The organism is Haloleucobacter ellipsoideus, from assembly GCF_052491725.1.
This window is the reverse complement of sequence record NZ_JBQWAR010000018.1, coordinates 282307-394311: the sequence shown is the minus strand read 5'-3', so window position 1 is coordinate 394311 and position 112005 is coordinate 282307. Positions and strand designations below refer to the sequence as shown.

Sequence of the window (112005 nt, the reverse complement as noted above, 5' to 3'; positions counted from 1 at the left end):
AGTGGGTGGAGAGCATGGCAAGGCGCAGCACCTCGCCCGGCCACTCCTCCAGCAGCTCGCGGATGGTGACGAAGTTGCCGAGCGATTTCGACATCTTCTCGCCTTCCAGCATCAGGAAGCCGTTATGCACCCATGTCTGCGCCATCACGCCCGAATGGAAGGCGCAGCGCGACTGGGCAATCTCGTTCTCATGGTGTGGAAACACCAGATCGATGCCGCCGCCATGGATGTCGAAGGTCTCGCCCAGATGCTTCCAGCTCATGGCCGAGCATTCGATATGCCAGCCCGGACGCCCCGGCGTGGCGATGCCGCAGGGTGAAGGCCAGCCGGGCTGCCCTTCTGTCGAGGGCTTCCACAGCACGAAGTCCATGGCATCGCGCTTGTAGGGGGCCACATCCACGCGCGCACCGGCCACCATCTCATCCAGCGGGCGACGCGAGAGGGCGCCATAATCCGGCATGGAGGGCACATGGAAGAGCACATGCTCCTGCGCCACATAGGCATGGCCGGATGCCACCAGACGCTCGATCAGCTCATGCATCTCGGCGATATGCTCGGTGGCGCGCGGCTCCACGGTGGGGGGCAGGCAGTTGAGCGCGGCCGTATCCTCGCGGAACCAGCGATAGGTCTCTTCCGTCAGGTCGCGGATCGCGATGCCGCGCTCCGCCGCACGGGCATTGATCTTGTCATCCACATCCGTGATGTTGCGGACATAGCGGACATGGCTCTCGCCATACAGGCGGCGCAGCAGGCGGAAGAGCACATCGAACACGATGACCGGCCGGGCATTGCCGATATGGGCATGGTCATAAACCGTGGGGCCGCACACATACATGCGCACATTGGTGGGATCGAGCGGACGCAGAACGTCCTTCGATCGCGTCAGCGTATTGTGAAGCCGCAGCTCCATGGATCGCTCCAATTCCCTGTCGGGCGCAACGCGCCCTGTTGCCTGCCCCGCCCCGAGGGGCCGGATCTGGATCTGCAAGGACATGCCCGTTCAGGACATGTCCGGCCTGTGCCCCGCAAACGCACCCATGCGCTCGCGCCGGTCCACCGGCCGGGGGTCCATATCCTTCAATGTCAGGGGCAGCAAAGGACGGCCACGGCCAGCGTTGGGGCTAACCGCAAATAATCGGCGCAAGAATGCCGAAAATGGAGACATGACCGTTCATGGGCGGGACAATGGTGCGACGCCGTCGCTGCGTCAAGGCTTTTTGGCACGGTTCCAGCACGCTTTGGCCGGCCACGGGGGGCACAAAGCATGGCTTGACCGGCATGGCATGCAGGATTATCCCGGAAATGGGGGATATATCAGTCATCGCTCACATGGTGCGGCCATCCGGTTGGCCCTGCCGTGGCGTGCCGGCACCGGCATGCAAGCGGAAGCACAAAGGCGTTCTACCCTGTCCATGCCCAGATTTCGTCTGTCGCGCGTTCTTTTCCCGCGTTCCTGCCATCTGATTCCCGTGCTGGCTTTGGGCACGGCTCTCGGCCTTGGCCAGATGGGGGATGCTGTTGCGGAATCCCGCATTTTCCTGATTGAATCCTCGGGCAGCTATGGCGTCGACACGTGCCTTTCCACTGGCGCGAGCTGCGGCGCGCAGGTTGCGGCCGCATGGTGCCGCTCCCATGATTATGCCAGCGCGCTGGATTTCGGCCCGGTGGATCGCAATGGTCCCGCCATCCAGCTTTCCGGCACAACCCCGCCCGCCTGCCGGGAAGATGAGGAATGCCCGGCTGTCGTGGCCATCACCTGCTCGCGCTGAAGCCGGCGGATCACGGCCTCATTTCAGATAGTCCGCACATTTCGGCACCTCGCCATTCGGCCCCCAGGGCATGATGGGCACGGTGGAGGTGGAATTCTGCGGGCTGCCCTCGATCAGCTTGTCCGTATAGACGAGATAGACCAGCACATTGCGCTTCGTGTCACAGCCCCGCACGATCTGCATCTTCTTGAACATCACCGAGCGGCTCTGGCGAAACACCACATCGCCCTGCGAGAACTTTTCCCGGAAGGAAACGGGCCCCACCTGACGGCAGGCCAGGGAGACATCGGACACCTCCTCCGCCACGCCGAACATGCCTGAAACGCCCCCCTTCTCCGGCAGGGTGAAGTGGCAGGCCACCCCATCCACCAGCGGATCGTCGATCCCCGAGACCACGAGCTTGTCATCCGGGGTCATGAACTTCCACACCGTGGACTTCTTGAAGATCACATCCGGCTCGGCGGCCAGTGCGCCAGTAGAGGCGGCCACGGGGGCCGCAAGGCAGGCCGAACCCAGCACAATGGCCCGCAGCATCTGGGTCACGCTTTGCATCAACTGTTTTTCCTTGTGCTGTCCATGCCCACTATATGGCCCCGCCCCGCAGGCTGGAAAAGGGTGCGCTGTCACGAAACAGTTGACGTGTACCATGCCGACATGACACCCCTGCCCGCGAACACGCACGCCATGCGTGAAACATGCTGATGAAGCAGGGAGCCTGGCATGGATATCGCCCGCCGCAAATTCCTTGGCGCAACGACAGCAGCCCTTGCCGGCGGCGCCATCGGGGCCTCCCCCGCCCTTGCGGCCCCGGCCATTGTCGAGAGCCAGCCGGAACTGCGCTGGCGCATGACCTCCTCCTTCCCGCGCTCGCTGGACTCCATCTTCGGCGCCGCCCAGATGCTCTCGCGCTATGTGAGCGAGGCGACCGATGGCCGGTTCCAGATCCAGACCTTCCCGGCCGGCGAGCTGGTGCCCGGCATGCAGGCCATGGATGCCGTCTCCAACGGCTCGGTGGAATGCGCGCAGAGCGCCACCTATTTCTATGTGGGCAAGAACCCCGCGCTCGGCTTCGGCACCGGTGTGCCCTTCGGCTTCAACACGCGCCAGCAGCTCTCGTGGTGGTCTTTCGGCGGCGGCGAGCAGCTCATCAACGGCATTCTGGAAAAATACAAGGTCATCGCCATTCCGGCCGGAAACTCCGGGTGCCAGATGGGCGGGTTCTTCCGCAAGCCCCTGGAAACGCTGGATGACCTGAAGGGCCTGAAGTTCCGTATCGCGGGTCTTGGCGGGCAGGTTCTGGCCCGTCTGGGTGTCATTCCCCAGCAGATCCCGCCCACCGATGTGTATGCCGCCCTCGAACGGGGCACCATCGATGCGGCCGAATTTGTCGGCCCTTATGATGACGAGAAGTTCGGCCTCGTTCAGGTGGCCAAATATTATTACTATCCCGGCTGGTGGGAAGGCGGCGCGCTGCTGCATCTCATGGTCAATACGGACCACTGGGCCAGCCTGCCCAAATCCTACCAGACCATCCTGCGGCTGGCCTCGGATGCCGCCAACAACTGGATGCTTTCAAAATATGATTCGGTGAACCCGCCCGCATTGCGCCGCCTGGTGCAGCAGGGGGCGGAACTTCGCCCCTTCCCGGCCCCCATCATGGATGCGGCCTACAAGGCCGCGCAATCCCTCTATGAGGAGCTGGCGGCCGCCAACAGCGACTTCAAGGCCTGTCTCGATTCCATGAATGCCATTCGCAATGAACAGCTTGTGTGGCTCCAGATCGGTGAATACGCCTTCGACAGCTTCAATATCCGGACCCGCACCCGGGGGTGACATCTCAGCCGGTGTGACCGAAAGAGCATAGACTTTCCTTAGTTTCGTCACCATTAACCATCTGAGAGCAGTTATAGAGATACCATTGAAGCCATGAGCCGCTGCAGATGGACCCAAGAAGGTTGAGGATGGGATTTACGCGACGCTTCGGCAGCCGCATCGCCGGTATTGTCAGTGAGCTTTCCAGCGGGATTGCGCAACACCTCGCCACTGTCCGCATGCCGGTGCGCGGCATCTCATCGGCCATCGGCCTGCCGGCGGCTGTTGTCATCGGCCTGTCCTCGCTCAGCGCCCCGGCGCTGGCGCAGGGTTCCAGCTGCGCCCAGCTCGAAGCCTCCCTGGCCTCGCTGGATCGTGGTCCGAACAGCTGGGCCGCGCGCCAGTCGCAGGCTGCCCGGCAGCGGACGGAATTGCAGAATCTCACCTCCCGCGCCAAGTCCATGGGGTGTGACGCGCCCCGTGGCTTCTTCATTTTCCAGGGTCCGCAAAGGCCGCCCCAGTGCGACCAGATCGACGACCAGATCTCGCGCCTGCGCTCCTCCATCGCCGGGCTTGAGCAGGGTGGACAGCAGGAGGCCGGCCAGCGCCGCGCGCTCATTCTGGCTCTGGCGCAGAACAATTGCGGCCAGCAATATACCAATGCCGTGCAGCAGGGCGGCCAGCGCCAGCAGCAGCGCCCGCGCAACTTTCTGGAAGCCATTTTCGGCGCTCCCGTCGAGAGCGGGGCCGAGGATACGATCCCGGACGTGGACATCTCTGCTGTCGAGCCGGCGCGTACCAGCTATTCGCGCACCGTGTGCGTGCGCACCTGTGACGGTTATTTCTTCCCGCTTTCCCGCGGCTCCAATCCCAGCCGCTTCGAAGGAGAGGACCAGCTCTGCAAGCGCCTGTGCCCGGCGGCGGATACCCAGCTCTTCTCCTATTCCGGCGATGACATTCGCTCCGCTGTCAGCATGAGCGGCGAGAACTACATGTCGCTGCCCAATGCGCTGCGCTACCGCAAGGAGCTGGTTCAGGACTGTTCCTGCCGCGCTCCCGGCCAGTCCTGGGCGCAGGCGCTGGATGGCATCGAGAATGAGAGCACCCTGCGCAAGGGCGACATTCTGGTGACGGAGCAGCAGGCGAAGGAAATGTCCAAGCCGAAATTTGCTTCCAAGCCCGGCACGCCCCGCAAGGACCCGGCCCAGACGGGTTCCGCACCGGTCACCGCCACCTCGGAGGCCCCTCTTGCCCCGGCGGCGGAACAGCCCGGCCAGCGCCCCGTGCGCATCATTCCCCTGCCCCGTTCCCGCAACCTGCCGCAGGAGCCGGCGCTCGGCGGGGATGACTGAGAGCATCCGCGCCATCGCCCCGCCTTCACGGCAGCAGGCGTGACGAACAAGGCACACCCCATATGAAAAAGCCGGGCTTGCAGGCCCGGCTTTTTCATATGGGGCAAGTGATCATAATTTGAAAAGGATGATGCTGTAGTTCCAAGGGGAATCACGGAATTCCAGCCTTGGAACCAAGGCTGCGTATTGCCCGGAAGGACCGCCTTGACTGCTGCATGGAACCATAACGCACCGGCAAGAAAACCGGCTTCCATGCGCTGGCTGCATCGCGCCGCACTGCTGCTGCTTGTTGTCGGCTGTCTGGCCAAGGGGGTCGTCATCGCCAAGGCCGCCCAGCTTTATGGCACGACACCCCAGCTGCCCATTCTCTCGCTGACCCTTCAGGAACTGGACAAGACAGCGGACACGCGCGATGAAGGTGGCACCATCTCTGCTGGCACCTGTGTCAGCGCCACCCATATCGGGCCGCTGTCCCATTCCGCCGGCATCAATGTTCCCCTGCGCCAGGCTGTCCGTGTTCCCCTTCATCCGCCCTATCCGGCGCCGCACGGCCTGAAAGCGCAGCCTCCCATACGTCCACCACGCCTGCCTGCATGAGCTGCCTCCCCCGACCATGCAGATCCAACCTTTCAGGCAAAGAATGACCCACCTGACTTCCCACGCAGCACCCATGCCTGCACTTTCGCGCCGCGCCTTCATCCTGCTGGGGGCTTTCAGCCTCGCCGGTTGCGTGACCTATCCGCGCGAGGACCAGATGAAGCCGGCCAGCATGGCCAACAATCCCGAGTATCAGGAGATGTATGGCGCGAAGCAGGATGGCAATGTGCTGATCCCTGCCGTCGATCTGTCAGAGATCGATCCGCGCTTCCTGCGCCAGAATGTGCCCTATGATGGCCCGCACCTGCCCGGCACCATCGTGGTGGACCCGCATGAGCGCTTTCTCTATCTGGTCCAGCCCGGTGGCCGCGCCATGCGCTATGGCATCGGCGTGGGCAAGGCGGGGCTCGAATTCCAGGGCACGGCCAATATCCAGCGGGCCGCGAAATGGCCGCGCTGGGCCCCCACCCAGGCGATGATCGCCCGCGAGCCCGAGCGCTACGGCCCCTATGCCGCCGGCCTGCCCGGCGGGCTCACCAACCCTCTCGGCGCCCGTGCGCTTTATCTCTATCGCAACGGGCAGGATACCCTCTACCGGCTGCACGGCACCAATGAGCCATGGACCATCGGCTCCGCCGTTTCCTCCGGCTGCATCCGCCTGTTCAATCAGGATATCATTGATCTCTACAACCGCACGGCCATTGGCAGCCGCGTCGTTGTGCTCTGATCCCATCGGCCTGCCGCTCATGCCGGGCGGCAGGCCGATGGGCTGAATTCAGCCCATCTCGCCCTTCAGGCGTGCAGCCACCCGCGCACGCCCCATCAGGGGCAGCAGACGGGCAAGTTCCGGCCCGTTCTCACGGCCTGTCAGCGCCAGACGCAGGGGATGGAACAGCCCCTTGCCCTTGCGCCCGGTACTGGCCTTCACGGCTGCGATCCAGAGACCATAAGTGTTGTCGTCCCACGGTTCCGCGGGCAGTTCCTCTGCGGCCCTGCTGCAGAAATCCGCATCCTCCGGCGCAATGATGCCCCGGGCGGGAGAATTGCACAGCGCCCACCATGAGCGCGCCTCATCAAGGCGGGTGAGATTGCCGCGCACCGCTTCCCAGAAGGCTGCACCGCCAGCACTGCCGGCGGCGGCGAGGCGATCGCAAACAGCCGTGTAAGGCAGGCCATGGAGCGTGCGCGCGGTGAGGGGGCCCACATCCTCCGGATCAAAGCGCGCAGGCGCGCGGGAAATCGCGGCAAGATCCACCAGCCCGGCCAGTTCATCCAGACTTTCCACCGGGCGCAGGGCCTGTGATGTGCCCACCAGAACCGCGGTGGCGGCCACAGCCAGAGCCTCCTGCCCCTCTTCGCGCAGGGCGCGCAGGGAGAGATGGCCAAGCCGCTTGGAAAGTCCCTCTCCGCTGGGCAGTGTCAGCAGATTGTGATGCGAGAAGCGCGGCGCCACACCGCCCAGCGCCTCGGCAATCTCGATCTGCACCGCCGTATTGGTCACATGGTCCTCGCCACGCACCACCTCGGTGATGCCCATGTCGAGATCATCCACCACCGATGGCAGGGTATAAAGGAAGGAGCCATCCTCCCGCACCAGAACGGGATCGGAGAGATTGGCCGTATCCACCTGTTGCGGGCCGCGCACGCCATCATCCCAGCTCACCAGCCGGTGGGCGAGGCGGAAACGCCAGTGCGGCTTGCGGCCCTCGGCCTCCAGCTTCTGCCGCTCATCATCGGCAAGCTTCAGGGCGGCGCGGTCATAGACCGGGGGCAGCCCACGGGCGCGTTGCAGGCGGCGCTTGCGCTCCAGTTCCTCCTCGGTCTCATAGGCCGGATAGAGAAGGCCCGCGGCCTTCAGCTTTTCCGCCGCCGCCTGATACAGCGCCAGCCGGGCAGACTGACGGAAGGTCTGGTCCGCCCTGAGGCCAAGCCATTCCAGATCCTCGACGATCGCCTGCTCATATTCCGGGCGGGAGCGGGCGGTGTCTGTATCGTCGAAACGCAGGATGAAGGTGCCACCATCGCGCTTCGCCAGAAGGGCGTTCAGCAGGGCCGTGCGGGCATTGCCCACATGGATGAGGCCGGTGGGGGATGGCGCGAAGCGCAGGACGGGACGGGAAGAGAGCTGCTCAGACATGCTACTGGCCATAGAGCATTTTGCCATGGCCTTGAAACCGGAAAATCAACCGGCTCGCCTCATCCCGCTCCAGAAGCATGCAGAATTCTGCATCCGCATGGGGCGCACAGCCCTTTCCGGTAAAAAGGCCGTGCGCGTCCTCATGACAGTTCCATCAGCGCGGATGTGGCCCGCCTTGACCCGGGCGCTGCTGGCCCGGCTGCCCACCGGGATGGGCCGGATTGGGCTTGCCCTGCTGCCCCGGCTTGCCCTGCCCGGGCCTGGCCTGATGGCCGCCCCCCGGCTTTGAAGGGCCGGGCTTGGTGTGCCCGGGTTTGACCTGTCCGGGTTTGACCTGTCCGGGCTTGGTTTGCCCCGGCTTGGATGGGCCAGGTTTTGCCGGGCCCGGTTGCGTGGGACGGAAAGGCCCCGGATGCTGGCCGGGCCGCTGGCCGCCGGGCTGCTGGGCCACAGGGCGGTTTGGCCCCGGCCCCGGCTGGCCGGGCCTGTATTGCGGCTGGCCGGGCCCACCGGGACGCCCCGGCTGCACCATCACCGGCCCACCCGGACGGCCGGGATTCCCGGCCATGGGCGGCCTCTGCCCCGGATGGCCGGACGGCCCGGCATAGCCCGGACGCCACCAGCCCACGGGGCGCGGACCCGCCGGGGGAGGCCCCCAGTTCGGGCGCGGGCGCGGCTGGTAATTGTACCAGCGATACCGATCCCGGTACCAGGGCTCCCGCACATAGTAACGGCCCCAGTAATCGGACGCCACGAAGGCGATGATCGGGATGCCAATGGCCGCCAGCCCCCAGTCGGGCACCAGCTCGCGCCGGCCCTGATAGGGTGCGGCCAGATAGGTGCTGTAGACCCAGCCGCGATTGCCGCGCCAGTTCACATCGCACCATGATTCATCATTCAGGCAGCCTTCGATATTCACCGAAGCGCCATCGGGGATCACCGTCACGACAGGGAAATTGGTATCAGGCCCCGCCCGCAGATTCACATTAGCAGTTGCATAGCCGGGCGCTGCCTGCGCCACCCCCATGCCTCCCAATGCCAGCCCGGCAACAAGGCCGGCCAGCCGCAGCATCTTCATGAGCACTCTCCAGGATGGTAACAGGCAGAACTTCGCGCGCTGCCGGGGACAGTTTAGACTGTCGGATATGGCGATTCATTTGCCAATACACGACTTTTACCCAGCATGAGTGCGGCGCGATTGCGTCAGGCCACAGTGAAGGGCACAATATCGCGCACATTCTCATCCACGCGGATATCACGATCCAGCGGCGGGAAGGCGCGCAGGTGGCAATCGCGCCGGGGGCAGATGCGGCAGGAAACGCCCAGCTTGGCCACCGGCGCCGCTTTCAGGTCCATCCCGTCGGCATAGACAATCTCGTGCGCGAAGGCGACCTCGCAGCCCAGCCCATAGGCATAGGCGCGCGTGGGCTGGCCATAGGCGGGTGGCGGAGCCGCCACGGCCCGCGCGAAGCTGATATAGCGCACCCCGTCCGGCATCTCGCCCAGCTGCACCAGCGTGCGGCCGGAAAGCTCGAAAGCCTCATGCACGTTCCATGCGGCGCAGGCCCCGCCATGGCGGGCGAACTGGAAGCGCGTGGCCGAGTGGCGCTTGATGATGTTCCCGGCCCGGTCGACCTTGGCGAAATAGAAGGGCACGCCCTTCGCCCCCGGCCGCTGGAGCGTGGAGAGGCGATGGCACACCTGCTCCAGGCTCGCTCCGGTTTCCATCGCCAGCCGGTCAAGGTCATGGCGCAGCCGGCGCGCCAGATCCAGAAACGGGCGATAGGGCAGCAGGGCCGCCCCGGCGAAATAATTATACAGGGCGATCTTGCAGATCTCGGTGGCGGTTTCACTGCGAAAGCCGGCGGCGGCCACCGTATCGGCCACCAGCGCCGCATGTTCGAGCTGGGCGATGGTGGCAGCCATGCGAAAGGCGCGCGTGGGCGCGGAGAGCACAGCCGAAAGCGCAAGACGGCGGGTGCGCGGATCGAAGCGTGACAGGGGCGTATCCGCCGCGCTGATCTCCACGCTCACCCCATGGCGGCGCGCCAGATGCGCGGAGAAGGCCGCCACCGGGTCCGTCCTGTCCAGAACCCCTAGTTCCAGTGCGCAGCTTTCGGCCGCGCGGTCCAGCGCATCCACATAATTGTCGATGTAATGGAAGAAATCGCGCACCTCTTCATAGGGAATGAGGCGGGCCTCATCCGCGCGCGGCTCCATGCCGGAAGAGAGCATGTCATCCAGCGAGGCGCGCCATTCCGTGGTGCGCCGCATGGCCACATGCATGCGCAGAAAGGCATGGGCGAAGGCGGGGGAGAGATTCGCCACCGCCTTCACATCCTGCAGGCCCAGTTCCAGATCCTGAAAGAAAGGGTCCGCCGCGGCCTCGCGCAGATCCGCCACCAGCCGGTCGAGATCCTCCGCGCCGAAGGAGGTGATATCGACCGCGAAAGTCCGTGATATGGCGATGAGAATGGCGGCCGTGAGCGGGCGCTGGTTGCTCTCGATCTGATTCACATAGGACGGCGAGATTCCGAGGCGCTGGGCAAGCTCTGTCTGCTTCAGACCAAGCTTCTCACGCAGGCGCCGGACCGCATGGCCAGCATAAACCTTTTGGCGCAGAGACATGCCGCCACCCCTACCATAACACCGATTTGAACCCTAAAAAGCTCCCCCTTGATATTGCAAATTTTTCACAAGTTACAAGGCAAAACTTTTACATATTCAAATCCGGTTCGCCTCCTGATAGCGAACTTTGTAAATGAACGAATAAGAGGAAACGAACAGGGAGGGCGCACGGGACAGTTGCGCCTTTCTGTTTTGTTCCTGCCGTTTGAACGTCACTGTGGAACAAAGGCGTGTGGCATGAAGACTATCCTCGAAGAGCTTGAGAGCCGGCGCGAGATTGCCCGCCTGGGTGGCGGCGAGAAGCGCATCGAAGCCCAGCACAAGCGTGGCAAGCTCACCGCCCGCGAGCGCATCGAACTGCTGCTCGACCGCGGCACGTTCGAGGAATATGACACCTTCGTCCAGCATCGCTGTGTCGATTTCGGCATGGAGAAGCAGAAGATCTCCGGCGATGGCGTCGTCACCGGCTGGGGCACGGTGAACGGGCGCAAGGTGTTCGTTTTCGCCAAGGACTTCACCGTGTTCGGCGGCTCGCTCTCCGAGGAGCATGCCCGCAAGATCACCAAGATCCAGGACATGGCGGTGAAGACCCGCGCGCCCATCATCGGCCTGTTCGATGCCGGCGGCGCGCGCATCCAGGAAGGCGTCGCGGCGCTGGGCGGCTATGGCGAGGTGTTCAAGCGCAACGTGCTGGCCTCCGGCGTCATCCCGCAGATCTCCCTCATCATGGGGCCGTGCGCGGGTGGTGACGTTTATTCCCCGGCCATGACCGACTTCATCTTCATGGTGCGCGACACGTCCTACATGTTCGTGACCGGCCCGGATGTTGTGAAGACCGTGACCAACGAGACCGTGACCGCCGAGGAACTGGGCGGCGCGAAGGTGCACACCTCCAAATCCTCGGTTGCCGACGGCGCGTTCGAGAACGATGTCGAGATGCTGCTGGAAACCCGCCGCCTGATCGACTTCCTGCCCTCCAACAATACCGAGGGCGTGCCCCACTGGCCCTCTTTCGATGAACCGGGCCGGCTGGATGAGAGCCTCGACACGCTCGTGCCCTCCAACCCCAACAAGCCCTATGACATCAAGGAACTCATCCTGAAGGTCGTGGACGAGGGGGACTTCTTCGAGATTCAGGCCGCCTACGCGAAGAATATCGTCACCGGCTTCGGCCGCATCGAGGGGCGCACGGTCGGCTTCGTGGCCAACCAGCCCATGGTGCTGGCCGGCGTGCTCGATAGTGACGCCTCCCGCAAGGCGGCCCGCTTCGTGCGCTTCTGCGATGCGTTCGAGATCCCGATCGTGACCTTTGTGGACGTGCCCGGCTTCCTGCCCGGCACCGCGCAGGAATATGGCGGCCTCATCAAGCATGGTGCCAAGCTGCTGTTCGCCTATTCGCAGGCCACCGTGCCGCTGGTCACCGTCATCACCCGCAAGGCCTTTGGCGGCGCTTATGACGTGATGGCCTCCAAGCATGTGGGCGCGGATGTGAACTATGCCTGGCCCAGCGCGCAGATCGCCGTGATGGGCGCGAAGGGGGCGGTGGAGATCATCTTCCGTCAGGACATGAACGATCCTGAAAAGATCGCCGCCCAGACCAAGAATTATGAAGACCGCTTCCTCTCGCCCTTCGTGGCGGCCGAGCGTGGCTTCATTGATGAGGTCATCACCCCCCGCTCCACCCGCCGGCGTCTGGCCCGCGCGCTCGCCATGCTGCGCACCAAGAAGCTGGAGCAGCCCCCGCGCAAGCACGACAACCTGCCGCTGTGATGCCCTGCCGCCGGGAGGCTCCTCCCGGCACGGCTTTGCGCCCCGAATGCGTGCGGCGGAAAGCCCGAGGTCACCGAGGAATTCAGCGCTGAGGCGCAGGAGACACTGATATGTTCTCAAAAATCCTGATTGCGAACCGGGGCGAGATCGCCTGCCGCGTCATCAAGACCGCGCGCAAGATGGGCATCAAGACCGTGGCCGTCTATTCCGAGGCGGACAAGGATGCCCTGCATGTGGAAATGGCCGATGAGGCCGTCTTCATCGGCCCCGCACCGGCGGCCCAGTCCTATCTCATCGCCGAGAAGATCATCGACGCCTGCAAGGCCACCGGGGCCGAGGCCGTGCATCCCGGCTATGGCTTCCTGTCCGAGCGCGCCTCCTTTGCGCAGGCGCTGGCAGAAGCCGGCATCGTCTTCATCGGCCCCAATCCCCACGCCATCGAGGCGATGGGTGACAAGATCGAATCCAAGAAGGCGGCCGCTGCCGCCAATGTCTCCACCGTGCCCGGCTATCTCGGCGAAATCGCCAATGGCGAGGAAGCCGCGAAGATCGCCGACGAGATCGGCTATCCGGTGATGATCAAGGCCTCCGCCGGTGGTGGCGGCAAGGGCATGCGCATCGCCTACAGCCGCGATGAGGTGCAGGATGGCTTCGACCGGTCCAAGTCGGAAGCCAAGTCCTCCTTCGGCGATGACCGCATGTTCGTGGAAAAGTTCATCGTCGATCCGCGCCATATCGAGATTCAGGTGCTGGGCGACAAGCACGGCAATGTCATCTATCTCGGCGAGCGTGAATGCTCCATCCAGCGCCGCAACCAGAAGGTTGTCGAGGAAGCCCCCTCCCCGCTGCTGGACGAGGAAACCCGCCGCAAGATGGGCGAGCAGGCCGTCGCCCTCGCCAAGGCGGTGGGCTATGACAGCGCCGGCACCGTGGAATTCGTCGCCGGACAGGACAAGAGCTTCTACTTCCTGGAGATGAACACCCGCCTTCAGGTGGAGCATCCCGTCACCGAGCTCATCACCGGCATTGACCTTGTGGAGCAGATGATCCGCGTTGCGGCGGGCGAGAAGCTCTCGCTCACGCAGGATGAGGTGAAGCTTTCCGGCTGGGCGGTGGAAAGCCGCATCTATGCGGAAGATCCCTACCGCAACTTCCTGCCCTCCACCGGCCGCCTCGTGCGCTATCGTCCGCCGGCCGAAGGCAAGACCGGCCCCATCACCGTGCGCAACGACACCGGGGTGTATGAAGGCGGGGAAATCTCGATCTTCTATGATCCGATGATCGCCAAGCTGGTGACGCACGCTCCCACCCGCGCGCAGGCCATCGAGGCGCAGGCGGATGCACTGGATGCCTTCGCCATTGACGGCATCGGCCACAACATCCCCTTCCTCTCCGCGCTGATGGCGCATCCGCGCTGGCAGTCGGGCAATCTCTCCACCGGCTTCATTGCCGAGGAATATCCCGACGGCTTCGTCCCCCGCCGCCCGGAAGGTGAGCTGGTGCACGATCTGGCCGCGGTGGCGGGCGTGATCGACCATATCCAGAACACCCGCAAGCGCCAGATTTCCGGCCAGACGTCCGGCGTGCCGGTGGCCTTCTCCAAGCGGCGTATCGTCAATCTTTCGGCGGGCGAGGATGTGATCTCCGTCGCCTGCGAGATCGAGCCTGTCGAGGGCGGCTACAAGGTGCAGATCTTCGGCGAGGACGGCACGCCCGGCCATGCCCATCTTCTGCGCTCGGACTGGAAGCCGGGCGATGCAGTGTGGACCGGCACCATCGATGCCGATCAGGTGGCCATGCAGGTGCGCCCCATCTCCAATGGCGTGGCGCTGGCCCATCGCGGCGTCGCCACCCATGCGAAGGTCTATACCGAGCTTTCCGCCCGCCTTCAGGCCCTCATGCCGAAGAAGGAGAATGCCGGCGGCGGCAAGGAACTGCTGTGCCCCATGCCGGGCCTTGTGGTCTCCATCGCCGTCACACCCGGGCAGGATGTGAAGAGCGGGGAGATTCTGGCCGTTGTCGAGGCCATGAAGATGGAAAACGTGCTGCGCGCAGAGCGCGACGGGGTTATCAAGGCAGTCCATGCCAAACCCGGCGACAGTCTCGCCGTGGATGCGGTGATTCTGGAATTCGCCTGACATGATGGCGAAGCACCGAAGGTTCATGCTTGTCAGGCTCCTGGCCCCGAACGGGTCAGGGGCAGACAGGGTGGTTTCATGCTACCCTGACATTCTGCAAGCGGCTTTTCCGGTCTTCGCCGCTTTCATGTCCCACCCCCTTCCCTCTCCCGCCCAGACCGGCCGGGGGAGGAGAACAGCCGGAGGCTGTTGATGCGCCTGCTCTCCACTCTGCTCGGACGTTTTGTCGAAAAGGGCCGCCTGACGGTCATCACCGCTGACAATGTCCGCCATGTCTTCGGTTCGGGTGTGGATGGTCCGTCCGTCACCGTGCGCCTGCATGACCGGAAGCTGGAGAAGGAGCTGTTCTTCAACCCCGAGCTGACCACCGCCGAAGCCTATATGGATGGCCGCCTCTCCTTTGAGGATGGCTCGGATGCATTCGCGCTGCTATCCCTGTTCTCGGTCAACCGCAAGGGTCTGGGCAGCCACCCCGTGCAGAAGGCCCTGCGCAAGGGCTGGCACGCTGTGCGCCGGTTCCAGCAGTCCAATCCGGTCAAGAAAGCGAAATCCAACGTCTCCAGCCATTATGACCATCCGGCGGAATTCTACCGCCTGTGGCTGGATGAGACGATGACCTATAGCTGCGCCTATTTTCGCAGCCCCGATGAGCCGCTGGCCGATGCCCAGCGCAACAAGTTCCGCCATATCGCCGCCAAGCTGAACATCACCCCCGGCATGCGGGTGGCCGAGATCGGCTCCGGCTGGGGGGCAATGGCCATCTATATGGCCAAGGAATGCGGGGCGAAGGTCACGGCCATCAATGTCTCGCCCGAACAGCTGGCCGAAAGCCGCCGTCTGGCCCAGTTGGCCGGCGTGGCGGACATGATCGATTTCCGCGAGGTGGATTACCGCCATCTTGAGGGCAAGTTCGACCGCGTCCTCTCCATCGGCATGATGGAGCATGTGGGCGTCGCCCATTTCGATGACTATTTCAGCACCATCCGCAACCTGCTGGATGAGGGCGGCTTTGCGCTGATCCACGCCATCGGCCGCATGTCCCCGCCCGGCACCACGGCGCCCTTCATCCGCAAATACATCTTCCCCGGCGGCTATGTGCCGGCCCTCTCGGAGGTGTTTGCCTCCACCGAGCGCTCCCATCTGTGGGTGGATGACTGCGAGGTGCTGCGCCTGCACTATTACTGGACCATCCGCGCCTGGCGCCAGAACTTCATGGCCAAACGCGCGGAAGCCGATGCCATGATGGGCGAGCGCTTCGGCCGCATGTGGGAATTCTATCTCGCCGCAGTGGAGCTGGGCTTCCTGCACGGTTCCAACATGGTGTTCCAGCTTCTCCTTTCCGAGAAGCGGGACGATGTGCCGGTGCTGCGCGACTACATGCTCGATGGCGAGCGCGCGCTGGCGGCACGCGAAGGGCGAAGATGACACGACCCGGCCAGCGCGCACCGCTCCACACACCCTTCAGCCCGGCGATAACGCCGGGCCTCCTCATCCGCCTCGTTCCGGAGACCCAGCCATGACCCTTCTTCCCTTTGCCACAGGTCTTGCCCCCGTCTCGCGGGAGGATTGGCTGAAGATGGTGGAAGGCGTGCTCAAGGGCGCGGCCTATGACAAGAAGCTGGTCACCCCCACCTATGAAGGGCTGGCTCTGGATGCCCTGCCCCCCCGCAAGGCGCATGCGCCCATTCTGGCGGGCCGCGAGGCTGGCGCCCCATGGATCATCAGCACCCGGGTGGACCAGCCGGAGGCCGCCGCCGCCAATGAACAGGCGCTGGAAGACCTGAACAGCGGCGCTTCCGGCCTTGCGCTGGTGTTTTCCTCCTCCGCCCAGGCCTATGGCTTTGGCCTGCCGGATGACAGCGACCTTGATACGGTTCTGAAGGATGTGCTTCTCGACCTGATCGAGACCCGCCTTGAGGCCGGCAATTTCAACACCCACCAGACAGCGCTGGCTTTTGCCGCGCTGGTGGAAAAGCGCGGGCATGAGCCCGCCGCCATGCAGGTTTCCTTCGGCCTGAACCCGTTTGGCGACCTTGCCGCCACCGGCCGCACGCCGAACGGGCTGGGCGAGCAGATCCGGCGGTTCACCGAAACCTCCGCAACCCTCGCCGCACAGGGCTTCCGCGGCCCCATTGCCCGTGCCGATGGCCATGTCTTCCACGCGGCCGGCGCATCGGATGCGCAGGAGCTTGCCGCCGTTCTCGCCACCGCCGTCGCCTATCTGCGTCTTTATGCCGAGGCGGGGGTGAAGCTTGAGGATGCCGCACCCCGTATCGAGGCCGCGCTGGCGGCGGATGTGAACCAGATTGCGACCATCGCCAAATTCCGCGCGCTGCGCCTGTTGTGGGGTGCGGTGCTGCGCGAGTGCGGCCTGCCGGAAACCCGGCTGAAGCTGCATGCCACCACCGCCTGGCGCATGCTGACCCGGCGGGACCCTTATGTGAACCTGCTGCGCAATACTGTCGCCGCCTTTGCCGCGGGTGTCGGCGGGGCAGACAGCCTCACCGTTCTGCCCTTCACCCAGGCTCTGGGCCTGCCGGAAACATTTGCCCGGCATCTGGCCCGCAATACCCAGCTGATCCTGCTGGAAGAATCCAATGTCCACCGCGTGGCGGACCCGGGCGCTGGCGCTGGCGCTGTCGAGGCGCACACCGATGGTCTGGCGGAAAAGGCATGGGACCTGTTCCGCACCATTGAACAGCGCGGCGGCATCGCCTCCGTTCTGGAAGACCGCTGGCTGCATGCCGGCATCGCCGCCGTGCGTGAAGCCCGCGAGAAGGATGTCGCCACCCGCAAGGCGCCCCTCACCGGTACGTCGGAGTTCCCCATTCTGGTGCAGGAAGCCCCGGAGGTTCTGGCCCCCGCCCCGGCCTCTGCCCCTCTGGCCGATGGCGCGCTTGCCCCCTACCGTATCGCCGAGCCCTATGAGGCGCTGCGGGACAAGGCGGAAGCCGCCGCAAGGCAGCCCGAGGTTTTCCTCGCCGTGCTCGGGCCGGTTGCCGCCTTCACGGCGCGCGCCACCTTCGCCAAGAACTTCTTCGAGGCGGGCGGCCTGAAGGCCGATGTGCCCAACGGCTTTGCCGATCTGGATGCGCTGGTTGCCGCCTTCAAGGCTTCCGGCACGTCCTTCGCCTGCCTTGCCTCCTCGGATGACGGCTATACGGCGGATGCCGCCATCGCCACGCAGAAGCTGAAGGCTGCTGGCGCGCGCGCCGTGTGGGTTGCCGGCAAGCCCGCCAATATGGAAGCCGAACTGACCGATGCCGGTGTGGATGGCTTCATCTTTGTCGGCTGCAATGTGCTGGAGCGCCTCACCGCCGCGCAGGCCGCCGCCGGATTGTGAGAACCGCGGCCCTGCCGCTGTTCTTTTCGCCAGATACGCCGTTTCATGGTCGCCGCCCGCCGCGCGCCACAGATTGAGAGAGGATCATCCTCATGAGCCGCTTGCCATCCTTCGCCGATATTGCATGGCGCGCCCCGGATCTGGCGCAGCCTTCAGCCAGCGCGGCCCCCTGGAACACCCCCGAGGGCATTCCGGTGAAAAGCGTGTTCGGACCGGAAGACATTGCCGGGCTGGATTATATCGACACCTATCCCGGCATCGCGCCCTTCCTGCGCGGGCCCTACCCCACCATGTATGCCACCCAGCCCTGGACCATCCGCCAATATGCGGGCTTCTCCACGGCCGAGGACTCCAACGCCTTCTATCGCCGCAACCTTGCGGCCGGCCAGAAGGGCCTTTCGGTGGCGTTCGATCTGGCCACCCACCGTGGCTATGATTCAGACCATCCGCGCGTGGCGGGCGATGTGGGCATGGCGGGCGTGGCGATCGACTCGATCTATGACACCCGCACCCTGTTCAACGGCATTCCGCTGGACCAGATGAGCGTTTCCATGACCATGAATGGCGCGGTTCTGCCCATTCTGGCGCTCTATGTGGTGGCGGCGGAAGAACAGGGCGTGCGGCACGACCAGCTCTCCGGCACCATTCAGAATGATATTCTGAAAGAGTTCATGGTGCGCAACACCTATATCTATCCGCCCGCGCCTTCCATGCGCATCATTTCGGATATCTTCTCCTATACGTCCAAGGAGATGCCGCGCTTCAACTCCATCTCCATTTCCGGCTATCACATGCAGGAAGCGGGGGCGACGCAGGATCTCGAACTCGCCTACACGCTGGCGGATGGTGTGGAATATGGCCGGGCCGGCATGGCGGCGGGCCTCGATATCGACAAGTTCGCCCCGCGCCTGTCCTTCTTCTGGGCCATTGGCATGAATTTCTACATGGAGGTCGCCAAGCTGCGCGCGGCCCGCCTGCTGTGGAACCGGCTGATGGGTGATCTGGGCGCCAAGAACCCCAAATCCCTGCCCTTGCGCACCCATTCGCAGACCTCCGGCTGGTCGCTCACCGCGCAGGACGTGTTCAACAATGTGATGCGCACGGCGATCGAGGCGATGGCCGCGACACAGGGCCAGACCCAGTCGCTCCACACCAATGCGCTGGACGAGGCGCTGGCCCTGCCCACCGACTTCTCTGCCCGCATCGCCCGCAACACGCAGATCCTGCTCCAGCAGGAAAGCGCCACCACAAGGCAGATCGATTTGTGGGGCGGCTCCTATTATGTCGAGAAGCTCACCTATGATCTGGCCGCCAAGGCATGGGGCCATATCCAGGAAGTGCAGGAGCTGGGCGGCATGGCCAAGGCCATCGAGGCCGGCATTCCCAAGCTGCGCATCGAGGAGGCCGCCGCCACCACGCAGGCCCGCATTGATGGCGGTGCCCAGACCGTGGTGGGTGTGAACAAGTTCAAGCCCAAGAAGGACAAGCTGATCGACGTGCTGAAGGTGGACAACACCGCGGTGCGCGCCGCCCAGCTCGACAAGCTCAACCGCCTGCGCGCCGAGCGCAACAGTGCCGATGTCGAGGCGGCGCTGACCGCCCTCACCAATGGCGCGGCCGGCAATGGCAATCTGCTGGAACTGTCCATCAATGCCGCGCGGGTGAAGGCCACTGTGGGCGAGATTTCTGATGCGCTGGAAAAGGTTTTCGGCCGCCACCGCGCCGAGATCCGTGCCATTTCCGGCGTCTACAAGCGGGAGGCCAGCGCCATGACCGACAAGGTGGGCAAGGTGCAGAAGCTGGTGGAAGAGTTTGAGGAAGCGGAAGGGCGTCGCCCGCGTATCCTCGTCGCCAAGGTGGGGCAGGACGGGCATGACCGTGGACAGAAGGTCATCGCCTCGGCCTTCGCCGATCTGGGCTTCGACGTGGATATCGGCCCGCTCTTCGCCACCCCCGAGGAAGCGGCCCGGCAGGCCGTGGAAAACGACGTGCATGTGGTGGGCATTTCCTCGCTCGCCGCGGGCCATCTCACCCTCGTTCCGGCGCTGAAGACCGCGCTGGAGGCGGAAGGCCGGGGCGATATCATGGTGGTGGTGGGCGGCGTTGTGCCCCCGCAGGATTATGATGCCCTCTATGCCGCCGGTGCACAGGCCATCTTCCCGCCCGGCACGGTGATTGCCGATGCGGCGCGCGATCTGGTCCTGGCCATTTCGGAGCGCCTCGGGCATCCGCTTGAAGCGGCCCAGTGAGGAAAGGGGCGCTTCGTTTCCCTGAAACAAGCGCCTCTCAGCCCTCCTGTTCGAGACATATGTGCATATGAAAAGAGCGCGTGAGAATTGCCTCACGCGCTCTTTTCATATGCACCCGGAACGCGGCCGTGCCGGAACCGGATCTCTCAACATATTCCCGGCAAGGCTTTCTGCCAGCCGGTTGACCCGCGCGAAAAACCGAAGGACGGGCAAGAGCTTGCCCGCCGCGCAACAGCCCTAGCCGACCCGCACCAGACCAGCGCTCTTCGCCCCCAGCACGCTCTGTGCCTTGGCGACAATCGCATCCGCATCCAGCCCGGCCTCTGCCAGCTGGCGGGCCTGCGTGTCCTGATCGATATAGATATCGGGCAGCACCATGGAGCGGACCTTGAGCTGGCCGGCATCCAGCGCACCCTCATCGGTGAGAAGCTGGAGCACATGGCTGCCGAAGCCGCCAATGGAGCCTTCCTCGATGGTGATCAGCGCGCGGTGGCCGGCGGCCAGCTGCAGCACCAGATCGCGATCCAGAGGCTTGGCGAAGCGGGCATCCGCCACACTCACCTTGAAGCCGGCCTCTTCCAGCCGTTCGGCTGCCTTCAGGCTGTCCGCCAGCCTGGTGCCGAGGGAGAGGATGGCAATATCGCCCTCACCCGTGCCATGCACCATGCGCCCCTTGCCGATGGGCAGCACGGTACCGCGCTCCGGCCGCTCGATGCCGATGCCCTCGCCACGCGGGAAACGAACGGCGATCGGGCCATCATCATGCGCCACCATGGTGGCGATCATGTGCGAGAGCTCGGCCTCATCAGCAGGAGCCATGATGGCCATGCCCGGCAGGCAGGCGAGGAAGGCAATGTCGAAAGCGCCCGCATGGGTCGCCCCATCCGCCCCCACAAGGCCGGCGCGGTCCAGCACGAAGCGCACAGGCAGGCCCTGAAGGGCCACATCATGCACCACCTGGTCATAGCCGCGCTGGAGGAAGGTGGAATAGATGGCGCAGAACGGCTTGAAGCCTTCGGCCGCAAGGCCGGCGGCGAAGGTCACCGCATGCTGCTCGGCAATGCCGACATCGAATGTCCGGCCGGGGAAAGCCTTGGCGAACTGGTCCAGCCCCGTGCCGGAGGGCATGGCGGCGGTGATGGCCACCACCTTGTCATCGCGCTTGGCCTCGGCGATCAGGCTGTCGGCAAACACGCGCGTATAAGCGGGCGCATTGGACTTTGCCTTCATCTGCGTGCCGGTGAGCACGTCAAATTTCACCACACCATGATACTTGTCGGCACTGGCTTCGGCAGGGGCATAGCCCTTGCCCTTCTGGGTCACCACATGCACCAGAATGGGGCCGCCCTTGGCGTCGCGCACATTCTTCAGCACCGGCAGCAGGTGATCGAGATTGTGGCCATCAATCGGCCCCACATAATAGAATCCCAGTTCCTCGAACAGCGTGCCACCGGAGAGGAAACCGCGGGCGAACTCCTCCGCCCGCGCCGCGCCGCGCTCCATGAACTTGGGCAGGCGACCGGCCAGCTGCTTGCCGATCTCGCGCAGGGAACGATAGGTCTGCCCGGAAATCAGCCGCGCCAGATAGGCCGACATCGCGCCCGTGGGCGGGGCGATCGACATGTCGTTGTCATTGAGGATGACGATGAGGCGGCTGTCCATCGCGCCGGCATTGTTCATCGCCTCATAGGCCATGCCGGCAGACATGGCGCCATCACCGATGACACACACCACATTGCGGTCCAGCGCCGCCAGATCCCGCGCCACGGCCATGCCGAGGCCGGCGGAAATGGATGTGGATGAATGGGCCGCGCCGAAGGGGTCATATTCGCTTTCCGCGCGGCGCGTGAAGCCCGAAAGCCCCCCACCCTGCCGCAGCGTGCGAATCCGGTCGCGCCGGCCGGTCAGAATCTTGTGCGGATAACACTGGTGCCCCACATCCCAGATGAGCCTGTCATGAGGGGTGTTGAACACATGGTGCAGGGCCACCGTCAGCTCCACCACACCAAGGCCCGCGCCCAGATGCCCGCCCGTTACCGAAACGGCATCAATGGTTTCCGCCCGCAATTCATCCGCGAGCTGGGGCAGCTGGTCTGATGACAGACGCCGCACATCGGCAGCATCCGAGATGGTATCAAGCAACGGTGTCTTCAGGGACGTCACGAACCCACTCCGCGCCGGTTCACTCCGGCAAGACCGAGGCTTACACAGGAGAGGCGCACGGTGCAACGCACAGTCCCCTCCGGCAAGGTCAGAATTTGTGATGAAACGGCAGGCCGCGAAACAGCCTGAACAGTGCGGGGCCCCATGAATGGCAGAGCATCCGGCTTCCATTTCACGCTGGACAAACAGGGCTCTCCCACATCTCAGATCAGGGGCGGGCCATGGCCCCACCCCTTCCCGGCACATGCAGACTATAACGATACAAACGCCGGACTGAAACCTCCGGGTGGTGTGAAGGCATCACATCCCCGCCACCGCAATCCCTTGCGCCGCAGTCCCGCCCCTGAAACACAGGCCATGGCGCATGGAAAAGGGGGGTGAATCAGCCCCTCCCGCCTCAGGCCAGCATGCGGGTATCTCCGCAGACGGAAACCGCCTGTCCGGAAATCGTCTTTCCCGTCGTTCCCGCCAGAAACAGCACCTGTGCGGCAATCTGTTCCGGCTCTACATATTCCTTGATGGAGGTGTAGGAGAAGGCTTCCCGTTCAACCTCCGCAAAGCTTTTGCCCAGCCTCTGGGACTTTGCCTCCAGCACCCGGCGCTGGCGCTCGCCCGCCACAAGACCGGGCAGGATGGCATTGACCCGGATGCCCGCCTCGCCCAGCTCGATCGCCAGGGATTTGGTCAGGCCGATGACCCCCCATTTGGCCGCGGCATAGGGCGTGCGCAGCGCAAAGCCCACGCGCCCGGCCACAGAAGACAGATTGATGATGGAGGGATTGGCGCTTTCCCGCAGCGCGGCCACGGCGCGCGAGACGGTAAGGAACTGGCTGGTGAGCACGATCCGCAGGCAGCGCTCCCAGTCTGCCAGGTCAATCTCCTCGACCCGCCCTGTGGGCCCGGCGATTCCCGCATTGTTGACGAGGCAATCCAGCCCGCCCAGCGCCGCGATGGAGGAATCGATGAAGCCGGTCAGCGCCGCCTCATCGGAGACATCCACATGTACGGCCAGAACCTCCTTCGGCAGGGTTGCGAGCGCCTGCCCGTCAATATCGCAGACGGCCACCCGCGCCCCTTCGGCCAGAAACCCCTCCACGATCGCGCGTCCGATGCCGCCGGCCCCGGCCGTGACAATGACGCGCGCGCCCTTCAGCCCAAGATCCATGGCTCTTTCTCCCTAGTTTTTTGTTTTGAGCGTATTTTCAAGAATGAACTCGAAGGCGCCGCGAATATCGCACTCCACGGCATCCGCCGCCGCCTGGGGGTCACCATTGCGCAGCCCGTCCATCATCGCCCGGTGGGCCGATACGGAAAGCGCATTGCGCTGCCGGCGCGAGGGCAGGCCCAGATCCAGATTGATCATCGGCCCGGCCTTCAGCCAGTTGATGGTGGTGAGATGCAGCAGGGTTGGCGAACCTGCCGCCTCATACAGGCGGAAATGGAACTGCTGGTTGAGCTGCACCGCATCCGGTGCCGAGGGGTCGGACATGGCCTCCTCGAAGCGGGCATTGATCTCCTCAAGCACCGCCAGCGTTTCGGGTGTCACGCGCTCCACCGCTTTTCGCACCGCCTCCCGCTCCAGCAGGATGCGGATTTCCGTCAGGTCCCGGAACTCCTCGGCGGACAGGAGCTTGACGGTGATGGCGCGGTTGCGCTCCACCACCAGCGCGCCCTGCGCCACCAGCCGGCTCACGGCATCGCGCACCGGCATGGCCGAAACGCCCAGCTTCTCCGCCAGCTCGCGAATGGATGTCCTGTCCTGCGGACGCATGCTCCCGCCCAGCAGCATCTCGCACAACGCGTCATGCACCTGCTCGGTGAGGGAACGGTCTCTGACCGGCAATTTGGAAATAGCGGTCTCATTCATCACCAACTCCGACTCAAGTGATTGACAGGCGTCTTTACGACGATAGTATGATCTGAGATCACAGTACAGATCTGGCACCCATAAAGGGGCCTAATAAATTGATAAAAAAACATAATCGGGAGGATGCTTAAGATGGCCGGTTCCATCACTCGACGGACATTCCTTGGCACCAGCGCCCTGGCGATGGGCGCCCTTGCCATGCCTGGCGTTTTGCGCGCCCAGTCTGGCCCCATCATCATTGGCCACCTCACGCCCCGCACCGGCTTTCTCGGGCCGATGGGCGAATATGCCGTGATGGCGGCGGATCTTGCTGTTGCAGAAATCAATGCGGCGGGGGGCATCCTTGGCCGCAAGATCGAGCTGGTAAAGGAAGATTCCATCAACCCGCAGACCGCGACCACCAAAGCAGAGCGGATGGTGGAACGCGACAAGGTGGTGGCTATGCTTGGCGAGATCTCATCCGCCTCGGCCCTCAGCCTTGGCCAGATCGCCCAGCGCACGAATCGTCTCTTCATCAATACAGGCGCCAACTCCGATACCTTGCGCGGGGCAGACTGCAAGCGCAACATGTTCCATACTGAAGCGCAAAACGTGATGTATGTGAATGCTGAGGGTGAATATCTTCTGGCCAATGATCTTGTGAAGGGCAAGACATGGTACATGTTGAGCGCGGATTATGCTTTCGGCCATGATCTGCGCAAGGCCGCCCTCGCTTTTCTTGAGCGCAATGGCGGCAGCCTGGCCGGCGATGAGCTCGTGCCCACCGATGCCGGCGACTTTTCCTCCTATCTTCTGAAGATCCGCGCCGCCAAGCCGGATGTGGTCATCCTGAACCTTGCGGGCACGCAGCAGGCAGGCTTCTTCAAGCAGTATGGCGAGTTCGGCCTCGACTTCCCGCTCGGCGGGTTCGACTTCAACACGTCCATGGCCTGGGCCGCCGGCGCGGAGAATTTCCGCGGCACATGGCCCTGCGTCTGGACCCATCAGGTGGATACGCCCGAATCCCAGCGCTTCGCCAAGACCTTCCTCGACAAATATGGTCGCCCGCCCGAGAACCAGGCATGGAGCGACTATGTGGCGGTGCGCATTCTGGCGCAGGCCATCAAGGAAACCGGCGGCACCAAGACGGAAGATCTGGTGGCCTATCTGGAATCCGGCGCAGAATTTGACATTCTCAAGCAGCGCAAGGGCACTTTCACGAAGAATACCCACCAGCTTCTTCAGGAAATCTACGCCGTAACCGCCCTGCCCCCGCAGGATGTGAAAAACAAGTGGGATATCTTCACCACATCCGGCCCCATCCCGGCCGGAGACAAGCCCCTCAGCATTCTGACCGAGGGTCAGGTGGGCGGAGCCTGCACGTTCGGCTGATGTAGCGGACGCCATCTTCTTACACAGACACAGAACAGCGCCACCCTCATGGTGGCGCTGGCTGGTCGCGCATGCCTGAAAGATGACCTCCCATGGCGGCAATGCTTTTCATATCACAACTTCTGAACGGGTTGCTTGACGGGTTCTACTACCTGCTCATTGCACTCGGCCTGTCCCTGATCTTCTCACTGGGCGGCATCGTCAATCTAGCGCATGGTGCATTCTTTGCCATCGGCGCTTATCTGGCCCTTGTACTGACCCCGCATCTCGGCTTCTTCGGCGCACTGATCGTGGCTCCACTGATCGTTGCCGCGCTGGCCGTGCTGGTGGAACGGTTTCTGTTCACCCGTTTCTACAGGGTGGACCCGCTCTACTCCCTGTTGCTGACCTTTGGTCTGGCGATGATCATAGAGCAGGCCCTGCGCTGGATCTTCGGTGCTTCTCCGCAGGCCTATTCCATGCCTGAGGCCCTGCGCGGGCAGGTCTTCATCGGGGATTTCATCTATTCGCGCTATCGCCTGTTCCTCATCGGTGTGGCGATTGCCGCTGTTGCAGCGCTGTGGCTGCTGCTGAACCGCACCGCATTTGGCCGCATTGTCCGCGCGGGCATCCAGAATCCGGACATTCTGGGCACGCTTGGCATTTCGCTGCGCCCCTATCTGTCGGCGGTTGCGGCCATTGCCATCGGGCTTGCGGGGCTTGCCGGCATGTTGCTGGCTCCCATTCACCCCGTGCATCCCATGATGGGCGCCGAGGTGATTGTCGCGGCCTTTGTGGTGGTGGTGATCGGTGGCCTGGGATCATTCTGGGGCGTGGTGATTGCCGCGCTTCTGGTCGGCCTCGTCAAGGGCCTGATGATCGCGATCGGCCTGTCGCAGTTCTCCATGCTCGCCATTTATCTGCTCATGTTCATCGTCCTGCTGGTGCGGCCGCGCGGACTGATGGGCGAGCGCATCACGCGCTTTGAATGAGGCGGAGATCCATCATGAAAAAGAACCTTCCGCTTGTCATGGCTGCACTCGGGCTGCTCCTGCTGCCATTCTTTCTGGACATTCTGGGCCTTGGGGCCAGCTCGGCCACAGAAGTCGTCATCTTCGCCCTCGCGGCGCTGGGGCTGAATATTCTGGCCGGCTATACGGGGCTTGTCTCCTTCGGGCATGGCGCGTGGTTCGGGCTTGGCGCATATGCCGCCGGGCTCACGGCGCTGGCCCTGCCCGGCCACCATTTCCTGCTCCCGCTCCTTGTCGCTCTTCTGGTGACAGTGGTGGCGGCGGCCATTTTCGGCTTCTTCATGCTGCGCCGTCGCGGCGTGTATTTCTCCCTGATGACGCTGGCCCTGAGCGCCATGTGCTTCCAGCTCGCCTATCGGTGGACGGAGGTCACGGGGGGTGAAAACGGCCTTGGCGGCATCGAGCGCCCGGTGTGGGCCGGCTTCGACCTGAACAACAACTGGAACTACTATATCCTCGTCTCGGTACTGGTGTTTGCACTCACCGCTCTGGTGTGGCGTTTCCTGCATTCCCCGGTCGGTACGGTTCTGGTTTCCATTCGCGAGAATGAGGGCCGCGCCGTGGCGCTGGGCTACCGGGTGGGGCGCTACAAGCTGGCGGCCTTCATGGTCTCGGCCACGGTCACCTCATTTGCCGGCGTGCTGCTGCTCTACAAGAACCGCCTGACCTCGGCCGAGCCGATGTCCGTGCTGTTCTCGGGCGAGCTTCTGGCCATGGTGGTGATTGGCGGCATGCGCGGCTTCATGGGGCCGGCCCTTGGCGCGCTGTTCTACATCATCTTCCGCGAATATCTCTCGATGTATACCGAGAACTGGCTGATCTGGTTCGGCATCATCTTTGTCACCTTCGTGCTGTTCGCCCGGGATGGCCTCATCGGCATCGGCGCGCAGGTCCGGAACCACTTCTTCCCCGGCCCCTCCATGGCCGCCGCCATGGCTGGACGCTCCACCCGGAAGCAGCCGCTTCCCGCCTCCCTGAAGGCGCGTGAGGATGGCATCGGCAATGTGCTGGTGGCGGATGGGATCAGCAAGAAGTTCGGTGGCTTCCTGGCGGTGGACGGCGTCTCCCTGGGGGTGCGCGACCGGACCCTGCATGCGCTGATCGGACCGAATGGCGCGGGCAAGACCACCGCCTTCAACCTGCTCACCGGCGTGCTGCCCCCCACATCCGGCACGGTGACGCTGTGCGGCAACGATGTCTCGGGCAAGAGCGCGGATATCATTGCCAATCAGGGGCTTGGACGCTCCTTCCAGATCACCAACCTGTTCCCGACCCTGACCGTGGGCGAGAATATCCGCCTTGCGGTGCAGGCACGCCACGCATCGCGCACCAATCCGCTGCGCGATGCGGACCATGTGCCGGAAGTGGCGGCCCAGGCCCGCGAGATCATCTCATGGGTCGGCCTTGCCGGCATGGAACAGGCGCAAGCCGATTCCCTCTCCTATGGCGGCCAGCGCCTGCTGGATCTGGGGCTGGCTCTGGCCACCTCACCCCGCATCCTGCTGGCGGACGAGCCGCTTGCCGGCCTCTCCGTTGCCGAGCGCGAGCGGGTGGGCAACCTCATCAAGGAAGTTTCCGGCAATATTCCCGTGCTGCTGGTGGAGCATGATATCGACCGCGTGTTCGACCTTGCCGACCATGTCACCGTGATGAACGAGGGCAAGGTGCTGCTGGATGGCACTGTCGACCAGGCCCGCTCCTCCGAGCAGGTGCGCGAGATCTATATCGGCTCCGGCACCAGCGCGGTGGCAGCCTCCGCCCGGCAGGGCAGCGGCTCCATGGAAGCGGTTGTCACGATGGACAAGGTGAATGTCCATTATGGCAAGAGTCATATTCTGCACGATGTCGCGCTCGACATCCGCAAGAACGAGATTCTCGCCCTTCTCGGCCGCAATGGGGCGGGCAAGTCCACCCTGCTGAAGGCGCTCACCGGCATTGTGACGCCCTCCTCCGGCTCCATCCGTCTGGGGAACAAGGAACTGGCGGGTCTGCCCAGCGCCGCCATCTCGCGCTCCGGCATCAGCTATGTGCCGCAGGGCCGTGGCCTGTTCGCCGGCATGACGGTGCGGGAGAATCTGGAACTGGGCCGTTTGCGCCGCATCACCGGTGAGGGCGACCATTGGACGCTGGACCAGATTTTCCAGTATTTTCCGCGCCTCAAGGAGCGGCTGGATACCGATGCCGACCGCCTCTCGGGCGGTGAGCAGCAAATGGTTGCAGTGGCTCGCGCCCTTTCCGGCGACACACGGGTGCTGCTGCTGGATGAGCCCTTCGAGGGGCTGGCCCCCGCGGTTGTGGAACAGTTGTTCCGTACTTTTGACGATCTGCGCGATATGATCTCGATTGTGATCGTAGATCACAATCTCGATCTTGCCCTGGCCCTCTCGGACCGCACCATCGTGCTCGAAATGGGCCGTGTGCTCCACGAAGTGCCATCGCGTGATCTCGCCACCGATATCGAGCTGCGTCGCCAGCTCCTGTGGATGTGAGGACTGAACATGACCAGAATTGCAATTGTTGGCGCCGGCCTCATCGGCCGCTCCTGGGCCTATGTGTTTGCCCGCGCCGGCATGGATGTGAAGGTGTGGGACCCGGAAGCCGCCGTGCTGGAACGCCTGGGCGACGATGTGCGCGCCATGCACGCCAAGGCCACCGCCCATGGGCGTTCGGGCGATGATCCCGATGGCCTGCCCGGCCGCGTCCATGCCTGCCCGGATCTTGGGGAAGCGGTGAAGGATGTCGATCTGGTTCAGGAAAACGGACCGGAAGTGCTCGACGTCAAGCAGCGTCTTTTCGCGGATCTGGACCGGCTGGCCGCACCCGAGACCATTCTGGCCTCCTCCAGCTCGGCCCTGATGGCCTCCACCTTCACGGCGGATCTGGAAGGACGGGCGCGCTGCCTCATCGGGCATCCGGTCAACCCGCCTCATCTGGTGCCGGTGGTGGAGATTTGCCCCACCCCCTATACCGCCGCGGACGTGACGGAAAAGGCATCCGCCATCTACAGGCAGTCCGGGCAGGTTCCGGTTCTGCTGAACCGGGAAATCGACGGTTTCGTGCTGAACCGCCTTCAGGCCGTGGTGCTGGCTGAATCCCTGCGCCTCATCAATGAAGGCATCTGCAGCCCGGAAGGGCTGGATGACACCATCAAGCACGGCCTCGGCCGGCGCTGGGCCTTCATGGGGCCGATGGAAACCATCCATCTCAACGCACAGGGCGGCATTCAGGATTATCTGGAGCGCCTTGGCCCCACCATGGCCCGGCTGGCGAATGATGCCGCACGCGGAGAAGCCTTCACCCCTGAAGCCGCCAGAAAGGTGAGCGTCGGGTTCAAGGATGACACGCGCGCGGACATTCGCGCCCGGCAGGAATGGCGCGATGGCGAACTGGCGGCCCTCGACCGCCACCTGCTCAACCGCGCATCTGAAAAAGCTTGAAATCACAAGAATCTGAAGAATGGGGGACGCGGTCTTGCACCGCGTCCACTTCAGGCACGGGGAAGAAACAACATGGCAGCGAAGAAGAAAGTCATCATCACCTGCGCTGTGACAGGCGCGATTCATACCCCCTCCATGTCATCGGCCCTGCCGGTGAGCGCGGCGGAAATCGCACAGGCCTCGATCGAAGCTGCGGAAGCGGGTGCGGCAGTCATCCATCTGCATGCGCGCAACCCGGAAGATGGCAGCCCGGACCAGAGCCCGGACGCATTCGCGCCCTTTCTCGGCGTCATCAAGCAGGCCACCAATGCGGTGCTGAACATCACCACCGGCGGCGCGCCCACCATGCCCATCTCCGAGCGTGTCCAGCCGGCTCTTGCCTACAAGCCGGAGCTCGCCTCGCTCAATATGGGCACGATGAATTTCGGCCTGTTCCCCATGCTCAACCGCTTCAAGGACCTGAAGCATGAGTGGGAGCGCGTGTATCTGTCCAACAAGGACATCATCTTCCGCAACACGTTCGGCGATATCGAGCATGTGATGCAGAGCGTGGGCGCCAATGGCACCCGCTTCGAGTTTGAATGCTACGACACCGCCCATCTCTACAATCTCAAGCACTTCTATGATGCCGGCCTGGTGCGCGGCCCGCTCTTCATCCAGACCGTGTTCGGCCTGATGGGCGGCATTGGCGCACACCCCGAGGACGTGCTGCACATGAAGCGCACGGCAGACCGGCTGTTCGGGGACAATTATCACTGGTCCGTGCTGGGCGCGGGGCGCCACCAGATGACCATTGCCGCCATCGCCGCCGCCATGGGCGGTAATGTGCGCGTGGGGCTGGAGGACTCGCTCTGGGCCGGCCCCGGCATCGCCGCGCACAGCAATGCCCAGCAGGTGCACATGGCCCGCCAGATCATCGAAGGGCTCGGGCTGGAAATCGCCACCCCCGACGAGGCCCGCGAAATGCTCGCCCTCAAGGGCGGCGATGCGGTCGGCTTCTGATCCCTTCTCCCGTTTGTTGAGGAAACACCCATGGCCATCACCTATCTCAAGCGCGGCAAATCGGAAGCCGAGCGCTCAAACGATGATGCCGATGTCCGCCGCACGGTGGAAGCCGCGCTGGCCGATATCGAGGCGCGCGGCGATGATGCCGTGCGCGAGATGAGCGCGCGCTTCGATAAATATGAACCCGCCAGCTTCCGCCTGAGCGAACAGGAGATCGAGGCCCTCATCGCCCGCGTCGCCCCGCGCGATCTGGAGGACATCCGCTTCGCCCAGACACAGGTGCGCAATTTCGCCCAGGCCCAGCGCGCCTCCATGCTGGATGTGGAAGTGGAGACCCTGCCCGGCGTCATTCTCGGCCACAAGCATATTCCGGTGCAGTCCGTGGGGTGCTATGTGCCCGGCGGCAAGTTCCCCATGGTCGCCTCGGCCCACATGTCCGTGCTCACCGCCGCGGTTGCCGGCGTGCCGCGCATCATTGCCGCCACCCCGCCCTTCAAGGGCGAGCCGAACCCGGCCGTGATCGCCGCCCTGCACATGGCCGGCGCGCACGAAATCTATGTGATGGGCGGCATCCAGGCCATTGGCGCCATGGCCATCGGCACGCAGACCATCAAGCCGGTGGACATGCTGGTCGGTCCCGGCAACGCCTTTGTGGCGGAAGCCAAGCGCCAGCTTTTCGGGCGGGTGGGTATCGACCTTTTCGCCGGCCCGACCGAAACCCTCATCATCGCCGATGAGACCGTGGATGCGGAACTGTGCGCCACCGACCTGCTCGGCCAGGCCGAGCATGGCTTCAACTCCCCCGCCGTGCTCATCACCAATTCGCGCAGGCTGGCCGAGGAGACCATAAGCGAGGTGGAGCGCCTGCTCACCATCCTGCCCACCGCCGCCACCGCATCCGCAAGCTGGCGGGACTATGGCGAGGTGATCCTGTGTGACACCTATGAGGAGATGCTGGAAGCGGCTGAGGAGGTGGCCTCCGAGCATGTGCAGGTGATGACGGACCGCGATGACTGGTTCCTGGAAAAAATGACCAGCTATGGCGCCCTCTTCCTCGGGCCCCGCACCAATGTGGCCAATGGCGACAAGGTGATCGGCACCAACCACACTTTGCCGACCCGCAAGGCCGGGCGTTATACGGGCGGGCTGTGGGTGGGCAAGTTCATCAAGACCCACTCCTACCAGCGCGTTCTGACGGATGAGGCCGCCGCCAGCATCGGGCGCTATTGCTCGCGCCTGTGCCTGCTTGAAGGCTTTGTGGGCCATGCCGAACAGGCCAATGTGCGCGTGCGGCGCTATGGCGGTGACAACATTGCCTATGGTGAGGCCGCGCAATGACCCCGATGCCGAATTTCTCACTGGAGGGCAAGACCGCCCTCATCACCGGCGCGGGGCGCGGCATTGGCCGGGCCATTGCGGATGTCTATGCGCAGGCGGGCGCCAAGGTCTATCTGTGCGCCCGCACCGCCTCTGAGGTGGAGGCGGCGGCAGCCGAGATCACCGCGGCCGGCTACAAGGCCGAGGCGCGCGCCTGCGATGTGACGGATGTGGCGGCCTTCCGCGCGCTGGTGGAGGCCCTGCCCCGGCTGGATATTTTCGTCAACAATGCCGGCGTCAACCGCCCCAAGCTCCAGCTTGAGGTGACGGAGGAGGATTTCGACGTCGTTGTCGGGCTCAATCTGCGCGCCGCCTTCTTCGCCCTGCAAAGCGTCACCCGCAAGATGAAGGCGGATGGCGGCGGCGGCTCGGTCATCAACATGTCCTCGCAGATGGGGCATATTGGCTGCGAGAAGCGCGCGCTCTATTGCGCCACCAAATGGGGCCTTGAGGGGCTGACGAAATCTGTCGCGGTGGAGCTTGCCCCGCACAGGATCCGCGTCAACACCATCTGCCCCACCTTCATCGAGACAGCGCTGACCAGGCCCTATTTCGAAGACCCCGCCTTCCTCGAATTCTGCATGAGCAAGATCAAGCTCGGGCGTTTGGGGCAGGTGGACGACATTACCGGTGCAGCCCTTTATCTGGCCTCCGATGCCTCATCACTGATGACAGGCAGCGCCGTGATGCTGGATGGCGGCTGGACAGCGGAATAGCCCCTCAGGCGGCGCATCGACCGTGCCGTCTGAACATCACCTTGCCTCTTCCGACCCACTTCCACACCCACTTGCCGGGGCGTCTGTCCCCCTCGCCCCGGCCTTTTCATTTCCGATGTGGCGCGGCCACCGGGTCGAACAGCCCGCGCAATTTGCCGGCGCGCACCATGAAGCGGTGCAGGTTCAGCATGCACAGGGCCAGCACACAGCCCCCCGCCAGCTTGCAGGCCCGCAGAAAGCGTGAACCCGAGCGCCCGTATTTCGCGCGCACATAGTTTTCGGACTGCTGCTTGAAACGGTTGATGCGGAAGGTCTGCCCCATGCCGGGTGTGCTGGAGCCCCCCTGCGCATGCATCACCCGCGCGCCCGGCACAACCGTGATGGCCACCTTGCGTGCCAGCGCCCGCAGGCTGAGATCGTCATCCTCGTGATAGAGGAAGATCTGTTCATCAAAGCCGCCCAGATCCTCGAAAGTCTCGCGCGACACCAGGAAAGCCCCGCCATGGACGAAGCGGGTGCAGTAATCGCCGGCAATCTCCGCCTCCTTCAGGCGGGCGCTGCGCGGCACCTTCTCGAAAATGGTGCCCTCCTTGCGCATCAGCCGCCCGCTCTCATCCGCCATGGCCGGCATGAGGATAAGCGGCTCGCCATATGTGGCACAGGCGGCCAGCAGGCGCGGCAGGGCTTCCTCCTCCAGCGTCGCATCCGGGTTCAGGAACATCACGAAACGGGTCTGTGCCGCACGCGCGCCGGCATTGCAGGCCGTGCCGAAACCGGCATTGCGTCCCATGTCCAGCACTGTCGCGGGACGGGTCAGCTCCTTTTGCCATGCGGTGCCGCGTGGGCTGGCATTGTCCACGATCACCACGGCGCATGCGGCCGGCACGCTGGCCACCGCCCGCAGGATGACCGCCGCACTGTTATAGGTGACGAACACCACCGTGACATCCGCAAGCGTGGGGGAGGAGCTGGAAGCGGCAGGAACGGCTGTCACGGGAACCTCGGCTCAGGGCGGCCCATCCCGCAAGGGCGGGAGATGAAGCATGCACATGGCGAACACATGGGCGATGGCTCCGCCATTACAGCATTTTGGCCTGCCACGGCCATATGCGGGGCATAAAAAACAGTTGTGCGACTTTCGCACCAATGATCTTTGTTTCACCTCACATTAGAGTCATTTCAGGCATGCTATGGTTTGCGCCATGAGAAGAACATGCCGCTCGCCCATATGCGGTGCGAAAAGCATGGGGGAGATGCTCCGGCTGGCATGGCCCAGGATCAGAATGGAGTTCCGATGAACCAGAAGGCTCAAAGCGGCAAGGCCGACAGTGCTGTCAAATGGGTGAAGGTGTGGGACGGGCCTGTGCGCCTGTTTCACTGGACCCTCGTGCTGCTGATGATCGGGTCCTATGTCTCCGCCAAGCAGGGCAAGCTCGATGTCCATTTCTATCTCGGCTATGCCATTCTCACCCTTGTGCTGTTCCGCATCCTGTGGGGCCTTGCCGGCAGCCAGACCGCGCGCTTCTCGCAATTCGTGAAGGGGCCGGGCGCGGCGCTCTCCCATCTTGGCCATGTGCTCCGCCGCGAGCGTGAGGACGAGGTGGGCCACAATGCGGCCGGGGCCTATATGGTGCTGGCCCTGCTGGCGCTGGTTCTGTTCCAGACCATTACGGGCCTGTTCTCCAATGATGGCATGTTCGAGGAAGCCCCCCTGGCCCATCTGGTCGGCGGCGCCTGGAGCGATACCTTCACCCTCTGGCATGGCTACAGCTTTGACATCATCGTCATAGCCGTGGCGCTGCATGTGGCCGCGGTGCTGCTCTATGCGGTGCTGCTGCGGCAGGATCTGGTGCGCCCGATGGTGACAGGCTGGGCCCGCCTGCCCGCCGCCTTCACCGCCCCGCGCATGGCGCCGGTGTGGCTGGCTGTGCTGTTTCTTCTGATTGCGGCCGCCATTGTCTGGGCCGTGGTAACCTACGCCTGAACCAGAAGAGCATGCACCCCTCGAACAAAGCGGCCCCGCCCCGGAGGCCGCTTTGTTCATGCCTTCCCTCAGCCTCCCTGAAAGGCGGGTGCGGCTTCCTCTCACGGCTCCGGCCGCCACAGGGGCACGATGATATTGGCCCAGATGCTGGTTTCATAGCCGCCATAATTGCGCTGATACACATCCCGCGTGAGCTTGAGCTGGAGGGTGAAGGTCTCGAACCCATAGCCCACCAGGGCCCCCACCGCGAACTGGCTCTGCTTCCCATATGTCTCATAAGGCGAGCTGAGATCGGTTGAGCCAAAGGCTACCGCACCGATCTCAAACTTGTTGAAGGTCCGCGTGGCGGTGAGATCCACATTGAACCAGCCGGGATTGCCCTCCTCCCCCTTGCTGCCCGTTCCAATGGCGAGGGTGGAGGTGAGGTTCCAGCCATTCTGAAGATAGCTGAGCGCGGCAATGCCCTGGAAGGACAGGTCATTGGTGGCCATGGCCGCATGCACGGGCAGATAGATGCCGGCCTGGAAACCGCCATGGAATCCATGCCCCAGATCCCACTTCACCTGTGTATCGAGAAAGGGATTGCCGAAGCTGGAAGAGCCGGAACGATGCTTCTGCTGCACATCCACATAGGGCACCACGATATCGACCAGAATGCGCCCGCCGGCGATCGTATAGGGCGTGGACCAGATGAGCCATGAGGGGATGAGCGTGGTGGTATTGGTGCGCGGGGAGGTATCACGCACCCCGTAAATGGGAAAGCTGATGGAGGTGAGCCCCTCCGGGTTCGCCGCACCCAGTGCAAGGCCGGTGGTGATGCCCGGCTTCAGCTTGGAGCCCGCATGGGCATCGCGGCAGGAAAGGCCGGGCATGATGCCGGTCAAAGATGATGCAAGGATTCCGGCCAACAGAAGCATGCGATAACCAGAAACCCACAGCATCACATCTCTCCCCATCGTCACGAGAGACGGAATAATGCAGATTTCCGGCATTTATATCCATTATTTTCCACTATGATCGACATATATTCATCAATTAAGAGCATGTATTCAGAATATATTCTGGCATGAAATAAATCATCCCGCCCCAAAGCCGGAATGCCCGGAAAGAGCCGCGGGCGTGACATGCGCTCTGGAGAACATCCACGAACATATGTGCGCGGGTGGAATGGCATCGGGCCTGCCTCCTCTCCGGCAAGCCCCCCCTGCGGACCGGCGGCAGCCCCGATCCGCATCATCCTCGCGATCTGGAATTGGTCGAATGAGATATAGATAATCTCTATCGTGCCATTTGAAAGTATAATCGAGAATTTCGGACGACAACAACCGCACGATTGCGAAAATCTATTGACCTATTTCCAGTGACTGCTTGTCATGCATTTGAAGTCCGGATAGCTTTCGTCAAGAAAGGTGCAAGGCGCGCTGCCCGATAACGCAAGTTGCGAGCGGCTCCGGCAGCACATCCCGAAAACTTGCAGGACAGGAATATCCCCGCGCGCGCATGCCCGCCGGGCGATGTTCCGGCACGAGATGCTCACAGATGGCCAAGAATGATTTCATCGGAAAGAAGTCTGCGGCAGCCGGTGGCTGGGGCGCACTGAAGAGCTGCGGCAAGCGGCTTCTGGGCAGCGGGCAGCCTCTGGCCGGGGCCCGTACCCTGCTCAGCGCCAACCAGCCCGATGGTTTCGATTGCCCCGGCTGCGCCTGGGGCGACCCGGAGCACGGCTCCTCCTTCGAGTTCTGCGAGAACGGGGTGAAGGCCGTGGCCTGGGAGGCCACCGCCAAGCGGGTGACGCCGGAGTTCTTCGCCGAACATAGCGTGCGCGAGTTGCGCACATGGACCGATTACGACCTTGAGCATCAGGGCCGCCTCACCCACCCCATGCGCTATGATGCGGCCAGCGACCGCTATCTGCCTGTGGAATGGGAAACCGCCTTTGCCGAGATCGGACAGGCGCTCAATGCGCTTGAACATCCCGACCAGGCGGAGTTCTACACCTCCGGGCGCGCCAGCAATGAGGCCGCCTTTCTCTACCAGACCTTCGTGCGCCTGTTTGGCACCAACAATTTTCCCGATTGCTCGAACATGTGCCATGAGGCCAGCGGCGTGGGGCTGATCGAGGCCATCGGCATCGGCAAGGGCACCGTGCTGCTGGAGGATTTCGAGAAGGCGGACGCCATTTTCGTCTTTGGCCAGAACCCCGGCACCAACCACCCCCGCATGCTGGCGGACCTGCGCCGCGCCACCGAGCGCGGGGCCAGGGTCGTAGCCTTCAACACCCTGAAAGAAAAGGGCCTGATGCGGTTCGCGGACCCGCAGAACAAGGTGGAAATGCTGTTTGGCGGCAGCGAGCCAACCTCCACCGACTATTACCAGCCCCGCCTTGGCGGCGACATGGCAGCCGTTCGCGGCATGGCCAAGCTGGTGTTTGCGGCAGATGATGCGGCGCTGGCTGCCGGAAAGCCCTCGGTTCTGGACCATGCCTTCATTGAGGAACACTGCACCGGATTTGAGGAGTGGCGCGCTGTCGTTGAAGCCACCTCCTGGCAGCAGATCGAGGAGCAGTCCGGCCTCACACGGGCGGATCTGGAGCGCGCCACGGCCGTTTATCTCGGCGCGGACAGCGTCATCGCCACATGGGCCATGGGCATCACCCAGCATCGCCATTCGGTGCAGACCATCCGTGAAATTGCCAACTTCATGTTTCTGCGTGGCAATATCGGCCGGCCCGGTGCGGGGCTGTGCCCGGTGCGCGGCCATTCCAATGTGCAGGGCGATCGCACCATGGGCATCAATGAATGCCCCTCCCCCGGTTTTCTGGATGCCATGGAGCAGGAGCTTGGCGTGCCCATGCCGCGCACGCCCGGGCACAATGTGCTGGCCGCCATCGGCGCAATGCTGAATGGTACGGCGAAAGCCTTTATCGGGCTTGGCGGCAACTTTGCCCGCGCCACCCCGGACAGCGCCCTGATCGCGGCCGCCATGGACCGGCTGGACCTGACCGTCCATGTGGCCACCAAGCTCAATCACTCCCATCTGCTGCCCGGCAAGGCCGGCTATATCCTGCCCTGCCTCGGCCGCACCGAGATTGACCGCAATCCGCGCAATGTCCGCCAGATCGTGACGGTGGAAGACTCCATGAGCATGGTTCATGGCTCTGGCGGCATCAACCGGCCGGCCTCCCCGCTCCTGAAATCGGAAATCGGCATCATTGCCGGCATCGCCAAAGCGACCGTTGGCAGCGCAGTGGTGGACTGGGACATGCTGGCGGGGGACTATGACCTCATCCGCGAGATGATCGCCCGCGTTCTGCCGGCTTTCGAGGGGTTCAATGAACGGGTGCGCAAGCCGCGCGGTTTCTGGTTGCGCAATCCGGCTTCCGAGCGGGAGTGGAACACCCCAACAAGGCGCGCCAATTTCTCCAGCTGCCCCCTGCCGGAACGCACGGAATGGCAGCAGACACAGGATGATGAAGGGCTGTTCGTGCTCCAGACCTTCCGCTCGCACGACCAGTACAACACAACCATCTATGGCATGGATGACCGCTATCGCGGGGTTTATGGCGAAAGGCGGGTGGTCTTCATCAATCCGGCCGACATGGATCGCCTTGGCGCCCAGGCGGGGGACAGGATCGATATTGCCGGCATGGCGCAGGATGGCATCGAGCGGCTGGCCGAGGATTTCCGCCTTGTGCCTTATGACATCCCGCGCGGCTGCGTTGCCGGATATTATCCCGAGCTGAACCTGCTGGTGCCGCACGGGGCGTTTGGCGACAAGAGCTTCACGCCGACATCGAAATCCATCCTCGTCTCCTTCCGCACCCGCGCGGCATGATGGAGGCGGAACAGCAGGCCGCGCTCTGGGAGGAACAGGTCGCGCGCCTGCTGGATGGGCCACAGGCATCCGCCCTCACACCACTTTGCGCCGGCATCCTGGTGGCGCTGGATCTGGGCCTTGCGCGCGACAGCCGCACCTTTGCCCGCAGGTTCGATATTGCCCATGCGCTGGTGCTGCGTGAATGCACCATGTTGACCGAAGATCTGGGGCTCATCACCATCATCCGGCGCGATGAGCGGACCCAGCGCCTGTTCCTGGAACTCACGGAAAAGGGCCGCGCCCTGCTGGCCCCCTGCAAGAACTGCTGAACAGCTGCTGAACAGCGCAGGCTAGCCCGTCCGCTCCCTTTGCGACGACATCCCGTCGTGCCGGCCGCCCGTCCCGCCCACCCGGTGCCGGAACCGCATGCAGCCCCGAACCCCTTGAAACGGCGCAAAAGACGGCCCGCCCATATTCGGGCGGCATCGAAAAGTTCTATAATCACCCGCACCGGCATATGATAGACAGGGAAAAGACCCGTGAAGGATCCAGCAGCACGCGCATTCTTCACCCCACCTCCGGCCTGTCCGTCACACGCAAGATGACCGCCAGATAAGGATGCCTGAAGGCCCGCCCCCTTTGCCATGAGATGCCACATATTCCATCCAGAACCTTCCCGGCCGGTGCGTTCATGCCCCTGAACACGTGACCTCCTGAAGCACAGAACAGAATTTTGACGGGGAAAGCCACGTGCTGACGCTCAAACATTATGAACTGCTCGTTGTTCTCGCCGAAGAGCTGCATTTTGGTCGCGCCGCGCAGAGACTTGGCATTTCGCAGCCGCAACTCACCCACCAGCTCAAGCAGATGGAAGAGATTGTCGGCACGCTGCTCTTCAACCGCAACCGTCGCCGTGTGGAGCTGACCCGTGCAGGCAATCTGCTCTTGCCGGAAGCCAGCGGCGTGATGCGCCATGCCAAACGGGCGGAAGCCGTGGCCCTGCAGGCCGGGCATGGGCTGCTTGGGGAATTGCGGCTGGGTTATATCGGGGCTGTCACCCTCAATGGCGTGCTCACCCGGCTGCTGACGAAGTTCAGGACCCGCGCGATCAAGATCCAGCTCCAGCTCCTGCTGATGGATCTGGACCAGCAGTTTCCCGAGGTGAAGGCCGGCAATCTGGATGCCGGGCTGGTGCGCCTGCCCTATCCCGCCCTCTCACCGGATCTGGCGACCCGTACCCTCTATCATGAGAATCTCTGGATCGCCCTGCCCCGGGACCATCCCATGGCCGAGCAGGAGGATGTGGAGCTTGCGGCACTGGGCGGGGAAGATTTCATCGCCACCCACCTGCCCGCCAGCGCCGGCTTTTCGGCGGCGGTTCACACGGCCTGCACAGAGGCGGGAATAACCCCGAATGTGGTGTATCGCGCGCCACAGTTCACGGCCATCGCATCACTGGTTGAAGCCGGGCTGGGCGTGGCTGTCGTGCCGGAGGCGCTCGGGCGGGTGAGGCTGCCCGGCGTGGTGTATCGCCCGTTGCGCGACATCACCGTGCGCGCCGAAATCGCGCTGGTTTACAGGCAGGACAACCGAAGCCCGCCCCTCGATTTGCTGCTCGATTGTATCGAGGATGCGGAACCGGCAGGCTGAACCTGCGCCCGGCCTCGGCCAGCCCTCGGTTTGTCCGCCGCAAGGAAGCCCGCCCGGCGGGCGGACTTCCGGTTTTGCCAAGGCGATCAGCCCGTCGTGACCCCGCCACAGACAAACAGCGTCTGGCCTGTCACGAAACCGGCTTCCGGGGCCGCGAAGAAGGAAACGGCATTGGCCACATCCTCCGGCTTGCCCATCCGCCGCATGGGGATCTGGTCGATGATCGCGCGGGTGCGCGGGGCATCGGGCGGATTGTTGCGCCAGAAGGCATCGGTGCCGATGGGCCCGGGCGCAACGCAGTTCACCGTGATGCCGAACGGGCCCAGCTCCAGCGCCCAGGTGCGGGCCATGGCCTGCGCCGCCCCCTTGGTGGCGCTGTAGAGCGTGCGCAGCTCCTTGCCCAGCGTCACCCGGCTCGTGTTCATCACGATCCGCCCATGCCCCGCAGCCTTCATGCCCGGAATGAAGGCCTGCGCGCAGATCAGCGAGGAGCGCAGATTGATGTGGAAGAGGCGGTCGAAATCCCGCAGCTCCACATCCTCTACCGGGGCTGGCACAACGATACCCACATTGTTGACCAGACAGCTCACGCTTTCCTGCGCCGCAATGCGGGCGCAGGCTTCACGCGTGGCATCGGCATCGGACAGGTCAAGCTGGATGAAGCTGTCGGCCACGCCTTCCGGGGGCGTGGCGATGTCCATCACGATGGTGCGGAACCCGTCTGCCCGCAGGCGTGCGGTAATGGCCGCGCCAATGCCCTGCGCGCCCCCGGTAATCAGGGCGGTGCCCCGTGCCGGGCCGCTCAACGGTCATCCTCGCGGATGGAGGACGGGTGCCGGCACAGGGGAACGATGCTCACCTCCATATAGGGATAGAGCGGCAGCCCCATCAGCACCTCATGGAGATGGGCATTGTCCCGGCACTCGAAGATCGAGGTATTCTTGTAAAGACCCGCATGCCGCCACAGATGCCGCCAGATGCCCTGCCGTTGCAAATCCTGCGCATAGGCCTTTTCACGGGCCTTGATCTCGTCGGCAACATCGACCGGCATGTCCTTGGGGATCATCACGGTCATTTCGACTTGGTAGAGCATGTCAGTCTTCACCCAGAGTGTTTCGGCCATCGAGATAGGCCTTGCGCCAGCGGGTAAAGAAGACCCGCTCGAAAAGGCCGGCCCTGAAGAAGGGATCGGCCTCGATGAAAGCCTCTGCCTCCTGCCGTGTCTCAAGGGCCAGAAGGTAGAGGCCGCCGCTGGCGGCGCCCCCCTCGTCATCCAGCTTGGCGCCACAGGCCAGCAGCAGGTGCCTGTTGGCCTCCAGATAATCGAGATGCGCGGGGCGGATCTCGAGGCGCAGGGCGGCGGTGCCGGGCCTGTCATAGGTTTCAACCATCCAGGGCATCACAGAACTCCATGGCCCCAGAGCAGGATGGCGCCGAGATAGATCGCCCCCTGGTAGAACAGGATGAGCACCAGATAGCCCATGATGTCCCGCAGCTTCAGGCCAGAGATCGCCAGCGCAGGCAGCAGCCAGAAGGGCTGAACCATGTTGGTCCACTGGTCACCGAACTGCACGCCAATGGCGGTCGCGGGGATCGAGGCGCCAAGCTGGGCTGCGGCCTCCATCATCACCGGGCCCTGGATGACCCACTGTCCACCCCCGGAAGGCACGAAGATATTGATGAGACCAGCCGAGATGAACGACCACAGCGGCAGGGTTTCCGGCGAGGAGATGGAAACGAACCACCCGGCAAAGGTCACGACCAGACCGGACCCGGCGAGAATGCCGAGAATACCGGCATAGAAGGGATACTGGATGATGATGCCGCCGAGGATCTTCACGCCGTCATTGACGGCGGCAAGGAAGCGGTTCGGCGTCACGAACAGCAAGATGCCGAGGAACAGGAACAGGAAGTTCACCGAGTTCAGCGTCAGCGCCCCACCGCCCCAGAAATACTGGGCGATATAGAGCATGCCGAACAGGCCAACACCGATGCCGATGACCTTGGAATTGTTCATCCGGTCGGCAATGGTCTTGCGCTCTTCGGTCACTTCCGAGACCAGCGATTGCGCACCCGGATCAACCTCGATGATCTCCGAGGGATTCTTGGGGTGCAGCATCGCATTGAAGATGGGCATGGTGATTGCGATGAAAATGGATGTGCCCAGAACAGGAAGCGAGAAGATCGTCTCGGACAGCGGGACCAGGCCGATCGTGCCTTCCAGGAAGTGGCCGGGCGTGTTGATGAGCAGCGGAATGGAGCCGGAAAGGCCAATTCCATAAAGCGTGAAGCCCGAATAGCCGGCCGCGATCACCAGAGGATAATGAAGCCCCTTCACCTTGTGGCCCAGCTTCTGCGCGATCAGCGTGCCGATCACGAGGCCGAAACCCCAGTTCAGCCAGCTCGCAACACAGGCGATGAGCGTTGCGGCGATGATCGCGCCGCGCGGGGTGGTGACAGGCGCGATGAGCTTGTCCATCAGCCAGTTGATGGCCGGGGTCCGCGCCATGATGTAACCGGCCAGCAGAATCACCGTCATCTGCATGGTGAAGGCCAGCAGATTCCAGAAACCGTCACCCCAGTATTTCGTGGCGTCGAGGAACGCGGTGCCCTGGCTGGCCATCGCGAACAACACGGTCAGCGCCGTCAGTATGATGGCGACAACGAGTGGATCCGGCATGTACCGGCTCATTATGCGCGTAAAAAAGTGGGCAATCGCGTTCATTTTTCCTCCTCAAGCAGGCTATCCCTGCCTTATGTTGATTTGTTATCAATTCTCAAGTCTTATATTGTCAACTTATAAGTGAAGGAAAAAAGCGATGCCCAACGCAGTGGCCATCATCGGCGGCGGGGTGATGGGGCGACGGCTCACATGCCACTTCCTGCGCGCGGGCAAGCAGGTGGCCATGGTTGACCCTTCCCATCAGGCCATTGAGAATGCGAGAGAATTCCTGGCATCACAGCAGGTGGACACCGGACATCTCACCACGGCGCACAATGCCACGGAGCTGCCGGCGCACTGGCGCGACTGCCCGCTGGTGATTGAAGCTGTCCCCGAAAATCTTGATCTCAAGCGCAACATACTGGCCGGGCTGGAACACGGCTTCGGGCCGGAAACAATCATCGCCTCCAACACGTCCGGCCTCACCAGCGCCGAGATCGGCGCCGGCATGCGGCACCCGGAGCGCCTTGCCATTGCACATTTCTTCAACCCGGCGGATGTGATTCCGGCGGTCGAGGTCATCGGCAGCGCCACCATGCCCCGGGCCCGGGTGGAGAAGCTTGCGGAAATCCTGCGGCAGTCAGGCAAGATGCCTGTCATTCTTCAGGCCGAGGTACCCGGCTTCATCGCCAACCGCGTCCAGCATGCCATGATGCGCGAATGCTTCCACCTGCTGGAAACCGGGGTGGCGGATGCAGAGGCGATCGATACGGTCCTGAAATATTCCATCGGTGTGCGGCTCGCCCTCACAGGCCCCTTCCTGCAACGTGACCTGAATGGGCTGGATACGCATCTGAGCATTGCCACCTATCTCTACCCGGAACTGTCCGCCGCCAGCACCCCGCCCCGCATCCTGCAGGAGATGGCGGCGGAAGGTGCGCTCGGGCGCAAGGCGGGGCGCGGCTTCTACAGCTGGGACGAGGCGCGGGAGGCGCAGCTTCAGGCCAGCGAACGTGCCTTGGCGGATATCGTGTCGAAAAGCATGGCCCTGGATAACGGGCATGGGGAGGAAGACTGAAATGCCAGTATGGAAGCATGCGCCTGAAGGCTCGAACTGGGGCAGGTTCGGTGCTGATGATCAGCTGGGAACGCTGAATTTCATCGGCCCCGAGCAGCGCCACGCCGCAACGGCTGAAATTCGTGAAGGCATCGCCTTCTGCCTGTCCCTGCCGCTGGATATTCCCGGCACGGTGCGGCTCAATCCGCGCCGCCATCCCCCCCGCCTGCAGCCGACCTTTCTGGGCGAAACCCCCTATATCAATTATCCGCTGCAGAATGTGGACCCGATACTGAGGGATGTCCTCTCCGACGATCAGGTCCTGCTCTCCACCCAGTATTCCACCCAGTGGGATTCGCTGGCCCATGTTGGCGCGATGTTTGATGCCGATGGAGATGGGGTCGCCGAGGCGGTCTATTATAATGGCCACCGCGCGGACAGGGATGTTCTGGGACAGGAGCCCGGCAGCCCGCACGGCTCATATGCCCGCAGGCTCTCCGTGGAAATCATGGCGCAGAGCGCCGTACAGGGGCGCGGGGTTCTGGTGGATCTGGTCCGCGCCTTCGGGCATGGGCGCAAGATCGTGACGCTCGACGATCTGCTCCAGGCCATTGCCGCCCAAAATGTGGATGTGCGCGAGGGCGATATCCTCATGCTGCGCACGGGCTATGCCGAAGCCCTTTGGGACATGCAGGACAACCCCGACCCGGAACTGCTCGACAGGACCGGCGCGGTGCTGGATGGCACCGATGAGGCGCTGCGCAACTGGATCGGCGAAAGTCGCATCGCGGCTATTGCGGCGGACAATTACGCCGTGGAAAATCCTCACGCGGACCCGCATGCCTGCTGCCTGCGCCTGCCGCTGCACCACCATTGCCTGTTCAAGCTGGGGCTGCCTCTGGCGGAGCTGTGGTATCTGCGCGATCTGGCCGAGGCCCTTCAGGCGCGCGGGCGGCATGCTGTTTTCCTCACGGCCCCGCCCCTGCGCCTTCCCGGCGCCATCGGCTCGCCCGTTACCCCTGTCGCAACCATCTGAATAGAGCGGGCGCTTTCCGGTTCAGCCGGCGGAGAGCGCCCGGCAGAGGCCGGGCACATCTGCCCGCTGCCCCTGCGAGCCCGGATGTTTCAGCGGAGCATGCCCCGCAGTTCCGCCTGCACGGCCAGCAAGGCCGGCAGATAGTCCTTCACCAGAGCCTCCGGCGGAATGCTGGCCGATACGCCGACATTCATCGCCGCCACCACCGCACCGCGCGCATTGTAAAGCGGCACCGCCACAGAGCGCAGGCCGATCTCCACCTCCTGATCGATGATCGCATGCCCCTGCGCACGGATCCGCGCCAGTTCAGCCATCAGGGCTTCGGGACTGGTGAGGGTGTGCGGCGTGCGGGCCGGCAGGGGGGCGGATGACAGCAGGACCCCGGCCTCCGCCTCCGGCAGCGCGGCCAGCAGCACGCGCCCGAGGGAGGTGCAGTAGGCCGGCAGACGCGAGCCGGGATTGAGCGCGATCGACATCACCCGTTTTTGGGCAGCGCGGGCGATATAGACGATCTCCGCCCCATCCAGCACCGAAACGGACGAGCTTTGCCCGATCCCTTCCGAGAGCCTGTCGAGAAAGGGCTGCACGATCTGCGGCATCGGCATGGTGGCGAGGCAGGCGGTGCCAAGGCGCAGCACTCTGGGCGTGAGGGTGAAGAACTTCCCGTCCCAATCGGCATAGCCATGATGGGCCAGCGTGAGCAGGCACCGCCGCGCCGTCGCCCGGTCCAGCCCCGAGGCGGCCGCCACTTCCGTGATGGACTGGCGCGGGCGCTCGGTGGTGAAGGTCTCGATCACGGCCAGCCCCTTGGCCAGCCCGCCCATGATGTCGCGCTCGGAAATCAGCATGCCCCGCTCCTTTTGTGCGATATGTAAACAAATGCTCCATATCGCACAAGATCCATGGACGACCCCTGCCGACGCTGGGTAAGCCTTGGCTGCGGCCTGGCCCTGTCCGGCCGGAGGGAGATTCTCATGGAGAAAACGGTTTCCGATCTGGCCACCGCCGTGGCCGGGATCGAGGATGGCATGACCGTGATGATCGGCGGCTTTGGTGGCGCCGGCTCGCCAATCGAGCTGATCCACGCTCTGATTGATCGCTTTCACGCCACGGGGCACCCCCGCAATCTGGTGGTGGTGAACAATAATGCCGGAAACGGCCATGTCGGCCTTGCAGCGCTGATCGAGGCGGGCATGGTGCGCAAGCTCATCTGCTCCTTCCCGCGCTCGGCTGATCCGGTGGTGTTCACCGAACTGTATCTGGCCGGCAAGATCGAGCTGGAACTGGTGCCGCAGGGCACGCTGGCCGAACGCATTCGCGCCGGCGGGGCAGGCATTCCGGCCTTCTACACCCCCACATCCTATGGAACGGACCTTGCCCGGGGCAAAAAGGTCGAGGAATTCGAAGGCCGCCCCTATGTGCAGGAGCGCTGGCTGAAGGCCGATGTGGCCCTGGTGAAGGCCGAGCTGGCCGATACGATGGGCAACCTCACCTACAACAAGGCCGCGCGGAACTTCAATCCGATCATGTGCATGGCCGCCGCCGAGACCATCGTGCAGGCGCGCCGCATCGTGCCGGCTGGCGAAATCGACCCGGAGATCGTCATCACCCCCGGCATTTTCGTGCGGAAGGTCGTCGAGGTTCCCACCCCCCATCAGGAGGAAGACCTCAACCTCGCCAAAGCCGCCTACCCGCTGGAGGCATGAGACATGCAGAAGCTCTCGAACAACCAGATCGCCTGGCGCGCCGCGCAGGACATCGCAGACGGCTCCTATGTCAATCTCGGCATCGGCTTTCCCGAAAAGGTCGCGCAGTACCACCCCGAGGGGCGCGTGGCGATTTTCCATACCGAGAATGGCATCCTGAATTTCGGTGAAAGCCCCGCAAAGGGCGAGGAGGACTGGGATCTCATCAATGCCGGCAAGAAAGCTGTCACGCTGAAGCCGGGCGCCGCCTTCTTCCACCATGCCGACAGTTTCGCCATGGTCCGCGGCGGCCATCTCGATGTGGCGATCCTCGGCGCCTATGAAGTGGCGGAAAACGGGGATCTGGCCAACTGGTCAACCGGGCCGAAGGGCGTTCCGGCCGTTGGCGGGGCCATGGATCTGGTGCACGGGGCCAAACGGGTGGCCGTGATCACCGATCATGTCACGAGGGATGGCAAGCCCAAGCTGGTGAAGCGCTGCACCCTGCCCCTGACCGGGGTGGCCTGCATCACCCGTGTCTACAGCTCGCTCGCGGTTCTCGACATTGAAGGCGGCCGTTTCGTGCTGCGCGAGAAGCTGCCCTCCATCAGCCTTGAAGAACTCCAGTCCCTGACCGGAGCCGAGCTGGTGGTCCCCGAAACCGTTCTCGATCTCATCGTGCCGGAGCTTTGACATGCAGGATGTTTACATCTGCGACTATATCCGCACCCCCATCGGCCGTTATGGCGGGGCGCTTTCTTCCGTGCGGAGCGATGATCTGGGCGCGGTGCCCCTGCGCGCGTTGATGGCGCGCCATGGCGGCATCGACTGGGAGGCGGTTGATGATGTCATCTTCGGCTGCGCCAATCAGGCAGGAGAGGACAACCGCAATGTGGCGCGCATGTCCGCCCTGCTGGCCGGGCTGCCGATCGCCGTGCCGGGCACCACCATCAACCGGCTGTGCGGCTCGGGAATGGATGCCGTCATCACCGCGGCCCGCGCCATCCGTTCCGGCGAGGGGGCGCTTTATATTGCGGGCGGCGTGGAAAGCATGTCGCGCGCGCCCTTCGTGATGCCGAAGGCGGGCAGCGCCTTCTCGCGCAATGCGGAGATTTACGACACCACCATTGGCTGGCGGTTCGTGAACCCGAAAATGGAAGCGCTGCATGGCGTCGATTCCATGCCGCAGACGGGCCAGAATGTCGCCGATGATTACAGCATCCCGCGTGAGGCGCAGGATGCCATGGCGCTGGCCAGCCAGAACAAGGCGGCAGCGGCGCAGGCCAATGGACGACTGGCCCGCGAGATCACCCCTGTCACCATTCCCCAGCGCAAGGGCGATGCGCTGACCGTCGATCGCGATGAGCATCCGCGCGCCACCACGGCCGCGGCTCTGGCCCAGCTCCGCCCCCTGTTTGCGGGGGGCTCCGTCACCGCCGGCAATGCTTCCGGTGTCAATGATGGCGCAGCCGCGCTCATCCTCGCCTCGGCACAGGCCGCGGCCAAATATGGACTGACACCCATCGCCCGTGTTCTGGGCGGGGCGAGCGCCGGGGTGCCGCCGCGCATCATGGGCATTGGCCCGGCCCCCGCCAGCCAGAAGCTCATGGCCCGCCTCGGGCTGGGTGAGGCCGATTTCGACGTGATCGAGCTGAATGAGGCTTTCGCCGCGCAGGGCCTCGCCACCTTGCGCCAGCTTGGCATCAGGGATGATGACCCGCGGGTGAACCCGAATGGCGGCGCCATCGCGCTGGGTCACCCTCTTGGCATGTCTGGCGCGCGCATTACCGGGACGGCGGCGCTGGAGCTGCATCTCAATGGGGGGCGACGCTCCCTTTCCACCATGTGCATTGGTGTGGGCCAGGGCATTGCCGTGGCGCTGGAACGGGTTTGAGGAGTTTGTGATGCCAGCATTGCTTCGCCCCTGGGGCGCCCTGCATTACCGGATCGACGGCAAGGCCGATGGGCCGACTGTCGTTTTCGCCAATTCCCTCGGCACCGACCTGCATCTGTGGGACGAGGTGGTCGCCCGTCTTCCCGACATGCGCGCCATCAGGTTCGACAAGTCCGGCCACGGGCTTTCAGACCTGTGCCCCACCCCCGGCATGGAGGACTATGTGGGGGATGCCGCCGCGCTGATGGAAGCCGAGGCCAAGGGCCCGGTGGTGTTTGTCGGCCTGTCCATCGGCGGCATGATCGCGCAGGCCCTTGCCGCCCGCCGGCCGGATCTGGTGCGCGGGCTGGTTCTGTCCAATACCGCCCCCAGAATGGGCACGGCGGAAAGCTGGGCCGAGCGGATCGAGGCCGTGCGCCATGCCGGCACCGCCTCCATTGCCGATGCCGTGATGGAGCGCTGGTTTGCCCCGGTCTTCCACGGCAGGCCGGAACTCGCCTTGTGGCGCAACATGCTCGCGCGCAGTGACGATGCCGGTTACATCGCCGCCTGCGAGGTGCTCGCGGCAACGGATCTGGCCGAAAGCACAGCCCGGCTCGATCTGCCCGTGATGGTGATTGCCGGCGCGCAGGATGGAGCTTCCCCGCCTGATCTGGTCGCCGCGCTTGCCCGCACGATCCGCGGGGCGCAACTCCATGTCCTGCCGGATGTGGGCCACCTTCCGCCCGTGGAAGCGCCCGAGGCGATGGCGCAATTGCTGCGGAATTTCGTGGGCGCACTGCCCGCATAAGGCCGCGCGGCTTCTGCTCAGGCTTGCAAAAACAGACTGGCGGCAAGGTCCGGGACCATGCCGCCAGTCAGGATCAGGGCTCCGGCATCCATCTTGCCGGGCAGATGGGCGGGCCGGAATTCAGGCCACCAGCCCCATGGCATTGGCCGCCGAGGTGCGGATGGCGGAGATATTGGCGCGATAGCCCTCGATGCCACCCTTGAACACGGCGGAACCCGCCACCAGCACATCCGCCCCCGCCCGCGCGCACAGGGCCGCAGTTTCCGGGTTCACGCCGCCATCGACTTCAAGACGAATGTCGCGGCCGCGGATCATGTCGCGGATCCGCTCGATCTTGGGCAGCACGGCGGGAATGAAGCTCTGCCCGCCAAAGCCGGGATTGACGCTCATCACCAGCACAAGGTCCACCTTGTCGAGCACATATTCCAGCACGTTTTCAGGCGTTGCCGGATTGAGCGCCACACCGGCCTTCTTGCCCAGGCCACGGATGACCTGAAGGCAGCGGTCCAGATGCTGGGTCGCTTCCGGATGCACGGTGATGATGTCCGCGCCCGCCTTGGCGAAAGCCTCCAGATAGGGCTCCACCGGCGAAATCATCAGATGCACGTCAAACACCTTGCCGGTGTGCGGGCGCAGCGCGCGGATGATATCCGGCCCGAAGGTGAGGTTCGGCACGAAATGGCCGTCCATCACATCCAGATGGATGTAATCGGCGCCAGCGGCGGTGATATCGCGCACTTCCTCGCCGAGACGGGCGAAATCGCTGGCGAGCATGGAAGGGGCAATCAGCGGCGTGGTCATGGCAGCTTCCCGGCTGTGTGAACGGAGCGCAGGGCCCCGCCCGGACAAGTTCAGTAATAGGAGGCGATCTTCTCGACCTCGCCCTTCGAGCCGAACACCAGCGGAATGCGCTGGTGAATATGGTGGGGCGTGATGTCCAGAATGCGGGTCTTGCCATCGGTCGCTCCGCCACCGGCCTGCTCGGTCAGCATGGCGATGGGGAAGGCTTCATAGATCAGGCGCAGGCGGCCATTCTCATAGCCCTTGCGCTTGTCGGAGGAATACACATACACGCCGCCACGGGTGAAGATGCGGAAGGCATCCGCCACCATGGAGCCGACCCAGCGCATGTTGAAATCCTTGCCGCGCGGGCCTTCCTTGCCGGCGAGGCAATCCTTGATCCAGCCGCTCATGGCCTCGTCCCAATGGCGCATATTGGACTGGTTGACGCCATATTCCCTGGTCTCGACCGGAATTTCCACCTGGTCGCGCGCCATGATGAATTCCGAGCTTTCACGGTCATAGACGAACACCTGCGTGCCATTGCCGAGCGAGGACACCAGAATGGTGGCCGGGCCATAGGCCAGGAAGCCGGCGGCAAGCTGGTTGGTGCCGGGCTTCATCACCGCCGCGTTCGGGTTGTCCCGGTCCGCCTCGGTGAAGGGCAGGATGGAATAGATGGTGCCGACCGAAACATTGGTGTCGATATTGGAGGAGCCGTCCAGCGGGTCCACGGCCACCACGAGCTGGCCCTTGGGATTGAGGGCGATGAGATCCTCACTCTCCTCGGAGGCGAGATAGGCCACGGGGGCCTCACGCAAGGCGGCGCAGATGGCCTCCTCGGCGATCACGTCCAGCTCCTTCTGGGTATCGCCGCCGCCATTGGGATCGGAACCATGAATGCGGGCGAGCCCCTCTTCCAGCGGGCCACGGGCCACCAGATCCGCAATGCCCACACCGGTGCCGGCAATGGTGCGCACCGTGCTGGCGATCGCAGCCTTTTCCGGGTCCGAACCTGCCCAATGGTCGAGGAACGCCTGAAGGGTCACGATCTGGCTCACCACGTGAAATCTCCTGTTCATGGCCGGCATGAAGGCCGGATCTCGCGCACCGCCGACATTTCAGCACAGTGCGCCCGCAACGGATAGCAACGACATGCAATGGCGGAACGATTCCAGCCAGCGCAGCCCGGCTCCTTATGGCCCAAGCCTGCTGTAACGGCAAAAGAATTGGCGCGGGTTCCGGCGGATCTCAACCAGGTGTGACCGGCAAGCCGCCCCGCTCACTCTCGCACCTGTCACGCCCGCCCCTCATCTCCGGCCTGCCCCAGAAGGGCCTGAAGGGGCATCACCGCCTCCATCAGCCGGGCCTGCGCCTGCCCGGCGCTGTCATCGCGGACATGCACGGTGGCGACAATCGTGCCCGCGGCCACCGCTGTTCCGGCTGGCAACACATCGCGCACCAGCGCGGACGGGGGCAGTTTCGGCATGGTCATGTCCTGACCAGCCCGCAGGCTGGCCACCGCCCGCACCCCGACGGATGCGGGAAGGCCCGGCGGCATCTGCCCGCCACAGGCCGCAAGATGCAGCGCCAGAAGCGGCGGCAGGGGCGCCGTGTCAAACAAATCGAGACTGTCATCCGGGTGCGGGGTGACCCCCAGCACGAACCAGCGCGCGCCATCCACGATGATCCGCACACTCACCAGACCCACCAGCCCGCAGGCCAGCGCGATATTCTGCGCGCCGGTGAAAATGGGCTCCCGCAGGCTCTCCGGCAGGTCCACCGGCCCGATCCGCCCATCCAGATGGAAGCGCCCTGCCGCATCCGGGTCGAGCGCCGCATGTTTCACCGCACCGAGCGGAAGGCAGCCATGCCCATTGGCCAGCAGAAGAACGGAGAAGGTTTCCCCCGGAACCGCACGCTGGAGATAATGGCCGGGCGCGGGCGCGCTCAGGTCCGTGTCCATCCGCCGGCAGAGCGCGCCGCCCCCGCTGCTGCCGATGCGCTTTTCCAGCACCACCGCACCCGAAAAGAGTTCCGGCGCGGGGGCCTCAAGGCTCACTGTGGGGAAAGACAGGCCCAGATGCCCGCAAAGGGCGTGCAGGGCCAGCGGATCCTTGAGCACGCGCACCGTGGTCGGCGTATTGCCCAGAACCGGATTGCGGGCAGCGAGCTGGGACAGAATGTCGGGCGCACCGTCCAGCCCCTCGCCCAGAATGAGCGGCAGGCCGGCGGGCACATCCCGCTCCAGCGCCTGGAACAGGGCGCCCCCATCAAAACCGGCTTTCCCGCCCGGAGCAGAGGCGACACGCACATGGCGCACCTCTCCCTTGCCATCAGGAAGGTTTTCCAGCCCCGGCCGCAGATCCAGCGCCAGCGCGGAAAGACCTGCACGCCTTGCACTGGTGGCCAGCGGGCGGACACAAAGAGCGAGAAGCGCGAGATCCATATCCCCTCAATTCATATCGGCTCAGGGCCTGCCCGGCCAAATGGCAACCCGGGAACATGGCCTGATTTCAGCGCGGCGAGGACGGGCCCGCAGCCCAGTCCGGCCTTCATAGGCCGCGCCCTGCCCCGGCGCAATGGAACGGGACAGGTGGAGCGTGGTATCCGGCGCGGGAAACCGGGCGGCTTCAGGCCACCCGGCATGGACCCGCCGCGGCAGATCCCCTTCAGCCTTCGAGTGCGGCGCGCAGGCGGGCGGCATGCTCGGCCAGCACCTCCTGCGTTTCCATCTCGCTGGCGGGGGCCTTCATCACAACGCCGGTATGGCGGGGAATCACATGCACGTGCAGGTGGAACACCTCCTGCCCGCCGGCGCGCTCATTGGCCTGGAGGATGGTGATGCCTTCCGCATCGAACGCCTTCACCGCCGCATTGGACACAAGCTGGGTGATCCTGGCGACATGGGCGAGGTCATCCGGCTGGATATCGAAGATATTGCGGGCGGGTGCCTTTGGAATAACAAGGGCGTGGCCGGGGGTGCGGGGAAACAGGTCCAGGAAAACCAGCGCCTTGTCATCCTCATAGACCTTGTGGGCGGGCAGCTCCCCGCGCAGGATCTTGGCGAAGATGTTGTCATTCTCATAGGCGGGCCGGGTGCTCATGGTGCGTCTGCGCTCCTGCTAGATGGTGCACAGGAGAATGCAGTGCTACCCGCCGCGGTCAAGGGGGCAGAAGAGATGAACCGCCTGCCGGACACTTTGCCGCCCGCCGGCTCCCTCCACTTCATGGCAAAAACCGCCCGGCAGGGCCTCAGCTTTGCTGCTGGCTCTGGGCCTGCTGCATGCCCCCGGCCCCGGGATTGATGACCGGCGGATTGCTGGCGGGCGGATTGCGCGCCGGACCATTGCGCAGGAGGCGACCGGTGCGCACGCTGATCTCCTCCTTCAGCCCGGTGCCGCTGGTGCGCAGCGGGGCAACGCCCAGCGCATCCAGCCCCACGGCAAGGCGCACATGGTTCTCCGTCGCGCACAGCTTCTGGCCGCAATCAAAGGCGATCCAGCCCACATCGGTCACATGGGCCTCCGCCCAGTGGCGCACATTGCCGGCCTCCTCGGTGGCGAAATAGCCGGAGACATGGCGCGCCGGCAGCCCCAGATAGCGGGCCAGCGTGGTGAACAGATGGGTGATGCTGCCGGAACAGGCCGCCCCCTTCCTGAGAACCTCCCCGGCGGAGATGGTATCTCCATTGGGCGTGTCCGGCCGCTCTTTCACCGCCTCATGCACGGCCTGCATCAGCGCATGGAGATGATTGAGCGGGTCGGCATCGCGCGGCACGCCTTGCGCGAAGGCCACCACATTTGGCTCCGGCAGGGTCAGTTCCGTCGTGCGCAGATACAACGCGGGCGGAAAGCGCTCCACCGTTCCACGCACGATGCCGGCGCTGTCCTGCGTTTCCACCTCCCCCTCGGCGATGATGGTGACACTGTCGGCCGGCCCCTCCACGGAGAAGCTGTGGCAGCAGTTGCCGAAGGCATCCTCCTGGGCATGCAGGCAGGCATCGCCATCCACGTCCAGCGTCCAGCGCTGGATGAACTGGCCCTCATGCGGCCGCGGGGTAAGGCGGACGATGGCAGCCATGTTGCGGCTGCCGGGTTCGAAATTCTGCGAGATTTCGTGACGGATGCGGATACGCATGGCTACAGCCCCCCGGACAGGAAACAGGACGAAACGCGCGGGATCAGGTCAGATACTGCTCGGTGATGGCATGCCCCACCTTGTTGTTGTCGCCGATGAAATCCGTGATGAATTCATGCAGGCCATTCTGGAACACATCCTCGATCTCGCAATTGCTCAGGCGGGCGAGAATGGAGCGGGCATAACGCTGGGATGGCCCCTGACGGCCATAAGCCCCCGCGATTTCATCCAGATGCCGGGTCAGGCTGTCATAGCAGGAGGCCAGGGAGCGTGGCATCTGCCGGTTCAGGATGAGCAGGTCCGCCACCAGCCAGGGCTTCACGCTGTCGCGATACACCCAGTGAAAGGCCGTGTGCGCCGAAACGGACCGCAGGATGGAGGACCACTGGAAATAATCCAGCGGACCGCCCACCCGCTCCTTTTCCGGCAGGAGCACATGGTATTTCACATCCAGAATGCGGGCGGTGTTGTCGGCGCGCTCGATCTGCACGCCGGAGCGGGCAAACCAGTAGCCATCATTGCGCAGCATGGTGCGGAAGGTCGCGCCATCGAAATGCAGGGATGTTTCCTTCACGAAGGCCAGAAAGCGCGACAGCTCCTCCCGCGTCATCGCCCGGTTGGGAAAATGATGCAGCTCGATCCAGGCCGAGTTGATGACATCCCACATCTCGCTGGTCAGCGCCGTGCGCACGGAGCGCGCATTGGTGCGGGCCAGCTCGAAGCAGTTGCGGATGGAGGCCGGGTTCTCCGGGGCGAAGGCAAGGAAGGAGACGACATTCTCCTCGCTTGCATCCTCCAGCGGGCCATGGCGCTTGATGAACAGATCCGCGCAACCCGCGGTGAGCACGGCCGAACCCCACTCATTGGCCGAGCCCCCCTGCGAAACCGGGGTATAGGCCAGACGCTGGGCCACATCCAGAATGCGGGCCAGGCAGTCGGCGCGTTCAACATAGCGGGCGAGCCAGTACAGATTATCAGCAGTGCGGGACAGCATGAGGCAACCCATCTTCATAAGATGTGGGGCAGACGGGGCGAACAGGCACAGGCGCGGCAGCGCGCCCGCTAGACATCAAGAACCCAGGTGTCCTTCGTGCCTCCTCCCTGGCTGGAATTGACGACGAGCGAGCCTTCCTTCATGGCGACCCGGGTGAGCCCGCCAGGCACGATGCGCACCTTGTCCGCACCGGAAAGAATGAAGGGACGCAGATCCACATGGCGCGGGGCCAGCCCCTTTTCCACCAGCGTCGGGCATGTGGAGAGGGCAAGGGTCGGCTGGGCGATGAAATTGTCGGGGGCGGCAATGAGCTTGGCGCGGAAGGCCTCGATCTGCGCCCTGTCGGCCGCCGGGCCCACCAGCATGCCATAGCCGCCGGAGCCGTGAACCTCCTTCACCACCAGTTCCGGCAGATGCTCCAGCACATATTTCAGATGGTCCGCCTCGCGGCAGCGCCATGTGGGCACGTTCGGCAGCAGCGGTTCCTCGCCCAGATAGAAGCGGATGATGTCCGGCATGTAGGAATAGACCGCCTTGTCATCGGCAACGCCCGTCCCCACCGCATTGGTGAGAGTGACATTGCCGGCGCGATAGGCGCTCATCAGCCCCGGCACGCCCAGAACACTGTCCGTGCGGAACACCAGCGGATCGAGGAAGTCATCATCGAGGCGGCGATAGATGACATCCACCCGTTTCGGCCCCTCGGTGGTGCGCATGTAGACGACCTCGTCCTTCACGAACAGGTCGCGCCCCTCCACCAGATCCACGCCCAGCTTGTCGGCGAGGAAGGAGTGCTCGTAATAGGCCGAGTTGAAGATGCCGGGGGTGAGGATGACCACATTCGGCTCATGCCCCCCGCGCGGCGAAAGCGAGCGCAGGGTGGCCAGCAGGTCATCGGCATATTTCTCGACAGGCGCCACCTTGTGCATGGCGAACAGCTCGGGAAACAGCCGCAGCATGATCTCCCGGTTCTCCAGCATGTAGGAGACCCCCGATGGGGTGCGGGCATTGTCCTCCAGCACATAGAAGGTGTCCGGGTCCGTGCGCACGATATCAATGCCGGCGATGTGGACATGAATGTCGTGCGGCACCCGCTGGCCGTTCATTTCCGGGCGAAAGGCCGGATTGTTGTAGACCATCTCGTCGGGAATGATGCCCGCCTTCAGGATCTCGCGACGGCTGTAGATGTCGCGGATATACATGTTGAGCGCCTTCACCCGCTGCTCAAGCCCGCGCGCCAGAACGGACCATTCATTGCGGGTGATGATGCGCGGCACGATATCGAACGGGATCAGCCGCTCCTGCGCATTCTCCTCCCCATAGACCGCAAAGGTGATGCCGATGCGCCGGAAGATGTACTCGGCCTCCTTGCGACGATGGTCGAGCACGTCATGCGGCACATTCTCCAGCCAGCGGTGGAGAGTCTCATATGCCGGCCGCACCAGCCCTTCGGTACTGGACATCTCGTCGAATGCCTGATGCATAGGAACACCCCCTCCATGCCCATAAGTCACACTTGGAACGTTACAAACATCGTGCCAAACACGTGTTGGTGGGGAAAAGCGCCATATGCATGCCGTGCGGGCGCTGCACATGATGACAAAACAGGCAGGCCGTGCACGCCCCATGGGCAGAGAGTGAAGGAAAATTGATCATGGCTGAGGCAGAAGGCGCGCAACTGGTCACTGCGGCGCTCATCGTCATTGGTGATGAGGTGCTCTCCGGTCGCACCAAGGACAGGAATATCGGCCACATCGCCGAGCGGCTCACGGATGTGGGCATCGATCTGCGCGAGGTGCGGATCGTGGCCGATGTGGAGGACGAGATCGTGGCCGCGGTCAATGCGCTGCGCAACCGCTTCACCTATGTCTTCACCACTGGCGGCATCGGCCCCACCCATGATGACATCACGGCAGATTCCATCGCCCGCGCCTTCGGGGTGCCGATCGATGTGGACCCGCGCGCCCGCGCCATGCTTCTGGAATATATTCCCGAGGAGAAGCTGAACGAGGCCCGCCTGCGCATGGCGCGCATTCCCCAGGGCGCGACGCTGGTGGCCAATTCGGTCTCCAAGGCGCCCGGCTTTCGTATCGGCAATGTCATCGTCATGGCCGGCGTGCCGCGCATCATGCAGGCGATGCTGGAGATTGTGCTGCCGGACCTCGAAAAGGGCCGCCCCATGCTCTCCGAGACGGTTCTGGCCAATACGGGAGAAGGCGATATCGCCGCAGGGCTTGCCGCTCTTGCCCGCAAATATCCCGAGGCGACGCTTGGCTCATATCCCTTCCGCGACGAGGACAACCGCTTCAAGACCCATCTTGTCGCCCGCTCGCGGGACCGGCACCTGCTGGACCAGGTTCATGAGGAGCTGCAACTGCTGGTCGCGCCCTTCAACTGAAAGGGCCGGTACCAAGCTACATCCCCACTTGCAAGCATGCACATGTGCACTTGCGTAAAAAAACAGCCCGTGACGTGGTTTGGACACGTTTATGGAGTTTGAAAACTTATAAACTGGTTCCATCCGAATCCTCACCGGGAGTTGAAGATGCGTCTCAAAGTGACTGCAGCCCTCTTCGCTGGTCTTGCCGTTGCCACGGCAGGCCTGTCCGTTGCCCATGCTGACAATGTGATCCAGCAGCGTCAGGCACGCATGAAGGAGATGGGCGCGCAGATGAAGGTGGGCGCGGACATGGCCAAGGGCACCATTGCCTTTGATTCCGCCAAGGCCGCCGAAATCTTCAAGACCCTCCAGACCAGCATGGATGGCTATGTAAGCCTGTTCCCCCCGGGCTCCGACAAGGGCGAGACCAAGGCTCTGGCCGTCGTGTGGAGCGACCGCGCCGGCTTTGAATCCGCCATCGCCAGCTTCAACAAGAGCGTGGACGAGGGTGTGGCCAAGGGCGCAGCCGATGAGGCCGCCTTCAAGACCGCCTTCGCAGCTGCGGCCGAGGGCTGCCGCTCCTGCCACCAGACCTTCAAGGCACGCTGATCGCCTTCTGGCGTCAGCCGCATTTCTGCTTTGGCCCTGTGCCATATCACCCTCGCAGCAGCCGCTGCGGGGGTGTTTTCATGACAGGGCTGCCTAACCGGGCAGAAGCCGCTTGCCCCCTTCTGCCTGAGCCCCTGCCGCCTGCCAGGGGTGGGAATGGACGCATCGGCGGTCCGCATGGGGCGGCAAGAGGGGCATCTGCGCCACATCCATCCGGCACAGGCCGGCCTCTCCGCTTGAGGGTGCACCGCATCACTTTGGCGGTTCAATGCCACGGGAAAATGCTTTAGAGCTATGCCCGGAAAAGCATAGACCGGTTGGCATCAAGAAAGCGCAACCGCTCCACAAGTTACGGATGCCCCCTGTGTCGAAGAAACAGGGAACGGGCCTGGTCAGAGGCAGATTCCGGGCGCATTCGTGAAAAGGGCGAGGACTGTTCTTGCCGGAAGGCAGGTTCACAGATATCCGGTCACCGGAACCAAGGATGGCAATATATGGCCGCTTCCACAGCCAAACTTCCCTTCATTCTGTCCTTGCGCTGGTCTGCCCAATGGGCTGTCGCGGTGGTGATACGCCACCAGCTTGCGGTCGGGCTCTATATGGTTGCGGGCATTTTTCTGGGCATCCTGCTGTTTTCCGCACCAGACCTCGCCTTCATCGGCTGGATCGCGCTTGGCCTCGCCAGCATCGCTCTGGCGCTGGTGACCCATAATGAGGTGCTGCGCGGACCCAGCACCTTCGGCTCCCCCGCTTTGGGGCCAAGTGGCGGGCGCATCTTCACCTATATGCTGGACTGTCTGGTGCTGGTGGCGCTGATTATCGCCATCATCCTGTTCCCCACCATAGTCATGGTGATGCTGGCCGGCATCGAGAGTGCGGGCGGATCGGAACTCATGTGGTACGGCATGATCTTCATAACGGCCATTGTCGGCCTGGTGCTCACCTCGCGCCTTGCCCTTCGTCTGCCCTCGCGCGCCATTGGTGAAACCATCCGGTGGGGCGATGCGTGGCGGCTGGGTGAGGGGCACACGCTTGTTCTGGTCATCTCGCCCCTGCTGCTCACCTTGCCCTTCACCATCATCTCCCTCATTGCCGAGATGATGGTTTCACCCGCCTTCGGGGATACGGTGAACTGGGGGCTGATGCCGCTTCAGGTGATTGTCACCTGCACCTTCCTCTCTGTCGCCTATGGCCGCCTGCGTGCCTTTGCCCATGAGGAACTCTTTCGCCTCTCGCGCTGATCCGCGGGCAAGGGCATGGCGGAATGAAAAGGCCGGCCCTTCCATCATCGGAAAGGCCGGCCTGCATCACACCTCATCAGGCAAAAGGGGCAAGGTCACTTCTCCGAAGCGCCCGCCGCCCCTTCCACCCAGTAGCCGGATGATTTGAGCCATGCCGCCGGGTGGCTTCTCTCCGTCAGCATCAGGTTCTTCAGCGTGCGGGCGGCCTTTGCCTCGGCGGCGATCCACACGAACCCCTCACCCGCAGGCTGTTTCCACTTTTCCAGCTCCGCGCGGACAAGCTGGGCATCATCGCCCTCGCTCTTCGCGCGATAGACCCAGCGCAGGTCCAGCCTGGCGCGGGTCTGGAAATTCTGGGCCTCCGCCACATTCTGGACGATGCAGATGGCGGTGACAGGCACATCCGCGCGCAAGGTTTCCAACCGGCGCCCGATGGCAGGCAGCGCGGTTTCATCGCCGATCAGCAGATAATAGTCGAAGTCATCGGGCACGACGACAGAGCCGCGCGGCCCGGCAATCTCCAGCGTATCGCCCACCTTCGCCTTCTTCGCCCAGTCTGTCGCCACGCCGCTCTCATGCAGGGCGAAGTCGATCACCAGAAAACCGCGCTCAATATCGAAATAGCGCGGTGTATAATCACGCATGCAGTCTTCCCCATTGGCTTCCTTGCCAAAGAAAAGCTTGATGTGATCATCCGGCGAGCGGCTCTGGAAGCCGCTCATGTCGCAGGTAAAAGTGATGCGGCGCATGCGCGGCGTGATGTCGAACGCGGCGGAAACCGTGAGGATACGCCTGCGGATGTCATAGCGAACCCGCTCCAGCGCATGGGCGGCCTTATTGTTTTCCATAGCCTCACACATCTCCTGCAATCAATTGGAGCCCGGCCTGCGGGCATCCGGAACCGCCCGGCGGATCCGGCCCCGCCGCAATCTCAGGCCCGGCTCATGTCTCACGCTCCTCCCATGGAGATATGGTGCGTGAGGACGAGAGGGAAGGCCCGGCGGCCTGCAGGGCAGGCATGCGGTTCCACACCGGCGGGATCAGTCCCGCCAATACATTGCGGATGCAACGATATCCGGCACGTCCCGCGTGCCGACATCCGCGAAATAACGTTCGGATGATGCGCCATAGCCCCCGCGCGAACCCACGGTGACCAGCGGGGCCTCATCGCAGAAATCCATGCAGCTGCATGGGGCGATCTCCACCTGAATGCCCTTGGATGCCGCCTCGCGCTGCAGATCGGCGATCAGATTGCCGCTCTCCCACCGCGACCGGCACTTCTTGCCGGTGCAGACCACGATGCGCCCGGGCGCGGTGCTGGTTGAATATCCGGGTGCGGAAGGGGAAGGCCCGGGCCCGCGCGCCTGCCAGCCCGCATCATTGCCCGCCCCATAACCGGGTGAGGACCAGCCCGCATAATTTTCATGCCGGGGGGCCTCATGGTGGGTGGACTGGGCCGCGTTGAAATTCCGGTTCAGCCCCCACTCGACCAGCAGGCCGAGAATATTGATGCCGCGCACGATATGGTGCTCAAGCCGGGAGGGGCTGGCATGCCGCATGTGCTGGCCGCCGCCACCGTGGTGATGGTGCCCGTGCCCGCCGGAATCGCCCCCCTCGCGCCCGTGTCCACGCTCATGACTGTGCTTGTGGGAACCGGGCTTGTGCTTGCTCCCGCGCTTGTGACCGGATTTTCCGCCCTGTTTCTTCTTTCCGGAAAGCTCGCGCATGATGAGCATACTCACAAATGTCTGTCGTCACCCTCTCGATATATCGAAACAGTCATACCGGCAAATTCAAAGCCCCCAGAAAGGCCAATGTTTTATTTAGAATAATTCAAACTCATCAATACAGGGGGCGGCTTCTTGTATGAACATACATCAGGCGGCAGCTGTTGCGCATGGCGGCCGGGCCGGGAGGCAGCATCGCTTGCCCCCGGCCCGGATGATGCACGGGTCACTGACCGATGGCGAGCGGCGCAACGGGTCTGGTGATGGGGAAGGTGGCGGGCGCCGCGGCGTTCAGGTTCACCTTCGCCGCATCGATGACCTGCAAAGCGGGATTATCGTAGGTGGTGAAGTAATATCGCACATTCTTCACATCGGCATACACGGTCCATTCCGTGATCTCGATGCCATTCACACCGCCCCCTGCCGCCGAAGCGGCGCTGGTGACGACAGCACCGGGCGCGATGTCGAAATTGTTCATGATATGGCGCACGGCACTCACGCCTTCATCCACATTCGCCGGGGTCGGCACATAATGGGAGAAGAAGAAGGCGCGCACGAAACGTGATGGCGAGAGCACATCACCCGGCAGGCCATGCAGCCCCGCCCCCGTGGAGGGCGCGGAGAGGGTGAGATCGCCCACCTTGAGGGGCTGCGGCTCATTCGGGTTCAGATTGGCATACTGGCCCAGATTGGCGAGGTGCCAGTCAAAGGCCGGCGCATTGGTGAGAACGCCTGTCGGGTTATCATGAATGTTCAGCTCACCCTTGATATATTCGATGACGATGCTCGCCCCCCTGGCGTCATGCAGCGTCACATGAATGGGCAGCGGCATCTTCATGGCGCTGAGATCGGCACGGTTCACCCGGATTTTCGGCAGGTTCTCCTTCACCTCGTCCACCGTGGCGAAAGAGGTCAGCAGATAGGTGAGAAGCTCGAAGGATGCGATGGACTGTTTCGCCTCCGCCGCGCTCACCTCCTGAAACTGTGCCAGAGCGGGCAGATACAGCAAGCCGCCCACCAGCCCCCTTTCATTCATGCCATCGGCAACCACCGGCAGGCCAAAGGCATTGAGGCCGATCACCCCATATTTGCCCTTCCAGTGCAGGCCGCTGCCGGCCTTGCCATCCGGCCCGGTGCCGGAAATCTCCAGATTGCGCGGAATGACGATCGCCCGGGAATTCAGCGGAACCCCAAACTCCATTGTCCGGCCATAGACATAACCGCCATCCCCGGTCTTGATGAAGATGGATGTGCAGGCTGTGGCGATGGCGGGCTGGGCCAGCAGGGCGGCACCGGCAAGGGCTGCGGCAAGCTTTTTCGTCAGGCGGGTCATGACACTCTCCTTCGGGAGAAGCCCATGTCCTGTGCTGCTTTCCCTGAATCAACCCGACACGCGGGAAGACGGCAGATGACAATGACTTCAGAGCCGATATGCGTGCGAACAATCATGCTTCAAGATTTCAGCGAACGCAGAACTCGACGCAAAACAGATCTGGTGAAGAGAAAACCGAAGCAGGCACAACACTACAATGATCCCCTGACCTGCAAAAGGGGAGAACAGAAAGCGCCCACATCCCGTTTCATCACGAAAGACGAGGCATCATGACATGACCTCCCCTGCCCCCGCACCGGCAAGATGGGGCAGTGGAGGCAGACCTGCCCCTTCCTCCCGGGCGGGCTCAGGTCATGTCACAGGCTGGCCGTGCCGGTTCTCACGCCTTGCCGATACGGGCAATCCGCGCGCCAAGATCGGCGGCCTCTTCAGCGGAAAGAACGCGCTTGGGAATGATGCGATAGAGCGCCTCGGTCTCGAACAGCAGCAGGAAATGGTCATCCTGCCCGGCCTTCACGAAATCGGCCCAGCGGGTTTCGACATCCCCGGCCCGGCTGCTCCAGGAAATGGTCTCGTCATTCCATTTCAGGGTAATGGTCAGCGGCGGCTCATCGCTTGAGCGGGCCGCCTTGCGCGCCGCCCGCCAGCTCAGAAACCGCATCACCGCCCACGGCGTGCACCACAACACCACCAGAAACAGCGGGGCGAACCAGATCAGCACCCCGGCCATCTTCTCCCAGCCATCACGCACATAGAGCAGGCCGCCATAGGCCAGCATGGCCAGTATCCACACCCGGCCCAGCATGAACAGGAATGAACGGCTGAAGATGAGAATGCGGAAATTCAGTTTCTGCGCCAGCTGAAGATCCTGCGGCTCCATCTGAAACTGCACCACATGTTGTTCTGTCGCCGCCATACCGCGTCATGCCCCCGAGAATGTCATGGGCTGTTCGCCCGGCCCTGTTGTGTCGTAACCCAAGGTCAGGTTCAACCCGCAGTTCGGATTATACGTCCATCGCGCGGCATGGCCCCTGGCGGGCCGCCTCATCCACGGGCAAGAAACGCGCCGATCCGCTCCACCGCCTCGCGCATGTCCGCAGCCGAGCCGGCATAGGACAGGCGCAGGAACCGGCGGCCATGGAAGGGGTCGAAATCCACACCCGGTGTCGTCGCCACATGCACCTCATCCAGCATGCGTGTGGCAAAGGCGGCGGAATCATCGGTGAAGGCCGAGACATCCGCATACAGATAGAAAGCCCCATCCGCCGGCAGGAAATGCTTCAGCCCCGCCCCCGGCAGGCCCTGAGTGAGAATGCGCCGGTTTTCCTCATAGCCGCGCTTCACCCCATCCATCTCGGCGCGGCCATCAAAGGCCGCCTCCGCCGCGATCTGCGAGAGGGTGGGCACGGAAATGGAGAGATTCTGCTGCAACCGCTCAACGGTGCGGGAAAGGCCGGGGGGCATCACCATCCAGCCCACGCGCCAGCCGGTCATGCAGAAATATTTGGAGAAGGAGTTGATGACCGTGACATCATCGCCGATCTCCACCGCGCTCACCGCCGGGAAGGCATAGTCCAGCCCGTGATAGATCTCGTCCGAGATGAAAACGATGCCCAGTTCCCGCGCGCAGGCATGCAGGGCGCTCAGCGCGGCGCGGTCCATCATGGTTCCGGTGGGATTGGCGGGGCTGGCCACCAGAACACCCTTGAGGGGCGCCTTGCGGTGGGCGGCGGTGAGCAGCTCCGGCGTCAGGGCGTAACGGTCTTCCGCCCGCGTCTCGATCAGCACCGGCTCGCACCCGAGCGCGGACAGCACATGGCGATAAGGCGGATAGCCGGGCGAGGCGATGGCCACCCGGTCTCCTGCCTCGAACAGTCCCAGAAAGGCGAGGATGAAGCCGCCGGATGATCCATTGGTCACCACCACCCGTTCGGGGTCCAGCTCGAATCCGTGCTGCTCGGCATAATGGCGGGCGATGCGGGCGCGCAGGGAGGGAATGCCAAGCGCGGCCGTATAGCCTGCCTGTCCGGTCTCCAGCGCTGCGGCGGCCGCCTTGCGGGCGGTGAGGGGCGCGGAAGCGGCCGGCTGGCCCACTTCCAGATGGATGACCCGCCCGCCACCGGCCTCGATCCGGGCCGCATGTTCCATCACATCCATGACGATGAAGGGCGCGACCTCGCTGCGGCGGGACGGGGTGGGCATGAACAGGCTGGATGTGGAACGGGCAAAACTGGGCGTGGTCATCCTCATTCATCCTTCCCGCAGCGGCCGGGCGCTGATCCGCGCCGTGTTGCCGCCGCATTCTGGCTGTCCTTGAAAGCAGGCTGCCGGCAATTCCGGCCCGGACCCGAGGCAAGCTGGATCAGGAGACCGGATGGTACCCACCCTTCACATGTGTGTCCTAGAGCATTTTCGCGCATGGGGCATGCAGCTTCGCGCCGGATATGCCAGATTGCACAGGCTGTGGGGCCATGCACCGCGCTTCTCCATGCGCCCGCCCCGCCGGCCGGCGCGTCTTGTGAACCATGTTGGCGCGCAGGGCTTGAGGGATATCGCGCGCGCCTTCATCCTGCATCCCGAATCGCATGGCCATGGCGTGAAACAGGGACGAGGCGCTGGAAGCTGATGGGACTTTCATCTTCACCCCTTCAGGATGCAACCTTCGCACCTTCCAGCCCTGCCGTCCCTGCCCCGCGCGCCTCCCTCCTGCGCCGCCTGTGCACGAGAGGCGCGCGCATGCTGGCGGTGGCGGCCGTGGCGGCCCTGCCCCTGCACGGCGCCTCGGCCCAATCGGGCGGTGGACGCACCCAGTCCATCATCCGTGATGCCGAAATCGAAACCCTGCTCAATGAATATACCCGCCCCATTCTGAAGGCGGCCGGCCTCGGCTCCCAGAATATCGAGGTGGTGCTGATTCCCGATCGCGCCTTCAACGCCTTCGTGGCGGATGGCCGGCGCATTTTCGTCAATACCGGCGCGCTGATGGACTCGCAGACGCCGAACCAGATCATCGGCGTGCTGGCGCATGAAAGCGGCCATATCGCCGGCGGACATCTGGCCCGCATGCGCGAGCAGATCGCCGGGGCGCAGACCATGGCCATTGTCGCCATGATGCTGGCCGGCGCAGGCGTGGCCGCCGGCGCCGCCGCCGGAGCGGACGGGCGCAATCTGGGCAATGCCGCCGCGGCCGGCATGAGCCTGCCGCAGGAAATGGCCCGCCGTTCCATCCTTTCCTATCAGCGTGGAGAGGAGCAGGCCGCGGACCGGGCCGCCGTGAGCTACCTCACCAAGACCGGCCAGTCCGCCAAGGGCATGCTGGAGACCTTCGCCCGCCTCCAGAACGACCAGCTCTTCATGAGCCAGCGGATCGACCCCTACATGCTCTCCCACCCCATGGCGCGCGAGCGTATCGGCACGCTGGAACAGCTCGCCCGCAAGAGCCCCTATTTCCACAAGAAGGACCCGCCCGCCCTTCAGGCCCGCCATGATCTGATGCGCGCCAAGCTGGTGGGCTTCACCGAGCGGCCGGAAACGGTCAACCGCAAATATCCGGCCTCCGATACCTCCCTGCCCGCGGATTATGCCCGCGCCATTTCCGCCTATATCTATGGCGACCTGAACAAGGCCGTGACGCAGATTGACGCCCTCATCGCCCGCCAGCCCGAAAACCCCTATTTTCATGAGCTGAAAGGCCAGGCCCTTCTGGAAGGCGGAAGGGCGGCGCAGGCGGTTGCCCCGCTGCGGCGGGCGGTGGAGTTGAGCAATGGCCATCCGCTGATTCGCGCCATGCTGGGGCAGGCGCTTGTCCAGTCCGGGCAAGGCGGCGCGGCAGCGCAGGGCGGCCGGACAAATGCGGGCGCCAGCACCGGCAAGGGCGGGGCCAATACGCAGGATGCCATCCGCGAACTGGTGATCGCCACCCTGCGCGACCCGGATTCCCCTTCCGCCTGGCGCTCCCTCGCCATAGCCTATGGCAAGCGGGGAGACCGGCCGAACGCCGACCTTGCATCCGCCAATGCGGCCTGGGCAAGCGGTGACTATCAAACCGCCCGGCAGCTGGCCGCCCGCGCCAGACAGGGCTTTCCCAAGGGGTCCCCCGGCTGGCTGAAAGCCGATGACATCATCAAACTCGACCCACCGGTGACGCCGAAATCATCATCGCGCCGCTGAACTACAGAAGTTGCATCATCATGGATAAGCGCATGTTCCACTTTCTCCGCCCCGGCGGCCGTCTTGCCCCGCTGGTGCTGGCCGGCGCTCTCGCCACCACGGCCGCCATCACGCCCGCCGCCGCCTTCACGGATGAAGAGAAGAAGGAACTCGGCACCATCATCCGCGAATATATCATCACCAATCCGGAGGTGCTGGAGGAAGCCATCACCGTTCTGGAGGCCCGCCATAATGATGCCCAGGCCGCCCAGCGCGGCAAGGCGCTGGAAAGCGTGAAGGAGCTGGTGTTTGAAAGCCCGCGCAATGTGGTCATCGGCAACCCGAAGGGTGATGTGACCCTTGTGGAATTCTTCGACTACAATTGCGGCTATTGCCGCAAGGCGCTGGCAGACCTCAAGCAGCTGATCAAGGATGATCCCAATCTGCGCGTGGTCCTGCGCGAGTTCCCGGTGCTCGGCCAGCCCTCCGTGGAGGCTGCACAGGTCGGCATCACCGTGCGCATGGTCGCGCCGGACAAATATTATGACTTCCATCAGGCCCTGTTCGCCAAGGACGGCCCGATCGACCGGGAAAAGGCTCTTGAGGCGGCCAAGGAAGTCGGCATCGACACGGCCGAGCTGGAAAAGAATGTCCGCTCCCCCGAGCTGAACGCCACCCTGGACGAAAGCATGCAGATCGCCTCCGCGCTGGGTCTGAACGGCACGCCCTCCTACATTGTGGGTGACAGCGTGGTGGTGGGCGCGGTTGGGGCCGGCAAGCTCAAGGAGGCCATCGCCGCCAGCCGCGAGAAGGCGAAGGAGTGACCCCTTTACCAGCCCTTGCCGCTTTTAAACCAAAGCCAAGGGAAAATGACTTATGAAGGCGGGGCGCTCTTTCCTTGTGGGCGGAGCGCTCCTATAACCGCATGCGATCCGGCCAAGTGGGGCCGACAGCAGATCTGGCAGGATGTCTGATACCGTCCACGTTCTAAACGGACCCAACCTCAACCTCCTCGGCACGCGGGAGCCGCATCTCTACGGCTCCGAAACCCTTGCCGATGTGGAGGCGCTGTGCCAGCGTGAGGCGGAACGTTTTGGCTTCGCGCTCATCTTCCGGCAGACCAACAGCGAAGGTGCTCTGGTCGACCTGATCCATGCGGCGCGGGGCTCTTTCGGAATTGTGCTGAACGCCGGAGCCTACACCCATACATCCGTGGCGCTGCGCGATGCCATCGCGGCGGTGCAGGTGCCCACCATCGAGGTGCATCTGTCCAATGTGTTCGCCCGTGAGGCGTTCCGGCACCACTCCTATCTTTCGCCCGTGGCGAAGGGGGTCATCTGCGGGTTCGGCCCGCAGAGCTACGCCCTTGGCATTGCGGCGCTGGCGGGGCTTGCGGCCTGAGCGGCGCGCCCCTTCACTCTAGCCCTCGTGCGGCCCGGTGGCCGGCAAGAGCAGGAACATGATGAAGCCTTCCAAAACCCCGTTTGATACCGACCTCGTCAAGGAAATCGCCAAGCTGCTTTCCGAAAGCGACCTGACCGAAATCGAAGTGCAGCACGAGGATCTGCGGATTCGCGTCCTGCGCAGCCCGGCTCCGGTCACTGTCGCGCAATATGCGCCGGCACCAGCGCCGCTGGCCGCGCCCGCAGCCCATGCCGCCCCCGCCGCTGCGGCCGAGGCTCCCGTTGCGGATCTGGCCAAGCATCCCGGCGCCGTGCCCTCCCCCATGGTTGGCACCGCCTATCTTGCCCCCGAGCCCGGCGCCCCGAACTTTGTGGATATCGGCTCCACCGTGAAGGAAGGCGACACCGTCCTGATCGTGGAAGCGATGAAGACCATGAACGCCATTCCCGCCCCGCGCTCGGGCACGGTCACCCGTGTTCTGGTGGGCAATGCCCAGCCGGTGGAATATGGTGAGCCGCTGCTGATCATCGAATGACGCGCGCACCAGAGGGTCGGCAGATGTTCAAGAAAATCCTGATCGCCAACCGCGGCGAGATCGCCCTGCGCATCCTGCGCGCCTGCAAGGAGCTGGGTATCGCCACCGTTGCGGTACATTCCACCGCCGATGCGGACGCCATGCATGTGCGCCTTGCCGATGAGAGCGTGTGCATTGGCCCCCCGCTGGCGCGCGAAAGCTATCTCAACATTCCCTCCCTGCTCGCCGCCTGCGAGATCACGGGGGCGGATGCCGTGCATCCCGGCTATGGCTTTCTGGCCGAAAATGCCCGCTTTGCCGAGATCCTGTTTGATCACGACATCCACTTCATCGGCCCCAAGGCGGAACATATCCGCATCATGGGTGACAAGATCGAGGCCAAGAAAACCGCCCAGGCGCTTGGCATTCCGGTTGTCCCCGGTTCCGATGGCGGCATCACGGATGATGCCGAGGCGCTCCGCGTCGCGGCCGAGATCGGCTTCCCGGTTCTGGTGAAGGCGGCGGCGGGCGGCGGCGGGCGCGGCATGAAGGTGGCCTTTACCAAGGAAGACCTTTCCTCCGCCCTTTCCACCGCGCGGATCGAGGCCAAGGCCGCCTTTGGTGATGATGCGGTCTATCTGGAGAAGTATCTTTCCACGCCGCGCCATATCGAGGTGCAGGTGCTGGGAGACGGCAAGGGCAACGCCATCCATCTGGGTGAGCGGGACTGCTCCCTCCAGCGCCGTCACCAGAAGGTGTGGGAGGAAGCCCCCTCCCCGGTCATCACCGCCGCCCAGCGTGCCCAGATCGGCGAGACCTGCGCCAAGGCCATGCGCGAGCTCAAATATCTCGGCGTCGGCACGATCGAGTTCCTGTATGAGAATGGCGAGTTCTATTTCATTGAAATGAACACGCGTATTCAGGTCGAGCATCCCATCACCGAGATGGTCACCGGCATTGATCTCATCAATGAGCAGATCCGCGTGGCCGCCGGCGAGCCGCTGACCCTGAAGCAGGAAGACATCGTCATTGATGGCCATGCCATCGAATGCCGCGTGAATGCCGAGCACCCCACCAGCTTCCGGCCCTCACCGGGGCGCATCACCCATTATCATGTGCCGGGTGGCCTGGGTGTGCGGGTCGATTCCAACGCCTTCCAGGGCTATATGATACCTCCGCACTATGACAGCCTCGTCGGCAAGCTCATCGTGCACGGGCGCACCCGCGAGGAATGCCTGAACCGTCTGCGCCGCGCGCTGGACGAGTTCGTGGTGGATGGCATCGACACCACCCTTCCCCTGTTCCGCACGCTGGTGCGCACGCGGGATATTCTGGAAGGGCAATATGACATCCACTGGCTTGAGCATTTCCTTGCGGATATCGACGGCAAGATTGTGCTGAAGTAGGTTGGCGGCACATGATCACCCTCGCCGGCCGCGGCATGCCTGCTGCCGGTGAGCTGAAATGGATTGACCCCTGTTCGCGGATGCCGCCTGCACCCGCAACCGGGCCGGATACGAAACGCGCACGATGATGCAGAAAGGCACGACGATGCAGGTTCATCTTCGCAACAGCCTTGCCGCGGCCCTGGGGCTGTGCGCAATGACCCTTGCGCTTCCCGCCAGCGCGGCGGACAAGCCGCAGGAAGCCCCTGCCGCAGCCCCGGCGATCCAGCAGGTCGCGCAGACCACGCGGACCCTTTCCGTGCATGATGACTGGGCCGTGCGCTGCCGTGGTGATGGCGAGGAGAAGATCTGTGAAGCCGTGCAGACCCTGCAGACGGCGGACCAGAAGAACATTCTCGCCCATATTGCCGTGAATGCCCGCAAGGATGATCCGGTGCATCTGGTTGCACAGGTGCCCCCGGGTGTGTGGCTGCCGTCCAATGTGGTGCTGAAGGTGGACGGTGTGGACGATATCGTGCTCACCTACAAGCGCTGCGGACGTGAATGCACCGCTTCCGTGCAGCTCAGCGAAGCGCAGATCAAGGCGCTGAAGGGCAGCGATGGCAAGGGTGAACTGGTGTTCGCCGCGGGTCAGGAACGGCCCATCATCCTGCCGGTTTCCTTCAAGGGCCTTGGCGCGGCAATCGAGGCCAGCCTCAAGAAGTGACCCATCCGGGGTGATGACTCGCCCCGGCGAAAAGGCCATGTTCTGGCTGCTTCATAGCTGATTAAAAAAGCCGGGCCGCCATGCAGCCCGGCTTTTTTACAATCCGCTTCAGATCCGCCCGCCCTGTGATACGGCACCTTTGTGTCTCAGGAGTTCCCACGCTTCCAGCACGGGTGCGCTCCTTTCACGCAAAATGGCATTCACTACGCTCGAAACCAATCCAGGCCCAGCCATGACACATAGCGGCGATGACAGCTTCCAGATCACCTCGGATGTGCTTCTGAAGGCCTATGCTTGCGGCATCTTCCCCATGGCGGACAGCGCGGATGATCCCGGCCTGTACTGGGTGGAGCCCGAGCAGCGCGGCATCATCCCGCTGGATGGTTTCCATATCCCCTCCCGCCTTGCCCGCACCGTGCGCTCGGACAAGTTCGAGGTGCGGGTGGATTCGGATTTTGATGCCGTGATTGCCGCATGCGCGGCCCCGCAGAAGGGGCGCGAGAATACCTGGATCAATACCCCCATCCGCCGGCTGTATCGCGAGCTTTTCGATCGGGGCCACTGCCACTGCGTGGAAGCCTGGCTGGATGGCCGCCTTGTGGGCGGTCTCTATGGGGTGAGGCTGGGCGGGGCCTTCTTCGGGGAAAGCATGTTCCACACCGAGCGCGACGCCTCGAAAGTGGCGCTGGTGCATCTGGTGGGCCGCCTGATCGCCGGTGGATTCAGGCTGCTGGATACACAGTTCGTCACCAGCCATCTGGCCAGTCTCGGCGCAATCGAGGTGCCGCGGCGCCAGTATCAGAAGCTGCTGAAGGACGCGCTGGCCAGCCCGGCCGATTTCTACTGCTGGCCTTCAGCCGTGACGGGGGCCGGGGCCTTGCAGCCAATCAGCCAGACGTCATAGATCGGATGCTCCACCGCATGGAGACCGGGACTTGAGGCGAACATCCAGCCGGTGAAAATGCGCTTGGCCTCACCCTTCAGTGTCACCTCGTTCACTTCGCTGAAGGAGGTGATGTTCTGAGTCTCGGTGGGCGGGCGGGTATAGCAGGCCCGCGGGGTCACCTGCAGGGCGCCGAACTGCGCGGTTTCTCCCAGCGGGACATCGAAAGAGGTGATGCGACCGGTGATCTTGTCGAGCCCGGCATAGACCGCAACACGGTTGGGAATGCGCACGGAGGGTGGCTGGATGACGGTGACATCCCCTCCCCCTTCCGGCATCACGATAGCCGCGCCTGCGGGGGCCACCGTGCCCACCTCATCGCCGGCCGGCGGGGCCATGCCCGTGCCGGGCTGCCCGTCATCCGGGCTGGCATCGAAGGTCTGTCCCGGCTGGAAGGTGTGGCTTTGGGCCGATGGCGTGGGTGCTGTCGGCGCGCCGAAGCCGGATGGCGGCGGCAGATAGCTCTGCTCGAAACCATCATTGCTCTGTCCCAGCGCTCCGTGGGTGAAGCCCGCTGAGAAAATCAGGACAAGAGCCGGAGCGATACGGGTCAAGCGCATGGAAAACTTCAATCTGTCAGGCCAGCAGCGATATGGCCGCACCATCTGGCCCGGCTCCTTGTTTTTCCCCCAGTAATCGGACACGAACAAGGCAGGCTGCCAGTGCCGCCTGCCTTTTTCCATGTCATCAAACCGGAAGTTGCCTCACTCGCCGGGCGTCCAGGCCTTGTAATCGCCTGTCACCTGCGGGCGATGGCCGCCAGCCAGAAGCGAGCCCTGCGGGCGATAGGCCGCGGCGGAACCGGTCAGGTTCTCGTGATGCGGCTTTTCCCACGGGTGCGGCTTGTAATTCTCATCCACGGGGGCAACGTCCACGCGGTGATGCATCCAGCCCCACCAGCCGGGTGGAATGGCGGAGGCTTCCGCATAGCCGTTGAAGAGCACCCAGCGCCGCTCGAAGCCGAGGGTCGGGTCAATCTTGCCGCCCTTGGTGCGGTAGTAGCGATTGCCGAATTCATCCTTTCCGACGAACTCACCAAAGCGCTTGGTCCACAGCCAGGTCCCGACGGTGTTCTTGTTCCACCAGGTGAAGATAATTTCCAGCAGTCGCACGGCCACAGCCTCATTCCAGAATGGCGGGAACATGCCACTTGGGCCTGTCCATGTCCACCGCACAGATGCACTTGCCCCGCATTTGGTGCAAAACATCGCATGCCCGTCCATAGACGGCAAACAGCGGGCATGGAATGGGCCATGGCATCGCATCCCCGTGACCACCGCATGGCGGAGGGGAGAGAGAATCGCCTAGCCCGGGGGCCCTGCCCTCAAAGGCCCTGAAGGGGCGACCCGGCGCAGCGCCGGGCCGGGCCACTCACAGGCGCATGCCCTCACCGGGACGCCAGTTGCGCCGGCGGGCGCTCACATCGGCCTTGCCGCTGCGCTCCATCTCGCCAGCGGCCTCCGCCAGCGCCAGATCAGCCTCGATCTGGGTGAGCACCGCACGGGCGCCATCGCGCTGCTGGGCAAGCTCATCCACCGAATTGCGCAGATTATCGCGCCGGCCACGGGCGGCCTGGGCGAGCGGCGGGTAGGCGAAATGGCGGGGGTCATCAATCCCTGAACGCTGTTCTTCTGTCGCGATATCGCGTTCCAGATCCGCGATCATACGCTCGAAATCAGCCATCATGCCTTCGATCTGCGCAATGCGACGACGCACGTCGTCCATCTGGAATCTCTTGGCACGGATCAAGGGCTCTCGCGATTTCATCGCCATCAGCTCCGCTACATGTCTCAACAGGAGATTCGCACTCCGGCGAACCCTTCTGGAAGCGAACATGACCTGCCAGCCGTTGCCCCTTGGTTACCAACGCCACATTTCTCTTCGAAATCCTGTTTGTCGTCGGGTTGGAAACCAATCGTTTACCCCCTTCGTTAATGATGGCCTCACGGATCGGGCAGCGAACACCATGCGCTGACCGGGGCCGGTGGTAGATTTTCGGGACGTTCGCCGCACCCGTGTCGGCGGAAAATGCTTAAGTGCATGGAACTGAGTCACTCTCGGCTCTCATGCACAAAGTTTTTTCCGCCAGCCCTTGTGCGCTGGAATCCGGGTCTGTTAACGATTCGGCATACGAACCGCGAATCACACCGTCGGCCGAGCAACGAAAGCCGGTTTCTGCCGCTTTTCGACCAGTTGCGAGGAAAGGGATTGCCATGCGCGTCTTGCTCATCGAGGACGACAGTGCGACGGCCAAGGGCATCGAACTGATGCTGAAGGCCGAGAACTTCAACGTCTACACGACCAACTTCGGTGAAGAGGGCGTCGATCTCGGCAAGGTTTATGAATACGACATCATCCTGCTGGATCTGAACCTGCCGGATATGTCGGGCTTCGAAGTGCTTCGCTCCCTGCGGGTAGCGAAGGTGAAGACCCCCATTCTGATCCTCTCCGGCCTCGCCAACACTGAAGACAAGGTGAAGGGCTTCGGCTTCGGCGCCGATGACTATCTCACCAAGCCGTTCCACAAGGACGAGATGGTGGCGCGCATCCATGCCATCGTCCGCCGCTCCAAGGGCCATGCCCAGTCCGTGATCCAGACCGGCGACCTGCTGGTGAACCTGGATACCAAGACCGTGGAAGTGGACAACAACCGCGTGCATCTGACCGGCAAGGAATACCAGATGCTCGAGCTGCTTTCGCTCCGCAAGGGCACCACCCTCACCAAGGAGATGTTCCTCAACCATCTCTATGGCGGCATGGACGAGCCCGAGCTGAAGATCATCGACGTGTTCATCTGCAAGCTGCGCAAGAAGCTGGCGACCGCCTCCGGCGGCAAGAACTATATCGAGACCGTCTGGGGTCGCGGCTATGTGCTGCGCGAGCCGGCCGCGGGCATGGAGAAGATTGCGGTCTGAGACCGCATCCGGCCTGCAGGCACGCCCTTTCAAGACGAATGACGGATGTTCAGATGCCCCGCCCGGTGCGGGGCATTGCCGTTTGAAAGGGGCGCAAACGTCACGTACAGGCAGGCGCGGGCGGGCAGCATCGCCCACCCGCGCCCTTTCATGCTCAGTGCGCGCCGTGGGGCGTGCTGCTGGCCCGGGCCGGCTGCGCTGCGTCACCGGCCGGCTCCTGCGGCACACCCTTGCGGGCCAGCCATGCCTTCATGAAGGCGATTTCCTCGGCCTGCGCCTTCACCACCGCTTCCGCCAGCTTGCGGACCTCCGGGTCCTTGCCATGTTCCAGCGCAATCTTGGCCATGGCCACCGCCCCCTCATGATGGGGGATCATGCCGCGCATGAAGTCCACATCCGCATCCCCGGTGAAGGGAATGTCCATATCGGCATGCATCTTCACATTCGCGGCCTTGTAGGCGGCCGTGGAGGGTGTGTCGGCAGGTCCGGTGGCGGAGGCAGGAGCGGCGGCGCCATGGTTCATGTGGTGCCCCTCATGGGCAGGGTCCGCCGCCTGTGCGGCGGAAGAGAGAGCCAGCAGGGTGAAAACAGAAGCGGTCGCGCCCATACGCGCAACAGAACGCATGATATGCATGGAGATATCCTCAAAAACAGAATGAAGGCCGGCGGGGCTGCACGGCGCGCATAGGCCGGGGCCTGAAGCTTGGCACGTCCATCATGCGCATGGTGCATCAGCCGGCCGGATGGAACAGTCCGGCCGCCCTGAAGCGGCAGACGTCAGGCATCTGTTCGCGGGGGTGGCAGCAGCACATCTGCGGGCTGTGTTTTCAGGCGGGGCATGCTGCGCGCCTCATGCGCCTGCGCCCTGCCAACAGGCAGGGCAAACGCTGCGGGCGGCATGAGAATGCCGTGGCAGCTCATGAGGCAGATGCCATCGCAGCAGGTCATCTGTAGGGAATGGGGCGCTGATGGCCCATGGTTTTGCCCGGAAGATGCCGCCGCCTCGCGGGGCGCATCTGCCGCCGCGCCTGTCTGCGCACAGTCATGATGCGCCAGACCTGCAGACGGCACTTCCGGAAAAGCGGTGGCGGAAGCGAAACCGGGCCCCTGCCCGTCCATCCCGCTTGCATGCGCGCCGGCCATGGCATGGGCATGGGCATGGGCATGGCCCATACCGGGCCCGGCCATGGGCGCAAGCACAAGCATGAGGGCCAGCCCCCACAACAGCGCCATATGCCAAAGCCGGTTCCGGATCAGGTTCATCTGCCCCTTCTCAGGGAAGATCATGGCAGGAAGAGGATCAGGCCGGCCTGGCCGTGATCCGCACCGTGTCGCCATCCTGGGCGAAGGAAATGGCCATTTTGCAATCGCGCGCCAGCATGCCGGCATAGAAGGGCTGGATGACATGGGCATCGAGCCCAGTCTCCGGCACCTGGCCGGCCAGCAGTGCTTCCACATTCTGGGGAATGCGCGCGCTGGTGCCGGTGGCCGTCAGCACGAAGCCGGAAAGATCGCCTTCCGCCAGAGGCTCCACACGGATAACGCCACCGCGCGGAATGGTGGAGCTGGACAGCAAGGTCAGGTTGAGCAGCAGCTTCACACGGTTCTTGGGCTGGAACTCGCGCGGCAGCTTCCATTCGATCTTGGTGCGGTCATCCTCGATCATGCCGCACACCACCTGCTCGGCATCCCCCAGATCAAGCTGGGCGCCGACAGACCCGGCCGCGCCAAAGGCAAGGCGGGTGAACTGGAGGCGGGCGGAGGCCTGCCGCGCGCTCTTGGCGATGAGATCAAGCGCCACATCGCGCATGTCCGCCGCGTCCTTGTCCTCCAGCACCTCGATGCCATTGACGATGGCCCCCACGGGGCTGATCACGTCATGGCAGAGGCGGGAGCACAGCATCGCGGCCAGTTCAAGATGAGACACACCGGGGATGGCATCAGGCTGTGTCACTTCGGTCGTGTTCACATCAGACATGGAGAGGCGCTCTTCAATAGGGCAGCACCCTGCGATTCCACATGGTGCGGGAGTAGTCCAGATACACCGGGAAACAGCATGGCCACAAGCTTGGAAACCCTGACTGCATCGACAATTGCGCCTTGCAGCGTTAAGACGCGCTGAACTTTCGGGGCCGCAGCGGGCCCTGATGCGCCACGCCCTCCCGAAAACGAGTCCTGCCATGCGCAAAGCCTCCTCCACTGATGCTCCCCTTCTGGCCGGCCTTGCGGCTGCCGCTCTTGAGGCAGGTGTCGCCATCCGCCGTATCGAGATGGCCGGCATCACGGCGCAGGAGAAGAAGGACCACAGCCCGGTGACAGAGGCGGACAAGGCTTCCGAGGCCATCATCTGCGCCGCGCTCGCCAAGCTGCTGCCGGATGTGCCGGTGGTGGCCGAGGAGGCCATGTCTGAAAAGGCCGATGCCGCCGGCACGGTCTGCGGCCCGCGCTTCCTGCTGGTGGACCCGCTGGATGGCACCAAGGAGTTCATCTCCGGCAATGGCGAGTACACGGTGAATATCGCGCTGGTGGAAAATGGAACCCCGGTTCTGGGCATTGTCTATGCTCCGGCGCGCGACATGCTGTTTGCCGGCCGCCCCGGCGCCGCCTTCCGCGCCCGCCGCGCCCCCGGCGAAGCCGTGGCCATGGAAAGCTGGGAGCCGATTGCATGCCGCAATGTGCCGCACGGCCCCATCACCGTTGCCGCCAGCCGCTCCCATGGCGACCCGAAGACCGATGCGCTGATTGCCAATTATGAGGTTGCCGAGCGCATTCCCGCCGGCTCCGCTCTCAAGTTCGCGCTGGTGGCGGAAGGCCGGGTGGATCTTTACCCCCGTCTGGGCACCGTGATGGAATGGGACAGCGCGGCAGGTCATGCCCTCATCAATGCTGCCGGTGGCACACTCACCCGGCCGGATGGCACGCCCCTGACCTATGGCCACCCGGAAAATGACTTCAAGGTGCATGGCTTCGTCGCCTGGGGCCGGCGCAACTGAGCGCCTGCCGGGATGACATGCAACCCTGGGAATCAGAATCCGGACATTTCAACCGGACAGTCTGTTCTCATGGCGGCGGAATTAACCACCCGCTAAGGCAAAACAGCGATTCTGTGCGCGGATATGCAGTGGCATGTTCCGGCCGGGAGGTGCGTCCTCTGATACCGGATCGCCATAATCGGGTGTCATGATGCGACGCCTGCCGCCTTGAGGCGTGATCCGGTGGCCGGGATGAAGCTCATTCAGGCTGCGGCGGGTCCCTGCCTCGCCTCCCTTGGAGGAGACGGGCTATCGGCCGGAATGAAATGCCCCGGGCATTCACGCTGGCAGAGCCCGCTCTCCTGAAGCTCACAGCGAGATTGCTCATGCGTTTGCGTTCAGGCTTCCCTGCTTCTCCCTCACGCCGGGCCTTGCTGCGCCACGTGCTGGCCGGTGCGCTCACCCTTGGCGGCATGGCCGGCATGGCCGCTCCTGCGACCGCCCAGTACCCGCAGCAGCAATATCAGCAACAGCAGCAGCAACCCGCCACCTATTCCAGCAATGAGCTGGTCAGCCACGGCCACTCCTTCTTCGGCAATGTCTCGCGCGGCCTCGCCCTCACGATCGAGAAGGCCGTGCAGCAATGGGGCGAGCCCAATGGCTACATTCTGGGGCAGGAAGGGGCCGGCGCCTTTGTCGGCGGCCTGCGCTATGGCGAGGGCGTGCTCTATACCCGCAATGCCGGAGACCGGAAGATCTACTGGCAGGGGCCCTCCGTTGGCTGGGACTTTGGCGGCGATGGCGCGCGCACCATGATCCTCGTCTACAATCTGCGCAGCGTGGATGATGTGTTCCGCCGTTTTGGCGGCGTTTCCGGCTCGGCCTATGCGGTGGCGGGCTTCGGCATGTCGGCCATGGTGTCAGATGGCATGGTGGTGGTGCCCATCCGCTCGGGCGTGGGTGTGCGGCTGGGGGCCAATCTCGGCTATCTGAAATTCACCCCGAGCCCGACCTGGAACCCCTTCTGACCCGCGTGAAGGCACAGGCCGGCGCACCGAATGATGGACAGTCCCGTGGCTGAAGCCTCCGACCGAAACATATCCCCGGCAGGTGAAGACCCGCTTGAAGACCCGCTGGCCCGGGCGCTGGCGGACATGGCGGCGCATGTCCGCGCGCTCCTCCACCAGCCTGCCCGCAAGGCACTGCCGCACCGGGAGAGGATTGAACAGGCTCTGAACCGAATCGAGGATGAAGCGCGCCATCATGGCCCCGGCGGCGATGAAGACGCGCACAGGGCCGCCCGGCGTGAGAGTCTGAAGGCGCTCGCGGCCATCATGGCAGCCATCACCGCGCATGCGGAAGGGGCGTCATCTCCCATTCCGGCGCTGGTGCGCCCGGTGCTTCATGAGGAAGCCGGAGAAGGTGCAAGCCTTGCCGGCCGCATCCGCACCCTGCTCGCGGCAGACTGAGCAGGGCCCGCCTGCCCGCGCCCGCAAACGCGCTCAGCGGGCGGCGAGGGTGAGTTCCTTCAGCCTCTGGCGCATTTCCTTCGACAGCTTGGGGAAGCTGGAGGGGCTCACAAAATCCGAATCCTGGAAAGGCGGGCCGCGCCGGCCGCCGGTGAAGACGCGCGGGCCCTTTTCGGTCATCACCACATCCCCCGCCTTCAGCGTGGGGTCATCCTTGATGTCTACATGCCGCAGGCCACCCTCGCCGCCATTGGCATGGCAGCTGCACCCTTCCACCAGTTGCCGGCGGAACATGAAGGCGGTGGGCAGGGCCGTATAGGCCCGTCCGCGATTGTTATAGGTGGAGGCAATGTCGCTGGAGCCCATATAGAGGTCCATCTCGGCCGCCGGGCACATGGACTGGCACTTGGACACTCCGGCCCCATAGGAACCGCGGTCCACCCGCGCCCCCAGCGGGAAGAAGCGTCCGTCACACGTCCGCACGCAGAATGCCCCCGAACCACCGCCGCCAGACTTCTTCGCCTGCTGGGATCTCTGGCCTGAACCATCGCCCCCCTGATTGCCGGGAGTGATGACGATACGTGCGCGATCTCCGCCGGGCGCTTCCTGCTTCTTGCCACCAAACAGGGTGGAGAAGAATTTCTCGATCGGATTGGGGCCCTGATGTCCTCCACCCCACTGGGCGAGGCGAACGACCTGCCCGGCCTGCACCCGCGGAGAAGGCGCAAGAAGGCCATTTTCAAGCTCGGGCAACAGTGCGCTGGCCGTAATGCTCAGGCCCACCGCGCGCTCATGCGCTGAAACGGGAGAAGAGGACATGACGGAAGCAGGGGTCTCATAAACGGACGCGACAAGGCCGGCTTTCGCGCCCGCCCCGGACACCGGGATTTCCGGCGCATGCGCATGGGCGGCAGCAATCCCCGTGATGCCCCATAGCCCAAGACAGGCGGCCACACGGACCGCCCGAAGGGTGACGGAGCCCAGCCCAGTCAACTGAAGATGAGCACCTGGTTTCATCCCCATTCTCTCGCTGTCTTCCCGGAAACTGCGCAAGGCGCATGGCCGCTGTGCCATGAACCGGCATGAGGCCGATATGCACACGGCAACTCTCCTGCCCTTTGCGGATACACCGGGGAGATGCGGAACGTCCAGTCCTGCCTGTCAGCAAGCTTAACGCGGCCACGCCCTGCCCCTTCAGGCAAAACGTGTTTCAACCGGCAGTGGCGGTGGGGCGGGCATGCTCTTCTCGCGCGCCTGCGCCAGCAGGGCCAATGGCGGCGTGGCGATCAGCACCAGGGCGAAAAGCAGGGCCACAAACCCAATGAGTACAGAGCCCTGGCCCGATTTCGAGACACGGGCGCCGGCACCGGAGCGCTTGAGGGATGAGCCGGAAAATACAGAGTGAAACATGATGGCTCCCTCTTCTCTTTCCTGAATGGCATGATCCGGGAACCGCCCGCCGGATATGTTAAGAAAAGATGAAAGGCCGCATCCGGTTCCAGCCGCCCACACACATTTTTGCGAGCACCTCTCCCGGCAGCCCCAAAGCCTGCCTGTCTCAGGCTTTTTTCAGGGTGCGGCCTTGAACCGGACCTAAGTTGATGCTTGCGCCCTCACCGGCGCGAACCTGATAGTGGATCCATGATAGACAAGCTTGAATATCTCATTGCCCTCGCACGCGAGCGGCATTTCGGACGCGCGGCGGAATCCTGCGGCATCACCCAGCCTACCCTTTCGGCCGGGATCAAACAGCTTGAGGATGTGCTGGGCGTCCTGCTGGTGCAGCGCGGCTCGCGCTTTGTCGGGCTGACGAGCGAGGGCGAACGCACCCTGGAATGGGCGCGCCGCATCGTGGCCGACACACGCGCCATGCGGCAGGATATCGATGCCCTCAAGCGCGGCCTCAACGGGCCGGTGCGCATCGCCGTCATTCCCTCTGCCCTGCCGATGCTGAGCACGCTCATCACCCCCTTCCGCACCCGCTACCCGGAAGTGCGCTTCACCATCCTCTCCCGCAATTCCACCGAGATCCTGACCGATCTGGAGAACCTCTCCATCGATGCGGGCATCACCTATCTGGACAATGAGCCGCTGGGGCGGGTGAGCACCGTTCCGCTCTATCGCGAGCGCTACCGGCTGGTGACCACGGCCGCCCTTCTGCCGGAAGACCAGAAGGAGATCAGCTGGGCGGAGGTCACGCGCCTGCCTCTGGCGCTGCTGACACCGGACATGCAGAACCGCCGCATCATAGATGGCCTGCTCACCGCCGCCGGCGGCTGCGATGCGCCAACCCTGGAATCCAATTCCAATATCGTCCTGCTGGCCCATGTGCGCACCGGCCTGTGGGCCAGCGTGATGCCGGCAACGCTGATCGATGCGCTGGGGCAGATGGACGGCGTGCGCACCCTGCCCATCATCGAGCCGGACATTTCCTACTCCATCGGTCTGGTGGCCCCGCACCGTGAGCCCGCCAGCCCCGTCACCGCCGCACTGGTGGCCGAGGCGCGGCGCCTGTCCCCGATTCTGCAAGAGGGTAAGTTGTCACACTGATCCGCCGCATCTGGCCTCATGCCGCACTGCAAAAAGAGCTGTATCTGGCTATATATATGATGATTCGCACCCCTCTTCCGCCCCCACCGGAGGAGGGGTTAAGCCCCTATTCTGTAATTGTTATTCTTAAAGCCTCCCGAACCTCTCCCGGCGCCCGCTCCTGAACCGGCCAGACACAATAGAAATGTTCTATCGCAGCATGTGTCTGCTGCATTGATCACCCCGCCATTTGTGACACTCTTTTTAAAATGATCATAAGGAGCGGCCTGCGGGCTGCCGGTGGGGAAGGCAAACGCCGATGGCGGTCTATGAAGACTGGGACACCGTGCGCGCGGCGCAGGTGATTGAGGAATTCACACATCTCGAAGGGGCTGCCATGCCTATCCTGCATGCGGTGCAGGAAACCTTTGGCTATGTGCCGGACCCGGTCATTCCCATGATCGCCGAGAGGCTGAACCTTTCGCGCGCCGAGGTTTATGGCGTCGTCACCTTCTATCACGATTTCCGGCGCGAGCCGCCGGGCCGCCATGTGGTGAAGCTGTGCGCGGCAGAGGCGTGCCAGTCCATGGGCGGAAAGGCGCTGGCCGCCCATGCCGAGGCCCGCCTCGGCGTGGCCATGGGCGAGACCTCGGATGATGGCACCGTCACGCTGGAGCCCATCTATTGCCTGGGCCTGTGCGCCTGCGCGCCCGCCGCCATGGTCGATGGCCGCCTGATGGGCCGGCTGGACGAGAGCTCCATCGACGACATCGCCGCCAGCATCCGCAATGAAAGGGGCGCATGATGACCGTTCACCGCATCTATGTGCCCAATGATGCCACCGCCGTGGCCTGCGGGGCCAATCAGGTCGCCCATGCGCTCGAGGATGCGCTGGCCGCCCGCGGCATCACCTATGACATCGTGCGCAATGGCTCGCGCGGCATGTTCTGGCTGGAACCTCTCGTGGAGGTGGAAACCGAGCGCGGCCGGGTTGGCTATGGCCCGGTGAAGGCTTGCGATGTGGAGGATCTGCTTCATGCCGGCATGCTGCATGGGGCGGAGCATCCGCTGTGTGTGGGCGTGGTGGAGGACATCCCCTTCCTCAAGAACCAGACCCGCCTCACCTTTGCGCGCATCGGCATCATCGATCCGCTCTCGCTGACCGATTACAAGGCCCATGGCGGCTACAAGGGCCTTGAGCGCGCCCTTTCCCTCACCCCCGCCGCCATCATCGAGGAGGTGGTGGAGAGCGGATTGCGCGGACGTGGCGGCGCGGGCTTTCCCACCGGCATCAAGTGGCGCACCGTGGCCCAGACCGAGGCTGACCACCGCTATGTGGTGTGCAATGCCGACGAGGGCGACAGCGGCACCTTCGCCGATCGCCTCATCATGGAGGCCGACCCCTTCTGCCTGATCGAGGGCATGACCATTGCCGGCATCGCGGTGGGGGCCACCAAGGGTTATATCTATTCCCGCTCGGAATATCCCATCTCCTTCGTGGCGATGGAGAAGGCCATTTCCAAGGCGCGCGATGCCGGCCTGCTGGGGCAGAATGTGATGGGCTCGCCCTATCATTTCGACCTTGAGGTGCGCATGGGCGCGGGTGCCTATGTGTGCGGCGAGGAAACCGCCCTGCTGGAAAGCCTTGAGGGCAAGCGCGGCGTGGTGCGCGCCAAGCCGCCGCTGCCGGCCATCAAGGGCCTGTTCGGCAAGCCCACCGTCATCAACAACCTCATCTCGCTGGCGACCATTCCGGTCATTCTGGAAAAGGGCGGCGCCTTCTATCGCGATTTCGGCATGGGCCGTTCGCGCGGCACCATGCCGGTGCAGCTGGCCGGCAATATCAAGCATGGCGGCCTGTATGAGACCGCCTTCGGCATCACGCTCGGCGAGCTGGTGAACGACATTGGCGGCGGCACGGCATCCGGCCGCCCGGTGCGGGCGGTGCAGGCGGGTGGTCCGCTCGGGGCCTATCTGCCCGTCTCCCAGTTCGACACGCCATTCGATTATGAAGCCTTCGCGGCGAAGGATGCGCTGATCGGCCATGGCGGCATCGTGGTGTTCGATGACACGGTGGACATGGCCGAAATGGCCCGTTTCGCCATGGATTTCTGCGCCCATGAAAGCTGCGGCAAGTGCACCCCCTGCCGCATCGGCTCCACGCGCGGTGTGGAAACGATCGACAAGGTGATCGCGGGGCAGAACCGCGAGACCAATCTCTTCCTGCTGCGCGACCTGTGCAACACCATGAAGCTCGGCTCGCTCTGTGCTCTGGGGGGCTTCACGCCCTATCCGGTGCTGAGCGCACTCAACCATTTCCCCGAAGATTTCGGCGACACGACCGAAATGCCAGTGGCCGCGGAATGAGCCCGGAGGAACGCCCCATGGAACGCCCAACGGAAACCGTTTCCGCCAGAAACTTCAACAATACCGTCATCTCCATTCACGAGCGCGATTACGGCACCCCTGCCGTGACCTCCGACAAGATGGTGACGCTGACCATTGACGGCATGAGCGTGAGCGTGCCGGAAGGCACCTCCATCATGCGCGCGGCGATGGAGATCGGGACCAAGATCCCCAAGCTCTGCGCCACCGACATGCTGGATGCCTTCGGCTCCTGCCGCCTGTGTCTGGTCGAGATCGAGGGGCGCAACGGCACGCCCGCCTCCTGCACCACGCCGGTGGCCGAGGGCATTTCGGTAAAGACCCAGACCGACCGCCTCAAGCAGATCCGCAAGGGCGTAATGGAGCTCTACATCTCCGATCACCCGCTGGACTGCCTCACCTGCTCGGCCAATGGCGATTGCGAATTGCAGGACATGGCCGGCGCGGTGGGCCTGCGCGAGGTGCGCTATGGCTATGAGGGCGAGAACCATCTGGCCCTCACCAAGGACGAGTCCAACCCTTACTTTACCTATGATGCCTCCAAGTGCATCGTGTGTAACCGCTGCGTGCGGGCGTGCGAGGAAGTTCAGGGCACCTTCGCGCTGACCATCTCCAGCCGTGGTTTCGACGCCCGCGTCTCGCCCGGCATGTCCGAGCCGTTCCTGCAATCGGAATGCGTCTCCTGCGGGGCGTGCGTACAGGCCTGCCCCACCGCGACGCTCAATGAAAAGACCATGTATGAGATCGGCACCCCCGAGCATGCGGTGGTGACGACCTGCGCCTATTGCGGCGTCGGCTGTGCATTCAAGGCCGAGATGCGCGGTGATGAACTGGTGCGCATGGTGCCCTACAAGGATGGCAAGGCCAACCGGGGCCACTCCTGCGTGAAGGGCCGCTTCGCCTATGGCTACGCCACCCACAAGGACCGCATCCTCAAGCCCATGATCCGCTCGTCCATCAACGAGCCGTGGAAGGAAGTGACCTATGAGGAGGCGATCGCCTATGCCGCCTCCGAGTTCAAGCGCATCCAGGCCAAATATGGCCGGCGCTCGGTCGGCGGCATCACCTCCTCGCGCTGCACCAATGAAGAGACCTATCTGGTGCAGAAGCTGATCCGCGCGGGCTTCGGCAACAACAATGTCGATACCTGCGCCCGCGTGTGCCACTCGCCCACCGGATATGGCCTCTCCCAGACCTATGGCACCTCCGCCGGCACGCAGGATTTCGACAGCGTGGAGCGGGCGGATGTGGTGCTCATCATCGGTGCGAACCCGACCGACGGCCACCCGGTGTTCGGCTCGCGCCTGAAGAAGCGTCTGCGCGAGGGGGCGAAGCTGATCGTCATCGATCCGCGCCGCACCGATATCGTGCGTTCGCCCCATATCGAGGCCGCCTATCACCTGCCGCTGAAGCCCGGCACCAATGTCGCCATAGTCACGGCCATGGCGCATGTGATCGTGACCGAGGGTCTCGTGAACGAACAGTTCGTGCGCGAGCGCTGCGACTGGCAGGACTTCCAGGAATGGGCCACCTTCGTTGCAGACGAACGCCACAGCCCGGAGAATGTCGAGCAGTTCACCAAGGTGCCGGCGGAGCTGGTGCGCGGTGCAGCCCGGCTCTATGCCACCGGCGGCAACGGGGCCATCTATTACGGCCTCGGCGTCACCGAGCATTCGCAGGGCTCCACCACGGTGATGGCCATTGCAAATCTTGCGATGGCCACCGGCAATATCGGCCGCGAGGGTGTGGGCGTGAACCCGCTGCGCGGGCAGAACAATGTGCAGGGCAGCTGCGACATGGGCTCCTTCCCCCATGAGCTGCCGGGCTACCGCCACATCTCGGATGATGCCACCCGCGAGACCTTCGAGGCCCTGTGGGGCGTGAAGCTGGATGATGAACCCGGCCTGCGCATTCCCAACATGTTCGATGCCGCTGTCGAGGGCACCTACAAGGGCATGTATGTGCAGGGCGAGGACATTCTCCAGTCCGACCCCGATACCAAGCATGTCTCGGCCGGACTTGCGGCTCTGGAATGCCTCGTGGTGCAGGATATCTTCCTGAACGAGACGGCAAACTACGCCCATGTGTTCCTGCCCGGCTGCACCTTCCTGGAGAAGGACGGCACCTTCACCAATGCCGAGCGCCGCATCCAGCGCGTGCGCAAGGTGATGGCTCCGAAGAACGGCTATGCCGACTGGGAAGTGACCCTCATGCTCGCCAAGGCGCTGGGCTATGAGATGCATTATGATCATCCGTCCCAGATCATGGACGAGATCGCGGCGCTGACCCCCACCTTCAAGGGTGTTTCCTACCAGAAGCTGGAGGAGCTGGGCTCGGTGCAGTGGCCGTGCAATGACAAGGCCCCTGAAGGCACACCCACCATGCATATTGGCGGCTTCGTGCGCGGCAAGGGCAAGTTCATGCTCACCGAATATGTGCCGACCGACGAGCGCACCGGCCCGCGCTTCCCGCTGCTGCTCACCACCGGGCGCATCCTCTCCCAGTACAATGTGGGCGCGCAGACCCGGCGCACGGCGAATGTCGCCTGGCACCCGGAAGACCTGCTGGAGATCCATCCGCATGATGCCGAGAACCGCGGTATCCGCGACGGGGATTTCGTGAAGCTGGAAAGCCGCTCCGGCTCCATCTCGCTGAAGGCGCTGATTACGGACAGGGTGGCTCCGGGCGTGGTCTACACCACCTTCCACCACCCCGAGACGCAGGCGAATGTGGTGACCACGGACTTCTCCGACTGGGCCACCAACTGCCCGGAATACAAGGTGACGGCGGTGCAGATCTCGCCGTCCAACGGGCCGACCCCCTGGCAGGAAACCTATGAGGATCTTGCCCGCAAAAGCCGGCGTATTGCTGTGGAAGCGGCGGAATAGTCCCCTCCCCCGCGTTTCGGCCCCTTCTCCCTTGCCGGGCCGGCAACCACACCACGCCGCAGGCCCATGGCGTTCCTTCCGCCATGGGCCTCCCTTTTCTGTTTGGCACATGGCGGAGCTGTGCCACCCTCGCGGGAGCCCTTGTGAGAAGGCAGGTTTGCGCGAATGACTGACACCCCCGGCATATGCCCCGTGCCGAATGCCCCTTTCCATGACCCGGTGGAGCCTGAACCGCAGGAGCCTATCCCACCGGCACGCCCTGTCGCACGCCTGCAATGGCGGGCGCCGCCCGGGGAGGATAGCGCGCTGGGGCAAGGCTTTCGCACCGTTCCGGAAGAAGTCGCCATTGCCCTCACCTTCAATGGCACCACCCATGCAGTGATGATGGCCACCCCCTCCGATATCGGGGATTTTGCCCTGGGCTTCGCCCTGACAGAGGGCATCATCGCGCATCAGGATGAAATTCTGGAGTTCGAGAGCATCACGCTTGAGGATGGCATTGAAGCCCGCATGTGGATCGCCGAGGAGAAGATGCGCCATCTCTCGGCCCGCCGGCGGGCCCTTGCCGGCCCCACGGGCTGCGGCCTGTGCGGGGTGGAAAGTCTGGCCGCCGCCATAAAACCGGCGGCCCATGTCTCCGCTGGGGCCTGCTTCGATGCGGAAACCCTGCGCCACGCCATGGCCGCCCTTGCCCCCCTGCAGGCGCTTGGACGCCAGACCCGTGCCGTGCATGCCGCCGCCTATTTCGAGCCTGCCGCCGGAGTGCTCGGGCTTTCGGAAGATGTGGGGCGCCACAATGCGCTGGACAAGCTGGTGGGCCAGGCTGTCCGCAAGGGCTGGAACACCCGGCAGGGCGTGTTGCTGCTCACCAGCCGGGTTTCCATTGAAATGGTGCAGAAGGCGGCCATTCTGGGTGTGGGGGTCATCATGGCGGTTTCCGCACCCACCTCGCTGGCCATTCGCACGGCGCAAGCCGCCGGTATCACCCTGTGCGCGGTGGCGCGCGCGGATGGCTTTGAAGTTTTCACACATGCCGGGCGCATCGCCTTTCCGCACAGCACTGCGGAAAGAACCCGCACCGGCGCGCGGGCCTGAAGACCCGGACGGAGGAACAGCCAGATGGAACAGCAAGACACACATTCACATGGCGGCATGACCAAGCTGGTCTATATGGCCAACCAGATTTCCACCGCCTTCGCCCAGCTTCCCCATGCCGAAGCGGTGGAGGCCACCCGGACCCATATCCGCAAATTCTGGGATCCGCGCATGCGCACCAAGATTGCCGAACATGTGGCGGCGGGCGGGGAAGGACTTTCGCCGGTGGCGCTGGAGGCCGTGCAGACACTGGCCGCACCGGCCATGGCGAACTGAGACCGGCCGGGCCTCCCCCCTGATGGCCCGCATGGGACCAGTCAGGCACGGGCGAGACAGGGTGCGGCTGGCTCATGCCCGGCTGCCTCCACACGCATTTCCCCTGTGCGTGCAAAGCGCTATGCTGTCACCCCCATCCCCTTCCGGTGAACGTGCATGAACCGCCTTTTGTTGCTCCATACCGGCGGCACCATCGCCATGGCGCCAACACCCCATGGGCTGGCGCCGGAAGCGGGGCTGGTGGAGCAGGCCGTCGCGGCCCGCCTTGCGCCTGATACAGAGCTTCTGACGCAGGTCTTCGACCCGCTGGTCGACAGCGCCAATATCGGCCCGCACCACTGGAACCGGATGCTCGACAGCATAGAGGCGACCCCGAATGCCGCTATATTGCTGACCCATGGCACCGATACCATGGCCTATACCGGCGCGGCGCTTTCCCAGGCTCTGGCGGGCATGGGGCGGACGGTGATGCTGTGTGGCTCCATGGTGCCGCTGGGCATGGGGGGCGATGCGGAAGACAATCTGCACCTCGCCCTCAGCGCCATATTCAGCGCGCCACCCGGCGTTCACCTGGCCTTCAATGGCCGGCTGCTCGCTGCGGAAGGACTGGTAAAACACCATAGCAGCGCGGCAGATTCCTTCCGCTGCGTTCCCCAGCCACCCCCGGTTCCACCCTTGCGGCGGCGCTTTGATACCGGGCGGCGTCTGGCCATTCTTCATCTGTCTCCCGGCCTGCCCATGGTGGCGCTGGAAGCTGCCCTGAACCATCTGGATGGCGCGGTGCTGCGCATTTATGGGGCTGGCACGGTGATGGATGACCCGGCCCTGCCGGTGCTGCTCGCCAGGGCCAGCCGTTCAGGCAAGCGCCTGCGCGCTGTCAGCCAGTGCGAGAGCGGGGGACTGGTGCCGGGCAGCTATGCGGCCGGGCAGATGCTCTGGGATTGCGGTGTCGAGAATGGTGGTGTTGAAACACCGGAGGCGGCCCTCATCCATCTCTGGCTCAACTGAGGGCTGCACCACACCGCCGGCAGGACTGGAGCGCCGGGAAATAAAAAGCCTTCCCCACGCAGGGCATGGGAAAGGCTGATGACACGCGCGGATGGAAAATCTCAGTCTTCCATATCGTCCAGGTCGGTATCGAGAATGGCCATCTCGAAATTGTAGGACAGGTCATCGTCCTCATCGTCCTTGAACATGATGCCGATGAACTCCTCTCCGATATAGACATCGGCGGAATCCTTCTTCTTCGGGCGTCCCAGCACTTTGATATGCGGGTTGCCGAAGAGGGTCCGCATATAGCGCTGAAGGCGCGCGAGTTCGGTTTTATCCAAGGGAAAGCCTCCTGAAATGGTCTGCCTGCCTTATCGCTCCCGCATGCGACGGGTTCAAGGCATCATCCCCATCTAATGTCAGATATCCGCACCCGCGAAGATATCCATGTCCTCGAACATCTGGTCCATGGCGCGCGCGGGCTCGGCGCAACCGGCCTGCCCCACCACACGGGCGGGAATGCCGGCCACGGTGGAATTGCGCGGCACATCCTTCAGCACCACGGAACCGGCCGCCACACGGGCGCACTGGCCCACCTCGATATTGCCCAGCACCTTGGCGCCGGCCCCGATCAGCACGCCACGGCGGATCTTCGGATGGCGGTCCCCGCGCTCCTTGCCCGTGCCGCCCAGCGTCACGCCCTGAAGAATGGAGACATCATCCTCGATCACCGCCGTCATGCCGACCACGAGGCCGGTGGCATGGTCAAGGAAGACGCCCCGCCCGAGCGGAACCTGCGGGTGAATATCCACCGAGAAGACAGCCGACATCCGGCTCTGGAGATAGAGCGCGAAATCCCGCTGCCCCTTCTCCCACAGCCAGTGCGAGAGGCGATGGCCCTGAATGGCGTGGAAACCCTTGAAATAGAGCACCGGGTCCAGCGTGCGGGTCACCGCCGGGTCACGGTCCACCACCGCCATGATGTCGGCGCGCAGGGCCTGCGGAATGGAACGGTCACTGGCGACAGCTTCCAGATAGGCGGCGCGGATGACAGCACCCGGCAGGTCCGTATGGTCGAGCCGCGAGGCCAGCCGCTCCGCGATCACCGCCTCAAGGCTCGGCTGGCCCAGCACCTCGCCAATGAGGAAGGAGGACATCAGCGGCTCACGCGTGGCCGCCTCCTCCGCCTCCGTGCGCAGGCGGGCCCAGACGGGGTCCACCACATCATGCCAGCGGTCCACCGATGCGTTGGTCACCTTGAGGACATTGTCCTCGGTTTGCCGGTGCATCTGTTCCGGCTCTGCGGGAACGGGCGAATGCGCCATGCCGGCCTCCTGCTTGGAATACATGACTGTCTTTCTAACATGCTGTCTTGGACGCGTCAGCGACCGCATTGTGACCGGATCAGGGACGCTGGCGCAGAAACTCCAGAACGCCCTGCTTGAAGATCTTGTCACCCACCGCGGGGTTGTGGTCGCGGTTGGGAATATCAAGCGCCTCGCCATTCGGCAGCAGGGCGGCCAGGGCATGGGCATCCCCGGCCACGGCATCGCGCGTGCCCACGGCCACCAGAACAGGCTGGAAGATCCGCCCCACCTCCTCGCGCGAGAGCTCCTGCCGCGAGCCGCGGATACAGGCGGCCAGCGCCTTCAGGTCCTGCCCGTTGGCATCGGCGAACTTGCGGAACATCTGCCCCATGGGGTCACCCACATCGGCAAGGCTGGGCGCCTCCATCGCATCGGCGATGCTCTGGGGCAGGCCAACCCCGTCCACCAGATGGATGCCAAGGCCGCCCAGAACCAGAGAGCGCACCTTGTCCGGAAACAGCAGCGCCATGAAAGCGCCCACGCGCGCGCCCATGGAATAGCCGATGACATCCGCCCGCCCGACACCGACATGATCGAGAAGCCGTGCGGCATCCTCCGCCATGCGGGCCGTATTGTAATCCTCCGGCGCATGCGGCTTGCCGGAAGCCCCGTGGCCGCGATGGTCGAAGCTGATGACCCGGTAGCCGGCATCCAGCAGCGTCTTCACCCAGCCCGGCCCCACCCAGTTCACCTCGCGGGAAGATGCAAAGCCATGGATCAGCAGCACCGGATCTCCGGCCCCCTCATCCTGATAGGCGATATCCACTTGACCGGACCTGAAATGGGGCATGACCTCTCCTGTGCGGAGCATTACCGGAACCGTCTTCACAACAAGACCTGAGGCGAAACTAGAACCACCGGGCCCGCCTGCCAACCTCCCTTGCATCCGGGCCTGCGCATGACAGACCGGCGCGACGCGCGGGCTTGCGCCACATGCGGCGGGCACAGCCCACACACAGGGCATTGAGGCTGGACACCAGCAGGTAAAGATAGAGCACCGCCATGAACAGCACCCAGACCAGCTTCATGACAGCGCCGGACACCACCAGCGCGCCGCGGCCCAATGTCTTGAGAATGGCCAGGGTCTGGGGGCCCTTCACATCGGCCAGACGCGCCACGCGGCCAAGGTCCGCGCCATTTTCAGCCACCTTCATGCCTTCCAGCGCCGCGCGGGTGCCGCCCCTGGCCTGCACCTTGCCGACATCGCCGAGCATCCGCCCGAGGCCGGAGAGCTTTTCCGTGCGCACCACGCCCTTCAGCGCCGCCCCATCCAGCCCCGTGCTGCCGCGCACGATGCGGGCCGCGGCCGGAAGGTCAACGCTGTCCCGCACCGTGCGGGTCAGCGTGCGACCCAATGCAGCAGAAAGATTGCCGGTGCGCTTGGCCACCTTCACCACGCTCAGCCCCGCGCGGGCGGGAAGGCCCGTGCCAAAGGTGGCATAGGTTCCCCCCGTGACCGCCAGCCCGACCACGGACAGGCCGAGAATCAGCTCATCGGCATCCTCGCCCTGATAGAGCCGCCAGCCCTCCCGGCTCGCATCGCGTATATCGCCCCACACCATCAGGTCACCGGCCAGCGCACCGGCAAACCCCGCCAGCTCCTCCGGCTCGCCCGTGGCAAAGCCCATGCTGAAATCGCGGGCGGTGCGCAGGGCGCTGGCCATGGTGCTGTTGGCCGCCTCCACCTTCGCGCGCAAGGCGGCCGGCACGGCAAGGCCGCGCGCCTCCGCAAGCGCCAGATAAGATGCGGCAAGGGTTGCATCATCATCCGCAAGGGCCTGCTCCATGGCCCGTGCGGCATCCCGCGCATCGAAACCTGCCAGCGCCAGATCCGACAATCCGGCCGGATCATCACGCACCTCCAGAAGGCGCACGGCGCTCTTGGCCATCGGCAACAGCCATGGCAGCGCGCCGAGCAGGGAGGCGCACAGGGCGAACAGGGCGAGAAGGCGCATCATCGCCCCCAATATGGGGATATCCGCCGGCCCGTGCGAGGGGCAAAATCAGGCTGCGGGCCACAGCTTTCCCCCTTTTCCCCGCTCCCCGGGCCAGTTCGCCGAAATACCGCACCCGGAAGGCCTTTTCTGGAAGGGATACAAGGGGTATGGTCCGCACAAATTCAGATCGCGGAATGGACACGACCATGGCGGATACCGGAATCCCTCATTTCTGCAACGACCTTGGCGTCACCACCATCGAGGTGGGCAGCAAGGAGTTCATGTGCGTGGGGGCCAAGCCGCCCTTCGATCACCCGCACATCTATCTCGATCTTGGCGAGGACACCGAGAAGGTGTGCCCTTATTGCTCCACGCTCTATCGCTACAATCCCCAGCTTGCGGCAGGCGCGGCCAAGCCGGAAGAGTGCGTGTGGCACGATCATGGGGCGGCCCTGTCTGTCGCCTGACCTTTCCTCAAGACATGCGGGCCGCCGGCGCGCCCTGAGATATCATGGCTGATCCCATCCCCCTTCGCCCCCGTGCACGCCTTGCGGCGCGCAGTGCAGTCATTGTCGGGGGAGGGATTGGCGGCCTGACCAGCGCCATCGCCCTGCAACGAGCCGGCCTTGCCGTGCAGGTGGTGGAACGGGCCCGCAAGCTGCGGGAGGTAGGGGCCGGCCTTCAGCTTTCCCCCAATGCCACCCGCATCCTGCGTGATCTCGGCCTGCTGGACAAACTCGAGCAGGTGGCCGTCGCCCCCCGCGCGCTTGAGGTACGGGACGGGCGCAAGGGCACGGTGCTGGCGCGGGCGGAATATGCCCCCGCAGTCGCGCGGTTTGGCGCGCCTTTCCTGGTGGTTCACCGGGCCGACCTTCAGAACCTGCTGGCGGAAGCCGCGCAGGAGGAGGGCTGCGGCATCACCCTTGGCGCGGAACTGGTGACCGTGGAGCCGACAACCGGCGGCGTGCGCGCCGTGGTGAGGCAGGGGGAAGCGCTTCAGGCCCATGGCGGTGATATTCTGGTGGGAGCCGATGGCGTGCGCTCCGCCGTGCGCGCCCATGTCTGTCCCGGTGTCTCACCCGTATTTGCCCAGCGCATCGCCTATCGCGCCACGATCCATGCGCCCCCCGGCCATCCGCCGGATGTCCGCCTGTATCTGGGCCCCAATGCCCATCTGGTGGTTTATCCGGTCAAGGGCGGCGCCATGCTCAATCTGGTCGCCATCGTGCATGACACGCGCCCGGTGACCCACTGGAACGCGCCCGGCAACAATGAGGATGTCCGCCGCGCTTTCGGGAGCTGGGCACCCCATGTGCGCGAATTGCTGGAACAGGTGCCCCATTTCCTGTGCTGGGGCCTGTATGACATCGCCCCCCTGCCCCGCTGGAGCCATGGCCGCATCACCCTGACAGGCGATGCCGCCCACGCCATGATGCCCTTCCTCGCGCAGGGCGCATCACAGGCGATCGAGGATGCGGTGGGGCTGGAGCAGGCCCTGCGGCAGGAGAGCGAGCCGGAAGCCGCGCTCGGGGCTTATGAAGATGCCCGCCGCACCCGCACCGCGCGCATCCAGAATGATGCCCGGCGCAACGGCAATATCTATCACCTGTCCGGCCCGGTGCGTCTGGCGCGGGATCTCGTCATCCGCCGCACCGGACAGCGTCTTCTGGACAGATATGACTGGATCTATGCCGCCTGAGCCTTTCTCCGCCTGAGTGTTCAGCCGGAGGCACGACAGGAAAAGGGCAACCGCTGCCGTGCGATTGCCCTTGATGCCCTGTTCCGTTTCAGCATGTCCCTCTCAGGACGCGCTCACTTCTGGCGGGTGGTCGCGATATGCTCGGCCAGATATTCCGCATCATGCCACACGCCCCAGATGAAGGGGGATGCGCGGCGGGAGAGCCATGCCAGCCCGAGGAAATACAGGCCCGGCTCATCATTGGATACGCCACGATGATGGTTTGGCCGTCCCTTTTCATCATAGGTGCCAACCTTCAGCCAGCTGAAGTCCAGCGCATAGCCCGTGGCCCAGATGATCGAGGTGACACCCGCCTTCGCCAGATCAAGTGTGCTCAGCGGATGGGTGACACAGTCCGGGTCAGGCCCGATCACCCGTGCTTCCGGCTCTTCCGGCAGATCCAGGCCATTCTTCTCGATATAGGCATCCGCCGCATCCAGAAGGGAAAGATAATTGGCATCGCCCAGCGCTATATTCTCGGCCAGATCGGGCGCGAAATGGATCACGCCATTCTCATAGGCGCCCGTGCGGCCCACCAGCGTGATGCCCTGCTCTGCCAGACGGCGGAAATCCACCGTATAGCCGCCATTCGCACCGCTGACAGAAATGGTGACATGCTCCATGCCCGGCTCGACAGCCTCGGCATTCCACAGGCCCAGCGCGCCCAGCCACCACACGAAATCACGGCCCCGATAGCTGCGCGGCGGGCGATCATGCGGGCCGACCGAGAGATAAACGCTCCGGCCCGCCTTCGCCAGCTCCTCGGCGATCTGCACGCCGGAAGAGCCGGCCCCCACCACCAGCACGGCCCCCTCGGGAAGCTGGGCCGGGTTGCGATAGGTGCTGGAGTGGATCTGCTGGATGCCCACATTGTCCGGCACGACGGTGGGAATGATCGGGCGCTGGAAGGGGCCGGTGGCAGCCACCACATTGCGCGCCTCGATTTCCCCTTCCGAGGTCAGGACGCGGAAGCCTGAACCATCCGCCTTCTTCTCCACCTGTGTCACCTCGACACCGCAGCGGATGGGCGCGTCAACCTGCTTGGCATAAGCCTCCAAATACTCGACGATATTCTGGCGCGGGGCGAAATCGTTCCCGTCAATGCCCGGAAAGGTCATGTTCGGAAAGCGGTCATGCCAGGCGGGACCATTGGCCACGAGCGAATCCCAGCGCTCGGAACGCCAGCGCTCTGCAATACGGTGGCGCTCAAGCACGAGATGGGGCAGGCCCCGCTTGCCCAGATGCTCGCTCATCGCCACGCCGGCCTGGCCGGCGCCAATAACCAGCGTATCCACTTTCTCTACTGCCATATCGGCGTCCTTGTCCAGTTCAGGAGGCGTTCGGCCGATACGGCCAAAGACTTTGGAAATGCTATGAGAGGTGCCGGGGGCTCGAAATAAGAGTTTCATTCAGCGTTGCTTAGGCGGGCCTGAAGATGTGCGGCAGACAAAACGCCCCCGGCCCGGCGCTTCATCTCGCCGGGCACGGCCTGTACAGATCCTGCTGTGCAAATGGGGAGTGCTGGCGAAGAACCCGGCTCAGGCGAGCCCGCTCTCCAGCTCCGCGACAAGGCGCGCCAGCATGATGTCGCATCTGTGCAACTGCTCGATGCTTACAAACTCATCCGGCTTGTGACCCTGATCCATGAAGCCCGGACCACATATCGCCGTGGAGAGACCAAGCTCCTGATCGAACAGGCCCCCCTCCGTGCCAAAGGCCACCTTCAGCGTTGGCTCATTGGTGCCCAGAACACGCTGCAGAAGGCGGATCGCCACGGCATCCGGCCGGGTGTTCAGGCCGGGATAGCCGGAAACGGTCTCGATCTCGATCCGCGCCTGCGGAAAATGCTCCCGGTGCGGGGCCGCAACCGCCTCCGCATCGGCCGCGATGCCGGCCAGAATTGTCGCCGGATCATCCTCGGCAATATTGCGGATCTCGAAATCGATCTCGCACAGATTGGGCACGATATTCAGCGCCGTGCCCCCGCGCATGACACCGGCATGGATGGTGGAATAGGGAATATCGTAATCCATGTCGCGCGCGCCGCTCTCGCGCAAAGCCTCCTGCCGCCGCTGGAGCGCCTGTATGAAGCCCGCCCCCAGATGCAGCGCATTCAGTGCATTGGGTGCAAGGGCGGAGTGCCCCTCCTGCCCGTGGCAACAGGCGCGCAGGGCCAGCTTGCCCTTGTGGCCGCTGGCAATGCGCATGCCGGTGGGCTCTCCCACGATGCACAGATCCGGCTTGTATGGCCGGGCCGCCAGAGCCTCGATCATGCTGCGCACGCCAAGGCAGCCGATTTCCTCATCATAGGAAAAGGCCAGATGCAGCGGCGAGCTCAGCCTTCTCTGGCCGGCCTGAATGGCGACATGCAGCGCTGCGGCCACAAAGCCCTTCATGTCCGCCGTACCGCGCCCATAAAGCCGCCCATCGCGCTCCTGCAGGGTAAAGGGATCGCTGCTCCAGTCCTGCCCCTCCACCGGCACCACATCCGTATGGCCGGAGAGCACCACGCCGCCCGGCCCCTCCGGGCCGATGGTGGCCCACAGATTGGCGCGGCTGCCATCAGGATGGGCGAAACGCTCGATCCGCGCGCCCGTGGGGCGCAGCAGTTCCTCGACATAATCCAGAAGGGCCAGGTTGGAGCGGCGCGAAACGGTCGGCTCCGCGATGAGCCGGGCGAGGATGTCTGTCGTGGAAGGAATCATGGACCTGTCCAGTCGTTCAGGTGCGGTCTAAAAGGGAGGGGGCGACATGTCCCCCTCCCAAGTGTCACAGATCGCCGGGAACACCGTAGCTCGGGGCATTCGACGGGTTCAGCGCCCGTGTGACATAGGCGTCCATCTCGGTGCGCCAGCGCGCCCACAGCTCGGCGCATTCCTCGATCGGGTCATTCTCCGTCCAGTCGATGCGCAGGTCGGCCACGTTCCAGGAGACCTTGTCGACAAGGATCAGCCCCATGGAATGCACCGGGCCTTCCTCGCCGCCAGCGGCAATGGCCGCCCGCATGCCGGCCAGCAGCCTGTCCGCCAGATGCTGCCCCTGCGATGCCTCGAAGGCTGCAACCATCCGTGCGGGAATCTCGCGGCTTGTCAGCATGTTGCCGGCGGCAACCACATTGTCGCCCTGGGCGGAGGCATAGGTGCCAAGGGTCCGCGCGCCGGAATAGGTGGCGGTGCGCCCCTGCCCGTCCACCAGCGCGAGCTGGCGGAACTCGATATGCGGGGCCTCCAGCACCAGCCGCTCCAGTGCCGCTTCCGCCGAAAGGCCCTGCCCCATCAGGTCCAGCCCCTTCGGGCCAAGGCGCGGATCGGTCACATTCTGCGTGGAAACCACCCCCACCCCTGCGCGTGCATGGGCGCAGCGGGCCGCAACACAAGGCGAGGAGGAGGAGACGGCCACGCCGAACATGCCACTCTCGGCGCAACGGGCGGAAATGGAAAAGGTCATCCCGTTCCCCGTCAGGCTGCGTCGGGAATGACGGCAGTGGCCTCGATCTCGACCAGCCATTCCGGGCGGGCGAGCGCGGACACAACAAGGCCGGTTGAAACCGGGAACACACCCTGCAGATACTTGCCCATTTCCTGATAAACCGCCTCGCGGTAGCGGATATCGATCAGATACACCACCACACGGCATATATGGGAAAGATCAGAGCCGGATTCCTCCAGCAGCATCTTGATGTTTTCCATGGCCTTGCGGGCCTGGGCCGCGGCATCGCCCACATGCAGGCTCTCGCGCGTATCAAGATCCTGCGAGATCTGGCCGCGCACGAACACCGTCGTGCCGCGGGCCACGACCGCCTGGCACAGATCGTTGTTCAGCTTCTGCTCGGGATAGGTTTCCTTGGTATTGAAGGGGCGGATGCGTTTATGGACAGGCATGTCAGCTTCCTTGATGCGTACCGGGCGCGGATAAAGGCGCCCCCGCATGAAGCGGGGACGCAAGGGGGCACATGTGGCGGATCACTTCGGCTCGTAACTGGTCCACTTGCCGTCGCGCACCGTCTTCAGCTCGATCTTGATCGGGGTTTCCGTCTGGCCATGGGCATCGAAGGTGATGGTTCCGGTGGCGCCGTCATGCTTGATGGCGCGAATGGCGGAGGCCAGTTCCGGCTTGTCCTTCACACCCTTTTCGTTGATGGCCTGAATGATGACATTGGCGGCATCAAAGGCATATTTGGTGTAGGGATTGGCCGGCTCGGAGAACTTGCGGGCCGCGTAATCGGCATTCATCTTCTCCATCTTCGGCGTGACGGATGCCGCCGGATAGGAGACGATGGCGTTCTGCGCCGCATCGCCCGCAACCGCGATGAATTCCGGGTCATACATGCCGGAAATGCCGAGGATCGGCTTGTCGATGCCGAGTTCCTTCATCTGGCGCGCGACAATGCCGGCCTCGGTGATGACACCGCCGAAATAGATCGCGTCCACATTCTTCGACTTCAGCGAGGTGAGAATGGTGCGGAAATCGGTGGAGCCCACCGGCAGCAGGTCGGTCGAGACAATCTCCCCGCCCGCCCCGGTCACGAATTCCTTCACCGATTCCGCATTGGCCTTGCCGTAGTCCGACGTGTCGGCAATGATCGCGATGCGCCTGGCGCCCAGATCCTTCACCGCCCATTCCGAAAGCGGCTTGTTCTCGGTGAGCAGGGTGGGCGTCACGCGGGTGACTTCCGGCAGGTTCTGCGCGGTGATGGCGGGTGAAATCGCCCCCCACACGATGAGCGGGGTCTGGAAGCGGGCAAAGACCGGCATGGTCGCCAGCGCGACAGGGGAGTTCCAGTGGCCCGTGGCGGCGGCGACATTGGGGTCGTTCACCAGCTTCATGGCGGCGGAAACGCCGGTCTGCGGGTCGGAGGCGTCATCCAGAACGACGCCTTCAAACACATATTTGGAATCCGGGTTGGCGTTGGCCTGCTCGATAGCCAGAAGGAAGCCGTTCCTTGCACCGAGACCCTGCTGGGCATTGCCGCCGGAAAGCGGACCCAGGAAGCCGATCTTCACGGTCGGCTTTTCAGCATGGGCCGGGGCGGAGAAGGCAAAGGCCGAAAGCAGGAGCCCCGCAATGGCGGTGCGGCGGCTGGGGTGGAAATGAGCCATCTATGTCCCTCGTCATGAGAACGTGCGCGCGAAAGCGCGCCTTGCAGGCGAAACCTCTCTGACATTTTATTGATGCAGCGCCCTTGGGGGCCCAGACGGCGGAGACCGTTCGTTTCTCTTGGGAAATCCCGGTCTTCAAGCCCACACGCCCGTGCATTCTTCTTGTGTCGGCGACAGTATCAGTGCCACGCACGGGGCTTGAGAATTCGTTTTTGCTGAACCCGCGTTTCGGAAAAGGCTATGCGCGAGCACTGTATTTCTAATTTACACTTCTGCCGACCTTACGCAACGTCCCGCTAGAAGAGCCGAGATAAACAGGGTGGAAAGATATGGATAGCCTTCTCGTTCAACACCTTCTGAACTGGATTGTGCTAGGTAGTATATATACCCTCATCGCAATCGGCTTCAGCCTCTTGTTCGGGCTTCTCAACGTCATTCACTTCTCTCATGGAGATGTGTCGATGATTGGGCCGTTCATCGCGCTGGCTGCATTGCAGGCCCTGCTGGGGGCCGCGGGCAATGCCGGGCTGCCGGCCATTCTCGCCGCCCTTGCTGTCGCCATCATCGGCACCGGCCTCATCGGCATTGGTGCAGACAGGCTGGTTATCAGCCGGTTCCGAAAATCGCCCGCCATGATGGCGCTCGTCGCCACCGTGGCTCTGGGCACCGCCGTGCGGGAAATGATCCGCGGCTTCTATCCCCAGGGCTCCAATCCCAAGGCTTTCCCCGCCATAGCGGAAGGCGTGATCATGCTGGGAGACACCCGCCTGCCGGTTCAGCCGCTGGTGATCATCGGCGTCACTGTCGTGGTGGTCCTGCTCATCTATGCCCTGATGCAGCGCACCCCCATCGGCGTGCGCATCCGCGCCGTGGCCGAGGATCGTGATACCGCGCGGCTGATGGGCATCTATCCCGAGCGCATCTTCGCCTTCACCTTCTTCCTGGCATCGGCCGTGGGCGCGCTTGGCGCACTGTTCTTCGCCAGCCATGCCGGCGTGCTGCGGTTCGATTTCGGCGTGCAGCTCGGCCTCATCGGCTTTTCGGCGGCGGTGATTGGCGGGCTTGGCTCCATCTCCGGGGCGATTCTCGGCGCGCTCGCCATCGCCGGCATCGAGGCCATCGTACAGGCCACCCTGGCGGATGGCGCCTCCTACCGGCTGGTCTTCGCCTTCCTGCTGGTCATCCTGATGTTGTGCCTGCGTCCCAGCGGTCTGCTGGGCAAGGCCGTGGTGGAGAAGGTCTGATTCATGTCCGTGACGTCTGCCCCCGCTCCACAGTCCATGTTGCTTCCCCCCGCCCTCACCGTCATTCTTGCAGAACTCACCGGAGCCGCCCTGCTCTGGGGGCTGCTGACGGCCAACTCGACCCCCATGGTGCTGGCCCTGCTGGCGCTGATGGGCCTCGGCTTCGCCGTGATACAGGTGCGCCCGCAGATCGAGGATGCCATTGTCGGCGCCTTCCAGGCCCAGCGCCGGCTGGCGACCATGCTCGGCATCGTGCTTGTGCTGCTGTATCCGTTCGTGCTGAACGGCAACACCTATGCGCTGCATCTGGTGATTGTCGCCCTGCTCTATTCGGTGCTGGCGCTGGCGCTGAACTTCCAGCTCGGCTCGGCCAATATCCCGAACTTCGCCACCGGGGCCACCTATGGCATCGGCGCCTATACCTCGGCGCTGCTGGCAATCAATTTCGGCTTCTCGCTGTGGGCGACCCTGCCTGCGGCGGCGCTGATGGCCACGGCATTCGGCTTCCTGCTCGGCATCCCCTCGATGCGGACGCGGGACAGCTATCTGGCGCTGGTGACCATCGCTTTCGGCATTGTCATCCACCAGATGCTGAACAATCTGAGCTGGACAGGCGGCCCCAATGGCCTTGTGGGCATTCCCGCCCCCACCCTGTTCGGCCATTCCTTCATGCGGCCGATCGACATTCTCGGCTTCCGCCTTCCCTCGCAGGCGAACTTCTACTATCTGGCCGCGGCTCTTCTGGGGCTGGCGATCCTCTCTGCCAAGCGCCTGCACGCCAGCCGCATCGGCCTTGCCTGGAACGCCATCCGCGCCGATGAGCTGGCGGCACGCTGCCAGGGCATCAATGTGGCCTGGTACAAGATCCTCGCCTTCGCGGTGGATGCCTTTCTGGCGGCATTCGCCGGCACCATCTACGCCTTCTATGTGTCCTATATCTCGCCGGACAATTTCACCTTCCTCGTCTCCGTCACCATCATGACCATGGTGATCGTGGGCGGCATGGACAACACCTTCGGCGTCATCGTCGGGGCCTTCCTGCTGACCCTGCTGCCGGAGAAACTGCGGATCTTCTCCGACTACCGGCTGCTGTTCGTGTCGGTCGTGGTGATCCTGTTCCTGATCCTGCGTCCCCGGGGCCTGTTCCCGCAGCGCCAGCGCCATTACGGAGGCCATTGATGACCCAGCCGCTTCTGTCCCTGCGCGGGCTTGGCATCCGCTTTGGCGGGCTGGTTGCCGTTGACGATGTCAATTTCGATCTGCCGCCCTCCCACATCACCTGCATCATCGGGCCGAACGGGGCCGGCAAGTCCACCCTGTTCAACCTCATCACCGGCATCTACAAGCCCACATCCGGCACTGTGGAGCTGCTGGGCGAGAACATCACCGGGCAGGCCGCGCACAGGATCGCGGCCAAGGGCATTGCCCGCACCTTCCAGTCATCGCGCCTGTTCGAGGATCTCTCCATCCTCGACAATGTGATGATCGGCATGCATTCGCGCACCCGAACCGGCGTGCTCACAGCCCTGCTGCTGCCGGGCCGCTCGAAGCGCGAGCTGGATGCCTGCGCGGATGAGGCCGGGCAGATTCTCAAGGGCCTCTCCAGCGAGCTTTATGAGCGGCGCTATGAGCCGGCCGGCATCCTGCCGCAGGCGGACCGTCGCCGGCTGGAGATTGCCCGGGCACTGGCCTCCCACCCGCGCCTCATCCTGCTGGACGAGCCTTCCTCCGGCATGGATGACCGCGACACATCCGAGCTGATGGCCGACATCCGCCGGGTGATGAAGGAGAATCCGGGTCTCTCCTTCCTCATCATCGAACATGACATGCGCCTTGTGGCCGAACTGCCGGATGACGTCATCGTCATCGACTATGGCAAGAAGATCGCCGAGGGCAATTTCGCGGAGGTGCGCCTGCTGCCCCGCGTGCAGCAGGCCTATCTGGGGCAGAAGGCGGTGGAAGATGCTTGAACTGAATGACATCAGCACCTCCTATGGTCAGGTCTCCATGCTGCGCGGCGTCTCGCTCCATGTCCGCAAGGGCGAGCTGGTGTGCCTGCTGGGGCCCAATGGCGCGGGCAAGTCCACCACCTTCAAGGCGCTCTCCGGCCTGCTGCCGCTGGATGGCGGCACCGCCCGGCTGATGGGGCAGGATGTGGCGCAGAAGGGCACGGAAAAGCTCACGGCCCTTGGCGTCGGCTTCGTGCCGGAAGGGCGGCGGCTCTTCCCTTCACTCACCGTGCGCGAGAATCTCAGGCTGGGTTATGACGCCTCCGGCTGCAAGACCAGCTTCGATCAACGGCTGGAGATGATCTATGATCTGTTCCCGCGCGTGAAGGAGCGCATGGGCCAGCAGGCGCGCACCATGTCTGGCGGCGAGCAGGCCATGGTGGCGCTGGCGCGGGCGCTGATCGGCGATCCGGAGCTGCTGGTGATGGACGAGCCCTCGCTCGGCCTCTCCCCGAAGCTGATCGATGAGTATTTCGATACGGTGGCCCGCATCCATGCCGAAGGCAAGACCGTGCTGCTGATCGAGCAGAATGCGGAGAAGGCGCTTTCCATCGCGGACCGCGGCTATCTCATCGTGCGCGGGCAGATCATGGTGGAGGGTGCGCGGGCCGAAATGCTGGCGGATGACACCATCAAGCACATGTATCTGTAAAGCTGCCCTTTCCGCGAACATGCAGGGCGATGCCGGGTGCGCCGGAAAGAGCGCGCATCCGGCATCGCCCTGCATGTTTTTCCGCCAGATGCCCGGCAATCGGGCACGCCCGCCCGGCGGGGCTAGGCCGGAAGCGCCGCGCTGTTGTCCTCTCTCCTCACCACCGGTGAACCGGTGGCCACATCGCTGCACATCATCTGCGTGCAGAACTCGATGAACCGCCGCACGGTCAGGGCCGTACTCGTGCCCCGCATGGCGATGATGCCCATGCGCATGGCGCGCAGATTGCCGGTGATGGGGACGAAGGACAGCTTGTGGCAATCATCCGTGAGGCTGGAGAGCGGGCGGATATTGGCGATGGAATATCCGAACTGGTTGGCCACCATGGCCCGCATCACCGCCATATCCCGCGTGCGCTCGACAATATGCGGCGTCTGCCCCTCCAGCCGGAACAGCGACATGAAATAGCTGGAGCTGTGCGGCAGATCGAGCAGGATCATGGGATGGGGCGCCAGATCATGCACGGTGACACTGCCCCGCCCCGCCAATGGGTGCCCCTGATGCAGCACCGCATGGGGTGGCAGCACGCTGAGTTCATGAAACTCCATGTCCGGGGGAATATCGAGATCATAGCTCAGGGCCAGATCGAACCGGGCCATCCGCAGGCCCTCCAGAATGCCGGCATGATCGCGCTCATACTGGAAGAACTCGACCCCCTGATAGGTATCGCAGAACACCCGCCGCAGGGAGGGGATGACCGCCTGCGCAAAGGTGACGAGACAGGCCACATGCAGGGGGCCGCGCACCTGTCCGGTCAATTCGTTGGACAGGGCATTCAGCTTTGCCGCCTCCCTGAGGATCTGTCGCGCCTGCTCCACAAAGGTGCGTCCGGCCTGTGTGAGGGAGAGCCCGTGCGCATGGCGGCGGATGAACAGCGTGATGCCGAATTCCCGCTCCAGCTGTGATATGGCGGCGGAAACAGACGGGGCGGAAACGTTCACCCGTTCAGCAGCTTCCGTGACAGAGCCATATTCCCCGACTGCCACGAGATATTCCAGTTGCCGAAGCGTGAAACGCAGAGCCATCTGTGCATCCTTATGAAGGTCCCGTTCCGGGAACCATCCAGCCATGGGATCAGCCATCCCCGTGCTGGAAACCTGCCGCCTGAAGCGCCCTTCATGGGTGCTGCATTCGCCCTTGCGGGTCACGGCCACGGGGACCACGCAAGCAAGAAACACACCCCCCGCCATACCCTCAGGAGATGGGTGGGATGCAGATGGCGTACAGCTCTGATTAGTGCCTCTTGCATAACGGTGGGGCAAGACCCTTCTTGCGGTCCATCACCCGTGCAGAGGGTCAATGCCGGAAAATTGTTCGTGTGGCCGCCACTTTCCGGCGATCCACCCATCGCTCACGCAACCGGAAGGCGTCCGCGCCTGGAACAGGCCGGGCCATGGCGGGGCTGCGGGCATGCCTCTGCCCTGGCGTGGAGGCTGTCACGCCAGAGGCCCGGGCCGAAGGACGGCCCATTCAGAAAGGGAGCTGAGACCTCAAGAGCGAGGCGCAGATGGGCAGACGGCTAGACAGCCTGCCCCACAAGGGCACCAACCCCGGCTGTCACTGCCAGCGCAAGCCCACCCCAGAATGTCACGCGCACGGCTGCGGGCAGAATGCGCGCACCACCCGCCAGCGCCCCCATCACGCCCAGTATGGCCAGCACCACAAGGCAGGCCGCCGCAATGGCTGGCCCCATGATGTCATGCGGGGCCAGAAGGGCGGTGAGCAGCGGCACGGCCGCGCCACTGGTGAAGGTGACGGCGGAGGTCAGCCCGGCCTGAATGGGGCGCGCCACCACGACAGGGGAAATGCCCAGCTCATCACGGGCATGCGCCGCCAGCGGATCCTTCGACATGAGCTGCTGCGCGACCTTCTCCGCCAGATCAGGCGAGACACCGCGCTCCACATAGATATCAGTCAGCTCCTGCGTCTCGCCCTTCGGATCGGTCTGGATTTCCTTCTTCTCGCGCCACAGGTCGGCCCGCTCGGTATCGGCCTGCGAGCTGACGGAGACAAACTCGCCCGCGGCCATGGACATGGCGCCCGCCACCACCGCGGCAATACCGGCCACCAGCACCTGCTTCGGCTGGGCAGAGGCGGTGGCCACACCCACCATCAGCGCCCCGGTGGAGATGATGCCATCATTGGCACCAAGCACAGCCGCCCGCAGCCAGCCAATGCGATTGACGAAGTGACGTTCCGCATGCATGCGTGCCTGTGCCATCTGATCCTCTGCCCCGCGCCTGCCCTGCCTCGCGCCTGCCCCTGAAAAGGCCAGAGCGCCGGCTGTTCCTGGCAGATGTAAGATCCGGCATCCGCCACACAAGCCTCATAATGGCATAACCGCCCTCTGGCCAGCGCAGGCATGGAGGCCAGCCTAGCCCGCCTCGTGCCAGAACCGGGCGCGGTCATGCGGGGCCTCCAGATCCAGAAGCGGGCCAAGCGGCACGATGCCCGTGGGGTTTATGGTCCTGTGGCTTTCATAATAGTGGCGCTTGATATGGGTGAAGTTCACAGTCCCCTTCACGCCCGGCATCTGGTAGATGGCCCGCAGATAATTGGAAAGACCGGGGTAATCTTCAATCCGCCGCAGATTGCACTTGAAGTGGCCGACATAGACGGCATCAAAGCGCACCAGCGTGGTGAAGAGGCGGATATCGGCCTCCGTGAACTGCGCCCCCGCCAGCCAGGCCTGGCCTGAAAGCAGTTCTTCCAGCATGTCCAGCCGGGCGAACAGGGTGCGCACCGCGGTTTCATACACCTCCTGCACGGTGGCGAAGCCGGCCTTGTAGACGCCGTTGTTCACATCGTCATAGACCAGCGCATTGAGACGGTCGATCTCGTCCCGCAGCACCTGCGGGTAGAAGTCCGTCTGCACCGGGGTGAAGGCGGCAAAGGCGGTATTCAGCATCCGCAGGATTTCGGCGGATTCATTGTTGACGATGGTGCCGCGCACCTTGTCCCACAGCACCGGCACGGTGACACGCCCGCTATAGGCAGGGTCTGCGGCGGTGTAGATTTCATACAGCCTCGTCTTGCCCATCAGTGGCTCGGGGCTGGAAAAAACCCATCCCTTCTCTCCCATCAACGGGTCCACCACGGTGATGGAGATGACATCCTCCAGCTTTTTCAGGGCGCGCATGATGAGTGTGCGATGCGCCCAGGGGCAGGCCAGCGAAACATAGAGATGATAGCGCCCCGCCTCCGCCGCGAAGCCGCCCTCGCCCGAGGGGCCGGGCGTGCCATCCGGGGTGATGAAATTGCGGAAGCGCGAGGCCTGACGCTCGAAGCGCCCGCCTGTGGATGCGGTGTCATACCACTGGTCATGCCACACGCCATCAATCAGAAGCCCCATGGTCCCGCCCTTTCATCTGCCGGCCTTTTCCCTTTGTGCCCCATGCCCGGGCGCAGGGCCAGCAGCATGGCGAAAAACCCCGTTTGCACCGATGCAGAAACAAGAGCTGTTTTCTTCCATATCGGCCCTGCGGCAAGGGATCGGCACGGGGACGACAAGGGATGCGCCTTCCGTCCGATTGACAAATGATACATTGTATCAATAAATGCCTTTGCCGGATGAACCATAAGGTTCTGGCCGATAAGGGGAGTTGTGCGATGGGGATTTTTGCAAAAGGCAGACTGCTCATGTCCGCCTTGCTGATGAGCTCTGCCCTGGCCTGCGCCACCGCTCAGGCGGATGAGCCGGTGAAGATTGTGGCTGCCGAGAACATGTATGGAAAGATCGCCGAAGCTGTCGGCGGCAATCTGGTGACAGTCACCAGCATCATCTCCAACCCCAATGAGGATCCGCATCTGTTCGAGGCCAGGCCCGAAACCGCCGCGGCGCTGAAAAACGCGAAAATCATCATCTCGAACGGCATCGGCTATGATGGCTGGATGGCGAAGCTGCTGGCCGCCCATGCCCCCAGGGGCGCTCATGTGATTGTGGCGGCCAACCTTGTGGGCGCGAAGGACGGACAGAACCCGCATCTGTGGTACAAGCCGCAGACTGCCCCTGCCGTTGCACAGGCACTGGCGCAGCAGCTGGAAAAGGATGCGCCCGGCCACGCCGCCGACATCCGCAGGAATCTGGCCGCCTTCATCGCCTCGCTGAAGCCCGTGGATGACAAGATTGCCGCCCTTCGCAGCCGGTATGACGGCACTGTCGTTGCCGCAACCGAGCCGGTGTTCGGCTATATGGCCGATGCGCTGGGCCTGAAAATGGAAAACGCGGCCTTTCAGGAGGCTGTGATGAAGGATGAAGAGCCGACCGCCGCGCAGGTGAGGGATTTCGAGAAGGGCCTGAGCGATGGCACCATCCGCGTGCTCTTCTATAACAGCCAGGTCACGGATGAGGCCACGAAGCGCGTGCTCGGCATTGCCCGTGCGCACCATGTGCCTGTCGTCGGAGTGACGGAAACCGCGCCGCTCGGCAAGGAGAGCTTTGCGGCATGGATGCTGGAGGCACTGGATGCCACCGGAGCCGCCCTCGCCAAGGCGGAGGCAGAGGCGAAGGAGGGCCACAGGCACTGATGTGCAGGCCCTGCCCCCTGCATCACCACCCGGTTGCGCCCCCTTCCCGCACATGTCTGAAGGGGGCGGACGGCCTCAGGGCTGGGCGGAGGCCGGCAGGCCGAACACCGTATCAAAGCCCAGATTGTACACAAATGTATAGACGAGGAAGAACAGCGTCAGGCCAATATCGAGGATGAAAGCATCCAGCAGCGACATGTCCAGCCACCATGCGAACAGCGGCACCAGCATGATCACCAGTCCCGCCTCGAACAGCAGGGCATGGGCCGCGCGCCGCCTGAAACTGCGCCCGCGCACCACCTGTCGCGATTCCCACGCCTCGAAAGCGGTATTGAACGTGAAGTTCCACACCACGGCGATGACGGAACTGCCAATGGCGGCAAAACTGGTGTGCTCCGCCGTCTGCCCCGATGCGAAGGACAGCCCAAGCGTGACGACGGCGATGGCCAGAGCCTCATAAATGACGAGATAAACCACCCGGCGGGTGACGGGAGACATGCTTTCCCCTTCAGGCAAACCGGAAACGGCGTTCAGGCAGGAAGCAGGCACAGCCTGCCCCACCCGGATGGCATACCGCCGCATCCATGACAAGGCGCGCTGAAACAGCGCTGTGCACACCATGCCCCCGGCGCGCGGAACCGGAAGGCGGGCACATGCGACAGCGCATGGCCAGCCCCTGTGCCAGCCAAACAAGGCGGCCAGAGGGCAGAGATTTCACCATCCGGCGGCCTCAGACCATGCCGGAGGCTGGCCACTCGGCATCCACGGCGGCGCGCAACTGCGCAAGGGTGCGCACGAACACGGCCGGTTCGTTCAGCGCCCGCGCCAGCACAAGTCCGCCTTGAATGCCCCCCACAATCATCTCCGCCTGCGCGCGGGCGCGCTCTTCACTCAGACCGGCATGGCCAAGGGCCTCGGCCAGCGCGTCCATCCAGCGGGTGAAATAGGCGTGGATGGCGGTTGCGAACCGGTCCCGTGTTTCATCCAGCGCGAACACGCCGACAATGCACACCCGGCCACCGCCATGGAAATAGGCCTCCACCGCCTGCCACATGGCGTCCAGCGCCAGGGCTGGCTCCTCCTGTGCCAGCGGTGTGAAGATCCGCCTTTCGAACCAGTCCTGGATATGGGCCAGCACGGCCGCGGCCATCTCCTCCTTTCCACCCGGAAAGAAGTGATAGAGGCTGCCCTTGGAAAGGCCGGTCCTCGCCGTGATGCGGCTGAAGGTGGCCCCCTCATATCCCAGCTCGCGGAAGACCTCGGCGATGAGGGGGATGGTGTCCGCCTTTTCGTGAACCGTACGCATATGCCTCCCTGCCCCATCTGCCGCATGCCAGGCGCCGGAACCCTTCCCTGCCATGGCCTGCCCCGGCGCTTCCGGCATTACAGGCCCAGATCCGACAGGCCGGGATGGTCATCCGGCCGGCGCCCCTGTGGCCAGTGGAACCTGCGTTCCTCCGGCTGGATCGGCAGATCATTGATGGATGCGAACCGGCGCTGCATCAGCCCTTCGGCATTGAACTCCCAGTTCTCATTGCCATAGGAACGATACCACTGGCCACGCTCGTCATGCCACTCATAGGCAAAGCGCACGGCGATGCGGTTTGCGCGGAAGGCCCACAGCTCCTTGATAAGCCTGTATTCGCGCTCCTTCTGCCACTTGCGGGTGAGAAACGCCACGATCTCCTCCCGCCCCACCGGAAATTCGGAGCGGTTTCTCCAGATGCTGTCCGGCGTATAGGCCAGCGCCACGCGGGCGGGGTTGCGGCTGTTCCAGCCATCTTCCGCCGCACGCACCTTGGCGATGGCGGTTTCTTCCGTGAAAGGGGGAATGAGGGGGGACATGGCGCGCTCCTTTTTAGACCGATCAGTTTTTAATAAACCAATCGGTTTAAATCTGCAAGAACAGTGCATATCACCCGGATGTGGAGGGCAGGTTTTGCCAGCCCGCAGTGCCGACTGGACCCACCCCGACCGACATGCTATCCGCGCTGCGAAGGAGAAACCCGAGCCATGGCCATCTGTGCATTGCGACGACGACAGGACAGCCCGCGCCTTGCCGCGCCCCTTGCCCTGCCCGCCTGAACCTTTGCACGCGAAACGCGCCCCCGCGGCCTTTCGCCCGAGACATCGCCATGACAGACCTGCCCCTTTCCCTTCGCCAGGAACATCCCGATGATGATGCCGCCATCGAGCGGCTGCATGCGCGCACATTCGGCCCCGGCCGCTTCTCGCGCACCGCTTTCCGCATTCGCGAGAACACCCCGCATGAACGCACCCTGTCCTTCACGGCGCGGGTGGGCACCATGCTGGTCGGCTCGGTGCGGCTCACCCATGTGCGGATCGGCTCAACCCCTGCCTTGCTGCTGGGGCCGCTGACGGTGGAGCCGCCCTTCCAGTCTGTCGGAATTGGCGCGCAACTGATGGAAACCGCACTGGAGGCCGCGCGGCAGGCCGGGCACCGGCTGGTGGTGCTGGTGGGTGATGAACCCTTTTATGCCCGCTTCGGCTTCAGGCATGTTCCCCATGGGCGCGTGACCCTGCCCGGCCCTGTCGACCCGGCCCGCCTGCTGGTGAACGAACTGGTGCCGGATGCCTTCAACGGGGTTTGCGGCATGGTGCGGGGCGACAGCGCGGCCTGACAGGCCAGAGCATCCCGCCTCCACACATACAGCATCAGCGCGGGGGTGCGATCTCCCGCGCGGGCTCCACATGGCGCACGGCCATGAGCGACTTGGTGAGCCCCATGAAACGCTCCTGATGATGCCGGGCATCATCAAACAGCGCCTCGAACTGCCGGCGATCCAGCATCCGGGCCGATTGCACCGTGGTCACGGCCTCGATGACCGTATCGGCCTTCGGCCAGAAGCCGCATCTGCGCATCATCACGAGGCGATAGGCCCATGAGTCCGGCATCCAGTGCACGAAGGGCGTGCGGGCGTGCGGTTCTATGGGAAACCAGAAATAAGGGGTCTGGATGAAATAGCTGCGCCCCAGCCGTCTGGCCTCACGCGCGAACCGGATCATCTGCTGCCAGTCACCCACATGCTCGATGACGGAATTCGAGAACACGAGATCGAACGACATGTCCGGAACATCCGGCAGGGATGTCGCATCGCCATAACGGACCGTCACGCCCTTGAAGTCGCTGACAGCGCCATGTTCCGGGTCAAGATTGATGCAGGTGACATGCGTGCGCTCAAAGTCGAACTGATCGCGCCATGTGTGCCAGAAACCGGAAGTACCACCAAGATCAAGAACATTACAACTGCCCTTGGCGGCAATATAGGAGGACACAAGTGTCTTCAATCGCTCAACACGGCGCACACGAAACTTGTTGTTCGTTGAATCGGGCCGAATATCGAGCATGTCTGAACCTTAATTCACCATGACAGTACGGTCACGGATTTCATCGTCCTGGTTGCAAAACACAACTCTCTAGTTGCAAACCACGATCTTGTTGCGCTTTTATCATGAGCGGAGCTGCCCGGTCAAAGATAAAGACCGCTCATCCGCAGGGGATTGCGAATGCGACACCGCCGCGCCGCGCGCTTTTAGCCGGCATCGGGCGCTGCTGTCGGCCTGTGTCCTGTCTTCACCCTTGGCGGGGACTGTGGCTTCGCCTTCGGCACGCACTGGCTGTAGGCATACATGGCAACAGCCAGCACAACGCCCAGCTCTCCGGGAACGAACACCAGCGAATACACCGCCGATGTCAGGATGAGATAGAGGACATAATCCCCCATCACGAGCTGGAACCGGTCTCCCGTCGCGATGCCGTTGCGATAAATGGCGACAGCGGCCCAGATATGCAGGCCGAGAATGAGCAGCGCGCCAATCAGGCCATACTCGAACAGCACGCCAAGCCAGCCCAGATCCGAAATGAAGAACTGCTGATATCCGAAGATCTCACTCAATGTGAAGGAGCCGAAGCGCGTTGTGGCGCCAACGCCAAAGACCCAGCGCTCCGTGCTCTCTCCCAGATAGGCCAAGGCAAGGGCCGAGGAGTTCTGGCGCACCGACAGGGAGCCGCCAATCTTGGCGATGATGCTGTCCATCCCGTCCTGCGTGAACAGGCCCATATAGCCAAGGGCGACCAGCCCGAGCGGCAGCCCCACCATCACCCCCATGCCGATCACCAGCCGGCGCCAGCGCTCCGGCAGGGTCATCACCATACCAAGCGCTGTCACCACAAGGGCCGAGGCAATGGCG

The 112005-nt window shown here is 63.8% G+C and carries 108 protein-coding genes (2 of these 108 cut by a window edge); 56 read left to right on the top strand and 52 right to left on the bottom strand.

All coding sequences use genetic code 11. The features are described from left to right. Positions 1 to 910, bottom strand: partial view of a cysteine--tRNA ligase gene (cysS, locus tag ACT6QG_RS09090; RefSeq protein WP_444977252.1) — the 5' portion only. The gene continues 479 nt to the left of window position 1, outside the view; the window shows 910 of its 1389 coding nt (coding positions 1–910); it begins with the start codon at positions 908 to 910; its stop codon lies off the left edge, out of view. A gap of 502 nt (positions 911 to 1412) precedes the next feature. Here cysS and ACT6QG_RS09085 point away from each other — a divergent pair. Further along, positions 1413 to 1769, top strand: a complete 357-nt coding sequence (locus tag ACT6QG_RS09085; protein WP_444977251.1) for a hypothetical protein — start codon at positions 1413 to 1415, stop codon at positions 1767 to 1769. 18 nt (positions 1770 to 1787) lie between these two features. Here ACT6QG_RS09085 and ACT6QG_RS09080 read toward each other — a convergent pair whose 3' ends face one another. Further along, positions 1788 to 2321, bottom strand: coding sequence for a CreA family protein (locus tag ACT6QG_RS09080; RefSeq protein WP_444977250.1), 534 nt, complete (start codon positions 2319 to 2321; stop codon positions 1788 to 1790). A 168-nt stretch (positions 2322 to 2489) separates the two neighbouring features. On the opposite strand from ACT6QG_RS09080, the gene ACT6QG_RS09075 reads away from it, so the two are divergent. From ACT6QG_RS09075 to ACT6QG_RS09060, 4 genes are all read left to right on the top strand, one after another. Then, positions 2490 to 3602, top strand: coding sequence for a TRAP transporter substrate-binding protein (locus ACT6QG_RS09075; RefSeq protein ID WP_444977249.1), 1113 nt, complete (start codon positions 2490 to 2492; stop codon positions 3600 to 3602). A 128-nt stretch (positions 3603 to 3730) separates the two neighbouring features. Then, on the top strand, positions 3731 to 4933 hold the full coding sequence (locus ACT6QG_RS09070; RefSeq protein ID WP_444977248.1) for a DUF2865 domain-containing protein: 1203 nt from the start codon (positions 3731 to 3733) through the stop codon (positions 4931 to 4933). Positions 4934 to 5185: 252 nt separating this feature from the next. Then, positions 5186 to 5530 carry a hypothetical protein gene (locus ACT6QG_RS09065; RefSeq protein ID WP_444977247.1) on the top strand — a complete coding sequence of 115 codons (345 nt, stop codon included), beginning with the start codon at positions 5186 to 5188 and terminating at the stop codon, positions 5528 to 5530. Positions 5531 to 5603: 73 nt separating this feature from the next. Next, positions 5604 to 6257 (top strand): L,D-transpeptidase, encoded by a 654-nt coding sequence (locus ACT6QG_RS09060; protein ID WP_444977246.1) that lies wholly within the window; start codon positions 5604 to 5606, stop codon positions 6255 to 6257. 48 nt (positions 6258 to 6305) lie between these two features. On the opposite strand, the gene ACT6QG_RS09055 is transcribed toward ACT6QG_RS09060, so the two are convergent. The 3 genes from ACT6QG_RS09055 to ACT6QG_RS09045 form a co-directional block, all read right to left on the bottom strand. Next, positions 6306 to 7667: a glutamate--tRNA ligase gene (locus ACT6QG_RS09055; protein ID WP_444977245.1), complete on the bottom strand. Its 1362-nt coding sequence runs from the start codon at positions 7665 to 7667 to the stop codon at positions 6306 to 6308. 154 nt (positions 7668 to 7821) lie between these two features. Then, positions 7822 to 8745, bottom strand: a complete 924-nt coding sequence (locus ACT6QG_RS09050; RefSeq protein WP_444977244.1) for an SH3 domain-containing protein — start codon at positions 8743 to 8745, stop codon at positions 7822 to 7824. Between the two features lie 125 nt (positions 8746 to 8870). Then, a complete protein-coding gene (locus tag ACT6QG_RS09045) occupies positions 8871 to 10295 on the bottom strand; it encodes a short-chain fatty acyl-CoA regulator family protein (protein ID WP_444977243.1) in 1425 nt (474 codons plus the stop codon). 237 nt (positions 10296 to 10532) lie between these two features. Here ACT6QG_RS09045 and ACT6QG_RS09040 point away from each other — a divergent pair, with 237 nt between their 5' ends. The 5 genes from ACT6QG_RS09040 (at position 10533) to scpA (ending at position 19795) form a co-directional block, all read left to right on the top strand. Next, positions 10533 to 12065: an acyl-CoA carboxylase subunit beta gene (locus ACT6QG_RS09040; protein ID WP_444977242.1), complete on the top strand. Its 1533-nt coding sequence runs from the start codon at positions 10533 to 10535 to the stop codon at positions 12063 to 12065. A 110-nt stretch (positions 12066 to 12175) separates the two neighbouring features. Further along, positions 12176 to 14203, top strand: a complete 2028-nt coding sequence (locus tag ACT6QG_RS09035) for an acetyl-CoA carboxylase biotin carboxylase subunit (protein WP_444977241.1) — start codon at positions 12176 to 12178, stop codon at positions 14201 to 14203. Positions 14204 to 14395: 192 nt separating this feature from the next. After that, the gene (locus ACT6QG_RS09030; protein WP_444977240.1) at positions 14396 to 15628 is read left to right on the top strand and encodes a class I SAM-dependent methyltransferase; all 1233 of its coding nucleotides are present in this window, start codon (positions 14396 to 14398) and stop codon (positions 15626 to 15628) included. A 91-nt stretch (positions 15629 to 15719) separates the two neighbouring features. Further along, positions 15720 to 17546 (top strand): methylmalonyl-CoA mutase family protein, encoded by a 1827-nt coding sequence (locus tag ACT6QG_RS09025; protein WP_444977239.1) that lies wholly within the window; start codon positions 15720 to 15722, stop codon positions 17544 to 17546. 92 nt (positions 17547 to 17638) lie between these two features. Continuing rightward, complete coding sequence (gene scpA / locus ACT6QG_RS09020) at positions 17639 to 19795, top strand: methylmalonyl-CoA mutase (RefSeq protein WP_444977238.1); 2157 nt, start codon at positions 17639 to 17641, stop codon at positions 19793 to 19795. A 237-nt stretch (positions 19796 to 20032) separates the two neighbouring features. Here scpA and dxs read toward each other — a convergent pair whose 3' ends face one another. The 3 genes from dxs to ACT6QG_RS09005 form a co-directional block, all read right to left on the bottom strand. Further along, the gene (gene dxs / locus ACT6QG_RS09015; RefSeq protein ID WP_444977237.1) at positions 20033 to 21958 is read right to left on the bottom strand and encodes a 1-deoxy-D-xylulose-5-phosphate synthase; all 1926 of its coding nucleotides are present in this window, start codon (positions 21956 to 21958) and stop codon (positions 20033 to 20035) included. Positions 21959 to 22355: 397 nt separating this feature from the next. Then, positions 22356 to 23123 carry an SDR family oxidoreductase gene (locus ACT6QG_RS09010; RefSeq protein WP_444977236.1) on the bottom strand — a complete coding sequence of 256 codons (768 nt, stop codon included), beginning with the start codon at positions 23121 to 23123 and terminating at the stop codon, positions 22356 to 22358. A gap of 12 nt (positions 23124 to 23135) precedes the next feature. Continuing rightward, positions 23136 to 23825: a GntR family transcriptional regulator gene (locus tag ACT6QG_RS09005; protein WP_444977235.1), complete on the bottom strand. Its 690-nt coding sequence runs from the start codon at positions 23823 to 23825 to the stop codon at positions 23136 to 23138. A 132-nt stretch (positions 23826 to 23957) separates the two neighbouring features. On the opposite strand from ACT6QG_RS09005, the gene ACT6QG_RS09000 reads away from it, so the two are divergent. From ACT6QG_RS09000 to ACT6QG_RS08970, 7 genes are all read left to right on the top strand, one after another. Beyond that, positions 23958 to 25196 carry an ABC transporter substrate-binding protein gene (locus ACT6QG_RS09000; RefSeq protein WP_444977234.1) on the top strand — a complete coding sequence of 413 codons (1239 nt, stop codon included), beginning with the start codon at positions 23958 to 23960 and terminating at the stop codon, positions 25194 to 25196. Positions 25197 to 25288: 92 nt separating this feature from the next. Beyond that, positions 25289 to 26167 carry a branched-chain amino acid ABC transporter permease gene (locus ACT6QG_RS08995; RefSeq protein ID WP_444977233.1) on the top strand — a complete coding sequence of 293 codons (879 nt, stop codon included), beginning with the start codon at positions 25289 to 25291 and terminating at the stop codon, positions 26165 to 26167. 14 nt (positions 26168 to 26181) lie between these two features. Continuing rightward, positions 26182 to 28695 carry a branched-chain amino acid ABC transporter ATP-binding protein/permease gene (locus tag ACT6QG_RS08990; RefSeq protein ID WP_444977232.1) on the top strand — a complete coding sequence of 838 codons (2514 nt, stop codon included), beginning with the start codon at positions 26182 to 26184 and terminating at the stop codon, positions 28693 to 28695. Between the two features lie 9 nt (positions 28696 to 28704). Beyond that, positions 28705 to 29643: a 3-hydroxyacyl-CoA dehydrogenase gene (locus tag ACT6QG_RS08985; protein ID WP_444977231.1), complete on the top strand. Its 939-nt coding sequence runs from the start codon at positions 28705 to 28707 to the stop codon at positions 29641 to 29643. 72 nt (positions 29644 to 29715) lie between these two features. Further along, positions 29716 to 30645, top strand: a complete 930-nt coding sequence (gene kce / locus ACT6QG_RS08980; protein WP_444977230.1) for a 3,5-dioxohexanoate:acetyl-CoA acetone transferase — start codon at positions 29716 to 29718, stop codon at positions 30643 to 30645. A gap of 30 nt (positions 30646 to 30675) precedes the next feature. Further along, positions 30676 to 31986 carry a histidinol dehydrogenase gene (hisD, locus tag ACT6QG_RS08975; protein WP_444977229.1) on the top strand — a complete coding sequence of 437 codons (1311 nt, stop codon included), beginning with the start codon at positions 30676 to 30678 and terminating at the stop codon, positions 31984 to 31986. After that, a complete protein-coding gene (locus ACT6QG_RS08970) occupies positions 31983 to 32741 on the top strand; it encodes an SDR family NAD(P)-dependent oxidoreductase (RefSeq protein ID WP_444977228.1) in 759 nt (252 codons plus the stop codon). The genes hisD and ACT6QG_RS08970 overlap by 4 nt, the downstream gene beginning before the upstream one ends. A 106-nt stretch (positions 32742 to 32847) precedes the next feature. On the opposite strand, the gene ACT6QG_RS08965 is transcribed toward ACT6QG_RS08970, so the two are convergent. Further along, the gene (locus tag ACT6QG_RS08965; RefSeq protein WP_444977227.1) at positions 32848 to 33735 is read right to left on the bottom strand and encodes a glycosyltransferase family 2 protein; all 888 of its coding nucleotides are present in this window, start codon (positions 33733 to 33735) and stop codon (positions 32848 to 32850) included. A 300-nt stretch (positions 33736 to 34035) separates the two neighbouring features. On the opposite strand from ACT6QG_RS08965, the gene ACT6QG_RS08960 reads away from it, so the two are divergent. After that, positions 34036 to 34725, top strand: a complete 690-nt coding sequence (locus tag ACT6QG_RS08960) for a cytochrome b/b6 domain-containing protein (RefSeq protein WP_444977226.1) — start codon at positions 34036 to 34038, stop codon at positions 34723 to 34725. 101 nt (positions 34726 to 34826) lie between these two features. On the opposite strand, the gene ACT6QG_RS08955 is transcribed toward ACT6QG_RS08960, so the two are convergent. Next, complete coding sequence (locus ACT6QG_RS08955) at positions 34827 to 35666, bottom strand: transporter (protein WP_444977225.1); 840 nt, start codon at positions 35664 to 35666, stop codon at positions 34827 to 34829. Between the two features lie 598 nt (positions 35667 to 36264). Between ACT6QG_RS08955 and ACT6QG_RS08950 the strand changes: the two genes are divergently transcribed. The 3 genes from ACT6QG_RS08950 (at position 36265) to ACT6QG_RS08940 (ending at position 40191) form a co-directional block, all read left to right on the top strand. Then, positions 36265 to 38559, top strand: a complete 2295-nt coding sequence (locus ACT6QG_RS08950) for an FdhF/YdeP family oxidoreductase (RefSeq protein WP_444977224.1) — start codon at positions 36265 to 36267, stop codon at positions 38557 to 38559. Then, entirely contained in the window at positions 38556 to 38870 is a 315-nt protein-coding gene (locus ACT6QG_RS08945; RefSeq protein ID WP_444977223.1) for a hypothetical protein, read from the top strand. The genes ACT6QG_RS08950 and ACT6QG_RS08945 overlap by 4 nt, the downstream gene beginning before the upstream one ends. Positions 38871 to 39291: 421 nt before the next feature. Continuing rightward, positions 39292 to 40191 (top strand): LysR substrate-binding domain-containing protein, encoded by a 900-nt coding sequence (locus ACT6QG_RS08940; protein WP_444977222.1) that lies wholly within the window; start codon positions 39292 to 39294, stop codon positions 40189 to 40191. 86 nt (positions 40192 to 40277) lie between these two features. Here ACT6QG_RS08940 and ACT6QG_RS08935 read toward each other — a convergent pair whose 3' ends face one another. The 4 genes from ACT6QG_RS08935 to ACT6QG_RS08920 are packed head-to-tail and all read right to left on the bottom strand — an operon-like array spanning position 40278 to position 42916. Next, a complete protein-coding gene (locus ACT6QG_RS08935) occupies positions 40278 to 40997 on the bottom strand; it encodes an SDR family NAD(P)-dependent oxidoreductase (RefSeq protein WP_444977221.1) in 720 nt (239 codons plus the stop codon). After that, complete coding sequence (catC, locus tag ACT6QG_RS08930; RefSeq protein WP_444977220.1) at positions 40994 to 41284, bottom strand: muconolactone Delta-isomerase; 291 nt, start codon at positions 41282 to 41284, stop codon at positions 40994 to 40996. Before catC ends, ACT6QG_RS08935 begins: the two co-directional genes overlap by 4 nt. A gap of 1 nt (position 41285) precedes the next feature. Continuing rightward, positions 41286 to 41591 (bottom strand): YciI family protein, encoded by a 306-nt coding sequence (locus tag ACT6QG_RS08925; protein WP_444977219.1) that lies wholly within the window; start codon positions 41589 to 41591, stop codon positions 41286 to 41288. Beyond that, complete coding sequence (locus tag ACT6QG_RS08920) at positions 41591 to 42916, bottom strand: short-chain fatty acid transporter (protein ID WP_444977218.1); 1326 nt, start codon at positions 42914 to 42916, stop codon at positions 41591 to 41593. Before ACT6QG_RS08920 ends, ACT6QG_RS08925 begins: the two co-directional genes overlap by 1 nt. A 94-nt stretch (positions 42917 to 43010) precedes the next feature. Here ACT6QG_RS08920 and ACT6QG_RS08915 point away from each other — a divergent pair, with 94 nt between their 5' ends. Further along, positions 43011 to 43931, top strand: a complete 921-nt coding sequence (locus tag ACT6QG_RS08915) for a 3-hydroxyacyl-CoA dehydrogenase family protein (RefSeq protein ID WP_444977217.1) — start codon at positions 43011 to 43013, stop codon at positions 43929 to 43931. A gap of 1 nt (position 43932) precedes the next feature. Then, positions 43933 to 44946 carry a cyclase family protein gene (locus ACT6QG_RS08910; protein WP_444977216.1) on the top strand — a complete coding sequence of 338 codons (1014 nt, stop codon included), beginning with the start codon at positions 43933 to 43935 and terminating at the stop codon, positions 44944 to 44946. A gap of 89 nt (positions 44947 to 45035) precedes the next feature. Here the strand turns inward: ACT6QG_RS08910 and ACT6QG_RS08905 are convergent, their stop codons facing one another. After that, positions 45036 to 45794 (bottom strand): IclR family transcriptional regulator domain-containing protein, encoded by a 759-nt coding sequence (locus tag ACT6QG_RS08905; RefSeq protein ID WP_444977215.1) that lies wholly within the window; start codon positions 45792 to 45794, stop codon positions 45036 to 45038. A gap of 126 nt (positions 45795 to 45920) precedes the next feature. On the opposite strand from ACT6QG_RS08905, the gene ACT6QG_RS08900 reads away from it, so the two are divergent. Genes ACT6QG_RS08900 through pcaD form a run of 4 tightly spaced genes read left to right on the top strand, consistent with a single transcriptional unit; the run spans position 45921 to position 49315 of the window. Further along, complete coding sequence (locus ACT6QG_RS08900; RefSeq protein ID WP_444977214.1) at positions 45921 to 46652, top strand: 3-oxoacid CoA-transferase subunit A; 732 nt, start codon at positions 45921 to 45923, stop codon at positions 46650 to 46652. A gap of 3 nt (positions 46653 to 46655) precedes the next feature. Then, complete coding sequence (locus ACT6QG_RS08895) at positions 46656 to 47324, top strand: 3-oxoacid CoA-transferase subunit B (protein WP_444977213.1); 669 nt, start codon at positions 46656 to 46658, stop codon at positions 47322 to 47324. A 1-nt stretch (position 47325) separates the two neighbouring features. Next, a complete protein-coding gene (pcaF, locus tag ACT6QG_RS08890) occupies positions 47326 to 48525 on the top strand; it encodes a 3-oxoadipyl-CoA thiolase (protein WP_444977212.1) in 1200 nt (399 codons plus the stop codon). A gap of 10 nt (positions 48526 to 48535) precedes the next feature. Next, entirely contained in the window at positions 48536 to 49315 is a 780-nt protein-coding gene (pcaD, locus tag ACT6QG_RS08885; protein WP_444977211.1) for a 3-oxoadipate enol-lactonase, read from the top strand. A 120-nt stretch (positions 49316 to 49435) separates the two neighbouring features. Here pcaD and rpe read toward each other — a convergent pair whose 3' ends face one another. The 7 genes from rpe to ACT6QG_RS08850 all read right to left on the bottom strand — a co-directional run bounded on the left by rpe (position 49436) and on the right by ACT6QG_RS08850 (position 56713). Beyond that, entirely contained in the window at positions 49436 to 50116 is a 681-nt protein-coding gene (rpe, locus tag ACT6QG_RS08880; protein ID WP_444977210.1) for a ribulose-phosphate 3-epimerase, read from the bottom strand. Between the two features lie 50 nt (positions 50117 to 50166). After that, the gene (locus tag ACT6QG_RS08875) at positions 50167 to 51156 is read right to left on the bottom strand and encodes a class 1 fructose-bisphosphatase (protein ID WP_444977209.1); all 990 of its coding nucleotides are present in this window, start codon (positions 51154 to 51156) and stop codon (positions 50167 to 50169) included. A gap of 236 nt (positions 51157 to 51392) precedes the next feature. Further along, positions 51393 to 52544: a hypothetical protein gene (locus ACT6QG_RS08870; protein ID WP_444977208.1), complete on the bottom strand. Its 1152-nt coding sequence runs from the start codon at positions 52542 to 52544 to the stop codon at positions 51393 to 51395. Positions 52545 to 52767: 223 nt separating this feature from the next. Then, complete coding sequence (locus tag ACT6QG_RS08865) at positions 52768 to 53202, bottom strand: HIT family protein (protein ID WP_444977207.1); 435 nt, start codon at positions 53200 to 53202, stop codon at positions 52768 to 52770. A gap of 148 nt (positions 53203 to 53350) precedes the next feature. Further along, on the bottom strand, positions 53351 to 54235 hold the full coding sequence (locus ACT6QG_RS08860) for a transglutaminase family protein (RefSeq protein WP_444977206.1): 885 nt from the start codon (positions 54233 to 54235) through the stop codon (positions 53351 to 53353). A gap of 43 nt (positions 54236 to 54278) precedes the next feature. Then, positions 54279 to 55229, bottom strand: coding sequence for an alpha-E domain-containing protein (locus tag ACT6QG_RS08855; RefSeq protein WP_444977205.1), 951 nt, complete (start codon positions 55227 to 55229; stop codon positions 54279 to 54281). Positions 55230 to 55297: 68 nt separating this feature from the next. Beyond that, positions 55298 to 56713 carry a circularly permuted type 2 ATP-grasp protein gene (locus tag ACT6QG_RS08850; RefSeq protein ID WP_444977204.1) on the bottom strand — a complete coding sequence of 472 codons (1416 nt, stop codon included), beginning with the start codon at positions 56711 to 56713 and terminating at the stop codon, positions 55298 to 55300. Positions 56714 to 56883: 170 nt separating this feature from the next. Between ACT6QG_RS08850 and ACT6QG_RS08845 the strand changes: the two genes are divergently transcribed. The 3 genes from ACT6QG_RS08845 (at position 56884) to ACT6QG_RS08835 (ending at position 59459) form a co-directional block, all read left to right on the top strand. Next, positions 56884 to 57627, top strand: a complete 744-nt coding sequence (locus tag ACT6QG_RS08845) for a competence/damage-inducible protein A (protein WP_444977203.1) — start codon at positions 56884 to 56886, stop codon at positions 57625 to 57627. Positions 57628 to 57774: 147 nt separating this feature from the next. Then, positions 57775 to 58218 (top strand): c-type cytochrome, encoded by a 444-nt coding sequence (locus ACT6QG_RS08840; protein WP_444977202.1) that lies wholly within the window; start codon positions 57775 to 57777, stop codon positions 58216 to 58218. A 494-nt stretch (positions 58219 to 58712) separates the two neighbouring features. Next, a complete protein-coding gene (locus ACT6QG_RS08835) occupies positions 58713 to 59459 on the top strand; it encodes a hypothetical protein (protein WP_444977201.1) in 747 nt (248 codons plus the stop codon). Between the two features lie 95 nt (positions 59460 to 59554). Here the strand turns inward: ACT6QG_RS08835 and ACT6QG_RS08830 are convergent, their stop codons facing one another. The 5 genes from ACT6QG_RS08830 to ACT6QG_RS08810 all read right to left on the bottom strand — a co-directional run bounded on the left by ACT6QG_RS08830 (position 59555) and on the right by ACT6QG_RS08810 (position 64763). Next, the gene (locus ACT6QG_RS08830) at positions 59555 to 60307 is read right to left on the bottom strand and encodes a siderophore-interacting protein (RefSeq protein ID WP_444977200.1); all 753 of its coding nucleotides are present in this window, start codon (positions 60305 to 60307) and stop codon (positions 59555 to 59557) included. Between the two features lie 192 nt (positions 60308 to 60499). Next, complete coding sequence (locus ACT6QG_RS08825; protein ID WP_444977199.1) at positions 60500 to 61186, bottom strand: (2Fe-2S) ferredoxin domain-containing protein; 687 nt, start codon at positions 61184 to 61186, stop codon at positions 60500 to 60502. A 226-nt stretch (positions 61187 to 61412) separates the two neighbouring features. Beyond that, a complete protein-coding gene (locus tag ACT6QG_RS08820) occupies positions 61413 to 62519 on the bottom strand; it encodes a linear amide C-N hydrolase (protein ID WP_444977198.1) in 1107 nt (368 codons plus the stop codon). A 379-nt stretch (positions 62520 to 62898) separates the two neighbouring features. Beyond that, positions 62899 to 63435, bottom strand: coding sequence for a YcxB family protein (locus tag ACT6QG_RS08815; RefSeq protein WP_444977197.1), 537 nt, complete (start codon positions 63433 to 63435; stop codon positions 62899 to 62901). A 128-nt stretch (positions 63436 to 63563) separates the two neighbouring features. Further along, positions 63564 to 64763: a pyridoxal phosphate-dependent aminotransferase gene (locus tag ACT6QG_RS08810; RefSeq protein ID WP_444977196.1), complete on the bottom strand. Its 1200-nt coding sequence runs from the start codon at positions 64761 to 64763 to the stop codon at positions 63564 to 63566. A 492-nt stretch (positions 64764 to 65255) separates the two neighbouring features. Here ACT6QG_RS08810 and ACT6QG_RS08805 point away from each other — a divergent pair, with 492 nt between their 5' ends. From ACT6QG_RS08805 to aat, 7 genes are all read left to right on the top strand, one after another. Continuing rightward, positions 65256 to 66689, top strand: a complete 1434-nt coding sequence (locus ACT6QG_RS08805) for a M48 family metalloprotease (protein ID WP_444977436.1) — start codon at positions 65256 to 65258, stop codon at positions 66687 to 66689. Positions 66690 to 66721: 32 nt separating this feature from the next. Next, positions 66722 to 67492, top strand: a complete 771-nt coding sequence (locus ACT6QG_RS08800; protein WP_444977195.1) for a DsbA family protein — start codon at positions 66722 to 66724, stop codon at positions 67490 to 67492. A 142-nt stretch (positions 67493 to 67634) separates the two neighbouring features. Continuing rightward, positions 67635 to 68069 (top strand): type II 3-dehydroquinate dehydratase, encoded by a 435-nt coding sequence (gene aroQ / locus ACT6QG_RS08795; protein WP_444977194.1) that lies wholly within the window; start codon positions 67635 to 67637, stop codon positions 68067 to 68069. 61 nt (positions 68070 to 68130) lie between these two features. Next, a complete protein-coding gene (accB, locus tag ACT6QG_RS08790; protein WP_444977435.1) occupies positions 68131 to 68607 on the top strand; it encodes an acetyl-CoA carboxylase biotin carboxyl carrier protein in 477 nt (158 codons plus the stop codon). 23 nt (positions 68608 to 68630) lie between these two features. Beyond that, entirely contained in the window at positions 68631 to 69992 is a 1362-nt protein-coding gene (accC, locus tag ACT6QG_RS08785; RefSeq protein WP_444977193.1) for an acetyl-CoA carboxylase biotin carboxylase subunit, read from the top strand. 145 nt (positions 69993 to 70137) lie between these two features. Further along, on the top strand, positions 70138 to 70698 hold the full coding sequence (locus tag ACT6QG_RS08780; protein ID WP_444977192.1) for an invasion associated locus B family protein: 561 nt from the start codon (positions 70138 to 70140) through the stop codon (positions 70696 to 70698). A 232-nt stretch (positions 70699 to 70930) separates the two neighbouring features. After that, positions 70931 to 71602, top strand: a complete 672-nt coding sequence (gene aat / locus ACT6QG_RS08775; RefSeq protein WP_444977191.1) for a leucyl/phenylalanyl-tRNA--protein transferase — start codon at positions 70931 to 70933, stop codon at positions 71600 to 71602. On the opposite strand, the gene ACT6QG_RS08770 is transcribed toward aat, so the two are convergent. From ACT6QG_RS08770 to ACT6QG_RS08760, 3 genes are all read right to left on the bottom strand, one after another. Beyond that, on the bottom strand, positions 71539 to 72201 hold the full coding sequence (locus ACT6QG_RS08770) for a DUF2155 domain-containing protein (RefSeq protein WP_444977190.1): 663 nt from the start codon (positions 72199 to 72201) through the stop codon (positions 71539 to 71541). The two genes, aat and ACT6QG_RS08770, sit on opposite strands and share 64 nt — an antisense overlap. Positions 72202 to 72345: 144 nt before the next feature. Further along, a complete protein-coding gene (locus tag ACT6QG_RS08765) occupies positions 72346 to 72753 on the bottom strand; it encodes an NADH:ubiquinone oxidoreductase subunit NDUFA12 (RefSeq protein ID WP_444977189.1) in 408 nt (135 codons plus the stop codon). A 259-nt stretch (positions 72754 to 73012) separates the two neighbouring features. After that, positions 73013 to 73408: a flagellar export protein FliJ gene (locus tag ACT6QG_RS08760; protein WP_444977188.1), complete on the bottom strand. Its 396-nt coding sequence runs from the start codon at positions 73406 to 73408 to the stop codon at positions 73013 to 73015. 446 nt (positions 73409 to 73854) lie between these two features. On the opposite strand from ACT6QG_RS08760, the gene ctrA reads away from it, so the two are divergent. Then, on the top strand, positions 73855 to 74556 hold the full coding sequence (gene ctrA / locus ACT6QG_RS08755) for a response regulator transcription factor CtrA (RefSeq protein ID WP_444977187.1): 702 nt from the start codon (positions 73855 to 73857) through the stop codon (positions 74554 to 74556). Between the two features lie 154 nt (positions 74557 to 74710). Here the strand turns inward: ctrA and copM are convergent, their stop codons facing one another. From copM to chpT, 3 genes are all read right to left on the bottom strand, one after another. After that, positions 74711 to 75181, bottom strand: a complete 471-nt coding sequence (gene copM, locus ACT6QG_RS08750; RefSeq protein WP_444977186.1) for a CopM family metallochaperone — start codon at positions 75179 to 75181, stop codon at positions 74711 to 74713. A gap of 152 nt (positions 75182 to 75333) precedes the next feature. Further along, positions 75334 to 75819 carry a hypothetical protein gene (locus ACT6QG_RS08745; RefSeq protein WP_444977185.1) on the bottom strand — a complete coding sequence of 162 codons (486 nt, stop codon included), beginning with the start codon at positions 75817 to 75819 and terminating at the stop codon, positions 75334 to 75336. Between the two features lie 37 nt (positions 75820 to 75856). Then, the gene (gene chpT, locus ACT6QG_RS08740) at positions 75857 to 76534 is read right to left on the bottom strand and encodes a histidine phosphotransferase ChpT (protein WP_444977184.1); all 678 of its coding nucleotides are present in this window, start codon (positions 76532 to 76534) and stop codon (positions 75857 to 75859) included. 202 nt (positions 76535 to 76736) lie between these two features. Here chpT and cysQ point away from each other — a divergent pair, with 202 nt between their 5' ends. From cysQ to ACT6QG_RS08725, 3 genes are all read left to right on the top strand, one after another. After that, positions 76737 to 77549, top strand: a complete 813-nt coding sequence (gene cysQ / locus ACT6QG_RS08735) for a 3'(2'),5'-bisphosphate nucleotidase CysQ (protein ID WP_444977183.1) — start codon at positions 76737 to 76739, stop codon at positions 77547 to 77549. Positions 77550 to 77914: 365 nt separating this feature from the next. Further along, positions 77915 to 78556, top strand: coding sequence for a DUF1134 domain-containing protein (locus ACT6QG_RS08730; RefSeq protein WP_444977182.1), 642 nt, complete (start codon positions 77915 to 77917; stop codon positions 78554 to 78556). A gap of 30 nt (positions 78557 to 78586) precedes the next feature. Continuing rightward, complete coding sequence (locus ACT6QG_RS08725; RefSeq protein ID WP_444977181.1) at positions 78587 to 78997, top strand: hypothetical protein; 411 nt, start codon at positions 78587 to 78589, stop codon at positions 78995 to 78997. 33 nt (positions 78998 to 79030) lie between these two features. Here the strand turns inward: ACT6QG_RS08725 and ACT6QG_RS08720 are convergent, their stop codons facing one another. Together ACT6QG_RS08720 and ACT6QG_RS08715 are read right to left on the bottom strand one after the other, a co-directional pair. Beyond that, positions 79031 to 80014: a DUF2865 domain-containing protein gene (locus ACT6QG_RS08720; protein ID WP_444977180.1), complete on the bottom strand. Its 984-nt coding sequence runs from the start codon at positions 80012 to 80014 to the stop codon at positions 79031 to 79033. Between the two features lie 177 nt (positions 80015 to 80191). Next, on the bottom strand, positions 80192 to 80407 hold the full coding sequence (locus ACT6QG_RS08715; RefSeq protein ID WP_444977179.1) for a hypothetical protein: 216 nt from the start codon (positions 80405 to 80407) through the stop codon (positions 80192 to 80194). 231 nt (positions 80408 to 80638) lie between these two features. Between ACT6QG_RS08715 and ACT6QG_RS08710 the strand changes: the two genes are divergently transcribed. The 7 genes from ACT6QG_RS08710 (at position 80639) to ACT6QG_RS08680 (ending at position 89178) form a co-directional block, all read left to right on the top strand. Next, positions 80639 to 81547, top strand: coding sequence for a LysR family transcriptional regulator (locus ACT6QG_RS08710; RefSeq protein WP_444977178.1), 909 nt, complete (start codon positions 80639 to 80641; stop codon positions 81545 to 81547). A 298-nt stretch (positions 81548 to 81845) separates the two neighbouring features. Continuing rightward, entirely contained in the window at positions 81846 to 82331 is a 486-nt protein-coding gene (locus ACT6QG_RS08705; protein ID WP_444977177.1) for a formate dehydrogenase subunit gamma, read from the top strand. Next, positions 82331 to 83893, top strand: a complete 1563-nt coding sequence (locus tag ACT6QG_RS08700; RefSeq protein WP_444977434.1) for a formate dehydrogenase beta subunit — start codon at positions 82331 to 82333, stop codon at positions 83891 to 83893. The genes ACT6QG_RS08705 and ACT6QG_RS08700 overlap by 1 nt, the downstream gene beginning before the upstream one ends. Positions 83894 to 84012: 119 nt before the next feature. Continuing rightward, positions 84013 to 86799, top strand: coding sequence for a formate dehydrogenase subunit alpha (fdhF, locus tag ACT6QG_RS08695; protein ID WP_444977433.1), 2787 nt, complete (start codon positions 84013 to 84015; stop codon positions 86797 to 86799). A gap of 165 nt (positions 86800 to 86964) precedes the next feature. Continuing rightward, positions 86965 to 87894 (top strand): formate dehydrogenase accessory sulfurtransferase FdhD, encoded by a 930-nt coding sequence (gene fdhD, locus ACT6QG_RS08690; protein ID WP_444977176.1) that lies wholly within the window; start codon positions 86965 to 86967, stop codon positions 87892 to 87894. Positions 87895 to 87918: 24 nt separating this feature from the next. Continuing rightward, a complete protein-coding gene (locus ACT6QG_RS08685) occupies positions 87919 to 88170 on the top strand; it encodes a formate dehydrogenase subunit delta (RefSeq protein WP_444977175.1) in 252 nt (83 codons plus the stop codon). Between the two features lie 156 nt (positions 88171 to 88326). Next, positions 88327 to 89178 carry an asparaginase domain-containing protein gene (locus ACT6QG_RS08680; RefSeq protein ID WP_444977174.1) on the top strand — a complete coding sequence of 284 codons (852 nt, stop codon included), beginning with the start codon at positions 88327 to 88329 and terminating at the stop codon, positions 89176 to 89178. Positions 89179 to 89279: 101 nt separating this feature from the next. Here the strand turns inward: ACT6QG_RS08680 and ACT6QG_RS08675 are convergent, their stop codons facing one another. The 4 genes from ACT6QG_RS08675 to ACT6QG_RS08660 all read right to left on the bottom strand — a co-directional run bounded on the left by ACT6QG_RS08675 (position 89280) and on the right by ACT6QG_RS08660 (position 92485). Continuing rightward, positions 89280 to 89501, bottom strand: coding sequence for a DUF3126 family protein (locus ACT6QG_RS08675; RefSeq protein ID WP_444977173.1), 222 nt, complete (start codon positions 89499 to 89501; stop codon positions 89280 to 89282). Between the two features lie 78 nt (positions 89502 to 89579). Next, the gene (gene cysE, locus ACT6QG_RS08670) at positions 89580 to 90485 is read right to left on the bottom strand and encodes a serine O-acetyltransferase (protein WP_444977172.1); all 906 of its coding nucleotides are present in this window, start codon (positions 90483 to 90485) and stop codon (positions 89580 to 89582) included. Between the two features lie 79 nt (positions 90486 to 90564). Then, on the bottom strand, positions 90565 to 91317 hold the full coding sequence (locus ACT6QG_RS08665; protein ID WP_444977171.1) for an alpha/beta fold hydrolase: 753 nt from the start codon (positions 91315 to 91317) through the stop codon (positions 90565 to 90567). 58 nt (positions 91318 to 91375) lie between these two features. Continuing rightward, positions 91376 to 92485, bottom strand: coding sequence for a hypothetical protein (locus ACT6QG_RS08660; RefSeq protein WP_444977170.1), 1110 nt, complete (start codon positions 92483 to 92485; stop codon positions 91376 to 91378). A 185-nt stretch (positions 92486 to 92670) separates the two neighbouring features. Here ACT6QG_RS08660 and ACT6QG_RS08655 point away from each other — a divergent pair, with 185 nt between their 5' ends. Both ACT6QG_RS08655 and ACT6QG_RS08650 read left to right on the top strand, forming a co-directional pair. Further along, complete coding sequence (locus ACT6QG_RS08655) at positions 92671 to 92931, top strand: zinc-finger domain-containing protein (RefSeq protein WP_444977169.1); 261 nt, start codon at positions 92671 to 92673, stop codon at positions 92929 to 92931. Positions 92932 to 92975: 44 nt separating this feature from the next. Continuing rightward, complete coding sequence (locus tag ACT6QG_RS08650) at positions 92976 to 94163, top strand: FAD-dependent monooxygenase (protein ID WP_444977168.1); 1188 nt, start codon at positions 92976 to 92978, stop codon at positions 94161 to 94163. A 113-nt stretch (positions 94164 to 94276) separates the two neighbouring features. Here ACT6QG_RS08650 and ACT6QG_RS08645 read toward each other — a convergent pair whose 3' ends face one another. The 5 genes from ACT6QG_RS08645 to ACT6QG_RS08625 all read right to left on the bottom strand — a co-directional run bounded on the left by ACT6QG_RS08645 (position 94277) and on the right by ACT6QG_RS08625 (position 99301). Then, positions 94277 to 95512, bottom strand: a complete 1236-nt coding sequence (locus ACT6QG_RS08645) for a flavin-containing monooxygenase (protein ID WP_444977167.1) — start codon at positions 95510 to 95512, stop codon at positions 94277 to 94279. A 228-nt stretch (positions 95513 to 95740) separates the two neighbouring features. Further along, a complete protein-coding gene (argE, locus tag ACT6QG_RS08640) occupies positions 95741 to 96907 on the bottom strand; it encodes an acetylornithine deacetylase (protein WP_444977166.1) in 1167 nt (388 codons plus the stop codon). 64 nt (positions 96908 to 96971) lie between these two features. Continuing rightward, complete coding sequence (locus ACT6QG_RS08635; RefSeq protein ID WP_444977165.1) at positions 96972 to 97649, bottom strand: DUF1028 domain-containing protein; 678 nt, start codon at positions 97647 to 97649, stop codon at positions 96972 to 96974. Between the two features lie 11 nt (positions 97650 to 97660). After that, a complete protein-coding gene (locus ACT6QG_RS08630) occupies positions 97661 to 98083 on the bottom strand; it encodes a RidA family protein (protein ID WP_444977164.1) in 423 nt (140 codons plus the stop codon). 81 nt (positions 98084 to 98164) lie between these two features. Next, entirely contained in the window at positions 98165 to 99301 is a 1137-nt protein-coding gene (locus tag ACT6QG_RS08625; RefSeq protein ID WP_444977163.1) for a branched-chain amino acid ABC transporter substrate-binding protein, read from the bottom strand. Positions 99302 to 99630: 329 nt separating this feature from the next. On the opposite strand from ACT6QG_RS08625, the gene ACT6QG_RS08620 reads away from it, so the two are divergent. Genes ACT6QG_RS08620 through ACT6QG_RS08605 form a run of 4 tightly spaced genes read left to right on the top strand, consistent with a single transcriptional unit; the run spans position 99631 to position 103206 of the window. Beyond that, positions 99631 to 100545, top strand: coding sequence for a branched-chain amino acid ABC transporter permease (locus ACT6QG_RS08620; RefSeq protein WP_444977162.1), 915 nt, complete (start codon positions 99631 to 99633; stop codon positions 100543 to 100545). Positions 100546 to 100548: 3 nt separating this feature from the next. Further along, the gene (locus ACT6QG_RS08615; protein WP_444977161.1) at positions 100549 to 101724 is read left to right on the top strand and encodes a branched-chain amino acid ABC transporter permease; all 1176 of its coding nucleotides are present in this window, start codon (positions 100549 to 100551) and stop codon (positions 101722 to 101724) included. Next, a complete protein-coding gene (locus ACT6QG_RS08610) occupies positions 101724 to 102515 on the top strand; it encodes an ABC transporter ATP-binding protein (RefSeq protein ID WP_444977160.1) in 792 nt (263 codons plus the stop codon). Before ACT6QG_RS08615 ends, ACT6QG_RS08610 begins: the two co-directional genes overlap by 1 nt. Beyond that, on the top strand, positions 102508 to 103206 hold the full coding sequence (locus tag ACT6QG_RS08605; protein WP_444977159.1) for an ABC transporter ATP-binding protein: 699 nt from the start codon (positions 102508 to 102510) through the stop codon (positions 103204 to 103206). The genes ACT6QG_RS08610 and ACT6QG_RS08605 overlap by 8 nt, the downstream gene beginning before the upstream one ends. 122 nt (positions 103207 to 103328) lie before the next feature. Here ACT6QG_RS08605 and ACT6QG_RS08600 read toward each other — a convergent pair whose 3' ends face one another. The 3 genes from ACT6QG_RS08600 to ACT6QG_RS08590 form a co-directional block, all read right to left on the bottom strand. Beyond that, on the bottom strand, positions 103329 to 104291 hold the full coding sequence (locus ACT6QG_RS08600; protein ID WP_444977158.1) for a LysR family transcriptional regulator: 963 nt from the start codon (positions 104289 to 104291) through the stop codon (positions 103329 to 103331). 494 nt (positions 104292 to 104785) lie between these two features. Next, complete coding sequence (locus ACT6QG_RS08595; RefSeq protein ID WP_444977157.1) at positions 104786 to 105487, bottom strand: VIT1/CCC1 transporter family protein; 702 nt, start codon at positions 105485 to 105487, stop codon at positions 104786 to 104788. A gap of 153 nt (positions 105488 to 105640) precedes the next feature. Further along, on the bottom strand, positions 105641 to 106618 hold the full coding sequence (locus ACT6QG_RS08590; protein WP_444977156.1) for a glutathione S-transferase family protein: 978 nt from the start codon (positions 106616 to 106618) through the stop codon (positions 105641 to 105643). A 287-nt stretch (positions 106619 to 106905) separates the two neighbouring features. Between ACT6QG_RS08590 and ACT6QG_RS08585 the strand changes: the two genes are divergently transcribed. Next, complete coding sequence (locus tag ACT6QG_RS08585; RefSeq protein ID WP_444977155.1) at positions 106906 to 107793, top strand: metal ABC transporter solute-binding protein, Zn/Mn family; 888 nt, start codon at positions 106906 to 106908, stop codon at positions 107791 to 107793. A gap of 75 nt (positions 107794 to 107868) precedes the next feature. Here the strand turns inward: ACT6QG_RS08585 and ACT6QG_RS08580 are convergent, their stop codons facing one another. From ACT6QG_RS08580 to ACT6QG_RS08570, 3 genes are all read right to left on the bottom strand, one after another. Further along, complete coding sequence (locus tag ACT6QG_RS08580; protein WP_444977154.1) at positions 107869 to 108291, bottom strand: PACE efflux transporter; 423 nt, start codon at positions 108289 to 108291, stop codon at positions 107869 to 107871. A 232-nt stretch (positions 108292 to 108523) separates the two neighbouring features. After that, a complete protein-coding gene (locus ACT6QG_RS08575; RefSeq protein ID WP_444977153.1) occupies positions 108524 to 109099 on the bottom strand; it encodes a TetR/AcrR family transcriptional regulator in 576 nt (191 codons plus the stop codon). Positions 109100 to 109176: 77 nt separating this feature from the next. Continuing rightward, entirely contained in the window at positions 109177 to 109638 is a 462-nt protein-coding gene (locus ACT6QG_RS08570; RefSeq protein ID WP_444977152.1) for a nuclear transport factor 2 family protein, read from the bottom strand. A 290-nt stretch (positions 109639 to 109928) separates the two neighbouring features. Here ACT6QG_RS08570 and ACT6QG_RS08565 point away from each other — a divergent pair, with 290 nt between their 5' ends. Beyond that, a complete protein-coding gene (locus ACT6QG_RS08565) occupies positions 109929 to 110435 on the top strand; it encodes a GNAT family N-acetyltransferase (RefSeq protein WP_444977151.1) in 507 nt (168 codons plus the stop codon). Positions 110436 to 110469: 34 nt separating this feature from the next. Here the strand turns inward: ACT6QG_RS08565 and ACT6QG_RS08560 are convergent, their stop codons facing one another. Together ACT6QG_RS08560 and ACT6QG_RS08555 are read right to left on the bottom strand one after the other, a co-directional pair. Further along, on the bottom strand, positions 110470 to 111102 hold the full coding sequence (locus ACT6QG_RS08560; protein ID WP_444977150.1) for a methyltransferase domain-containing protein: 633 nt from the start codon (positions 111100 to 111102) through the stop codon (positions 110470 to 110472). 245 nt (positions 111103 to 111347) lie between these two features. Then, positions 111348 to 112005: the 3' portion of a hypothetical protein gene (locus ACT6QG_RS08555; RefSeq protein ID WP_444977149.1), read on the bottom strand. 716 nt of this gene lie beyond the right edge of the window; the window shows 658 of its 1374 coding nt (coding positions 717–1374); its start codon lies off the right edge, out of view — the gene reads right to left on this strand; its stop codon occupies positions 111348 to 111350.

What these genes read in the sequence shown, in the direction of transcription:
- ACT6QG_RS09085 (WP_444977251.1), top strand. Translation starts at nt 1,413, where the DNA reads ATGCCCAGATTTCGTCTGTCGCGCGTTCTTTTCCCGCGTTCCTGCCAT.
- ACT6QG_RS09080 (WP_444977250.1), bottom strand. Translation starts at nt 2,321, where the DNA reads ATGCAAAGCGTGACCCAGATGCTGCGGGCCATTGTGCTGGGTTCGGCC.
- ACT6QG_RS09075 (WP_444977249.1), top strand. Translation starts at nt 2,490, where the DNA reads ATGGATATCGCCCGCCGCAAATTCCTTGGCGCAACGACAGCAGCCCTT.
- ACT6QG_RS09070 (WP_444977248.1), top strand. Translation starts at nt 3,731, where the DNA reads ATGGGATTTACGCGACGCTTCGGCAGCCGCATCGCCGGTATTGTCAGT.
- ACT6QG_RS09065 (WP_444977247.1), top strand. Translation starts at nt 5,186, where the DNA reads ATGCGCTGGCTGCATCGCGCCGCACTGCTGCTGCTTGTTGTCGGCTGT.
- ACT6QG_RS09060 (WP_444977246.1), top strand. Translation starts at nt 5,604, where the DNA reads ATGCCTGCACTTTCGCGCCGCGCCTTCATCCTGCTGGGGGCTTTCAGC.
- ACT6QG_RS09055 (WP_444977245.1), bottom strand. Translation starts at nt 7,667, where the DNA reads ATGTCTGAGCAGCTCTCTTCCCGTCCCGTCCTGCGCTTCGCGCCATCC.
- ACT6QG_RS09050 (WP_444977244.1), bottom strand. Translation starts at nt 8,745, where the DNA reads ATGAAGATGCTGCGGCTGGCCGGCCTTGTTGCCGGGCTGGCATTGGGA.
- ACT6QG_RS09045 (WP_444977243.1), bottom strand. Translation starts at nt 10,295, where the DNA reads ATGTCTCTGCGCCAAAAGGTTTATGCTGGCCATGCGGTCCGGCGCCTG.
- ACT6QG_RS09040 (WP_444977242.1), top strand. Translation starts at nt 10,533, where the DNA reads ATGAAGACTATCCTCGAAGAGCTTGAGAGCCGGCGCGAGATTGCCCGC.
- ACT6QG_RS09035 (WP_444977241.1), top strand. Translation starts at nt 12,176, where the DNA reads ATGTTCTCAAAAATCCTGATTGCGAACCGGGGCGAGATCGCCTGCCGC.
- ACT6QG_RS09030 (WP_444977240.1), top strand. Translation starts at nt 14,396, where the DNA reads ATGCGCCTGCTCTCCACTCTGCTCGGACGTTTTGTCGAAAAGGGCCGC.
- ACT6QG_RS09025 (WP_444977239.1), top strand. Translation starts at nt 15,720, where the DNA reads ATGACCCTTCTTCCCTTTGCCACAGGTCTTGCCCCCGTCTCGCGGGAG.
- scpA (WP_444977238.1), top strand. Translation starts at nt 17,639, where the DNA reads ATGAGCCGCTTGCCATCCTTCGCCGATATTGCATGGCGCGCCCCGGAT.
- ACT6QG_RS09010 (WP_444977236.1), bottom strand. Translation starts at nt 23,123, where the DNA reads ATGGATCTTGGGCTGAAGGGCGCGCGCGTCATTGTCACGGCCGGGGCC.
- ACT6QG_RS09005 (WP_444977235.1), bottom strand. Translation starts at nt 23,825, where the DNA reads ATGAATGAGACCGCTATTTCCAAATTGCCGGTCAGAGACCGTTCCCTC.
- ACT6QG_RS09000 (WP_444977234.1), top strand. Translation starts at nt 23,958, where the DNA reads ATGGCCGGTTCCATCACTCGACGGACATTCCTTGGCACCAGCGCCCTG.
- ACT6QG_RS08995 (WP_444977233.1), top strand. Translation starts at nt 25,289, where the DNA reads ATGGCGGCAATGCTTTTCATATCACAACTTCTGAACGGGTTGCTTGAC.
- ACT6QG_RS08990 (WP_444977232.1), top strand. Translation starts at nt 26,182, where the DNA reads ATGAAAAAGAACCTTCCGCTTGTCATGGCTGCACTCGGGCTGCTCCTG.
- ACT6QG_RS08985 (WP_444977231.1), top strand. Translation starts at nt 28,705, where the DNA reads ATGACCAGAATTGCAATTGTTGGCGCCGGCCTCATCGGCCGCTCCTGG.
- kce (WP_444977230.1), top strand. Translation starts at nt 29,716, where the DNA reads ATGGCAGCGAAGAAGAAAGTCATCATCACCTGCGCTGTGACAGGCGCG.
- hisD (WP_444977229.1), top strand. Translation starts at nt 30,676, where the DNA reads ATGGCCATCACCTATCTCAAGCGCGGCAAATCGGAAGCCGAGCGCTCA.
- ACT6QG_RS08970 (WP_444977228.1), top strand. Translation starts at nt 31,983, where the DNA reads ATGACCCCGATGCCGAATTTCTCACTGGAGGGCAAGACCGCCCTCATC.
- ACT6QG_RS08960 (WP_444977226.1), top strand. Translation starts at nt 34,036, where the DNA reads ATGAACCAGAAGGCTCAAAGCGGCAAGGCCGACAGTGCTGTCAAATGG.
- ACT6QG_RS08955 (WP_444977225.1), bottom strand. Translation starts at nt 35,666, where the DNA reads ATGCTGTGGGTTTCTGGTTATCGCATGCTTCTGTTGGCCGGAATCCTT.
- ACT6QG_RS08950 (WP_444977224.1), top strand. Translation starts at nt 36,265, where the DNA reads ATGGCCAAGAATGATTTCATCGGAAAGAAGTCTGCGGCAGCCGGTGGC.
- ACT6QG_RS08945 (WP_444977223.1), top strand. Translation starts at nt 38,556, where the DNA reads ATGATGGAGGCGGAACAGCAGGCCGCGCTCTGGGAGGAACAGGTCGCG.
- catC (WP_444977220.1), bottom strand. Translation starts at nt 41,284, where the DNA reads ATGCTCTACCAAGTCGAAATGACCGTGATGATCCCCAAGGACATGCCG.
- ACT6QG_RS08925 (WP_444977219.1), bottom strand. Translation starts at nt 41,591, where the DNA reads ATGCCCTGGATGGTTGAAACCTATGACAGGCCCGGCACCGCCGCCCTG.
- ACT6QG_RS08920 (WP_444977218.1), bottom strand. Translation starts at nt 42,916, where the DNA reads ATGAACGCGATTGCCCACTTTTTTACGCGCATAATGAGCCGGTACATG.
- ACT6QG_RS08915 (WP_444977217.1), top strand. Translation starts at nt 43,011, where the DNA reads ATGCCCAACGCAGTGGCCATCATCGGCGGCGGGGTGATGGGGCGACGG.
- ACT6QG_RS08910 (WP_444977216.1), top strand. Translation starts at nt 43,933, where the DNA reads ATGCCAGTATGGAAGCATGCGCCTGAAGGCTCGAACTGGGGCAGGTTC.
- ACT6QG_RS08905 (WP_444977215.1), bottom strand. Translation starts at nt 45,794, where the DNA reads ATGCTGATTTCCGAGCGCGACATCATGGGCGGGCTGGCCAAGGGGCTG.
- ACT6QG_RS08900 (WP_444977214.1), top strand. Translation starts at nt 45,921, where the DNA reads ATGGAGAAAACGGTTTCCGATCTGGCCACCGCCGTGGCCGGGATCGAG.
- ACT6QG_RS08895 (WP_444977213.1), top strand. Translation starts at nt 46,656, where the DNA reads ATGCAGAAGCTCTCGAACAACCAGATCGCCTGGCGCGCCGCGCAGGAC.
- pcaF (WP_444977212.1), top strand. Translation starts at nt 47,326, where the DNA reads ATGCAGGATGTTTACATCTGCGACTATATCCGCACCCCCATCGGCCGT.
- pcaD (WP_444977211.1), top strand. Translation starts at nt 48,536, where the DNA reads ATGCCAGCATTGCTTCGCCCCTGGGGCGCCCTGCATTACCGGATCGAC.
- rpe (WP_444977210.1), bottom strand. Translation starts at nt 50,116, where the DNA reads ATGACCACGCCGCTGATTGCCCCTTCCATGCTCGCCAGCGATTTCGCC.
- ACT6QG_RS08870 (WP_444977208.1), bottom strand. Translation starts at nt 52,544, where the DNA reads ATGGATCTCGCGCTTCTCGCTCTTTGTGTCCGCCCGCTGGCCACCAGT.
- ACT6QG_RS08865 (WP_444977207.1), bottom strand. Translation starts at nt 53,202, where the DNA reads ATGAGCACCCGGCCCGCCTATGAGAATGACAACATCTTCGCCAAGATC.
- ACT6QG_RS08860 (WP_444977206.1), bottom strand. Translation starts at nt 54,235, where the DNA reads ATGCGTATCCGCATCCGTCACGAAATCTCGCAGAATTTCGAACCCGGC.
- ACT6QG_RS08855 (WP_444977205.1), bottom strand. Translation starts at nt 55,229, where the DNA reads ATGCTGTCCCGCACTGCTGATAATCTGTACTGGCTCGCCCGCTATGTT.
- ACT6QG_RS08850 (WP_444977204.1), bottom strand. Translation starts at nt 56,713, where the DNA reads ATGCATCAGGCATTCGACGAGATGTCCAGTACCGAAGGGCTGGTGCGG.
- ACT6QG_RS08845 (WP_444977203.1), top strand. Translation starts at nt 56,884, where the DNA reads ATGGCTGAGGCAGAAGGCGCGCAACTGGTCACTGCGGCGCTCATCGTC.
- ACT6QG_RS08840 (WP_444977202.1), top strand. Translation starts at nt 57,775, where the DNA reads ATGCGTCTCAAAGTGACTGCAGCCCTCTTCGCTGGTCTTGCCGTTGCC.
- ACT6QG_RS08835 (WP_444977201.1), top strand. Translation starts at nt 58,713, where the DNA reads ATGGCCGCTTCCACAGCCAAACTTCCCTTCATTCTGTCCTTGCGCTGG.
- ACT6QG_RS08830 (WP_444977200.1), bottom strand. Translation starts at nt 60,307, where the DNA reads ATGGAAAACAATAAGGCCGCCCATGCGCTGGAGCGGGTTCGCTATGAC.
- ACT6QG_RS08825 (WP_444977199.1), bottom strand. Translation starts at nt 61,186, where the DNA reads ATGCGCGAGCTTTCCGGAAAGAAGAAACAGGGCGGAAAATCCGGTCAC.
- ACT6QG_RS08820 (WP_444977198.1), bottom strand. Translation starts at nt 62,519, where the DNA reads ATGACCCGCCTGACGAAAAAGCTTGCCGCAGCCCTTGCCGGTGCCGCC.
- ACT6QG_RS08815 (WP_444977197.1), bottom strand. Translation starts at nt 63,435, where the DNA reads ATGGCGGCGACAGAACAACATGTGGTGCAGTTTCAGATGGAGCCGCAG.
- ACT6QG_RS08810 (WP_444977196.1), bottom strand. Translation starts at nt 64,763, where the DNA reads ATGACCACGCCCAGTTTTGCCCGTTCCACATCCAGCCTGTTCATGCCC.
- ACT6QG_RS08805 (WP_444977436.1), top strand. Translation starts at nt 65,256, where the DNA reads ATGCTGGCGGTGGCGGCCGTGGCGGCCCTGCCCCTGCACGGCGCCTCG.
- ACT6QG_RS08800 (WP_444977195.1), top strand. Translation starts at nt 66,722, where the DNA reads ATGTTCCACTTTCTCCGCCCCGGCGGCCGTCTTGCCCCGCTGGTGCTG.
- aroQ (WP_444977194.1), top strand. Translation starts at nt 67,635, where the DNA reads ATGTCTGATACCGTCCACGTTCTAAACGGACCCAACCTCAACCTCCTC.
- accB (WP_444977435.1), top strand. Translation starts at nt 68,131, where the DNA reads ATGAAGCCTTCCAAAACCCCGTTTGATACCGACCTCGTCAAGGAAATC.
- accC (WP_444977193.1), top strand. Translation starts at nt 68,631, where the DNA reads ATGTTCAAGAAAATCCTGATCGCCAACCGCGGCGAGATCGCCCTGCGC.
- ACT6QG_RS08780 (WP_444977192.1), top strand. Translation starts at nt 70,138, where the DNA reads ATGCAGGTTCATCTTCGCAACAGCCTTGCCGCGGCCCTGGGGCTGTGC.
- aat (WP_444977191.1), top strand. Translation starts at nt 70,931, where the DNA reads ATGACACATAGCGGCGATGACAGCTTCCAGATCACCTCGGATGTGCTT.
- ACT6QG_RS08770 (WP_444977190.1), bottom strand. Translation starts at nt 72,201, where the DNA reads ATGCGCTTGACCCGTATCGCTCCGGCTCTTGTCCTGATTTTCTCAGCG.
- ACT6QG_RS08760 (WP_444977188.1), bottom strand. Translation starts at nt 73,408, where the DNA reads ATGAAATCGCGAGAGCCCTTGATCCGTGCCAAGAGATTCCAGATGGAC.
- ctrA (WP_444977187.1), top strand. Translation starts at nt 73,855, where the DNA reads ATGCGCGTCTTGCTCATCGAGGACGACAGTGCGACGGCCAAGGGCATC.
- copM (WP_444977186.1), bottom strand. Translation starts at nt 75,181, where the DNA reads ATGCGTTCTGTTGCGCGTATGGGCGCGACCGCTTCTGTTTTCACCCTG.
- ACT6QG_RS08745 (WP_444977185.1), bottom strand. Translation starts at nt 75,819, where the DNA reads ATGAACCTGATCCGGAACCGGCTTTGGCATATGGCGCTGTTGTGGGGG.
- chpT (WP_444977184.1), bottom strand. Translation starts at nt 76,534, where the DNA reads ATGTCTGATGTGAACACGACCGAAGTGACACAGCCTGATGCCATCCCC.
- cysQ (WP_444977183.1), top strand. Translation starts at nt 76,737, where the DNA reads ATGCGCAAAGCCTCCTCCACTGATGCTCCCCTTCTGGCCGGCCTTGCG.
- ACT6QG_RS08730 (WP_444977182.1), top strand. Translation starts at nt 77,915, where the DNA reads ATGCGTTTGCGTTCAGGCTTCCCTGCTTCTCCCTCACGCCGGGCCTTG.
- ACT6QG_RS08725 (WP_444977181.1), top strand. Translation starts at nt 78,587, where the DNA reads ATGATGGACAGTCCCGTGGCTGAAGCCTCCGACCGAAACATATCCCCG.
- ACT6QG_RS08720 (WP_444977180.1), bottom strand. Translation starts at nt 80,014, where the DNA reads ATGAAACCAGGTGCTCATCTTCAGTTGACTGGGCTGGGCTCCGTCACC.
- ACT6QG_RS08715 (WP_444977179.1), bottom strand. Translation starts at nt 80,407, where the DNA reads ATGTTTCACTCTGTATTTTCCGGCTCATCCCTCAAGCGCTCCGGTGCC.
- ACT6QG_RS08710 (WP_444977178.1), top strand. Translation starts at nt 80,639, where the DNA reads ATGATAGACAAGCTTGAATATCTCATTGCCCTCGCACGCGAGCGGCAT.
- ACT6QG_RS08705 (WP_444977177.1), top strand. Translation starts at nt 81,846, where the DNA reads ATGGCGGTCTATGAAGACTGGGACACCGTGCGCGCGGCGCAGGTGATT.
- ACT6QG_RS08700 (WP_444977434.1), top strand. Translation starts at nt 82,331, where the DNA reads ATGACCGTTCACCGCATCTATGTGCCCAATGATGCCACCGCCGTGGCC.
- fdhF (WP_444977433.1), top strand. Translation starts at nt 84,013, where the DNA reads ATGGTGACGCTGACCATTGACGGCATGAGCGTGAGCGTGCCGGAAGGC.
- fdhD (WP_444977176.1), top strand. Translation starts at nt 86,965, where the DNA reads ATGACTGACACCCCCGGCATATGCCCCGTGCCGAATGCCCCTTTCCAT.
- ACT6QG_RS08685 (WP_444977175.1), top strand. Translation starts at nt 87,919, where the DNA reads ATGGAACAGCAAGACACACATTCACATGGCGGCATGACCAAGCTGGTC.
- ACT6QG_RS08680 (WP_444977174.1), top strand. Translation starts at nt 88,327, where the DNA reads ATGAACCGCCTTTTGTTGCTCCATACCGGCGGCACCATCGCCATGGCG.
- cysE (WP_444977172.1), bottom strand. Translation starts at nt 90,485, where the DNA reads ATGGCGCATTCGCCCGTTCCCGCAGAGCCGGAACAGATGCACCGGCAA.
- ACT6QG_RS08665 (WP_444977171.1), bottom strand. Translation starts at nt 91,317, where the DNA reads ATGCCCCATTTCAGGTCCGGTCAAGTGGATATCGCCTATCAGGATGAG.
- ACT6QG_RS08660 (WP_444977170.1), bottom strand. Translation starts at nt 92,485, where the DNA reads ATGATGCGCCTTCTCGCCCTGTTCGCCCTGTGCGCCTCCCTGCTCGGC.
- ACT6QG_RS08655 (WP_444977169.1), top strand. Translation starts at nt 92,671, where the DNA reads ATGGCGGATACCGGAATCCCTCATTTCTGCAACGACCTTGGCGTCACC.
- ACT6QG_RS08650 (WP_444977168.1), top strand. Translation starts at nt 92,976, where the DNA reads ATGGCTGATCCCATCCCCCTTCGCCCCCGTGCACGCCTTGCGGCGCGC.
- ACT6QG_RS08645 (WP_444977167.1), bottom strand. Translation starts at nt 95,512, where the DNA reads ATGGCAGTAGAGAAAGTGGATACGCTGGTTATTGGCGCCGGCCAGGCC.
- argE (WP_444977166.1), bottom strand. Translation starts at nt 96,907, where the DNA reads ATGATTCCTTCCACGACAGACATCCTCGCCCGGCTCATCGCGGAGCCG.
- ACT6QG_RS08635 (WP_444977165.1), bottom strand. Translation starts at nt 97,649, where the DNA reads ATGACCTTTTCCATTTCCGCCCGTTGCGCCGAGAGTGGCATGTTCGGC.
- ACT6QG_RS08630 (WP_444977164.1), bottom strand. Translation starts at nt 98,083, where the DNA reads ATGCCTGTCCATAAACGCATCCGCCCCTTCAATACCAAGGAAACCTAT.
- ACT6QG_RS08625 (WP_444977163.1), bottom strand. Translation starts at nt 99,301, where the DNA reads ATGGCTCATTTCCACCCCAGCCGCCGCACCGCCATTGCGGGGCTCCTG.
- ACT6QG_RS08620 (WP_444977162.1), top strand. Translation starts at nt 99,631, where the DNA reads ATGGATAGCCTTCTCGTTCAACACCTTCTGAACTGGATTGTGCTAGGT.
- ACT6QG_RS08615 (WP_444977161.1), top strand. Translation starts at nt 100,549, where the DNA reads ATGTCCGTGACGTCTGCCCCCGCTCCACAGTCCATGTTGCTTCCCCCC.
- ACT6QG_RS08610 (WP_444977160.1), top strand. Translation starts at nt 101,724, where the DNA reads ATGACCCAGCCGCTTCTGTCCCTGCGCGGGCTTGGCATCCGCTTTGGC.
- ACT6QG_RS08605 (WP_444977159.1), top strand. Translation starts at nt 102,508, where the DNA reads ATGCTTGAACTGAATGACATCAGCACCTCCTATGGTCAGGTCTCCATG.
- ACT6QG_RS08600 (WP_444977158.1), bottom strand. Translation starts at nt 104,291, where the DNA reads ATGGCTCTGCGTTTCACGCTTCGGCAACTGGAATATCTCGTGGCAGTC.
- ACT6QG_RS08595 (WP_444977157.1), bottom strand. Translation starts at nt 105,487, where the DNA reads ATGGCACAGGCACGCATGCATGCGGAACGTCACTTCGTCAATCGCATT.
- ACT6QG_RS08590 (WP_444977156.1), bottom strand. Translation starts at nt 106,618, where the DNA reads ATGGGGCTTCTGATTGATGGCGTGTGGCATGACCAGTGGTATGACACC.
- ACT6QG_RS08585 (WP_444977155.1), top strand. Translation starts at nt 106,906, where the DNA reads ATGTCCGCCTTGCTGATGAGCTCTGCCCTGGCCTGCGCCACCGCTCAG.
- ACT6QG_RS08580 (WP_444977154.1), bottom strand. Translation starts at nt 108,291, where the DNA reads ATGTCTCCCGTCACCCGCCGGGTGGTTTATCTCGTCATTTATGAGGCT.
- ACT6QG_RS08575 (WP_444977153.1), bottom strand. Translation starts at nt 109,099, where the DNA reads ATGCGTACGGTTCACGAAAAGGCGGACACCATCCCCCTCATCGCCGAG.
- ACT6QG_RS08570 (WP_444977152.1), bottom strand. Translation starts at nt 109,638, where the DNA reads ATGTCCCCCCTCATTCCCCCTTTCACGGAAGAAACCGCCATCGCCAAG.
- ACT6QG_RS08565 (WP_444977151.1), top strand. Translation starts at nt 109,929, where the DNA reads ATGACAGACCTGCCCCTTTCCCTTCGCCAGGAACATCCCGATGATGAT.